Here is a 113854-nt window from a genome sequence, read left to right on the forward strand (position 1 = left end):
CTCGTCGCCGACCTGCAGCCGCTCGTAGAGCTCCACCGCGCAGCCGTCCGGGGTGATCGGCCCCGGCCCGGTTCCCGCATAGCCCGTCCGTATCCGCTGAGTCGTCATACCGGCCATCCCAACACGGTGTCAGTGGGTCTGGCCAGTGGGCCGGACCACGACGGTGTTCAGCTCGACCCCGGTCGGCTGCCCGAGCACCCAGAGCACCGTGCCAGCGATCTGATCCGGCGTCAGCACCGGCCCTTCGGGGACCTCATGGCTCGGGTGGCTGCTCCAGAACGGGGTGTCCACCCGGCCCGGCGCGACCAGGGTGACCGCCACGCCGGCGCCGGTCACCAGCACCCGCGCGTTCTCGGCCAGCGAGGTCAGCGCGGACTTGGAGACCGAGTACATGTTGCCCGGGGTGTTCTTGATCCCGGCGGTGCTGCCGATCAGGACCACCCGTCCGCCGCTGCGGGTGAGCTCCGGAAGCGCTGCCTTGATCAGCACCGCCGGGCCGAGGACGTTGACCAGCAGCATCTCCCGCCACTGCTCCGGGTCGCCGTCCGCCAGGTTGTCATGGGTCGAGAAGCCCGCGTTGGCGATCACCGCGTCGAGCCGGCCGAACTCCTTGACGACGGCGTCCACCGCACCGCTTACCGAGGCGTAGTCGGTGGTGTCGGCGGCGACCGGCAGCAGCACGTCCCGACCGGCCCCGATCCCGGCGGCGAAGCGCTCCAGCCGCTCCTGGTCGCGTCCGGTGACCCCGACCCGGTGCCCGGCGGCGAGCAGCCGCCCGACGGTGGCGGCGCCGATGCCGGTGGCACCGCCGGTGATCAGCGTGACGGGTGCGGTGCTGGCGTCCTGGCTCATGCTGCGACTCCCCCTGGTACTGATCTTTGAAGCAATCAATGCGCAGTGCATCGGAAATGACGAGGTAACAGTTTCAACAGAAAGTTGACGCACCACACGCCCCTGGTGGGCTGATCAACACCTTACGGAGCTCCCATGGCCGACGCACCGCCAACAGCAGACCTCGCCCCCACGACCGCCGCCGAAGCCCCACCGGCCGAAGCGGCCGAGCCGCACCCCGTCGACCGACTGCTGCCCCCGGCCCGCCTCGGCCTGCTGGGCCTGCAGCACGTGCTGGTGATGTACACCGGATGCGTCACCGTGCCGCTGGTCTTCGGCTCCGCGGCCAAGCTCGGCGTCTCCACCATCGGCCTGCTGATCAACGCCGACCTGGTGGTCGCCGGAGTCATCACGCTGATCCAGGCGCTGGGCGTCGGCAAGTTGCTCGGGGTACGGCTGCCGATCGTGGCCGGCGCCACCTTCACCGCCGTCACCCCGATGATCCTGATCGCCGGCCAGTACGGGATGCCGGCGGTGTACGGGTCGATGATGCTGGCCGGGGTCTTCGGCCTGCTGGTGGCGCTGCCCTTCGCCCGCGCGGTGCGCTTCTTCCCGCCGCTGGTCAGCGGCAGCGTGATCACCGTGATCGGACTGTCGCTGATCGGCGTGGCCGTCGGGCTGATCGCCGGCAACGACAGCACCGCCAAGGACTACGCCGCACCCTCCCATCTGGCGCTGGCCGCCGGGATCATCGTCTTCATCATCGGCGTCAACCGCTTCGGCCGGGGCATCCTCACCCAGCTCGCCGTGCTGCTGGGCCTGGTCCTCGGCACCCTGGTGGCCATCCCGATGGGCCTGACCGACTTCTCCTCGGTCGGCCACGCCGGCTGGTTCGGCCTGCCCGGCCTGTTCCACTTCGGCGCACCGCAGTTCCCCGCCGCGGCGGTCATCTCGATGTGCGTGGTGATGCTGGTCATCTTCACCGAGTCCACCGCCGACATGCTCGCCGTCGGCGAGATGACCGGCCGCCCGCTCAGCACCGGCGACCTGGCCCGCGGCCTGGCCGCCGACGGCCTGTCCGGCATCCTCGGCGGCGCCATGAACGCCTTCATGGACACGGCGTTCGCCCAGAACGTCGGCCTGGTCGGGATGACCCGGGTGCGCAGCCGCTATGTCGCGGCCGTCGCCGGGGCGATCCTGGTGCTGCTCGGCGCGATCCCCAAGCTCGGCGCCGTCGTGGCCTCGCTCCCCGGACCGGTCATCGGCGCCGCCGGCCTGGTGATGTTCGCGACCGTCACCGCCGTCGGCATCAACACCCTGCGCACGGTCCGCTTCGAGGGCACCGACAACCTGCTGATCGTCGCCGTCTCGCTGGGCGTCGGCATGCTCCCGGTGGTCGCCCCGTCCATCTACCACGGCCTGCCGCAGTGGTTCCAGACCATCGCCGGCAGCGCCATCACCAGCGCCACCCTCACCGCCTTCGCCCTCAACCTCTTCTTCAACCACCTGAGGCTGGGCCGGCCTGGTGACGCCCCGTCAGCGGAAAGCGCGGAGCCGGCACCGGCTGCGGCGCCCTGACCCGGCGACGCCCCGGAAAACCATTCGCTTCCGACTGCGCCGACCCTGCATGATGCTCGACATGTCCAGCTTCGTCATCGCCCTCAAGCCCGCAGTCGCGGGCGCGATGACCGCTGCCCTGGAACTGGACCTGGCACTGGCACTCGCGCCGGCAACCGCCGCCGCGGCAGCAGCCTTCGACGGCGCGCGACGCTGACCTTCCCCGGGATGTCCCGGGACCTCGGACGGGGAAGGTCGGCCCGTCCTTGAGGTCCCCACCCCGCCAGGCCCTTCGGGCCGGTCACCACCAGGAAGCATCATGTCCAAGCAGGCCTACCTGCGCACCAAGCCGCACCTCAACATCGGCACCATGGGTCACGTCGACCACGGCAAGACCACCCTCACCGCCGCCATCACCAAGGTCCTCGCCGACCGCGGCAGCGGCAGCTACGTGCCGTTCGACCGGATCGACCGGGCCCCGGAGGAGGCCGCCCGGGGGATCACCATCAACATCTCCCACGTCGAGTACGAGACCGCCACCAGGCACTACGCCCACATCGACATGCCGGGGCACGCCGACTTCGTGAAGAACATGATCACCGGCGCCTCCCAGCTGGACGGGGCGATCCTGGTGGTCTCCGCGCAGGACGGGGTGATGCCGCAGACGGCCGAGCACGTGCTGCTGGCCCGGCAGGTCGGGGTCGAGCACATCGTCGTCGCGCTGAACAAGGCCGACGCCGGCGACCCCGAGCTGCTGGACCTGGTCGAGCTGGAGGTGCGCGAGCTGCTCACCGCCCAGGGCTACGACGGCGCCGGGCTCCCGGTGGTCCGGGTGTCCGGGCTGCGGGCCCTGGACGGGGACCCGCAGTGGACGGCCGCGATCGGCGAGCTGCTGGACGCGGTGGACACCGCCGTGCCGACGCCGGTCCGCTACACCGACGCGCCCTTCCTGCTGCCGGTGGAGAACGTGCTGACCATCACCGGTCGGGGCACGGTCGTCACCGGGGCGGTCGAGCGCGGCCGGGTGCGGATGGGCGACCGGGTGGAGCTGCTCGGCCTCGGCGGCGAGCCGCTGACCTCGGTGGTCACCGGCGTGGAGACGTTCGGCCGGACCATGGAGTCGGCCGAGGCCGGCGACAACGTCGCGCTGCTGCTGCGCGGGGTGCAGCGCGGGCAGGTCCGGCGCGGGCAGGTGGTCGCCGCGCCGGGCAGCATCAGCACCCACACCCGCTTCACCGCGCGGGTGTACCTGCTCGGCACCGCCGAGGGCGGCCGTCGCACCCCGGTGGCCAACGGCTACCGTCCGCAGTTCTACCTGCGGACCGGGGACGTGGTCGGCGACGTCACCCTGGGCGGCGTGCACCAGGAGTCGGGCGTGGCCCGGCCCGGGGAGACGGTCGAGCTGACCGTCGAGCTGGGGCGGCCGGTCCCGCTGGAGCCCGGCCTGGGCTTCGCGGTCCGCGAGGGCGGCCGCACCGTCGGCGCGGGGAACGTGACCGCACTGCTGGACTGAAGCGCCGAACCAGACCAGAGCAGGGCAAGAGGGACAACGGGCGGTACAGGAATAGATCACCTGTACCGCCCGTTGTTGCGCCTGTATAGTTGAACCATCAACTACTGGAGGAGCCAGCCATGACCGCCATGCAGTTCGGGATCTTCTCGGTCGGGGACGTGACCGTCGACCCCACCAACGGGGTGAAGCCGACCGAGCACGAGCGGATCAAGGCCATGGTGGCCATCGCGCTCAAGGCCGAGGAGGTGGGCCTGGACGTCTTCGCCACCGGCGAGCACCACAACCCGCCCTTCGTGCCCTCCTCCCCCACCACCATGCTCGGCCACATCGCCGGCCGCACCGAGAACCTGATCCTCTCCACCGCGACCACGCTGATCACCACCAATGACCCGGTGAAGATCGCCGAGGACTACGCGATGCTGCAGCACCTCGCCGACGGCCGGGTCGACCTGGTGATGGGCCGCGGCAACACCGGCCCGGTGTACCCGTGGTTCGGCAAGGACATCCGCGAGGGCATCAACCTGGCCGTCGAGAACTACGCGCTGCTGCGGCAGCTGTGGGACAACGACGTGGTCGACTGGCAGGGCAAGTTCCGCACCCCGCTGCAGGGCTTCACCGCCACCCCGCGCCCGCTGGACGACGTGGCGCCGTTCGTCTGGCACGGCTCCATTCGCAGCCCCGAGATCGCCGAGCAGGCCGCCTACTACGGCGACGGCTTCTTCGCCAACAACATCTTCTGGCCCAAGGAGCACTACCAGAAGCTGATCGCCTTCTACCGCAAGCGCTTCGCCCACTACGGCCACGGCACGCCCGAGCAGGCCATCGTGGGGCTCGGCGGCCAGGCGTTCATGGCCAAGAACTCGCAGGACGCGATCCGGGCGTTCCGGCCGTACTTCGACAACGCCCCGGTCTACGGCCACGGCCCCTCGATGGAGGAGTTCATGGCGGAGACCCCGCTGGTCGTCGGCAGCCCGCAGCAGGTCATCGAGCGCACCCTGGCGTTCCGCGAGCACTTCGGCGACTACCAGCGCCAGCTGTTCCTGATGGACCACGCCGGACTGCCGCTGAAGACCGTGCTGGAGCAGCTGGACCTGCTCGGCGAGGAGGTCGTCCCGGTGCTCCGCAAGGAGTTCGCGATCGGCCGCCCGGCCGGGGTCCCGGACGCGCCCACGCACACCGCCCGGGTCGCGGCGAAGGCGGCCGAGGCGGACGCCAAGCCCGACACCGCCGCCGCCACCACGTTCTGACACCAATTCACCAGCCGTACCAGTCAACACCGTTGGAGGACACCGTGACCGCCCCCGTCCGGATAGCCGTCGTCTCGGCCGGCCTCAGCCAGCCCTCGTCCACCCGACTGCTCGCCGACCGCCTGGCCGAGGCGGTCCGGGTGGGCCTGGACGGGCGGGGACGCGAGGTGGAGATCCGGGTGGTGGAGCTGCGGGAGCTGGCGCATGCGATCGCCGACAACCTGGCCACCGGCTTCCCAGGCGGCGCCCTGCGCGAGGCCGTGGACGCGGTGACCGGCGCGGACGCGGTCATCACGGTCACGCCGGTGTTCAGCGCCTCCTACAGCGGCCTGTTCAAGTCCTTCTTCGACGTGATCGACAACACCGCGCTGACCGGAAAGCCGGTGCTGATCGCCGCCACCGGCGGCAGCGCCCGGCACTCGCTGGTGCTGGACCACGCGCTGCGCCCGCTGTTCTCCTACCTGCGCGCCGTGGTGCTGCCCACCGGTGTCTACGCGGCCTCGGAGGACTGGGGCTCCGGCGACTCCGCGCTCACCGACAGCCTGCCCGGACGGATCACCCGCGCCGCGGGCGAACTCACCGCGCTGCTGGACCACGCCCGGCCGGAGGCCGCCGCCCCGCTCGACCGGGCCGACGACGAGGAGGAGCTCGACTTCCTCCCCTTCGACCAGCAGCTCGCCGCCCTGCGCCCGCAGGGCTGAGCCCTCGTCACTTTCCCTCAGCTGATCGGGAGTCCGAGTCCGTCGACCACCCGGGCTCCCGGAAGCCCTGCCAGCAGGGCTCCCGGGAGCCACAGCTTGGAACCCCGGATCCCGGACCCGACCACCACCCGCGGATGCGCCGCGACCACGGCGTCCACCAGGATCGGCCAGTCGGCCGGGAGCCCGATCGGGGTGATGCCGCCGTACTCCATCCCGGTCGCCGCCAGCACGGCGTCCAGCGGTGCGAAGGACGCCTTGCGGGCCTCCAGCAGCTGCCGCACCAGGCCGTTGACGTCCGCCCTGCTGGTGGCGGTCACCATGCAGGCCGCATAGGTGGTCACCCCGCCCCGCTTGGCGGCCACCACGACGCAGTTGGCGGATTCGGCGAGGGTCACCCCGTAGCGCTCGCAGAAGGCGGCGGTGTCGGCCAGTTCGGGATCGATCCCGGCGACCTCCACCCGGGCGGCGAGCTCAGCCGGCCAGCCGCGCAGTGCGGCCGCCACCGGCGGGGCCAGCAGATCGGTCCGGTCCAGCGCCGGGGTCAGGGCGAGTGCGGTGTCCATCGCCCCATACCACCAGCTCCGCCGCCCGGAAGCCAACTGCGGGCGGCGGGCCGGACGCTGCGTCAACCGGCCGGACGGATGTGGACTACGTCCTGCCCCACCTCGGGCGGGTTGGTCAGCAGTCCGTACAGCAGGCCCGCCACCGTGGCCGAGCTGAGCGGCTTGGCCGCGCCGACCCTGGTCAGGTAGCCGTCGGCCTCCCACACCGGGTGCGCGCGCCGACGGTCCTCGTCGCTGAAGTTCTCGACGAAGGCACTGTCGGCGATCGACCCCAGGATCACCAGACCGACCCTGATCCCGTCCGCGCGCAGCTCCCTCCGCATCGCGGCGGTGAAGCCGTTGAGGCCGTGCTTGCTCGCCGCGTACATCGACATCAGCGGCATGTGGTCCAGGGTGATCTCGGACGAGATGTTGAGGATGTCGCCGCCGCCCGCCGCGCGGAGCAGCGGCACCGCGGAGCGGACGGTGTGGATCGGGCCCAGCAGATTGGTGCCGACGCAGGCGTGGATGTCCTCGTCCCCGGTCTCCTCGATGGCGCGGATGCGTGCGACACCGGCGCAGTTGAGCAGGATGTCCACCCGCCCGAACCGCTTCTCGACCTCGGCGAAGGCCGCCCGGACACTGTCGCCGCTGCTCACGTCCGTCGGGATGGTCAGCACCGTCCCGGCCATCCCGAGCGCGGCCGCCTCCAGCCGGTCCGCGCGCCGGGCCAGCAGCACCACCTGGGCCCCGTTCTGCGCCAGCAGCTCCGCCGCGGCCCTGCCGACGCCCGTCGAGCCGCCGCTGACGACAGCGACCTTCCCCTGCACAGTGCCGGCCAAGGAGGCCTCCCCATCGAGAAGTTCCGGCCCAGCCGAGGGCTGGACCGGCAAGTCGATGAGAGGATACCTCTCTCATTTGGAGAGCGCGATATTCGCTGCAGAGCAATCAGGCTGCGGTTCGGAGGAAGAGGCCGCGGTGGACGGTCACCGTGCCCTCGCTGACGGCGACCGCGTAGTTGAGCATCCGCATCGGACCGTCCGCCAACAGCGCCGGGAGCGTGGCCCGGGTCTCGCCGCTCGCGAGGCGTTTCCCGAGGTCCTCGAACCACTGCCGGACCCACTCGGTCTCATCGACCCACTCCACGGGTTCGAAGCCGGCGGCCCGGACCGTGTCGCGCAACTCGTCCGCCGCGACCAGGAAGCTGTCGCTGCCGTCGAGCGACCAGGGCAGCGGCGGGGCCGGCCGGCCCCCGGCGCCGAGGCAGACCTCGAAGGTCGCGAAGGGCGCTCCCGGCCGGAGCCGGTGTGCGATCTCGGCGAAGAAGGCCTTCTTGTCCTCGACGTTCATCTGGACGTGCATGGTGTAGCCGGCGTCGAAGCCGTCCTGGTCGTAGCCGGCGATGTCACTGCAGAAGAACCTGACCCGTTCGGCCAGCCCCGCCGCGTCGGTCAGCTCCTGCGCCGCCTCGACGTAGGCGGACGTGATGTCGACGCCGACGACCGTCGCCCCGGTGGAGCGGGCGATCTGGCGGGCCGGACCGCCCAGTCCGGAGCCGATGTCGAGCACGGTCGACCCGGCCGCCAGGCGCAGGCCGGGTAGCAGCCGGTCGACGGCCTCCGGGCCGCCCGCGTGGAACTGGTCGAGCCAGTCCCGCTGCTGCTGGGTCAGCGCGGCCAGATCCGCTCCGGCGAGGCGTTCCATCGTGGCGACGAGGTCTGTTTCGGTGTAGGTCATGACGTGTCTCCTGACCGGGCGGGTGGACCTGCGGTGACGTGCAGAAGTTCGGTGAGCACGGACGGCGTGCCGGTGATCGCCAGGCCGAACGCCGTCGCCTGATCGGGACTCAGCAGACCGGAGAGGACGGCGCCGACGAGCTGGGGCTCCCCCGACAGCGTCACGTCGGCGCACCGGGCCGCCCCGCGCCGGATCTCGAACGCGCCGTGCCACAGCACCGCGTGGACCGCTTCGTCCCCGGCCTCGACCCCCACCACCACCTCGGCCCCCGGGGCGACCTGCGGCGCGAGCTCCAGCCCGGCGAACAGTGCGGTCCACTGCGGCTGGACCGCGTCCCCGACCTCCGGGCCGTCCAGCATCCGGCCCAGCCCCCAGCGCGCCAGCGCATGCACGACGTCCTGCAACTCGGCACCGCGCTCGGTGAGTTGGTAGAGGGTGGCGCCCACCGGCGCGGGTGCCTCGTAGCGCTCCAGCAGCCCCTCGGCCTCCATCGTCCTCAGCCGCTCGGCCAGCAGGTTCGTGGCGATGCCCGGCAGCCCCCGCTTGAGGTCGCTGTACCGGCTGGGCCCCAGCGCCAGCAGCTCCCGAACGATGAGCAGCACCCACCGGTCCCCGACCACGTCCAGCGCGCGGGCCACGGAGCAGTACTGCTGATAGCTCTTCATGGGCCCACTCTAGAGCGGTGTTGTTTATTTTTTCAAGCTTCTACTTGAATCTATCAAGTGCGGGACTGAGGGCGATGCCCAGGGCAGCACACCCACACGTCATCCACCAGGTCGAGTGCCAGCCGCCGGTGCGGGTGGCCAGAGCCGCGGCGAGGGTGGGGCCGATGAAGCTGCCGGCATTGAACAGTTGCTGGATCAGACCCATGGCGGCAGGCGCCGAGCCGCCCTTCGGGGTCAGCTCCGCGACCATGCGCAGCAGGGTCGCGGGTATCGCGCCGCCGATCAGCGAGAAGGCCGCGATGCACAGGAACTGCCCGGTGGTTCCGGTGGGCAGCGTGCGCCAGTCCGGGGCGAAGGCCAGCACGGAGGTGGCGGCCATCAGCGCGAAGGCGGGGACGAGCACGGCCCGGGCCGGCAGACCGCGCTTCAGGAGCGCCGCGGTGGCGATCGAACCGACGGCGTTCGCCGCTCCGACCACTGCGGTGAGCACACCCGGCCAGACACCCGCCATGCCACCGTCCCGGTAGATGGTGGGCAGGAACCCGACCACCGCCATCCACTGGAGCGTGTAGCAGGCGAAGACCAGACCGGCCGTCCAGGGGCCGGAGGAACGGACGGTGCGTCCGATCCGGGCGACCGCCGCCACCGCGCCGCGTGCGCCCGCGGCCCGGTCCCGGGGAACCCGGGCCAGCACCCAGGGCAGCGGCGCGGGCGCGAGCACGGCCATGGCCCACCACCACACCCGCCACGACACCACCTGCAGCACCAGCGCACCGGCGATCAGCCCGACGAAGGTGGAGATGCCCTGGTAGGCGCCCCAGAAGCCGATGGCCGTGGCCAGTCGCCCCGGCGGCGCGCTACGACGGACCAGCCCCGGACCGGTCACCGCCACCAGGATGAAACCGGCCCCCTCGACCGCCCGGGAGGCCAGCAGCGGCGCCGCCGACCAGGCGAAGCCGCCGGCCACCGACCCCAGGCACAGCAGCACCAGCCCCCCGCTCAGGCAGCGCCGCTCGCCGATCAGTTCGGCCAACAGCGACACGGCGAGTCCGCCGAGCATCCCGGCCAACTGCACCACCCCCAGCAGCGTCCCGGCCTGAACCAGCGACAGCGACAGGTCGTGCCGCAGGGCCGGGAGGGCAGGCGGCAGCTTCCACACCTGCAGCCCGGCGACCACCCCTGCGGCGACGACGACGATCCAGGCGTTGCCGCTCCCGGCGGGGTGCGTCTTCAAGGCCATGGCGGCGGTCCTTCTTCGGGGCAGGAGGGCGACAGGTCCCACCACCTTGGACACACGCCGGTGCATCAGCGCAACACAGTCCATCATCACTATGACAGATGCTCAACGAATCATGCTTTGGATGTCAGAATGCCCAACATGACACTGATGGACCCCTTGGACGCCCGCATCGTCCTGGCCCTGGACGACGATCCTGACGCCACGATCCTCGCCCTGGCGCAGACCCTCGGCGTGGCCCGGAACACCGTCCATGCCCGACTGCGCCGGATGGCCGCCGACGACATGCTCAAGCCCTTCAGCCGGCGGGTCGATCCCGCCGCCCTCGGCTACGGCCTGGTGGCGTTCATGTCCCTGGCGGTGAGTCAGGCCGAGCCCGAGGGCGTCCACCAGGGGCTCCTCGCCGTCCCCGAAGTCATCGAGGTCCACTACACCACCGGGGACGCGGACCTCCTCGCCCACGTCGTGGCCAGGGACACCGCCGACCTGCACCGGATCACCAAGGCGATCCTCGCCATCGACGGCGTCGACCGGACCAGCACCGCCGTCTCCCTGGCCGAGGTCATCCCCTACCGGCCCCGCTCCCTGCTGCACCGCCTGGCCAACGGCTGACCCCCGGCCGCCCCGATCGCCGCTGAGACGTTCGCCCGTCATGTGTTCCATCAATTCCGGTGACATGAACAAGCCCCACGTAGGAAGCCGGTGGGGATCTCCGTCGTGATCCAGATGAACCATGCCTTGTGTCGTGCGGCACCGGGCAGGATGCTGGGCGACGTCGGTCGTCGGCCGGATCGTCCGGCCGGACGACTCTGCGGCCGGCTGCACGTCAGGGGGAATGCATGAGTGATCAGACTGACCTCGGCAAGGGAGGATATGAAATCCGCCCGTTCTCCGAGGACTGGCCCGACGAGATCAAACGACTCCGGGACGAAGTGGTCGCCGTTCTCCATAAGATCAGCCCGTTCTACATGGCTCCGCCCGACCCCGACGATGTCGCACTGGAGGGCAAGGTAACCGCCCTGGTAGCTCCCTACGGGCTGAAAGAGAACGAACGGCACAGCACAATCACGGACGCCGTTGCGACCGTGGGCGAGCAGATCCAGAACTTCGCAGCCTCGCGAAACGACATGGGCCACAAGTACATTTGGTCGGCCCCCGCGATCACCATGAAGCTGGACGGCGTCTTGCTGACCGGGACCCTGGAAGCCATGGGCGATTTCCGCAACTACCTGCGGGCCACCGCGAACAGGTTTGCCGATATGACCGGCGGTGAGACCCGCAAACAACTGCAGGACCTTGTGCAGTCCCAGCCGATCGACTCGACGACGCGAGTGCTCGTCGAGCAGTATGCGCTCGTCTGCGGTCTCGCCGGCAGGATGATCGACGCAGGAAACGCATTCCTGAACCTCGACGCCCAACTGCGCGTGGCTCTCGAGTTCTACGCCGAAGGGAGGGCACCGCAGGGATGGTGGGACAAGCTTCCTGCGCCCCTGCGGAGTGTTTTCGACGAGGGAACCTGGGTAATCATCGACGAGTCCCTACGGATCGCTGCCGAGCACGGTCTCGGCGGCGCACTCGGCCCCTTCACCTCAATACCGGTGGCGGTAACACGCACCGTCCTCACGATCAGAAAAGAACGTGAGCACGAGAAGCGTAAGTTCCGGAGGGATGACGTCGATGAACTGCTGGACCTGGCCGACCAACTGACCAAGGCCAATGATGTGGCGAACGAGCTCGGGCGTTCGATCGACGCCATCGTGCTGGCCTCCCGATTCGCCTGACGAGCACGGGACGGCGATCCGATTCGGGGCGATGGCCGACTCTCGCCCTGCGACTCGGTCAGACCTCTGACCTGCAGGTTTGCAATCAATTGTGGGCGCAGACGGTTTCGAACCGCCGACATCCGCCTTGTAAGGGCGGCGCTCTACCGCTGAGCTATGCGCCCGTGCGCGAGGTAAGGATACCTGCTCCGGAGGGTGCCCGTTGTCGGGCCGGGGCCGGGCCGGGGCCGGGCCGGTGATCGGAACCGGTGTCCGCTGCATGTCAGGTTGAGTGCGGCGGCGCGGGCGGGGGTGCGAGGATGGGGACGGCGGGCCGACGCGGCCTGGTGGCAGGGCATGTGGAGCGGGAGAAGACGTGGCGTCGGGATCAGCGCGATGGGGGCGTGGCGATGCTGGGCGCGCGGCCGCGCAGGCCGCCAAGGATGCGGCCGCACAGGCGTTCCTGGACCTGGACACGGTGCAGCGGGACGTGCGGATCTCGGTGGAGGCGGTGGCCGCCTCCGACAACTCCCCCAACGCCCGCCGCGCGATCGCGGACTTCGCCGCACTCGGCACCAGGATCGACCAGGCCAGCCAGGAGTACATCACCGCCCTCGACGCCCATGACCTGGACGCCGAGGACCTCGACCACGGCTCGGCCAACCAGGCCCGGCAGCAGCTGGAACGGGCCAAGCAGCAGCTGGTCGCGGTGAAGACGGAGCTGGAGCGCTTCGCCGGCTTCCTGCAGCCGCTGGTCGCCGCGGCCGAGACCCAGCTGGCGCAGGTCGGCCCGGCCGTGGAGCGGGCCAAGCGGGCCTGGCTGGCGGCCAGCAACGCGCTGGACGCGGTCAAGGCGGCCAGGATCGGCTCCGAGGACCTGTCCCGGCAGCTGGCCGCGCTCGGGCCGCAGCTGCAGCTGATCGGCGAGGGGGCGGGCAAGCACGGCGTGCAGACCGTGCTGCGCACCGCGGCGGACGTGCAGCGCAGCGCCGAGAAGATCCGCGCCGAGGCCGATCGGCTGCCGGAGCAGGCCCGCGAGATCGACCAGCGGCTGGCGTCGCTGCGGACCCGCACCCAGGCGCTGGAGACCAGGGCCGGCAACATCGGCCCCACCCTGAGCGAGCTGCGCCGCCGGTTCAGCTCGGCCTGCTGGGTGGACCTGCAGAACGTCCCCGAGCAGACCGAGGCCGCGGTCCGCAACGCGCAGCAACGGCTGGCCGAGGCGGCCAAGGCCAGGGACGAGCAGCACTGGCCGGACGCGATCAGCATCCTGGCGACCACCCGCACCCTGCTGAACACCGCGGACGGGGCCGTCGCCACCGTCAACGAGCGGCTGCACTCGCTGAACGAGGCCCAGCGCGCGCCGCAGGCCGAGATCGAGCGCACCCGCTTCGCGCTGCGCGACGCGCAGCGGCTGGCGATGGCCGGGCGCAGCTCGCCCGACCCGCGGCACGCCGGCCCGCTGGACGCCGCGGTGGAGCGTCTGGACCGGGCCGAACAGGGGTTGACGGGGCGTCACCCCGACTACTGGCACTTCCTGACCGAGCTGGCGGCGGTCCGGGAGACCGCGGCGCAGGTGGTCCAGGCGATCCGCGAGGAGCGGGGCGCGGGACACCGGTAACCGGGGGGCGATCAGGCCGTACAGTTGGCGGCATGCCTCGCTATGACTACCGCTGCCGCACCTGCGGTGCCACGTTCGAACTCCGCCGCCCGATGTCCCAGTCGGACGCCCCGGCGATGTGCCCGGCCGGCCACGGCGACGCCGTCAAGCTGATGTCGATGGTCGCCGTGACCGGCACCGCCTCCGGCGGCGCTGCCGCCCCCGCCGAGGGCGGCGGAGGCGGTTGCTGCGGCGGCGGGTGCTGCGGCTGACCACCCCGCACGCGGCGCCGCCGGCGCGGCCCCGTCAGCGCAGTCCCGTCAGCGCACGGGTGTGCGCACCCGGACCCGGGCGAGGAGTCGCCGGACGATCTCCTCGCCCGCCGCCACGCCCACCTGCTCCAGCGCGGTCACGCCCGGCGCGGTCCAGCCGGTGTCGGCCAGCTCGCCGTGCCCGGGCCGGTAGCCGGCGTCCGCGGCCAGCAGCAGCTCGGCGTCCAGCAGCGAGTCCCCGGCGGTGAGCACCGTGGAGGCCCCGGTGCGCCGCTCCACCTCGGCCAGCGCCGCCGACTTGGTCAGCGGCTGCGGCACCAGGTAGATCTTCCGGCCCTGCAGCGAGACGGTGTAGCCGCGCTCGTCGGCCCAGCCGGTCAGCTCGGCGACCCAGCCCTCGGGCAGCAGCTCCCGCTCGACCACCAGGTAGGCGAAGAGCTCCTCGGCGACCCGCCGCTTCAGGGTCCACTCCGGGTCGGCCTCCAGCGCCAGGTGGCGCACGATCTCGTCCAGCGGCGCGCAGCTCGTCGCCAGGGTGGACGAGATGTGCGCGGTCCAGTCCTCGTCAGTGACCCCGTCCACCAGCAGCCGTCCGCCGTTGGCGCAGATCGCGTAGCGGGGGGCCCAGCCCGGGACGGGTCCCGGCAGGTGCACCCGCTGGTACTGGGCCCGGGTGCGGGTGGTCACCGGGACGAACTCGGCCGCCGTGATCAGCTCGACCAGCAGTTCGGCGCAGTGCTCGGTCATGAAGGACAGCGGCTTGCCGTTGTGCACCTCGACCGCCAGCAGCCGGGGCGCGGTCTCGTCGGACATGTCCAGGGCCAGCGCCCGCGGCGAGTAGATCAGGGTGCGGTCCAGGTCGCTGCCGACCAGGAAGCGCCGCTCGGTGTGCTCGGAGTCGCTCATACCGCGGTGCCCCCGTCCCCGGTCGCACCGCGGGTGTACTGCGGGTGGATCAGTCCGACGCAGCTGTAGGGCAGGTCGTCGACCACCTCCACCGGTACGCCGCGCTGCTCGGCCAGCAGCCGGACGTGGCGCAGCTCGGCCTCCGCGCCGCGCCGTACCAGCACCTTCCAGGGGACGCGCCGCAGCAGGACCCGGGTGGTCTCGCCCACTCCCGGCTTGACCAGATTCACGCTGTTGATGCCGTACTCCTCGCTGATGCGCTCCACGGCGGCCCAGCCGGACCAGTCGGGTTCGCGTTCGGGGCTGTCGGCGGCGGCACTGGCGCTGACATCGGGGCTGACGCGTGGGAAGTGCGCGGTGATCGCGTCCAGGAACTGCTCGGAGACGTCGCCGTCGGCGAGCTCGCGGTAGAACTTGGCGCCGTGGAAGTCGTCCGGCCCGATCAGGTCCGAGCGCAGCACGGTGCGGGAGACCAGCCCGGACACGGTGGAGTTGAGGCAGGCCGAGGGGATCAGGAAGTCCTCCCTGGTCCCGAAGGTCCGCACGCAGTGGCCCGGGTCGGCCAGCACGGCCATCTCCGGGTTGAAGCCGGTGCCCGCCAGCGCCTCGGCCAGCTCGCGGGTGATCGCGCCCTTGCCGGTCCAGCCGTCGACGAAGACCACGTCGGCGGCGTTGTGACGGTCCGCCAGATAGCGCAGGGCGACGGTGTCGATGCCCCGGCCGCGGACGATGGACACCGCGTAGTGCGGCAGGTCGATCCCGTGCGCGTACTGCGCCCAGCGGCGCATCAGCACGCCGACCGGGGTCCCGGCGCGGGCCAGCGAGGCCAGCACCACGCCGCGGCCGCGCTCGGCCAGTACGGTCTCGGTGACCACGGCCACGGCCTCGGCCATCCGTCCCGCCGACTCCCGCAGGGCCTGCTGGAACAGCTCCTGGTAGGCGGCGGTGGGCTGGTATTCCACCGGCAGCGACTCGGCGTAGTGGGCGCCGCCCTGCTGGATGGCCTCCTCACGCTCCTCGGTCGGTGCCTCCAGGGTGACCTCGGAGAGGTCCTTGAGCAGCCAGGAGACCTCCTCTGCGCGGTAGGAGGAGAAGGCGGGGCCGTACAGCGGCTCGGGGAGCGGGCCGGAAGCAGCGGCCGCACCGGCCGCCGGCCGCTCCCGGCCCGGACGGTGCGCGGGCACCACGGCCAGCAGCACCCGGTCGGTGACGCCGCGCAGCCGGTCCAGCAGCCCGCGGCCCGGGGTGTGCAGCGGCGCCCGGTCGCCGTGGTCGTCGACGACCAGCACGATGGCGTCGAAGCGGCGGGAGGGGTCGCTGCCGGGGGCGACGTTGTAGGCGTAGCGGCGGCCCTCGCCGTCGGCGGGGGCGTCGTGCGAGGGGAAGGCGAGGCGGGTCCGCAGGGCGTAGCCGGGGTGGTCGACGGTCAGCGCCGGGGAGCGGGTGGTGGTGGAGAAGCGCACCTCGCTGCCCTCGCCCAGGCGCTCCGCGAGCGCGCCCGCGAGCCGCAGCGGCGCGTACATCAGCTCCTCATGGCCCAGCACCAGGACCCGGCGCGGCGCGGTCCCGCCGTCCGGCTGGCCACCGTCCGACTGCCCGCCGGGCAGCTGCTCCGCGAGCCGCTCCGCCATCGCCGGCAGCGCCTGCTCCAGCCGTGCCCGGTCGGCGGCGCTGAAACCGTGCCGGCCGCCGTCCGGCAGCCCGGCCGGCCAGCCGAGCTCCACCCGGGTCAGCGGGGCCAGCGGCCCGGCCGAGGGCACCTTGCAGCCCTGCCGGGTCTCCTCGGCGGCCACCAGTGCGGCGCCGCGCTCCAGCACGCCCTCCGGCAGCCGCACCGCGCCGGTGGCGGTGGCCACCACGTCGATGCGGACTCCCAGCTCGGCGGCGGTCTTGGCGAAGACCTCGCGGTCCTCGGGGCTGCGGGTGTCGACCAGCGCGGCGACCACGTAGTGCCCGCGCGGGTACCGCCCGTGCAGGGCGGCCACGGTGTTCAGCACGGTACGGCCGGTGGACAGCTCGTCGTCGACCAGGACCAGCGGTCCGTCGCCGCCGAGGAAGTCCGGGTCGGCCGGGAGCAGCAGGTGGGAGGTGGCGTGCGAGTGCTCCTCCTCGAACTCCACCGCCGCGATGCCGGCGACCGGGCGACGGGTCGAGTGCAGATAGCGGGCGGCCGTTCCGGGGCCGCCGCCGAGGCCGTCCGCCACGCAGTGGCCCAGGCCGGTCGCCGTCTCCGCGTAGCCGAGCACCACCGGAGCGGCCTGCGGGCCGAGCAGTTCCCGCACCGCCTCGCCGAGCCGGTGGCCGGCGCCGTAGACCATCTCGGGCAGCTGCGGCACGTGCTTGCCCAGCACCTGCGACACCAGCAGATGCGCCCGGCGCGGATTCTGCCGCAGCGCCAGGCCCAGCAGCTCCCGCACGGACGGCTCCGGCAACCGGACGCCGAGCCGCTGCTCGACCCACTCCCCCGGCCACACGGTCCCGCTGTCCCGCCCCTGGATCTGCTGCTCAGCCGTCATCGTCCTGCTTTCGTCGTTCGTTCGTGCGTGTACATGCGCATGTCCGTCCACTCCCCTCAGTCCATCACAGGGGAGTGACCGTCAGATGTCCCGCAGCCCTCGTCAGGGGCACAGGCAGGCAGCCAGGAGTTCGGCGAAGGTGACGCCCTCGCGCGCCACACCGAAGACCGAGGCCCGCAGCATCACCCGCTGCGCCCAGGCGCGGTGCGGCTTCACCTCGTTCATCTTGTTGGTGTAGGCCGACCGCATCACCCCGCCGCCGGACCGGTCCTCGTGCAGGATGTCCATCGCGTCCGACCACTCCTCGTGGCTGGCGACGGACAGCGCGTGCACCGCGGGGACATGGCTGGGGTGGATGCAGGTCTTGCCGAGCAGGCCGTTGGCCCGGTCCAGTTCGATCTCCCGGATCAGCCCGTCCAGGTCGTGCGCGATCAGCTTGCGGCGCACCTCCTCGGTCGGCGGCTCCGTCCCGGCGAACGGGGTGCTGCGCAGCTGCGGCTTGAACTTCCGCTCCTGGACCGGGAAGTACTCCCACACCGGGCCGGTGACGGTGTATCCGGTGCCGTCGGCCCGGCCCAGCACATTGACCACGTCGCCGATGACCGAGGCGACCAGCTGGACGTCGTAGGCGGTGAGGTCCGGGGGCCGGCGCAGCCCGTACGCGGAGCTGAGGTCGGTGACGCCGAGCCGGACCGCGAGCACCTGCTCGCGGTGCTTCTCCAGCACCAGCGCGATCCCGGCCAGGGTCTCCCGGCGGGTCTCCAGATGGGCGAGCTCCGGGGACTCCAGCACCGGCATCGCGAACAGCCGCTGACCGGTGCTGCCGCGCACCTGGTCCAGCGCCTCCAGGAACGGCAGTCCGCTCTCCTCGGTGAACTTGGGCATCACGAAGCCCGACAGCACCGCCAGCGCGGGGCCGAGCCGGGCCGCGAGGTCCACGATCTGCTCGGGCCGGCGCACCCGGACGAACAGCAGCGGCAGCTGCTCACCGGCCTCGACGCGCTCCAGCAGCGGCGGCAGCTGCCGGACCAGGTTGGCCTCGGCGGCGTCCACCTCGCTGTCGTCTATCGCGTCCTCCAGGCAGAGCACCATCGACACCACGCCGTGGGCGGCCTGCTTGCGGATGTCGTCGTACAGCCGGGGCCGGGTGGCCGGCGAGTACAGGGTGGCGCCCAGTGCGGTGGACAGCACCGCGGGATCGCTGGACCGATCAAATTCAGCCGGTTCACGGAGGAAGAGGCGCTCACGGGTCTCGGCGTCGAGCTGACTGAAATGGCGCATGGCCCCTCCTCGGGATTCCTGGGCGTGACAGCATGGTTGTTCTCTGCTGCGGAGAGTGGGACGTCCGGGACCACGGGGGCCGTTAACGATAATCGTACGGATCCAGCGGTAAGAATCCAGTCAAGAAACCTGCTGTTCTCGGAACAGTGGCATCCGCTTAACATGCCCACCGGGCTCATCCACTGATCGACTCCGGCACCGGTGGTACACGTCGGTTCTCAGCCATGCTGCTCGCTGTCCAGGTGAGCGGCAACCCGACCGCGACGCGTCGGCGTGCGACGCGCCCGGCCCGGTTCCACCGGCGCCGCCCCGCCGCCTACCCTGGTGCCCGGCACATGTTTCCCGCCGGTGGCGTCCGCAGCAGCGCTGAAACAGAGGGAGAGCGTCAACCCGTTATGACCAAGGTCATGCCCAAGGGCTCCAACACACCGCTCACCAAGGTGGACGCGGTGCGCGCGGTGCTGCGCTGGCGTGTCGTCCCCGGTGCTCCCGACGTGGACGTGTCAGCCCTGCTGCTCGGCCTGGACGGCAGGGTCGGCTCGGACGACGACTTCGTCTTCTACAACCAGCCGCGGCACCCGTCCGGGCTGGTCCGGCACCGGTCCAAGGCCAGGATCGGCGACGACGTCACCGAGACCATCGACATCGACCTGGCGCTGCTGCCCACCGAGATCGACCGGGTGGTGGTGGGCGGCTCGGTCGAGCACGGCGACTTCGACGAGATCCCCGAGCTGCGGATCCTGCTGTTCGACATCGCCGGAGGTCCCGGCGCGGAGGCCATCGCCCGCTTCGACATCGCCGACACCACCGGGGTCACCGCGCTGCTCTGCGGCGAGCTGTACCGGCGCGGCGGGGGTTGGAAGTTCCGGGCCATCGGCCAGGGGTACTCCTCCGGGCTGGTGGGTCTGGCCACCGACTTCGGCATCACCGTCGACGAGGAGGAGCCGGCCGCGACCGCGGCTGTCGCAGAAGCGGCACCGGTCACGGAGCCCGCGCCCGAGCCGGAGCTGGTCATCCCCCCGCCGCCGAGCCACCCGCCGACGCCCCCGGCCCCGCAGCCGGCCGTCGAACCCGCAGCAGCGGCAGCGGCCCAGCCGGCGGCCTCGCACGGCTACGGGTACCCGCCGCCGTACCAGCAGCCCGTCCTGCTGCCCGAACCCGAGGGCTTCGTACTGCCGCTCCAGGGGCCCCAGTTCCAGGGCGGCCAGCGGTAGGTCCGTTTTCGGGGTGCTGCAACTGACCCACCGTGGGCAAGTTGCACTACCCAGGGGCGCGGGGAACTGCGCGACAAACCATGCACAAGCCGCACCCGAAAAGAGACCAACCAACCCGCCGTAGGCGTCATGCGCTGGGCGACTTGACCCCCCGCTGCCACTGCAGCCCCCACCCGTACAGCCGGTCGAGCTCCGCCTGGAAGCCGTAGACGTACTTGGCCTCCCGTCGGACCGTCAGGTTCCCGCCCTTGTTCTCGATCAGGGCCACCGCACACGACCTGGCCTGCGTCGCCCGCTGTTCCAGCCGGACCTCGATCGGCCTGCCGCCGGGCGGGGCCAGGGTGACCACCGCGTGGGTGCGGTCGAAGGCCGGGGTCTCGTCGTAGATGTAGACGAAGATCAGGATGCGCTTGAAGTTGTCCTTCTTCTCCAGGTCGATGTAGAGCATCTCCCCGGACGGCGCCCCGGACCGGTCGTCCCGGCTGAGCCGGATGAACGGCGAGTGCTGCAGGTCGCCGTAGAAGTTGCCCAGCGGCTGCACCACCCCCTTGGTGCCGTCGGCCAGTTCGTACAGTGCGCCGAGGTCGAGGTCCACCGCCAGGATCTGGTTGACCGACTGCGGCATCGTCATCGGCCGGAACAGGGTCGGGTGCAGCAGCCCCCGCAGCCGCTCCCCCGCGGGCCGCGCGGCCGGCTCCGCCTCCCGCGCGGTCCAGTGCAGGTTGACCTGCATGGTCCCGTGCACCGTGCCCAGATCGCTCAGTGACACCAGGGGCGAGCCCTTGGTCAGTGTCAGCCGGTCCACCCCTGGACCGAAGGTCTGGTCCGTCCTGCGCATGAAGTCCCGAATACCCGCCATGTCCCCACCCCTCCGTACTTCTCCCTGGCACCCACCAGCGGAGTACCCATCCGCCGGGCTTCCCGCACCCCTGACTGGAGGTCACAACTGGCTCAGGCGTACGATGCGTTCTCTGCTGACGCGATATCGTCATGCACGCACGCGTGTCGAGGCGTCAACTCCGCCGCCTCCGGGGGACACCGTCGTCGCACCATCGCCCGACCCTGTCCCCCCAGTCCATGGCCCCCCGTGCCGACCGACCCGAAGCCGAGGCTATCCGCTTTATGAACCTTTCCTCCATACAGCTGGTGTGGCTGGCCGTTGGATGTGCGATCGCCCTGGTCATCGCGGTCGTCATGGGCCTGCTGCGCACCAAGAAGCCCAAGCACGCCGCCGAGCCCAGCGACTCCTGGGAACGCAGCGAAGCACGCCGCCGCCGCAAGGAGACCATCTACGGCAGCGCGTCCTACGTCCTGCTGTTCGCCTGTGCCTCGGTCGCCGCGGCGCTCTCCTTCCACGGACTGGTCGGCTTCGGCCAGCAGAACCTGAACCTCTCCGGCGGCTGGGAGTACCTGGTCCCCTTCGGCCTCGACGGCGCCGCGATGTTCTGCTCGGTGCTCGCGGTCCGCGAGGCCAGCCACGGTGACGCCGCCCTCGGCTCCCGCATGCTGGTCTGGCTCTTCGCCGGCGCCTCCGCCTGGTTCAACTGGGTGCACGCGCCGCGCGGCGGCGACCACAACGGCGCCCCGCAGTTCTTCGCCGGCATGTCGCTGTCGGCCGCGGTGCTGTTCGACCGGGCGCTGAAGCAGACCCGCCGTGCCGCGCTGCGCGAGCAGGGCCTGGTGCCCCGCCCGCTGCCGCAGATCCGGATGGTCCGCTGGCTGCGCGCGCCCGTCGAGACCTACCAGGCCTGGTCGTTGATGCTGCTGGAGAACGTCCGCACGCTGGACGACGCGGTCGAGGAGGTCCGCGAGGACAAGCGCGAGCGCGAGGCCGCCGCCGCCCGGCAGCGCAGCGAGAACCGGCGCGAGCGCGCCGAGTTGAAGGCCATCTCGCGTTCCGCACCGCTGCGCGAGCTGACCACGCTGGAGGCGTCCGGCAGTGCCGAGACCGCCGCCGCGCTGGAGCCGGCCTCGCCCCGCGGCGTGCTGCCGCGGCGCCGTCGCCACGACGCGCTGGAGAGCACCGCCCCGGCGTCGGCGACCGTCTCCGACGACGGTGACTCCCCGCTGCCGCGGCTGGACTCGCTGGAGAAGAAGCTCAAGGACCTGGAGCAGCAGTTCGGCTGAGCCGCCGACCGGGAGGGACGCGGGCCCAGGGCACTAAAGTGTGGGCATGATTGCCAGGCCCGCGACCTCCTCCACGCTCAAGGAGATCAACCTCCGGACCGTCCTGGACGTGATCCGCGCCGAGGCCCCGGTCTCCCGCGCGGAGATCGCCAGGCGGACCGGCATCTCCAAGCCGACCGTCTCCGCACTGCTCCAGGACCTCCTGGAGATGGGCCTGGTGTCGGAGACGGTCAGGGCCGAACTCGGGCCCACCTACGGCGCGCTGTTCTTCGCCCCGCGCCCGGAGGCCGCCTACGTGCTGGCGCTGGACGTCGGCGCCCGGCGGCTCCGCGGCGCGGTCGCGGACCTGGACGGCACCATCAGGATCCGCCGCGACGTCCTGGTCGAGGGCCTGGACGCACCCCGGATCGTGCAGACCGGCGCCGAGCTCGCCGAGGAGCTCTGCGCCGAGGCCGGCATCCACCGCGGCGCGCTGCAGCACGCGGCCGTGGGCGTGCCCGGCGTGGTGGACCGCAGGGACGGGCGGATCTGGCAGGGCGCCAACATCCCCTCCCTGGACGGGTTCGCGGTGCAGGAGGCGTTCGAGCAGGCGCTTGGCATGCCGGCCACCGTGGAGAACGACATCCACCTGGCCGCGCTGGGCGAGCAGCGCCGCGGCAACGGCACCGCCGCCGAGAGCTTCACCTTCCTCTCGGTGGGCACCGGTGTCGGCGCCGGCCTGGTCCTGCACGGAGAACTGCACCGCGGCTTCGCCGGCGCGGCCGGCGAACTGGACTGCGCGGTCGAGCCCGCCGAGTTCGACGCCCAGGACCCCTGCGCCGCCTCGCTGTTGCGCTACGCCGTGAGCCGGCTCCCGGAGGAGGCCGCCCTGGGCGCGCTGACCACCGAGCGGGTCTTCGCGCTGGCCCGCGATGGCCACCCGGGCGCCTGCTCAGTGGTGGACGAGGAGGCCAGGCGGATCACCGGCTACCTGGCCCCGGTCGCCGCCGTGGTGGACGTGGAACTGGTGGTCCTGGGCGGCGGCATCGGACTCAACGGCGACCTGCTGCTGGACCGGATCCGCGAGCGGCTGGCCGCCCGGGTCCCCTACCCGCCCCGGATCGAGGTCTCCGCCCTGGGCGACGCCGCCGTGCTGACCGGCGCCGTCTCGGTAGCCACCCGCGCCGCTCTGGAACAGATCCTCACCCTCCGCTTCGCCGCCCCAGGCCACCGCAGACCGTAGGGCTCGAACGGCCCCACGGTCTGCGGTATCGGTATCGGTGTCCTGCTGGTACTGCGGTCGCTACAGCTCCGGGACGTCCCCTGCCGCTGCCAGTCGCTTGTTGCGCAGCACCGAGGAGAGCAGGGCGAGGCCGATGAAGGCCACGCCGATCAGGCCGGTGACGATCTCCGGGATCGTGTACTTGATGGAGACCATCAGGATGATGGCCAGCGCGCCGATGGCGTAGTGCGCGCCGTGCTCCAGGTAGACGTAGTCGTCCAGGGTGCCCTGGCGGACCAGATAGACCGTCAGCGAGCGGATGTACATGGCCCCGATGCCCAGGCCCAGGGTGATCTGGAAGATGTCCTGGCTGATGGCGAACGCGCCGACGACGCCGTCGAAGGAGAACGAGGCGTCCAGCACCTCCAGGTAGAGGAAGAGGAAGAACGCGGCCTTGCCGGCGACCAGGATGGCGGGCTTGCCGTTCTTCGCGGCCGGGGCGGCCGGGCCAGCCGCTGCCTCCTCGGCGCCCTCCTCGTCCTCGTCCTCGTCCTCCTCGCCGGCCTCCTCGAACAGGTTGGACAGACCGCCCACGGCCAGGTAGGTGGTGAGCCCGGCGACGCCGGCCAGCAGAACCGTCTCTGCGCCGCCTTCGGCGAAGAAGCGGGCCGAGAGCATCAGCACGATCAGCGAGACGACCACCGACAGCTGGTCCAGCTTGCCGATCTTCTCCAGCGGCTTCTCCAGCCACTCGAGCCACTGGATCTCCTTCTCACCGAGGATGAAGTCCAGGAAGATCATCAGCAGGAACATCCCGCCGAACGCGGCGATGGCGGGGTGGGCGGCGTCCAGGTGCTGGGCGTAGGTCAGCCCGGCCTCGGTCTTGGTGGAGTCCAGCGCCAGCTGCACCACGGTGACCGGGCTGATGTGCGCGGTGAGCGCCACCACCAGCAGCGGGAAGACCAGGCGCATGCCGAACACGGCGATCAGCACGCCGACGGTGAGGAAGATCTTCTGCCAGAACGGCGTCATCCGCTTCAGGATGGTGGCGTTGATGACGGCATTGTCAAAGGACAGTGAGATCTCGAGTACAGAGAGGATCAGGACGACGCCGAAGCCGTCCGCCCCCCAGAAATACGCGGCAGCCGCGAGGCCGATCAGGGTGATCCCGAAGGACCACCCGAAGGTACGGAGGAGCACGGAGGGGCCTGAACCTTTCTGTAGCGCGCGCAGCCACAGTCGCGGGGACCGCCCTGCACGCCGTGTCCGTCACGCCGTGGGAGCGATCCCCGACAATCCCCGCCCTGCCCGCAAGATTCTCTTACTGAACGTTAACTCCGAAGTCTAGGGCGATCCCCCTGAGCCCCGACGCGTACCCCTGCCCCACCGCGCGGAACTTCCACTCGTTGTTGTAGCGGTACAGCTCGCCGAAGATCATGGCGGTCTCGTTGGAGGCGTCCTCGGAGAGGTCGTAGCGCGCCAACTCGGCGCCGTCGGCCTGGTTCAGCACCCGGATGTAGGCGTTGCGGACCTGGCCGAAGTTCTGCAGCCGGGCCTCCGCGTCGTAGATGGAGACCGGAAAGACGATCTTGTCGACCTGCGGCGGGACCTGGGTCAGATTGACCTTGACGACCTCGTCGTCCTCCGCGCCGGTGCCGCCGACGAGCTCGTCGCCCATGTGCTCGACCGAGCCCTCGGGGCTCTTGAGGTTGTTGTAGAAGATGAAGTACTCATCCCCCAGCACCCGGCCGTTGGAGCAGAGCAGGGCGCTGGCGTCCAGGTCGAAGTCGGCACCGGTGGTCGCCCTCGCCTCCCAGCCCAACCCGATCTGCACGGCGGTGAGGTTGGGGGCGGCCTTGGACAACGAGACGTTGCCGCCCTTGGCGAGCGTGACACCCATCTGTTCTTCCCTCCCTGGGAATCCTGCTGCTGCGGTACTGCTTGCCCCGCGGCTGCCCGCGGCCGTGCACGACGGCCGCGGGCAGCCTACGAGAAAGGCGTCCTGGACGTCAGACGTTGACGCCGAAGTCCTGGGCGATGCCGCGCAGGCCGGAGGCGTAGCCCTGGCCGATGGCCCGGAACTTCCACTCGGTGCCGTTGCGGTACAGCTCGCCGAAGACCATGGCGGTCTCGGTGGACGCGTCCTCGGTGAGGTCGTAGCGCGCGATCTCCTGGCCGCCGGCCTGGTTGACGACCCGGATGTAGGCGCTGCGGACCTGGCCGAAGCTCTGCTGCCGGTTCTCGGCGTCGTAGATGGAGACCGGGAAGACGATCTTGGCGACATTGGCGGGGACGGCCGCCAGGTTCACCTTGATGACCTCGTCGTCGCCCTCGCCCTCACCGGTGGTGTTGTCACCGGTGTGCTCGACCGAGCCGTCCGAGGACTTGAGGTTGTTGTAGAAGACGAAGTCCTTGTCCGAGACGACCTTGCCGGTTTCGGACGTGAGGATGGCGCTGGCGTCCAGGTCGAAGTCTGCGCCGGTGGTGGTACGAGCGTCCCAGCCCAGGCCGACGAGGACCGCGGTCAGGCCGGGCGCCTCCTTGCTGAGCGAGACGTTGCCACCCTTGCTGAGGCTGACACCCACGAGTCCTCCAGATGCAGGGGGAGCACTTCGCCGTGCCCCCGTTGGTGCGGTTGCGGTTTCTGTCCAGCCAACGGATCGATCGTAGTGGCCAGTTCCCTAAAATGTCGGGATCACGCATACCGCAAGCCGCACCACCGAGGGGTCTTACCGGAGATTTCCAGGCGACGCCGCTCAGATGGCGGCGAGCGCCTTCAGGTACTCCTGCTGGTCGCGGGCGTCCGGCAGGCCGTTGACGACGGTCCAGCGGACCACGCCGGCCTTGTCGATGACGAAGGTGCCGCGCACCGCGCAGCCCTTCTCCTCGTCGAACACGCCGTAGGCGCGGGAAGCGGCGCCGTGCGGCCAGAAGTCCGACAGCAGCGGGTACTCCAGGCCCTCCTTCTCGGCGAACACGCGCAGCGTGAACGGCGAGTCGTTGGAGACGGCCAGGATCTGCACGTCGTCGTTCTGGAACTGCGGCAGCTCCTTCTCCAGGCTGCAGAGCTCACCGGTGCAGACGCCGGTGAACGCGAAGGGGTAGAAGACCAGAACGACGTTCTTCTCACCGCGGAAGTCGGAGAGCTTGACCAGCTCACCGTGCTGGTTCTTGAGCTCGAAGTCCGGAGCCTCGGTGCCGACCTCGATAGCCATGCTTACCTCTCAGGGATGCTTGCGGGCCCTCGGCTCAGCGCCGGCGGAACCCTTGCGGACGTCGTGCCCGCGCTCATCCTGCCACCCGGGTCCGGCCCGTCCCGCATCCAGGTCACCCGCTGCGCTGCGGCGCCGGCGCGGGGGTCCGGGTCAGCGCAGACCGGGCAGTCGCCCGAGCAGTCCCACCACACCCACCGCGCGCCGCAGCAGCGCGCCGCCGGGCAGCCCCGGCACCTGCTCCACCAGCGGGGCCAGCGCCATCAGCCCGCCGATCCGGTGCAGCCGGATCTCCCCCTTGGCCAGCAGCGAGGGCAGCGCCGCGCGCCCGATCGGGACGCCGAGCACGGTCGCCGCGGCCCCCTCGATGCCCGGGGTGTCGGCTCCGGGACCGCCACCGGTGCCGGACTCGGTCCGCCATCCCTGCGCGTCGGCACGGAACACCCAGCCACTGGTCCCCTCGCCCCACACCCCGGCCTCGGCGCGCAGCCCCTGCCGGTGGGCCAGTGCCCCGACCACGTCCACCATCGCGGCGACGGCGGCATCGGTGACCGCCGGGGAGAGTCCGGCGCGCGCGGCGGCGCGGTCCGGGAAGCAGTCCAGGGCCGCCAGGGCGACCTCGTGGGCGGAGGCGTGGATCTGAGTGAGCAGCGGCAGCGGGCCCAGCGCGGAGTTCAGCTCCAGCAGGGCCAGCCCGGGCTCCCGCTCGACCTCGGCCAGCGCCTCGGCGATCCTGCGCCGCGCCTCGTCCAGGGCTGCCAGGATCCGGGCCGGGGGCTCGTCGGAGTGGTCCTGCCGCGGTGCCTCGGGCGGCGGCGTCTCGGACAGCGGCGCCTGGGACGGCGGTGCCTCGGACGGCGTCGGGGCGGGACCGCGGGCGGAGTAGCCGACGGAGTCGCGGGCCTGGGCCATCAGCCGGGCCAGCACCGGGCGCTCGGGCCAGGAGCCCAGTTCCGCCAGCCGGCCCAGGCCCGCGGGCGGCAGCGTCCGGGCCAGCTCCAGCAGCCCGTCCCAGGCCCCCAGGGTCCGCTCGGCGAGTTCTCCGGGCGGCCCGGTGGCGACGCCGCGATGATGGTCCATCCCAGCATTCTGCCTGTTGCAGAACGCAACGGCCCGCCGTATCGGCCGAACCCGTGGTGCCGGGCGGCCGGTACGGCGAGCCGTCGCAGTGTTGAGCTGTCGGTCCCTCTGTTACGCCGTCAGCCGATCAGCGCTGGCCTGCCTTGGCGGCCTTGGGGGTGGCCAGCCGAACCGCCTGCCAGTCCTTGCTGACGGCGACGGTGCTGGTCTGGGAGAGGCCGGCGGTCTGCGCCGCTTCGGCGATGTCGCTGGCCTCGACGTGCCCGGTACGCCCGGTCTTGGGGGTGAGCAGCCAGACCAGGCCGCCCTCCACCAGGTACTCCTGGGCGTCGACGAGGGCGTCGGTGAGATCGCCGTCCTCGCTGTCCTCGCGGAACCACATCAGCACGGCGTCCGCGACGTCGTCGTAGTCCTCGTCGACGAGTTCGCTGCCGGTGAGGTCCTCGACGGCCTCACGCAGATCCTGGTCGACGTCGTCGTCGTAGCCGAGCTCCTGGACCACCTGTCCGGGCTGGAATCCCAACCGGTTTGCCGGGTTGGTCCTGTCCTCCGCGGGGTCCGCGGTCGCGCTCACGGGAATTGCCTCCTATATCCGACCCTGCCTCCTGAAGGCAGGGCTGTGGCCGTAGTCCACACGGGCGGGGCGTTCAGCGCAAGTACCCGCTCCCCGATCCCGTACCGACGACGATGCGCCGCAACGCGACACGCCGCCGAGCGTGACACACATCACGCCCATTTGCCCCAGTATCAAGCGGTGCGGCGGATCCGCGCAGCGGATTGCCGACTCACTTACCCCTCGCGCCGCCCCCTCACTCCCCGTACAGCAGTTCCGGAGCACTGCTCCGCCGGGCGTAGAGTTCCTGATTGGCCCTCCCCAGCCTCCCACCACCACAACGTCGTGGTTTCGGTCGGGCCGCTACGTCGCAGCCAGGACCCCCACCCAGGGTTCCGTCTGCACAGCTGGGCCGGTTTCACCCTAATGGGGAGCTTTTGGATGCAGACATCCCAGGGCACGAACCGGTTACCCACTGGTAGAGATGACGTTTCTCGACCTGCGGTCCACGATGGAGGCGGCGCGACACCACCTCAGTTCGACCGACAGTGAAGGAACAGCGTGGCTTCCGGATCCGATCGCAACCCGATCATCATTGGCGGCCTGCCCAGCCAGGTCCCGGACTTCGATCCCGAGGAGACCAGCGAGTGGCTGGAATCGCTCGATGCCGCCATCGACGAGCGGGGCCGTGAACGCGCCCGCTACCTGATGCTGCGGCTCATCGAGCGCGCCCGCGAGAAGCGTGTCGCCGTGCCCGAGATGCGCAGCACGGACTACATCAACACCATCGCGACCAAGAACGAGCCGTTCTTCCCCGGCAACGAGGAGATCGAGCGCAAGGTCCTCAACGCGACCCGCTGGAACGCGGCCGTGATGGTCTCCCGCGCGCAGCGCCCCGGTATCGGCGTGGGCGGCCACATCGCCACCTTCGCCTCCTCCGCGTCGCTGTACGACGTGGGCTTCAACTACTTCTTCCGGGGCAAGGACGCCGACGGCGAGTCCGGCGACCAGATCTTCTTCCAGGGCCACGCCTCCCCCGGCATCTACGCCCGCGCCTTCCTGCTGGACCGACTGAGCGAGCAGCAGCTCGACGCCTTCCGCCAGGAGAAGTCGAAGGCCCCCTACGGCCTGTCGAGCTACCCGCACCCGCGGCTGATGCCGGACTTCTGGGAGTTCCCCACCGTCTCCATGGGCCTCGGCCCGCTGGGCGCGATCTACCAGGCCCGGATGAACCGCTACCTCAGCGACCGCGGCATCAAGGACACCTCCAACTCGCACGTCTACGCCTTCCTCGGCGACGGCGAGATGGACGAGCCGGAGTCGCTGGGCCAGCTGTCGCTCGCGGCCCGCGAGAACCTGGACAACCTGACCTTCGTGGTCAACTGCAACCTGCAGCGCCTGGACGGCCCGGTCCGCGGCAACGGCAAGATCATCCAGGAGCTGGAGTCGCAGTTCCGCGGGGCCGGCTGGAACGTCATCAAGCTCATCTGGGACCGCAGCTGGGACCCGCTGCTGGCGCAGGACCGCGACGGCGTCCTGGTCAACAAGCTGAACACCACCCCGGACGGCCAGTTCCAGACCTACGCCACCGAGTCCGGCGCGTACATCCGGGAGAACTTCTTCGGCGGCGACCTGCGGCTGCGGAAGATGGTCGAGGACCTGACCGACCAGCAGATCCAGCACCTGGGCCGCGGCGGCCACGACCACGCCAAGGTCTACGCCGCGTTCAAGGCCGCCCGCGAGCACGTCGGCCAGCCGACCGTGATCCTGGCGCAGACCGTCAAGGGCTGGACCCTCGGTCCCAACTTCGAGGGCCGCAACGCGACCCACCAGATGAAGAAGCTGACCACCGAGGACCTCAAGCGCTTCCGCGACCGGCTGCACCTGCCGATCACCGACAAGCAGCTGGACGAGGGCTACCCGCCCTACTACCACCCGGGCCGCGACTCGGAGGAGATCCAGTACATGCACGACCGGCGCAGCGAGCTGGGCGGCTACATGCCGACCCGCAAGGTGCGCCCGGTCAAGCTGGAGCTCCCCGGCGACGACACCTACAAGCTGCTCAAGAAGGGCTCGGGCAAGCAGGAGATGGCCAGCACCATGGCCTTCGTCCGGCTGCTCAAGGACCTGATGCGGGACAAGGAGATCGGCAAGCGCTTCGTGCCGATCGCCCCGGACGAGTACCGCACCTTCGGCATGGACTCGCTGTTCCCCTCGGCGAAGATCTACAACCCGCAGGGCCAGCTGTACGAGTCGGTGGACCGCGAACTGCTGCTCGCCTACAAGGAGTCGCCGAACGGGCAGATGCTGCACGACGGCATCTCCGAGGCCGGCTGCACCGCCTCGCTGATCGCCGCCGGCTCCTCCTACGCGACCCACGGCGAGCCGCTGATCCCGGTCTACGTCTTCTACTCGATGTTCGGGTTCCAGCGCACCGGCGACCAGTTCTGGCAGATGGCCGACCAGCTGGCGCGCGGCTTCGTGCTGGGCGCCACCGCCGGCCGCACCACCCTGACCGGCGAGGGCCTGCAGCACGCCGACGGCCACAGCCAGCTGCTGGCCTCGACCAACCCGGCCGTGGTCGCCTACGACCCGGCCTTCGGGTTCGAGATCGCCCACATCGTCCAGGACGGCCTGCGCCGGATGTACGGCAGCAGCGCCGAGTTCCCGCACGGCGAGGACGTCTTCTACTACATGACGGTCTACAACGAGCCGATGCGGATGCCCGCGGAGCCCGAGAACGTCGACGTGGACGGCATCCTCAAGGGCCTGCACCGGTACGCCCCGGCGACCGGCGGCCAGATCCCGGCGCAGATCCTCGCCTCCGGCGTGGGCGTGCCGTGGGCTCTGGAGGCCCAGCGGATCCTGGCCGAGGAGTGGAACGTCAAGGCCGACGTCTGGTCCGCGACCTCCTGGAACGAGCTGCGCCGTGACGCCGTCGCGGTGGAGGAGTTCAACCTGCTCCACCCGGAGGAGGAGCAGCGCGTCCCGTACGTCACCAAGAAGCTGAGCGGCTCCGAGGGCCCCTTCGTGGCCGTCTCGGACTGGATGCGCGCGGTGCCGGACCAGATCGCGCGCTGGGTCCCGGGTCAGTGGCAGTCGCTGGGCGCGGACGGCTTCGGCTTCGCCGACACCCGTGGCGCGGCCCGTCGCTTCTTCCACATCGACGCCCAGTCGGTGGTCCTGGCGGTGCTCACCGAGCTCGCCAAGCAGGGCAAGGTCGACCGCTCGGCGCTGAAGGTGGCCATCGACCGCTACCAGCTGCTGGACGTGGCGGCGGCCCACCCGGGCGCGGCCGGCGGAGACGCCTGACCTGCAGTCAGTTCCCTCAGCACCTGCGGTATCCGGCCTCGGCCCGGCGACGTCACCGTCGCCGGGCCGAGGTTTTTCGGTGTGGATTTCTGTTAAACCACTGTGCGGGGTGGCAGCAGCCGCTACCTTGACGGTACTCCGACAACATCGGGATCCCCACCGCGAGAAGGAGCACCATGTCGACGACCCGTCGCATCACTGCCCTGTCCGCCGGCCTGCTGGCCGTCCTCGGCTCCGCCGCCCCCGGGCTGGCCGTGGCGGCCCCCGCGTTCAGCAACGCGCCGCTGCAGCTGTCCTCCCCGGCCGGCCACCACATGGTCGCGCAGGTAGGCGGAATACGGAACAGCACGTCCTCGAACTGGTCCGGCTACGCCGCGACCGGCGCCAAGTTCACCAGCGTCAGCGCCAGCTGGGTCCAGCCCACCGGCAAGTGCACCAGCGCCACCACCTACTCCAGCTTCTGGATCGGACTGGACGGCGACGGCAGCAACTCGGTCGAGCAGACCGGCAGCGAGGTGGACTGCTCCGGCGGCTCCCCGCAGTACTACGCGTGGTACGAGATGTACCCGGCCTACCCGGTGAACTTCTCCAACACGGTCCGGCCCGGCGACCACTTCACCTCCTCGGTCACCGAGAGCGGCAGCGGCTCCTTCAAGCTGGTGCTCTCGGACACCACCCAGGGCTGGAGCAGGACCGTCACCAAGACCCTGGCCAGCGCCGCGCTGGCGTCCGCCGAGGTCATCGCGGAGGCCCCGTCCAGCAGCTCCGGCGTGCTGCCGCTGACCAACTTCGGCACCGCGTCCTTCACCAGCGCCACCGCCAACGGCCAGCCGATCGGGAACTTCTCCCCCGACCAGATCAACATGGCCTCCGGCTCCACCACCAAGGCCACCACCTCCGCCCTCTCCGGCGGCAACGCCTTCACGGTGACCTGGAAGCACAGCTGACCCCAGCCCCGCAGTCCTCGGGCCCGCACCCCGCTACCGGGGTGCGGGCCCGAGGTGCGCCTTGCGCCAGGGGTGCGGCGGGTGAGATAGGTCGCTGGTAAGAAAAGCCTTGAGGCCGCCGACACGAGCGAAGCCGTTCATCACACCGGTTCCCTCGTTCCGGGGACGGTCCGCGTGGCCGCCGGCCCGGGTCCACCTGGGTCCCCGCAGGCTTCGCGAGGGCTTTCCGTGTGTGAAGCAGCCGTGAATCTGTGGGCCGATTGGCGCTCCTTGTGACGGTTGTCGCAGTTTGGTTGTACCGGGTACAGCGTACGCAGACCGGTATTGCGCTTACGCTGACGCAGAGCATCTCAGCAAGACCTCCGGGCACGGCCCGTATGACGGTCGCCCCACGCCCAAGGAGAGTCACGCGTATGCGGTTCAGGCGCACGCTGATAGCTGCGATGGTGTCCTTCACTGTTCTCGCCGGCACCGGTGCCGCGGCCGCGGGCGCCGCGGTCTCCGACGAGCAGATCGCGATCACCACTCCGCCGGCCGGCAGCAAGGCCTGGACCCAGGACCACTCGCTGGGCCGCGACCTCCCGAACCCGGCCAAGGCCACCGCGGCCGAGGTCGCCGCGTTCTTCGCCTCCCTCACCACTGCCCAGCAGCAGCGGCTGGTACACGCCTACCCGCTGGTGGTCGGGAACTTCGACGGCGCCCCGCTGGCCCTGCGCTACCAGGCCAACGCGATCGCCATGGAGCAGGAGCTCGCCACCCAGAAGGCCCGCGCCGCCGACACCTCGCTGACCGCCTCCGACCGCGCTTCCGCCGCCGGACGGGTCGGGATGCTGAACACGCTGCTCACCCCCGGCCGCCAGATCCTGGCCTTCGACCCGCGCGGACGCGGCCTGGTGGCCGAGGTGTACGGCAACCTGTCCACCGCCCAGCGGGTGTCGGTGCTGGTCCCCGGCTCCGACATGGACCTGGCCCACTTCGAGCGCACCGACCAGCCGCTCAAGGGCGCCGCCGGGATGGCGCAGGCGCTGCGCGCCGAGGAGGAGGCGGTCTCGCCGGGCACCAGCACCGCGGTCATAGCCTGGTCCGGCTACGTCACCCCGGTCGGACTGGGCGCGGACGCGGCCACGGCCCGCCTCGCGGAGGCCGCCGCGCCGCGGCTGGAGAGCCTGCTCGACGGGCTCAAGATCACCTCGCACCCGGAGACGGCGCCCTCGCTGTACTGCCACTCCTACGGCTCGGTGGTGTGCGGGATCGCCGCCCCGAAGATCGACGCCCCGCAGGGCGTCACCGACATGGTGGTCTTCGGCAGCCCCGGGATGGACGTCTCCGACGCCGCGGACCTCGGCACCGGGGTGCGACTGTGGGCCACCGCGCGCAACCCCGGCGACTGGATCGGCAACGTGCCCTACCTGGAGGTCGCCGGGCTCGGCCACGGGGCCGACCCGACCAGCACCGACTTCGGCTCCCGCGTGATCGCTTCCACCGGGGCCAACGGGCACAACGGGTACCTGTCCCCCGGAACCGCGAGCCTGCGGAACTTCGCGGACATCGCGCTGGACCGGTACCAGGACGTGGTGTGCAGCAACAACAACGGCGGGTGCATCTCAGGGCTCTAGGGGTTGCCCCGCGCCCCATAGGGGCGCGGGGAACTGCGCGACAAGCCAAAGGCCTACTCGCGGGCGGCCGACGTCCCCGTCATGTCCGCGTACCGGTCGCCCACCACCGCGGCGGCCATCGGCTCCAGCGCGGCCAACTCCTCGGAGCTCAGGTGCAGCGCCGTCGCTCCCGCATTCTCCTCAAGACGAGACCTGCGCCGCGTCCCGGGGATCGGCACCACCGCGAGCCCGTGCACCTCGGCCTGCTGCTGGACCCAGGCCAGGGCGACCTGCCCGGCCGTGGCCCCGTGCGCTGCCGCGATCTTGTGCACCGGGGCGAGCAGCGCAGCGTTGTGCGCGGCGTTGTCGCCGGTGAAGCGGGGCTGGTGGTTGCGGAAGTCGGCCGTCCCCAGCTCGCCCGCATGGGCGAAGGCACCGGTCAGGAAGCCCCGGCCGAGCGGCGAGTAGGGCACGAAGGCCACCCCAAGCTCGGCCGCCGTCGGCACCGCGGTCCGCTCCACGTCCCGGGAGAACAGCGACCACTCCGACTGCAGCGCCGTGATCGGGTGCACCGCGTGCGCCTCCCGCAGTTCGGCGCCGGTGACCTCGGACAGGCCCAGGTACTTGACCTTCCCCGCCGTCACCAGCTCCCCCATCGCGCCGACCGACTCGGCCAGCGGCACCTCGGGGTTGCGGCGGTGCATGTAGTACAGGTCGATGACGTCCACGCCGAGACGGCTCAGGCTGGCGTCGACGGCCTGCCGGATGTACGCCGGGTCGTTGCGCACGGCCCGGTAGGTGGGGTCGTCGATCCGGCGTTCGATGGAGTACTTGGTGGCGACCACCACCCGGTCCCGGTTGGCCCGTACGAACGGGCCGATGAGCTTCTCGTTCTCACCGAAGCCGTACATGTCGGCGGTGTCGAAGAAGGTGACCCCGAGTTCCAGGGCCCGGTCCAGTGTGGCCAGGGCCTCGGCGGTGTCGGTCTCCCCGTAGAAGTCGCTCATGCCCATGCAGCCGAGGCCCTGGACGCCGACCACCGGGCCGCCGGTGCCGAGCGTGGTGGTCGCGATGGCGTTGTTGCTGCTCATGTCTGCGTCTGCCTCTCCGCGTACAAGTCGATCTTGTGGTCGATGATCATCAGCGTGGCCTGGAGGTCCGCGATCCGCCGGCGCACCTCGTCGCGGTGCTGGATCAGCAGTTCCTGGCGGGCGGCGGCGGTGTGCTCGCCCTCGCGCCGCAGTTCGGCGTAGCGGACCATGTCCGCCACCGACATCTGGGTCAGCCGGAGCTTGTTGAGGAACTCCAGCCAGACCAGGTCGCGGTCGCTGAACCGCCGCTGGCCCGAGTGCGAGCGGGCCGGGGGCTCCAGCAGGCCGATCCGCTCGTACCAGCGCAGGGTGTGCGCGGTGAGTCCGATCCTGGCGACCACCTCGCCGATGGTGTGGCGCGGCGTGTCGTCGGCCTCCGCCGGTGCTGCCGCCGAGTCCGATGTCTGCAGTGCCGCGATCGCCGGTGCCATGTTTCGAACCTACCGACTTTGAGTGCGCTCTAAGCAAGCGCACCGGGCGGTCACAACCGACGCCCCGGTCCGCGACCCGGCGGCCCGCCCCCAATAGGATCAGCCGATTTACAGTCGACCGGAACACAAGGGGCGGGACATGGGCAGACGAGCACGCGGCGTCGATCGCAGTCGGAAGCGACTCAGGACGCGGGCGCTGGTGACCGCCGGTGTCCTGCTGGTCGGCAGTGCCGGTGTGGTCGCGGTCCTGGACTCCGGATCGGGCAGCGCCTCGGGTACCTCGGCCGGCGCCACCGCCCAGCCCATCGTCCCCTCGGTGAGCGCGCTCGCCCTGACCGCGGACTCGGACCGGAGCGCCACCCTGGCGGCCCGCTCCACCAAGGCGTTCAGCTCCGTCGGCGTCACCTGGACCGGCGCCGCCGCCAAGCTCTCCGGCACGGTCGAGGTGCGGACCCGGTCCAGCGCCGACGGCCGCTGGAGCGGGTGGACCGCACTGGGCGCCGAGGACTCCCTCCCGGACCCGGACGAGCTGGGCCGCAGCGGGGTCCGCGGCGGCACCGAGCCGCACTGGGTCGGCCCCTCCGACGGGGTGCAGGTCCGGGTCGCCGCCGCCAAGGGCGTGACCGCCCTCCCGGCCGGGCTCACCGTCGACCTGGTCGACCCCGGCGTCGCCAGCGGCACTGGCGGATCCACGACGGACATGGCCGCAGCGGGCTACGCGATGGACGACACCTCCGCCTCGCCGAGCGACACTGCGAGCGACTCCCCCGCGGCAACGGACAGCACCGGCGCGACCGACAGCGCCAGCGCGACCGCGACGGACTCCGCAACCGACACGGCGACCGACACCGGCAGTGCGGCCGCCACGGACAGCGCCTCCGCCTCGGCGAGCGCCGAGGACACCACCACCGCCACTGCGTCAGCCTCCGCCTCGGCGTCCGCCAGCGCGTCCGGCTCCGCCGGCACGTCGGCCTCGGCGAGCGCCTCGGCGTCCGTAAGCGCCAGTGCCACGCCGGTCGCCTCCCAGCTGCCGACCCTGGCCCAGGCCTACCCCAGCTGCACGGGCGCCGCGACCACCACCAAGACCTCGCCCTCCCCGCTGCCGGCCGTGACCAGCAGCAGCATCGCCGCCCCGACCGTCGTCAGCCGGGCCTCCTGGGGCGCCGACGAGTGCCTGCGCGAGACCGGCTACCCGGCCTACGGCACCGCGGTGAAGGTGGTGTTCGTGCACCACACCGACGACAGCAACAGCTACAGCTGCTCCAGCTCGGCGGCGATGGTCCGCAGCATCTACGCCTACCACGTCAAGGTCCAGGGCTGGCGCGACATCGGCTACAACTACCTGGTCGACAAGTGCGGCACCATCTTCGAGGGCCGCTTCGGCGGCCAGGCGCTGCCGGTGGTGGGCGCGCAGACCTACGGTCTGAACACCAACAGCATGGGCATCGCCGCGATCGGCACCTACACCGACCTCACGGGCGGCGACTCGGCCGACGGCAAGGGCGCGACGCCCACCAAGGCCATGCTGGGCTCGATCGCCCGGATCACCGCCTGGAAGCTGGGGATGTCGAAGACCAGCCCGCTGACCGGCAAGGGCACCCTGGTCGAGGCCGGCACCTACGCCGGCAGCGGCAACAAGTTCACGACCGGCCAGCAGGTCACCCTGAACGCGGTGTCCGGGCACCGGGACGGCTTCGCCACCGACTGCCCCGGCAACCAGCTGTACAACGACCTCGGCCTGATCCGCTCCTACGCGGCCGGGCCGGTGACCGGCCTGTCGGTGACCGGGGTCGCCGGCGCCGCCAAGTCCGGGAGCAGCTGGTACACCAAGGGCAGTGTCACGGTCAGCTGGTCCACCGCCACCCCCGGCGCGGTGATCTCGGGTTTCGCCGTCCTGGTGGACGGCAATGTGGTCGCCCGCACCGGTGGCAGCGCCACCTCGGCCGCGGTCACCGTGGGCGCCGGCAGCCACAGCGTCAAGGTGGTGGCCACCCACGTCAGCGGCGCCGCCACCACGTCGGCCGCGTTCACCCTGGTCCGCGACAACACCGCACCGACCTTCAGCACCGCCCCCTCGGTGGGGCTGCGCACCGGCACCGTCTACGCGAGCAGCGTCCCGGTGCTGCTGAGCTGGCGGGCCGCCGACAACCTGGCGCTGGCCTCGGTCAACGCCACCTCGCCCAGTTCCGCGACGCTGGGTGCCTCGGCCACCGGCTGGTGGACCTGGCAGGCCGTGGGCAAGAGCAGCCTGTTCACGCTGCGGGCGGCCGACGCTGCCGGCAACACCGCCACCGCCTCGGTCAGCGCCACCCCGAAGCTGGTGCCGGAGACCTCGTCCAGCCGCACCGGCAGCTGGATCACCAGCTCCAGCAGCAACTTCCTCGGCGGACGCGCCTACACCTCCAAGGCGAAGAACGCGACCATCAGCTGGACCTTCAGCGGCCGCTCGGTCGCCTGGGTCGCCAACCGCTCCACCACCTCCGGACAGGCGTACGTCTACGTCGACGGCGTCAAGGTCGGCACGGTGGACCTCAAGGCCACCAGCACCGCCTACCACCAGGCGGTGTGGACCAAGACTTGGTCCGGTAGCGGCAAGCACACCGTGAAGATCGTGGTCGTCGGCACCTCGGGCCGGCCCACCGTCACCACGGACGGCATCGCGGTCATCGGCTGACGCCCGGCAGGTGACGGTCGGCGGCTGACAGCTGTCGTCATCTGTCAGCCGTCATCGGTCCGCCGCGGCACGGCCGCCCCGGTCCGGCCACCCGGCATCGATAGTCTGTCCGTCATGGACAGCCTGCTGATGATCGACAAGTGGCCGGTACCGACGGCGGCCGCCGCCGTGGTGCTCCGGGACGGCACCCTGGCCGGGGCGCGCGGACCGCAGCAGCACGCCTTCCCGCTGGCCTCCGTCACCAAGCCGCTGAGCGCGTTCGCGGTGCTGGTCGCGGTGGAGGAGGGGGCGGTCGAGCTGGACCAGCCGGCCGGCCCCGAGGGCTCGACAGTGCGTCACCTGTTGGCCCACACCTCGGGGCTGGCCTTCGACGAGCACCGGCAGATGGCCGCCCCCGGCACCCGCAGGCTCTACTCCAACGCCGGCTTCGACGTGCTGGCCGACACCGTGGAGAAGGCCACCGGCATCCCCTTCCCGCAGTACGCCGCCGAGGCCGTGTTCCAGCCGCTGGGCATGGCCGACACCCGGATCGACCCGGCGTCCAAGAGCCCGGCCGGTGCGGGCGGTGTGTCCACCGCCGCCGACCTGGCCCGCTTCGCCGCCGAACTGCAGGCCCCCCGGGTGCTGCACGCCTCCACCCTGGCCGAGGCCACCACCGTGGCCTTCCCCGGCCTGGACGGCGTACTGCCGGGCTTCGGGCACCAGCGGCCCAACGACTGGGGCCTCGGCTTCGACCTGCGCGACCACAAGGCCCCGCACTGGATGGGCCGGAACAGCGCCCCCACCGCCTTCGGCCACTTCGGCCAGGCCGGGACCTTTCTGTGGGTGGACCCGGTCGCCGGGGCCGCCTGCGTGGCCCTGACCGACCGCGACTTCGGCACCTGGGCCGCGGAGCTGTGGCCCCCGTTCACCGACGCGGTGCTGAGGGAACTGGCCGGCTGAACGAGGGGGTTCTGACGGATCCCGGCTGCGGCGTGTGCATGGCTGTTCGCGCAGTTCCCCGCGCCCCTGGGGGGCTGCAACTGACCCACTGTGAGTAAGTTGCACCTACCTAGGGGCGCGGGGAACTGCGCGCCCGACCACCTACGGTCCGCACCAGAAATCCCCCGGCTCAGCCGTAGCGCACCGCCGAGTGCATCTCCCACAGCAGCGCCTCCACACCCTCCGGCCCCGCCACCGGATCGACCGGCACGGCCGCTGCCCCGCTCATCCTCAGGCTGTCGCCGGGGCCCAGCTCCCGGCCCACGCCGCGCGGGCCGCCCGCGGTGCGGAAGCCCAGGCCGCCGCGGACCACATGCAGATAGCGGTAGTCGGCCGCAGGCAGCGCGGGCAGCGCCGCGCCGGGGCCGACCCGCAGCAGGTGCAGGGCCGCGTCCGCGCGCCGCAGCTCGCCGAGGCCGGCCAGGGTGAGCAGCCCGGAACCGTTCGGCGCGGGCCGCAGCGCATAGCGGGGCTCCGCCCCGAACTCGTCCGGCTGCAGCCAGAACTGCACGAAGCGCACCGGACCCGCCGCGGCGCCGACGTTGCCCTCGCTGTGCACGGCCCCGCTGCCCGCGCCCAGGTACTGCACCTGTCCGGGCCGGACCACCGCCGCGTGGCCGTGGTCGTCCCGGTGCGCCAGCGCGCCGTCCAGCACCCAGGTCAGGATCTCGGTGTCGCGGTGCTTGTGCGGGGCGAAGCCCGCACCGGCCGCCAGGGTCTCTTCGTTGCACGCCAGCAGCGCCCCGAAATGCGTGTTCGCCGGGTCGTAGTGGCCCGCGAAGGAGAAGGCGTGCCGGGTCAGCACCCCCGGCTCGGGCGCTGAGGCGTAGCGCTCGAACGCGAGGTGGACCGTGAGGGCGGGGGCGGGCTGTTCGGACACGCGCCCGACGCTACCGTGCCCGGGTTGTGACCGTTGCCACGCATCGGGAAGCTCCTGCTCGGCGCGCATCCCTCCGTACGTAGGGCAGTCTTGTGCCTGTGCCAGCCGTCCCAGTCGATAAGCCAGCGAAGAAGACCGCCAAGAAGGCCGCAGCCAGGGCGACGCCGCCCGCCGCGCCGCCGGACGGGCCCGGGCCGGAGCCCGAGCGCCGGGGATCGCCCCGGGGGACGGCGATAGAGCGCCGGACCGCCGCCGAGCGGGCCGAGCGGCATGCCGCCACGCTCAAACGGCTGGAGAAGGCGGCCGGGAAGCTGTCCACCGCGGCCATCGCCCGGATGGACGAGCAGCTGTCCTGGTACCGCAACATGCCGCCGGAGCACCGCTCCTGGATCGGTCTGGTCGCCCAGGCCGGTATCGCCGCCTTCACCGAGTGGTTCCGCCACCCGGAGGCGCCCCAGGCGATCAGCACCGACGTGTTCGGCACCGCCCCGCGCGAGCTGACCCGGGCGGTGACGCTGCGCCAGACCGTGGAGATGATCCGCACCACCATCGAGGTGGTCGAGGAGGCCATCGACGAGGTCGCGGCACCGGGCGGCGAGGACGGGCTGCGCGAGGCGGTGCTGGTCTACGCCCGGGAGATCGCCTTCGCGACGGCGCAGGTGTACGCGCAGGCCGCCGAGGCGCGCGGGGCCTGGGACGCCCGGCTGGAGGCGCTGGTGGTCAACTCGCTGCTGTCCGGCGACGCCGACGAGGGCGTGCTGTCCCGGGCCGCGGCGCTGGGCTGGGGATCGCCCGACCGGGTGATGGTGGTGATGGGCAGCGCGCCCGCCGGGGACAGCGAGCTGGTGGTCGAGGCCATCCGCCGGGCCGCCCGGCACGCCAAGCTGCATGTGCTGACCGGGGTGCTGGGCGCCCGGCTGGTGGTCGTGGTCGGTGACGGCGGCCGGAACCCGGACCGGGTCTGGGACCCGGTCCCGGCCGCCCGGGCGCTGATCGGGCAGTTCGCGGCGGGTCCGGTGGTGATCGGCCCGACCGTGGGCGACCTGCTGTCGGCGACCCGCTCGGCCCAGGCCGCCGCGGCCGGACTGCGGGCCTGCGCTGCCTGGCCGGACGCGCCGCGGCCGGTGCTGGCCGACGACCTGCTGCCGGAACGGGCGCTGGCCGGGGACCAGGCGGCCCGCACCCAGCTGGTCGAGGAGATCTACACCCCGCTGGACGAGGCCGGGTCCGCGCTGCTGGACACCCTGTCGGTCTACCTGGAGCAGGCGTCCTCGTTGGAGGGTGCGGCGCGGATGCTGTTCGTTCACCCCAACACCGTTCGCTACCGACTGCGGCGTGTGACCGATGTCACCGGGTATGCGCCCAGCGACGTCCGCTCCGCCTTCACTCTGCGCATCGCCCTGGCGCTGGGGCGGCTGCAACCGTCATGACCTGCGGCTGCGACCTCCCGGGGGGCCGTTCGCCACGCCCCCGGGCGCACCCCCGGCCGACCGGCCCGGGGGCAGGGACACCCCGAGTGACCTGCTGAAGTAGCGAACTGTAGAGAATCCACAACGGTGGCTGCGGTTATTGGTCGCCGTCCCCACCCGCGTCCGGTACGTCCGGCGAGAGAAGGTTGGTTCTGTGCTCGTAATCGTTTCTCCCGGACAGGGCGCCCAGACGCCAGGATTCCTCGCCCCTTGGCTCGAGGTCGACGGTGTGGCCGACAGGCTGCACTGGTGGTCCGCCGTGGCCGGGCTCGACCTGGTGCAGTACGGCACCGAGGCCGACGCGGAGACGATCAAGGACACCGCCGTCGCCCAGCCGCTGCTGGTCGCCGCCGGGATGGCCGCGGGTTCCGTGCTGTTCCCCGGCTCCGACGCACCGTCGGCCCGGCTGGGCGCGGTCGCCGGGCACAGCGTCGGTGAGATCACCGCCGCCGCGTTCGCCGGGGTGCTGTCGCCCGAGCAGGCCGTCGCCTTCGTCCGGCAGCGCGGACTGGCCATGGCCGGGGCCGCCGCGCAGACCGCGACCGGGATGTGCGCGGTGCTGGGCGGTGAGCCCGACGAGGTGGCCGCCAAGATCGCCGAGCACGGCCTGACCGCCGCGAACAACAACGGCGGCGGCCAGATCGTCGCCGCCGGCACGGTGGAGCAGCTGGAGGCCTTCAAGGCCGACCCGCCGGCCAAGGCCCGGATCATCGCCCTCTCGGTCGCCGGCGCCTTCCACACCGAGCACATGGCCGCCGGGGTGGAGCGGCTGGCGCGGCTCGCACCGGGCCTGACCGTGCAGGACCCGCAGACCGCCTATGTCTCCAACGCCGACGGCAAGACCGTGGACGGCGGCGCCGAGGTGCTGAGCAGGCTGGTCTCGCAGGTCGCCAACCCGGTCCGCTGGGACCTGTGCATGGAGGCCCTGGAGCGGTTGGGCGCGACCTGTGTGATCGAGGTCCCACCTGCTGGGACGCTGACCAACCTGGTTAAGCGCAACCTGAAGGGGGTGGCTACCCTCGCTCTGAAGACTCCGGACGACCTCGACAAGGCCCGCGAGTTGATCGCTGAGCACGCCGCACCCGAGGGGACCGCTTCATGACTGCCACTCCTGCCATCACCCCCAGCACCGGGGCCGCGTTCGCACGCATCCTGGGCGTCGGCGGCTACCGCCCGGTCCGGGTGATCCCCAACTCCGAGGTGCTGAACTGGATCGACTCCTCGGACGAGTGGATCCGCACCCGCAGCGGGATCACCGAGCGCCGCTGGGCCGGCCCGGACGAGACCGTCGCCGAGATGTCGGTGCAGGCCGCGGCCAAGGCCATCGCCCAGTCCGGGATCGCCCCCGAGCAGATCGGCGGCGTGATCGTCGCCACCGTCTCGCACCTCAAGCAGACCCCCGCCATCGCCACCGAGATCGCCCAGCGGCTCGGCTGCGGCACCGCCCCGGCCTTCGACATCTCCGCCGCCTGCGCCGGCTTCGGCTACGGCCTCAGCCTGGCCGACGGCATGGTCCGCAGCGGCAGCGCCGAGTACGTCGTGGTCATCGGCGTGGAGCGGCTGTCCGACCTCACCGATGTGACGGACCGTTCGACGGCCTTCATCTTCGGCGACGGCGCCGGCGCGGTCGTGGTCGGCCCGTCCGAGACCCCCGGCATCGGCAAGGTGATCTGGGGCTCCGACGGGGCGCAGAAGGAGGTCATCAGCCAGACGCAGGCCTGGGACACCGCCTTCGCCAAGCCGGACGCCGTCAACGGCACCGGCGACGAGGTGAAGTGGCCGGCCCTGCGGATGGAGGGCCAGGCGGTCTTCCGCTGGGCCGTCTACGAGATGGCCAAGGCCGCCCAGCGCGCCCTGGACGCCGCCGGGATCACCGCCGACCAGCTCGGCGCGTTCATCCCGCACCAGGCCAACATGCGCATCATCGATGCCATGATCAAGACGCTGAAGCTGCCCGAGAGCGTTCCGGTCGCCCGCGACATCGCGGAGACCGGCAACACCTCGGCCGCCTCCATCCCGCTGGCGATGGAGCGCATGCTGCAGAGCGGCGAGGCCAAGAGCGGCGACCTCGCCCTGATCATCGGGTTCGGGGCGGGTCTGGTCTACGCGGCCGCTGTGGTTACCCTGCCGTAAGTCACGAATCCACAATGACGACCGTGCTCCGCATTCCGGCGGGCACGGACAGTGCACAACACGAAGGAGTGCCGACATGGCCACCAAGGACGAGGTCCTTTCCGGTCTCGCGGAGATCGTCAACGAGATCGCCGGGATCCCGGCCGAGGACGTCGAGCTGGACAAGTCGTTCACCGACGACCTGGACGTCGACTCGCTGTCCATGGTCGAGGTCGTCGTCGCCGCCGAGGAGCGCTTCGGCGTGAAGATCCCGGACGACGAGGTCAAGAACCTGAAGACCGTCGGCGACGCCGTGGACTTCATCCTCGCCAACAGCTGACTCGCAGCAGCTGAGCCTCAGCGGCTCGACCCGGGTCGTCCCCCGGCCCGCTACCGGGCCGGGGGCGCCCCGCCCCCTCCTCAGCCCAATCCAGCAGACGTACACGTGGGAGATTTGCAGTGACCAACGACAGCCGCACCGTGGTCGTCACAGGGATCGGCGCTTTCACGCCGCTCGGCGGCGACGCCGCCTCCACCTGGGAGGGCCTGGTCAACGGGCGTTCCGGGGTACGGCTCCTGGAAGAGGAGTGGGCCACCGACATCCCGGTGCGCATCGCCGCCCGCACGGCGGTGGAGCCCGGTGACGTCATTCCCAAGCACCAGACCCGCCGGCTGGACCGCTCGGCGCAGTTCGCGCTGATCGCGGCCCGCGAGGCCTGGGCCGACGCCGGCTTCGAGACCGCGGCCACCGCCCCCGGCTCCACCGTGGACCCGGACCGCCTCGGCGCGGTCGTCGCCTCCGGCATCGGCGGCGTGACCACCCTGCTCGACCAGTACGACGTGCTGAAGGAGAAGGGCGTCCGCAGCGTCTCCCCGCACACCGTGCCGATGCTGATGCCCAACAGCCCGGCGGCCAACGTCGGTCTGGAGATCGGCGCGCGGGCTGGCGTGCACACCCCGGTCAGCGCCTGCGCCTCCGGCGCCGAGGCCATCGGCTACGCCATCGAGATGATCCGCACCGGCCGCGCCGACGTGGTGGTCGCCGGCGGCACCGAGGCGGCCATCCACCCGCTGCCCATCGTCGCCTTCTCCAACATGATGGCGATGTCCAAGAACAACGAGCACCCGCAGGCCGCCTCGCGCCCCTACGACAAGGCCCGTGACGGCTTCGTCCTGGGCGAGGGCGCCGGCGTGATCGTGCTGGAGTCCGCCGCGCACGCCGCCGCCCGCGGCGCCAAGGTGTACTGCGAGGCCGTGGGCCAGGGCCTGTCCTCGGACGCCCACCACATCGCCCAGCCCGAGCCCACCGGCGCCGGCATCGCCCGCGCGCTGGCCCACCTGTTCGAGTCGACCGACCTGGACAAGGCCGAGGTGGTGCACCTCAACGCGCACGCCACCTCGACCCCGCAGGGCGACGTCGCCGAGATCAAGGCGCTGCGCAAGGAGCTCGGCGACCACGTCGACCACATCGCCATCTCCGCGACCAAGTCGATGACCGGCCACCTGCTCGGCGGCGCCGGCGGCATCGAGACCGTCGCCACCGTGCTGGCCCTGCACCACCGCCAGGCCCCGCCCACGCTCAACGTGGACGACCTGGACCCGGAGGTCGACGCCGACATCGTCACCGGCGAGGCCCGCAAGCTCCCCGAGGGCCGGATCGCCGCCCTCAACAACTCCTTCGGCTTCGGCGGCCACAACGTGGTCCTGGCCTTCCGCACCACCGACTGACCCGCCGGCAGCAACGGGCCGGTGCCCGGCCCAGTCGTCGCGGGGGCCGGTGCCGGGCCCCGCGGTGCGCTGACGGCGGGTCCGCGGGTCTGGCCGATCAGGTCCACGACGGTGCGGGCGAGCACTGCGGTGATGCGGAGGACTGTGCCGGGCTTTGCCTTCGACACCCGCCCCCAGGCCGCCTGGACATCACGCTCGCCGAGGAATGCGTAGGTGGTGGTGTCGAAGATCCACTCCATGCGCACCCCGCTGAAGGAGTTCACCCGGGCCACTGCGATGCCGTGTTTCCCGACGGCGTCCACGGTGTTGGGCACCAGCACCACTCCTGGGATCAGCGCGGCTGCACGGTAGAGGGCCGCGCTGAGCTTCGGCGGCAGCAGTGCCTCCCCCAGCAGCTGTCCGATGCGGGAGTACGCCCGGTCGTCGCGGCTGTAGAGGTCGGCGTTCTGCTGCGCCCCGGTCTCGGCAGTCTCTGCGTAGATCCGCTTCAGCAGGGATTCGGGGTCGGTAGGCAGTGTGCTCAGGTAGTGGTAGCTCGACCTGTCAGGCTGCTCCCCGCTGGGGAGGAAGTAGCTGAAGCCGTTGTCGATCGCTTTCCCCGTTCGGATGTTCCCGTCAGCAGGGAACCAGGTCTGGAGGTGGCGGACCTTGCCCGGCGTCCGCCCCACATCCGCGTCGGGGTTCACGTAGGCGACGTCGACGTAGATGAACTGGTCGCTCCGCGGGGTGACGGCGGGCTGGACGTCGGCGACCGTCGCGGCGCGGTCGAGCAGGGCCACCGCGGTGTTCGGCGCAGAGGGAGCGGACGACCCCGAGACGGTGCCGGGCGCAGCCGCCCCGGGCCCGGTCGGCTGGCTGCCCACGGCCAAGGTGACCACCAGGGCAGCGGCCGCCGACAGCGACCCCGCAGTAATGAGCAGTCGGCGAACTGACCTCGGGCGAACCGCGGCAGCTGCGGGCGGGTTCTGGTCGGTGATCTCGCGCATCAGGTGCTCCCTCAGCAGGACATGGCGGTCGCGAGGGAGCTCCGGGTCACCGGGGGCCGGCAGCAGCCGGTCCAGGTCTTCATGGGCACTCATCGGTACTTCTCCTCCGTCGACCGGGACGGCTCGACGCGTCCCACCGAGTGCTGTCCGCTCCGGCCGAGCGGTTCCTGCTTCTGTTCGAGTTCCTTCTGCGCCAGGGCCCGCAACCGCTTCCGTGCCCGCGAGAGCCGGGACCGCACGGTACCGACCGGCACTCCGAGGGACTCCGCCGCCGCGGCGTAGTCCAGGCCCGACCAGACGCAGAGCATGAACACCTCCCGGTCGCCGCGCCGCAGCGCGGCCAACGCCCGCTGCGCGGCGGCCAGTTGCTCGGCGTCCCGGATCCGTCCGACCAGTTCGTCGGCGAAGTCGGGAACGGCCTCCCGCAGCGGCAGCCGGGCCAGCGCGGCCCGGTGCCGCCGGGCCGAACGCGCGGTGTTGCGCAGCACATTGGTGGCGATGCCGAGCAGCCAGGGCAGCAGACTGTCGCCCTCCGGACGCAGCGTCCCGCGCAGCCGCCAGGCCTCCAGGAAGGTCAGCGAGACGACGTCCTCGGCCGCCGACCAGTCGGCGGTACCGCGCACCGCGTACCGGTAGACGGCTCGGGCGTGGGCATCGAAGAGTTCGGCGAAGGCACCGGCATCCCCGGCCCTGATCCTTGCTCGTTGGGATTGGTCCACAGGATGTCCTGTCCGCCGCGACGGCCGGGTTCCAGTGATACGGATCACAGCGGTGCCGATCGAACTGACATCTTGTCACCCCGCCGCACCGGTCCCTACTCTTTGAGCAGTCGCTCAATTTGAGCGACTGCTCAAAAGAACAGCGCCACCGGAGGCCGGAGTTGGGGAAGTCCGAGGAGACCAGGGCGGCGCTGGTGGCAGCCGCCACGGCCGCCCTGCGCGAGAACGGCTTCGCCGGGGCCAGTGCCCGCGAGATCGCCCAACGGGCGGGCTGCAACCAGGCGCTGATCTTCTATCACTTCGGCTCCGTGGCCAGGCTGCAGCTGGCCGCCCTGGACGCCGTCAGCGAGGCGCGGGACGCCCGCTACCGGGCCATGGTGGCGCAGGCCGAGGGCCTGGCCGGGCTGGTGCGGGCGGCCAGGTCGGTCTTCGACGAGGACCTGGACCAGGGGCACGTCACCGTCCTGGTGGAGATGATCGCCGCGGCGCAGTTCAACCCCGAGCTGCGACCCGAGGTGGCCGCCCGGATCCGGCCCTGGCGCGAGTTCGCGGCCACTACGGTGCGGGACGCCCTGGCCGGCTCCCCCGCCGCCCGGCTGCTGCCGCCCGACGAACTGGCCCACGGCATCGTGGCGATGTACCTGGGGCTGGAGCTGCTGGCCAACCTGGAGGGCGAACGCGAACCCGCGCTGGCCCTGTTCGACCGAGCCGGGAAGGTCGCTTCCCTGCTGGACATCTTCAAGCGGAAGCGCAGGTGAGCAAGGTGAGGGCGCAGCTGAGCAGAGTGATGCCCGACCGTTCCTGGCTCTGGTTCGGTGCCTGGGCGCTGATCGGCGGCGGCTACGCGCTGGCGCTGGCGACGCTGCTGAGCATCGGGGTGTTCGTCCTGGCTCTGACCGCAGGGGCGACCGCGTGGCTGGCGTCCCGCCGGGGCTCGCCGGTGGGGCTGCCCGGGGCGCTCTCCGGGCCGGCGCTGCCGCTGCTGTGGATCGCCTACCTCAACCGGGGCGGCCCCGGGACGGTCTGCACCGGCACTGCGGAGGGCAGCAACTGCACAGACGAGTGGAGCCCCTGGCCGTTCCTGGGCGCGGGAGTGCTGCTGCTGGCCGCCGGCCTGGTGCTGTTCCTGGTGGTCCGCCGCAGGCTCGCCCGTCGCAGGCTCCAGACTGGCATCGGCGCGAACGGCGGAACCGGGACCGGGCGAAACGTTCCGCCCGGCCCCGGTTCCTGGGGTACCGCTGAGATGTGAGGTTCTACCAGCCGTAGCGGAACGAGTTCAGGTAGGCCTCGGTGGGCGAGCCGACGCCGGTGGCGTCGTCGTAGCCCTTGGTGGCGGCCAGACCGTAGTCACGGCCGAAGGCGACCAGACGGACCCGCAGCGATCCGCTGATGATGCCGGCGTCGTAGATCGCGTTCAGCGGCTCCTGGCCCGGCTTCGTCGTCTTGTTGATGACGTCGGTGAAGGCACTGCTGCCGGCCTTCAGGTAGATCTCCGGGTTGGCGAAGCCGATCGGACGGCCGTGCTGGGCCTGGATGGCGTCGGCCTGGACCGCGGAGAACTCCGGCGCCGAGACGCTGGTGCCGCCGTAGCCGCCCTCGCTGTACGGGGCGCCGTCGGACATGCCGACCAGCACCGAGGTGTACAGGTCACCGTTCATGGCGACGTCCGGGGTGACCCGCTGCGCGGTCTTGCTCTTGGCACCCGTCATCAGGGTGTGCGACAGCGAGTTCGGGACGGTCCAGCTCTGGTACCACGGCTGGGCGAAGTCCTCGCTGGTACCGCCGCCGCCACCGAAGTAGAAGGCGCCGGGGAAGGGCGTCCAGGACGTCCCGTCCGTCGAGAGCACCGAGCGCAGGGTGCCCATGTCGGTCTCGAAGCCGTAGGTGCCCTTCTTGCTGGACACCGCCAGCGCCGTGCCGCCGACATCGGTGGCCCACGGGTCCGAGGCGGGGTACGCGGCCTGGGCGCGGGTGGTGGTCGAGTCGCAGTTGACACCGGTCGCCGCCGCGGCGGGCGAGTTGTCGCCGCAGTCACCCGAGCTGAAGTCGAAGCCCATGCCCTCGGTCGCGCCCTGCTCGAAGATCTGCTCGTAGGCGGCGATCTGCGCGGCGGACTCGTCGCCCGACGTGCTGTGCATCAGGCCGTCCCAGGAGTTGGAGACGACGTCCGCCAGGTGGTTGTCGACGATGTTGGCCAGTGCGGCCGACAGGTCGCTGTCCTGGCAGGAGTTGGCACCCACGTAGACGACGTTGGCGTCGGGCGCCAGCCCGTGCACCATCTCGACGTCCAGGGCCTCCTCGCCCGCCCAGCCGTCGGCACCGCCGCAGAGGTCCTCGCTGTTCCACTGGTCGGGGGTGACCACCTCGGAGTACTGGCCGGACTTGAAGGCCTTGTCACCGTGGTTGGTGGAGAACTGGTTGGCGTCCGCCAGCATGGTGGAGGAGCCGTAGGCGTCCACGATGGCCACGGTGGCACCCTTGCCGGTCAGGCCGGAGGCGGTGATGCCGTAGGCCTGGCGCAGCTGCGAGGGCTGGAAGGAGCACTCGTCGTAGGTGGTCTTCTTGGTGTAGCCGAGCGGTCCGCCGGTGGCGGCCTTCTGGCCCCAGTAGTCGGAGCAGGTCGCCGTCGTCGCCAGGCCGTCGCTCGACTTGGCGCCGGACGCGATGGTGTTCTTCACCGAGACCGACTGCGGCTGGACCGTGGGCGCGGTGCCGGTCAGCCCGACGACCCCGCTGATCAGGGCGGAGACCGAGGCCGGCACGACCGCGTCCTTGGTCGGCGCGTTGACCTTCTTGCCGTCCACCTTGTACTGGTGCAGCTGGGTGCCGAAGGCCTTCTGGATCGCCGAGGTCTTACCGCTCACGCTGACCGCGTGGTCGGTGGCGCTGGTGACCGTGAGGCCCGCGCTGGTCAGCCAGCTCTTGACGGCCTGGATCTGGGCCGGGGTGGCCAGGTACTTGGCCTTGGCCTGGGCCGCGGTCAGGAACTTCCCATAGGCGGCGTTGCCGGGTGTCGAGACCGCCTTCGCGTAAGCGGCGAGCCCGGCCGGGTCCTGCCCGGCGAGGTACACGGTCGCGGCGGTGACGGTTTCCGCGGACACGGCTCCCTGGTCCGCCTTGGCCGTGGCCCAGGAGGGGTGGCTGCCGGTGAGGACCTTGGCAGAGGGGGTGACCGATGCTGCCTGGGAGGGCGCGGCGAGCGCGAGCGTGCCTCCGGCCAGAGCCATGGAGGCGAACGCTGCGGTGGCTATGCGAGTACGCCGTCCGCGTGAGGACTGGTTATCGGTAATGACGACTCCAGGAGTGAGGGTCCGTCAGGACTGGGGGTACCGAGCGACCCGCGTGAACGCCCGTTCGGAATGCCCCTGTGATGTGTACACGGGTCAAGAATTGCGGCGCAAGGGGTTAGCGGGAACAGATTCCAGGCCTGCCACCACGCCGAGTGGATGCAACAAGGGATTTACGCAGGTGACATCTGACGGTCCGCCATGAGTACGGAGCGCGTCTATAATCGGACAACTGCGGGTCAGGGGCGGTGCGCCTGACTCCCGAGGGGGTCGCTTCGAGGTTCCGTGACAGGGATATACCCGGACATGACGCCCATCCGACCGGTCGGCGACCATGAGTTGGATCACGGTGTCAGCGCCCGGCGCAGAAGAATACGGATGCGCCCCCTCCGTAAAATTTCCCGGCACCACCGAACGCGCTGGCGGGGGCACTCCGGAAGGGGGTCCAGGAGGGGCTCCGGAAGGGGGTCTCGCGCAGCCCGCAAGGGCCCTTCGGCGGCAGCGGGAAGGGGGTCAGACCACTTGGTGCAGCCAGCGCACCGGAGCGCCCTCGCCGGCGTGCCGGAACGGCTCCAACTCGTCGTCCCAGGGCTTGCCGAGCAAACGGGAGATCTCGGACTCCAGGTCCCCCTCGCCCATCCTGGCCCGCAGCAGGGCGGAGCGCAGCCGGTCCTCGGGGATCAGGATGTCCCCGTGCACGCCGGTGACCGCGTGGAAGATGCCCAGATCGGGTGTGCTGCAGTAGCGTTCGCCCTCCAGGCCGGCCGAGGGCTCCGCGGTCACCTCGAACCGCAGCAGCTGCCAGCCGCGCAGCGCGGAGGCAAGCCGGGAGGCGGTGTCGGGCTCGCCCTGCCAGGAGAACTCGGCACGCCAGGTACCGGGAGCGACCGGCTGGCGGATCCAGTCGAGACTGACGCGCACGCCGAGCACGCCGGCTGCGGCCCACTCGACATGCGGGCAGAGCGCACGCGGCGCGGAGTGCAGATAGAGAACTCCACGAGTCGTCACCGGGACCTCCAGTGTGGTGCGAGGGGCGCCTTCCCCAGCGGCCTCGTTGCCACGTCCGAGAACTCCAGATGTCGACACGATGTCAACACGTCACGTTGGAGATGGCTACCCGAAGTGACGTTCCGTAAACACTACTCAGTCAATTATCTCAACAAATCGGACAGGGGCTCACTCGTCGTGGCCAGAATCGGCCCGATTCGGTCGTTCCATCGAGAAGTTGAGCGCTCATCGGAATGCTGAGGAAACGGTACCGCGCCACGGCCCGCCATGGGTGACGGTCCCTCGGAACCACCCGAAAGCACGCGCATCCCACCCCCGGAAGGGTGGAATGCGCGTGCTTGTCAGACGATCGCATTCATCGTCTTGGATGATTGACCTAATTCACCGTCAGAATGGTCAGCGAGTAGGCGGCGAAGGTCTTGGTGAAGGTCGCCCCGAGCCCGTGGACCGGGCTGGTGACCGGGACGACGTGGGCCGGGTCGCTGATGGTGTTGGTGTCCGTCGGGTGGGCCGAACTGAGCACCGTCTGGCTGCCGGTCTCCGCGACCGTACCGGCGTCGGCCAGGTCGACGGTGACCGGCTGGGCGGTCCCGCCCGGGTTGACCACCGCGATGTAGATCCGGCCGGTTGTGGAGTCCTTGGTGACCACGGTGTTCAGGCCGCCGATCCCGGCGTAGGTTGCGCTGAGCACCTGGTCGCCGTGGTGCTGGGCCAGCATCGACTGGGCGTAGTAGCTGGGTGAGCCGTAGCTGGTCAGCGCGTCGAAGCCGATCAGGTTGGTGTTCCACTGCACGCTGTTGACATTGGCGAGCAGCGGCGCGTAGGCCTCCTGGGTGACGATGTCGGAGTTGCGCTCCAGGCCGGTGAGCCAGGAGGCGTCACCGAGCGCGGCGTTGAGGTCCGGGGTCGGCTTGCCCTCCTGCGAGGCCCACTCCCCCACCATGATCTTCGGGCCGCTGCGGGAGGTGGAGTCGTACAGGTTGGCGTGGCTGTTCATCCAGGCCGGGGTCTCGTAGTAGTGCTCGTCCACCACGTCCGGGGTGCGGGACTTGACCGGGGTGGTGGCGATGATCTTGATGGACGGGTAGGCCTTCCTGATGGCGTCGTAGAACTGCGCGAAGCGGCCGTTGTCGCCGTCGTAGCTGCCGGAGCCGTCGAACCAGTCCTCGTTGCCGACCTCGACGTAGCCGATGTCGAAGGGCTTGGGGTGGCCGTCGGCGGCGCGCTTGGCGCCCCAGACCGTCTTGGTGGAGCCGGTGGCGTACTGGATCTCGTCCAGGGCGTCCTGGACGTACGGGCCGAGCTGGCTCACGTCCACGTGGCTGCCGTTGAGGTTGTAGCCGGCGTAGACGGCGAGCAGCGGCTGGGCGCCGAGGCTCTCGGCCCACTCCAGGTACTCCAGCAGGCCCATGCCGTCGGTGGACCAGTAGCCCCAGGCGTCGTCCTGGTGCCCGGGCCGGGTCCAGACCGGGCCGATGGTGTTCTTCCAGTCGAAGCGGGTGGCGAGGGTGTTGCCCTCCAGGTAGTTGCCGCCCGGCTCGCGGATGAACGAGGGCTCCAGCCCGGCGATCTTGGTCATCAGATCGGTGCGCAGCCCGTTCTTGACGTTGCCGTAGGTCGGCGGGAAGAGCGAGACGTTGTCCAGCCACAGGGTCGCGCCGCTGCCGGTCTGCGCGGAGAGCACGAAGCGGGCGGCCGCGGTGGACGGTGCGTCGTCGCCGGTCCTGATGGTGGTGGTGAACTGCTTCCAGCCGGTGCCGACCCCGTTCACCCTGCCCTTGGCGTAGACGGTGCCGTCGGCGCCCTCGACGTCGACCGTGAGCGGGCCCTTGAACCCGGCGCTGGCCTTGGCGAAGAAGGAGACCGTGTAGCTGCGGCCGGGAGCCACCGGGATGCCCCAGAAGCCCGAGTTGGCGACCCCGGCCCGGCTGTCCCTGGTGGCGGTGGTCAGCGAGACCTTGAGCGACTGGGTCAGCGCGCTGTTGAGCGGGTTGCCGGTGTCCAGCGCGATGGTCGAGTCGCCGACCGCGGACCAGTCGACCGGGCTGGTGCTGCTGGCCATCATCGAGCGGTTCTGGATCAGCTCGGCGTAGAGGCCGCCCTCGCCGGAGTGGTTGATGTCCTCGGTCATCACCCCGAAGAAGGTGGAGGGCAGTGCGTGGGCCGGGTTGGCCGCGTCCACACTGAGGGTGCCGCCGGCGGTGCCGACCACGGTCTGCACCTCGTCGGCGGTCAGCGCGTGGTCGAAGACCTGGACGTCGTCCACGCCGCCGCCGAAGAAGTCGGCCGGTGCGCCGTTGTAGCGGCCGCGGCCGATCACGGTGTCACCGGTGGCCTGCCAGTTCCCGGTGTAGGCGGTGCTGCCCTGGAGCACGCCGTTGACGTAGAACGAGAGCTTGCCCGCCGCCACGTCGTCCACCCCGACCAGGTGGTACCACTGGCCCGCGGTGGGCGCGGCGGTGGCCGGGACGGTGGCGACGGCTGCCGAGTCCGCATCGGAGGCCAGCCTGGTGAAGGCGAACTTCCCGGTGTCCCCGCGCAGTTGCAGATAGAAGCCGCTGACGTTGGCGCCGTCGATGCTGACCGCGGTCTGGAAGCCGCTGACGGCGGTGGGCTTGACCCAGGCGGAGACCGAGAAGGACTGCCGGGTGTCCACCACCGCGCCGCTCGCGGTGGCGTTGCCGTTGGCGGTGCCGTCCAGGGTCAGCGCGTGCGCGCCGGCCCGGCCCGGGGTGGCCCAGCTGGCGCCGCTGCCGAGGGTGGCGGTGTGGCCGTTGCCGGAGGAGTCCGCGGCGCTGCTGCCGCTGCCCTCGTCCAGGTTCCAGTGCGCGGAGGTGTTGATCGCGGCGACCTGATCCGCCGTCAGTGCGCCCTGGTAGAACTGGACGTCGTCGACCGAGCCGTTGACGAAGTCCACCGGACTGCCGCCGAACAGGCCGCGCCCGATCAGGGTGTGCCCCGCCGCCTTCCAGCCGCCACCGGTGTAGGCGGCGTCGGTCTGCGCCGCGCCGTCGACGTAGAGGTGCAGCTTGCCGGCGCTCTCGTCGTCGACGCCGACCAGGTGGTACCAGGTACCGGTGGAGGGGGCGGTACCGTCGGTGGCGATCGCCGAGGTGGTGGCGCTGGTGCTGTCGGAGGAGAGCCGGGTGAAGGCGAAGTCGCCAGTGTCGCCCCGCAGTTGCAGGTAGAAGCCGCTGACGTTGGTGCCGTCGATGCTGACCGCGGTCTGGTAGCCGGAGGTGTTGTTCAGCTTGACCCAGGCGGAGACGGTGAAGCTCTGGGAGGTGTCGACGACCGGGGTGGGGATGTCGATGTTCCCGTTGGTGGTGCCGTTGAGGCTGACCGCGTGCGCACCGACCTGGCCGGCGCTCCAAGTGACGCCGCTGCCCAAGGTGCCGGTGTGGCCGTTGCCGGAGGAGTCGGCGGCAGTGGTGCCGCTGCCCTCGTCCAGCGCCAGATGGGCGGCGAGACTGGGCGCGGTGGTGGCCGCTCCCGCCGTACCGCTGCCCATCGCGGTGGTGAGGCCGCCGAGCAGCAGGGCCGTGGTGGCGGCGAGAGCGACGGCGCGACCGCGCCCCCGTCTCATTCGTGATATGAACATGACACCTCTCAGCTGACGATGGATCCCGATCCGTACGGTGCTGTGATGATGTGTGTGACGAGTCGAGCCGGGGGCGGCCCGGGCATGCCGAGCCGAGGGCTCGCGCGGGTCGGCGACCGGCCTCCCGGTCACCGACCCGCGTCAGCTCTCTGCTGTCGGTCGGTCAGTTGTTGTCCACTGCTTGTCGGTTGTGCCGGTTGTGCCGCGGGCTCAGCGCCGCTTGGCCAACCGCCGGGCCCGCAGCCGGTCCGCGGTGATGGCGATGCCCAGCACCGCGCCCAGCACGATCTGGGTGTAGTTGGAGTTGATCTGCAGCGTGGTCAGCCCGTTGTTGATCAGCTCCAGCAGCACCGCGCCGGCGACGATGCCCATGATCCGGCCCTGACCGCCCATCAGGCTCACCCCGCCGATGACCGCGGCGGCGATGGCTGAGAGCTCCCAGCCCACGCCGACCCCGCTGGCGGAGCCCACGCCCATCCGGCCCAGCACCAGCATGCCGCCAAGCCCGGAGAGCAGCGAGCTGGTGACGTACATGGACACCACCCGCCGGTCGCCGCGGATGCCGGCCAGCCGGGCCGCCTCGGCGTTGCCGCCGACCGCGTACACCTGGCGGCCCTGGTAGGTGCGCTCCAGGAAGAACCAGGCCGCCACCGCGACGATGACGAACAGCACCAGCGGCACCGGGATCTGCGCCAGGTAGCTCTGGCCCAGGTCGCTGAAGAAGCCGGAGATGCCGGGGATCGAGGTGCCCGAGGTGATGGCCAGGGTCACGCCCTGGGCGACGGTGTAGGTCACCAGGGTGGTCACGAACGGCGGCATCTTCAGCCGGGTCACCGCCAGCCCGTGGATCAGGCCCACCGTGCCGCAGATCGCCAGCGTGAACAGGATCGCCACCCCGGCCGGCAGCCCGGCCCTGACGTTGAACCAGGAGGCCAGGATCACGCTGGTGCCCAGGAGCGCTCCCACCGAGAGGTCGATGCCGCCGGTCAGGATCACCAGCGACTCGCCGATCGCGATCAGTCCGTACTGGGCCAGGTCGAAGCCCATGCCCTGCAGGTTGACCGCGCTGGCGAAGGTCGACTTGTCGATCGCCAGCGCGGTGAACACCACCACGCAGGCCACGACCACGCCCACCTCGGGCGTCTCCACCAGCCGCCGGAGCAGGCCGGCGCCGGGCTTCGGCGGGGCGGCCGCCGTCGGGGCGGGCGCGGTGTCCGTACTGCTGCTCATGCCATCGCCTCTTTCGCCGCGGCCTGCGGGTCCGGGGACGGCGCGCTCTGCGTCCCCGCTGCGGCCGTCATGATCAGTTCCTTGCTGAACCGCTCCCTGGGGATGTCGGCGACCACCCGGCCGTGCGCCATCACCACGATCCGGTGGCAGATCCACAGCAGCTCCTCCAGCTCGGAGGAGGCTGCGACCACCGCCAGACCCTCCTTGGCGGCCTCGTCGATCAGGCCGTAGATCTCCGCCTTGGCACCCACGTCCACGCCGCGGGTCGGCTCGTCCAGCAGCAGCAGCCGCGGTTCGGCGGCCAGCCAGCGGCCGAAGACCACCTTCTGCTGGTTGCCGCCGGACAGGTCGCCCACCGGCTGCTCGGCCGAGTGCAGCCGCACGCCCAGCTCCTGCACCAGCCGGCCCGCGTGCTCGCGGTCGGCGCGCGGGGTGAGCACCCCGCGGCGGCTGATCCGGCGCAGCGTGGCCAGGGTGATGTTCCAGCGCACCGAGGCGCCCAGCACCAGGGACTGCTCCTTGCGGTCCTCCGGCACCAAGCCGATCCCGGCCGCCACCGAGTCGGCCGGATGGCGCGGGTGGAACGCCCGGCCCTGGAACTCGACGGTGCCACCGGTCCTGGGCTGGGCGCCCATCACGGTGTGCAGCAGCCGGCTGCGGCCCGACCCCATCAGCCCGGCCACGCCGAGGATCTCCCCGGCCCGCACCTCCAGGTCGACCGGGCCCAGCCCGTCGGCGGTCAGCCCCTCGGTGCGCAGCACCACCTCGCGCTCGACCGAGGGCGGCGGGCTGACGTCGGCCTTGGCCAGCTCGCTGCCGACCATCTCCCGGATCAGCCGCTCCTCGGAGGCCTGCTCCGGCGTCAGGTCGGCGACCAGCCGGCCGCCGCGCAGCACGATCACCCGGTCGGCCAGCGCCCGCACCTCGTCCAGCCGGTGCCCGATGAACAGCACCGCTCCGCCCGCCTCGGCGTGCCGCCGGGCCAGCGCGAGCACCTTGTCCGCCTCCACCGGCCCCAGCGAGGAGGTCGGCTCGTCCAGGATCAGCACCAGCGGGTGGTGGCCCCAGGCCTTGGCGATCTCGATCATCTGCCGGACCGGGACGGGCAGCCGCTCGACCGGGCGGTCGACGTCCACCCCCTCGACCCCGACGTCCGCCAGCAGCGCCCGGGCCTCGGCCCTGGTGCCGGCCCGGTCGTAGCGCCAGCTGCCGAAGCGGCGGCCCTCGCTGCTCGCCGGGCGCCGGCCCAGCAGCAGGTTCTCGGCCACGCTCAACTTCCCCACCAGGGGGAACTCCTGGGCCACCAGGCTGACGCCGAGGCTCTGCGCGTGGTCCGGGCGACCGCTGTGCAGCTCCTGCCCGTCGATCACGATACTGCCGGTGCTCGCGGCCACGGTGCCGGACAGCACCCCCATCAGCGTGGACTTGCCGGCGCCGTTCTCGCCTACCACGCCCACGATCTGACCGCTGGTCAGTTCCAGCTCCGGGATGTCCAGCACCTTGACCGGCCCGTAGCTCTTGCTCACTCCCCGAAGGGACACGGCGACCCGAGCCGCCGTGTCCCCCTCGGTCCGTGCTTGCACGGCTGCCATCTCGTCGACCTCAGCCTATGCCGAGCTTGGTCAGCATGGCCTGGTAGTCGGCGATGTTGGACTGGGTCACCACGCCCGCGCCGGTGCTCAGGGTGGTCCCGTCGCTCTCCAGGTAGGGCTTGACCAGCGCCAGGGTGGCGTCCTTGCCGAGCACCTTGAACGCCGCCAGCAGGAAGGCGCCGGTGTAGCCCTGCTGGTAGGGCTGCTGCAGCACGGTGGCCTGGATGACGCCGCTCTGGATGAACTTGAGCGTCTGCGCGTCGCTGTCGGAGGAGATGACTTTGATCGCACCGGTCTTGCCGGCCGACTGCACGGCCTGCCCGGCAGCGGGTCCGTCGTAGGAGTAGACCCCGTACAGGCCCTTGACGTTGGGGTCGGTCTGGAACGAGGTGGAGGCGTTGGACAGGGCCTTGGAGGCGTCCGTGCCGTCGTTCAGGGTCTGCGTGATCTTGATGTTGGAGCCTTCCAGGGCCTTCTTGAACCCGGCGATGCGCTCCAGCGAGTTGGAGGCCGTCAGCGATCCGGTGAGGATCACCACCTCGCCCTGGTTGTTGAGCACCTGCTTCATGGCCTCGCCGGCCTTCTCGCCCAACTCCTCGTTGAGGCTGCCCAGGTAGAGCGCGGAGCCGTCCTCGGCGGGCAGCGGGGAGTCGATGGCCACCACGGGGATGCCGGCCGAGTTGGCGGAGGCGATCGGGGCCTTGATGGCGGTCGGGTCGATCGCGGAGACGGTGAAGCCGGTGATGCCCTGGCCGCGCAGGGTCTGGATGATGGACAGCTGCTGGTCCAGCCGGCCGTTGGCCGGGGCCTGGAAGGTGCCCTTGATGCCGAGGTCGGACAGGCCCTTGTTGAAGCCGACCTTGCCCGCGTTCCAGTAGTCCACCGCGACGTTGACCACCATGGCCTCGTCCAGCTTGGACAGGTCCTTGCCCGCGAGTGCGGTCTTGATCGCGGCGTCGAGCTTGGTGAGGTTGGCGTCGTTGAACGAGATGTCACCCGACAGGGTGACGGCCGGGGCGGAGCTGCTGCCGCCGGCGGATGCGGCGGCCGAGGTGCTGCCACTGCCCGCGGCACCGGTCTTGCTGCAGGCGGAGGCGCCGAGGGCGAGCAGCAGCGCGGTGGCCACGACGGCGAGCTTCTTGGATCTCGTGCTACTGGAGTTGAGTGCGGACGGCATGGTGGTGGTCCTCTCGATCGGTTTCCAGGCACGGCGGAGCGAACACCCCGCCAGAATTGTTTGCGCTAACAATTGAGCAGACGACAGCTATCAATTGAGCAGGTGCGACGAACATTCGAGCGTGTGCGGATGTGCTTCCGTGGTTCTGTGCAGCTGTACTTCCGTGCGGTCCTCGGGCCCTCAGGTGCTCGGGCCCTCAGTTTGTCGAGCAGCCCTCAGCCACCGGCGGGGGCGGGTGGTGCCGCCGCCGTACTCCCCCGGATCACCAGCTCAGGGGCGACCAGCACCCTCTCCTTGGTGCCGGCCTCACCCTCGACCTGCGCCACCAGCAGTTCCAGGCCGCGGCGGCCCAGCTCGCCGAAGTCCTGGCGCACGGTGGTGAGCGGCGGAGTGAAGTAGGAGGCCTCGGGGATGTCGTCGAAGCCCACCACGCTGATGTCGCCGGGGATGCCGCGCCCGGCCTCGTTCAGCGCCCGCAGCACCCCGAGCGCCATGTGGTCGTTGGCGCAGAAGACGGCCGTGACCTCCGGGTTCTCCAGAAGGTGCAGCCCGGCCTCGTAGCCGGACCTGGCACTCCAGTCCCCGCTGACGACCTCGGGCACCGGAGCACCCGCGTCCGCCAGCACCGAACGCCAGCCGGCGCGCCGGGCCTGGGCGTCCAGCCAGTTCGAGGGCCCCGCCACATGGTGCACGGTGCGGTGCCCCAGATGGAGCAGGTACTGCGTGGCCGCCCTGGCCCCGGCCTCGTTGTCGACCGCCGCCCCGGGCACCCTGGCCTGGGAGCCCGAACCGACGGCGACCACCGGGACCGCACTGCGGACCTGCGCCAGCGCCCCGACGGCCGAGGTCTGCGGCGCGATCACCAGCACACCCTCCACCGCCTGGTCCCTGAGCCGGTCCACGGCCTCCTGCACCGAGCGCCCGTCCAACGAGCGCAGGCTCGCGATGCTGACGAAGTAGCCCGCGCTGCGGGCGGCCTGCTCGATCCCGTAGAGCATCGAGGCCGGACCGTAGAGGGTGGTGTCGAAACTGACCACCCCCAGGGTCTGCGACCTGCGCGTGACCAGGGTGCGTGCGGCCGAGTTCGGACGGTAGTCCAGCTCCCGGATCGCGAGCAGTACCCGCTCCCTGGTCTCCTCCTTGACGTGCGGATTGTCGTTGAGCACCCGGGAGACCGTCTGGTGCGAGACACCCGCCAGCCGCGCGACGTCGGCCATGACCGGCTGACGCCCGTTGACGGTGTTCGCTGCTCCCATGGATTCCTCACTCCGACCTGCGCCGATATGGCGTTCCTGAGCATTCGGGACTGTTCGACAAGGTACGGCATCTGTTTCCCCGCCGTTTCCGACACTGCATTGTTAACGCTCACATGACAACGCGTCAACGGGTTGTGCAGGTCACGTTTCGGCTACCTGACAGCCGGCCGACAACAAGCCGGGAGCGCGCCGGCCGGCCGGGGCGCGGCGGAACGGCGATCCGGCGAAAACCGGTGGCACCACCGGCCGCTGGCCTGCTTGAGTGCTCGGCACGGCCACGCGACACCACTGTCCCGCCCTGCCTCACCCTGTCCCGTCCCGTCCCGCCCCCGAAAGGCACGCATGCCGGTCCAGAAGATGCACGCCGACGAGGCGGACATCGACGCCGCACTGGTCGGACGGTTGATCAGGGCCCAGTTCCCGCAGTGGTCCGACCTGCCCCTCTCCCGGGTCCCGTCCGCCGGAACGGACAACGCCCTGTTCCGACTGGGCCCGGACCTGGCCGTACGGCTCCCCCGCCTCCCGCACTCGGCCGGCCAGGCAGAGAAGGAGGCGCACTGGCTGCCCCGGCTCGCCCCGCACCTGCCCCTGGCCGTCCCCACGCCGGTGGCGGTGGGCGAACCCGGCGCCGGCTATCCCTGGCCCTGGTCGATCTGCCGCTGGCTCGACGGAGAGACCCTCACCGACTCGGCCTTCGCGGACCCCACCGCGGCGGCCGTCGCCCTGGCCGAATTCATCACCGCGCTACGCCGCATCGACCCCACCGACGGCCCCGCCGCCGGCCGAGGGACTCCCCTCGCCCCACGCGACACCCCCACCCGCGAGGCCCTCACCGCCCTGCGGGGCCGACTGCCCGAGGACGACCTGAAGACCCTCGGGCAGGTATGGGAAGAGTCGCTGCGGGCCCCCTCCCGGCAGAAACCACCCGTCTGGCTCCACGGGGACCTGCTGCCCGGAAACCTCCTGGTCCAGCAGGGCCGCCTCAGCGCCGTGATCGACTTCGGCACCCTGGGCACCGGCGACCCGGCCGTGGACCTGCTCCCGGCCTGGTCCCTCTTCTCCGGCGAGTCCCGAACCGCCTTCCGCAACGCCGTCGACACGGACGAGGCCGCCTGGAGCCGTGGACGAGGCTGGGCCCTCTCCATCGCGCTGATCATCATGCCGTACTACTGGAACACCAACCCGGTCCTGATGGCGGTGGCCAGACGCATCGTCGGCGAAGTACTCGCGGAGTAACGTCCGGTTGTGTGCTTGTCCGGTTGTCCGGTCCCGGTGAGCACGGCGATGGTGACCACGGACGGACACGGGGGAGGGCATCGTGAGGTACTGGCTTGAAATAGCACCCGGAGTCCGGAGCTGGCTGCGCGAGCTCGGCACCACCGACCCGCCGGCCGCCCGCCTCGTCGGAGAGGCGGTGACGGCCCTTCTCACCGCCGGATCGCTACCCGGCGAGCCGCTGGTCGTCAGGCTGACCTCGGTGCTCCTGGAGCCGGACCCCGCCCTGGTACTCGACCACGCCTACCAGACCCAGCTCGACCTGATGCAGCAGGTCCGTCGGGGCATCGCCAACCTCTCCACGGGCCGCGCCGCTCCACCGCAGGAGATGGAGCGCCTCACGGAACTGAGCCATCGGCTCCAGCGGGAGGTGGACCGGTTCCGGACGTACAAGGAGGTGGTCAAGGCGGTGTACAACACCGAGGTGGTCACGGCAGAACTCAACGCCGTCCTTGCGGGCCACGACGAGACCGACCCGGAAACCCGGACCGGCCCGGACGCCGGCGCCAGACTCGCGGCGGCGCAGGTGAGAATTGACGGACTGTTGGCAACGACCCAGGCCCTGGAGCAAGAGGTCCGCAACGATCCGTTCCTGGCCCCACGGCTGTCCCCTCCACCGCCCCCACCGGCTCCGGCTCCGCCAAGGGACAAGAACCTCTACGAGCTGCATCCGGGAGGAACGGCCAACGGCGAGATCCGGATCGTCTTCGCCACCACACCCACCCCCGACCACACCGTGGTCCTGCTCGCGGCCCGACAGACACCGGACGACCCGTGGCCATGGCACCAGCAGGCCATCCCCGCCGCCGAACACGCCATGGCAGAACGCCCCGAAGCCAGGCACTCGCGCACGGGACGAAGAATCCGCCCCGGCTACAGCCGCCGATGGTTCCTCAGGGAGTTCTTCCCCGGCCACACCCGCGAGATCAGAGCCGGCGCGGCTCGTTGGCCCACCCAGACGTGATGAATCGTCGCTCGTTGCAGTACAGCGCAGGGAGGCGCGCTCCACGTCTGCAACGGCAACGTGTGGTGGGGCGAGTCGACCGCCGCCTCCCGGGCTCACGCCCGGAAAGAAGGCGCTTCGCGCCGGCAACAAGGGCGGGGGGTGCCCGGGCCCGGCGCGGAGCGTGCGGCGACGGCGCGGGGCTGGGGCGCGTGCGCCGCTCTGACCCCGGGCGATCGGGCAAACCGGGGTCACTTTCGGGACAAGGTGTCACTTGATCTTGCCGATATGCCCGATTCATCCGCAGATGCCCGTACCAAGAATGACCCGGTGTACCAAAAGTGACCCCAGTTGAGCGGAAGACGCCACGCAGGAACGTTTCTGCAGCCCCCGCCCGGAAGGGCACCGACCCGCCGCCCGACAACGCACGCCCCACCACCCTCCCCCCTCCGCGCAGTTGGCCGCGAGCGACAGCGAGCCACCCCAGCCCGGGACCGACCGCCGTGCCCCACGGAGGCGACGAACAGTCAGCGGGAGCGAACACGCACGTCGGACCCGGCCTCAGGACGGGGGCTCGGCCGCACTACGGACCCCGCCACACCACCCACGCCGCACTGCACGACGGCTGCGGCTGCGGCTGCGGCTGCGGTTGCGGTTGCGTGCCGGCGGCGTGAAGAGCTGTCCGTCCGCACTGCCTCACGCCAGCCGGATCATGTTCCACGACAGCGGCGGGAGCACCGCGTTCAGCGTCGTGCCCGGTCCACCGTCCGCCGCCGAGCCGCCCAGGGCGGTCCCCTCCACCGCCCTCGGCACGACCCGTTCCGGCTGCTCCAACGTGTTGCGGGCGTCCGGGTCCGCGTCCGTGAGGACGGAGTGCTCGACGACCCGGGTCAGGTTCAGCCCGCGCAGGTCGACGGTCAACGGAAGCGCCCCGGTCTGGCTGCGGTTGACGGCGAAGACGGTGACCGCGCCGGTCTCGTCGTCGATGGTGGCGGTGGCGTGCAGCAGCGGTACCTCGCCGTACTTGGCGGTGGGGTAGGTCGGGCTGTCGACGTTGACGGTCAGCACCCGGCCGCGACCGTGGGCCGAGGCCTGGGCGAAGGGGTAGAAGGTGGTCTGCCGCCAGGCCGGGCCGCCGGGCTCGGTCATGATCGGGGCGATCACGTTCACCAGTTGCGCCAGGCAGGCGACGGTGACCCGGTCGGCGTGGCGGAGCAGGGCGATCAGCAGCGAGCCGAAGACGACGGCGTCGGTGACCGAGTAGACGTCCTCCAGCAGCCGCGGCGCCTCCTCCCAGTTGAGCGGCTCGGCGGCCTGAGTCTTCGTCAGGTACCAGACGTTCCACTCGTCGAAGGAGATGTTGATCTTCTTGGACGACTTGAGCTTCGCGCCCACGTGGTCGCAGGTGGCCACCACGTTCTCGATGAAGGACTCCATGTCGACCGCCGAGGCCAGGAAGGAGTCGCGGTCGCCCTCCAGCTCCTCGTAGTAGGCGTGCATGGAGATGTAGTCCACGACGTCGTAGGTGTGCTGGAGGACGGTGGCCTCCCAGGCGGCGAAGGTGGGCATGGACTGCGACGAGCTGCCGCAGGCGACCAGCTCCAGATCGGGGTCGATCATGCGCATCGCGCGGGCGGTCTGGGCGGCCAGCCGGCCGTACTCGTCGGCGTCCTTGGCACCGATCTGCCAGGGGCCGTCCATCTCGTTGCCCAGGCACCACAACCGGACGTCGAAGGGGTCCTTGTCGCCGTGGCCGATCCGGCGGTCGGCAAGGTCGGTTCCGGACGGGTGGTTGGCGTACTCCTGGAGTTCCAGGGCCTCCTGGACGCCGCGGGTGCCGAGGTTGACCGCGAGCATCGGCGAGGTGCCCTCGACCTTGCGGAGGAAGTCCATGAACTCGGAGAGCCCGAACCGGTTGGTCTCGGTGGAGCGCCAGGCCAGGTCCAGCCGGCGGGGCCGGTCCTCCACCGGGCCGACGCCGTCCTCCCACTTGAACCCGGAGACGAAGTTGCCGCCGGGGTAGCGGATCGCGGTCACGCCCAACTCGCGTACCAGCTCCAGCACATCGGTGCGCAGTCCCGCACCGTCCGCCGTCGGATGGCCCGGCTCGTAGATGCCGGTGTAGACGCAGCGGCCCAGGTGCTCGACGAAGGAGCCGAAGAGGCGCGGGTCCACCGTGCCGACGGAGAACGCGGGGTCGAGGACGATGCGCGCCTTGCTGGACATGGCTGCCTTTCGGGGATCGCGGGAGGTACAGCGGGTGCGGGGCCCAGCGGATCGGTCAAAACCCCGCACCCGGTCTTGCTGCCCGGCGATGCCGCAGTGGTTCCGCTCCACGCACGTGCATCGCCGGACAAGTAGGTGAGGCCTGCATGACAGCGCCTCTATGTGACAGCGCCTCTGCGTGACAGCGCCTCTGTATGGCAGTCCCTCAGAACCCTTGCGCCAGGCGGTAGTAGGCCTGGTTCCAGCGCAGTTCCCGGGTCAGCCGGCGGGTGGTGGTGTCCGCGTCGACCAGGGCGAGTTCGGTTCCGGTCATCTCGGCCAGGTCGGCGAGCTCCTCCGCGCCCACGGCGCTGGAGTAGACCGTGTGGTGCGGGCCGCCCGCCGTGAGCCAGGACTCGGTGGAGGTCCGCAGGTCGGGACGGGGGCGCCAGACCGCGCGGGCGACCGGGAGCTCGGGCAGCGGCTCCGGCGGGGCGACGGTGTCGATCTCGTTGGCCACCAGCCGGAAGCGGTCGCCCAGGTCGGCGAGGCCGACCACGATCGCCGGGCCCGGTGCGGCGTCGAACACCATCCGGACCGGGTCCTCCCGGCCGCCGATGCCCAGCGGGTGGATCTCCACGCTGGGGGTGTCCACCGCGATGGTGGGGCACACCTCCAGCATGTGGGCGCCCAGGATCAGCTCCTGACCAGGGGTCAGGTCGTAGGTGTAGTCCTCCATGAACGAGGTACCGCCGGGCAGGCCCACCGCCATGGACTTGAGGGTGCGCAGCAGCGCGGAGGTCTTCCAGTCGCCCTCGCCGCCGAAGCCGTAGCCGTCGGCCATCAGCCGCTGCACGGCCAGGCCGGGGAGCTGCCGCAGGCCGCCCAGGTCCTCGAAGTTGGTGGTGAAGGCGCCGAAGCCGCCCTCGCCGAGGAAGCTCCGCAGCCCGAGCTCGATCCGGGCGGCGTAGCGCAGCGACTCGTGCCGCTCGCCGCCCTGACGCAGCTCGGCGGCGACCCGGTAGCGGTCCTCGTACTCCTTGACCAGCTCGGAGACGGCGGAGTCGGAGGCCGCGTCCACCACCTCGACCAGGTCGTTGACGCCGTAGGTGTTGACCGAGACGCCGAAGCGCAGCTGCGCCTCGACCTTGTCGCCCTCGGTGACCGCGACGTCGCGCATGTTGTCGCCGAAGCGGGCCAGCTTGAGGGTCCGCAGCTCGGCCCGGCCGACGGCGGAGCGGACCCAACCCGCCACCCGCGCGATCGTCACCGGGTCGCTGACATGGCCGGCCACCGTCTTGCGGGCGACCCCGAGCCGGGACTGGATGTAGCCGAACTCGCGGTCGCCGTGGGCGGCCTGGTTCAGGTTCATGAAGTCCATGTCGATGGTGGCCCACGGCAGCCGGACGTTGGACTGGGTGTGCAGGTGCAGCAGCGGCTTGCGCAGCGCGTCCAGTCCGGCGATCCACATCTTGGCCGGGGAGAAGGTGTGCATCCAGGCGATCACGCCGATGCAGGAGTCGTCGGCGTTGGCCTCCAGCATCACCCGGTGGATCGCCGAGGCGTCGGTGAGCACCGGCTTGACCACCAGCTCGACCGGCAGCCCGGCGGCCAGGGTCGCGGCTATCTGCCCGGACTGGTCCGCGACCTGACGCAGCGTCTCCGCTCCGTACAGGCCCTGGCTGCCGGTGAGGTACCAGACCTGGCGGGTGGGGAACGGGGAGGAGGAGGCGGTCATGCGGGTTCTCCTTCGGAGCCGACGGTCACGGGGGCCTGGGCCGGGGCGGGGGCGGCCGGGGCCTGGGCGGCGGAGGTCTGGGCAGCTGCCGGGGCCTGGGCAGCTGCGGCCTTGTCGGCCGGGGCCTGGCCGTAGACGTTCTGGTAGCGGTCGTAGAGCCGGTCGATGTCCTGCTGCGGCAGCCGGCTCACCGGACCCAGCTGCCGGGCCAGGTGGACGGTGCGGGCCACGTCCTCGCACATCACCGCGGCCTTCACGGCGGCCTTGGCGTTCTTGCCGATGGTGAACACCCCGTGCTGGCGCATCAGCACGGCGGGCGAGCGGTGCCCGTCCAGGGTCGCGACGATGCCCTGGCCGATGGAGTCGTCACCGATCAGGGCGAACGGGCCGACCGGGATGTCGTCGCCGAACTCGTCTCCCATGGCGGTGATGGCGCACGGGATCGGCTCGCCCACCGCCGACCAGGCGGTGGCGTACGGGGAGTGGGTGTGCACCACGCCGCCGACGTCGGGCCGGTTGCGGTAGACGTAGGCGTGGGCGGCGGTGTCGCTGGAGGGGGACAGCTCGCCCTCGACCACCTTGCCGTCCAGATCGCAGACGATCATCTGCTCGGGCGTGAGCTCGTCGTAGGACAGCCCGCTCGGCTTGATCACCATCAACTCGCTGCCGGGAAGCCGGCCGCTGACGTTGCCGCTGGTCCAGGCGACCAGACCCCACCGCAGCAGTTCCGCGTGCAGGGCGCAGACCTCCGCCTTCAGCCGGTCGAGAGGGGTGGTCATCGGGCTTCCTCCAGCTCCAGGGTGGGGTCCGCCGGGACGGTGCCCGCGGTGCGTGCCGCGTCGCGCAGGGCGCGCAGCCGGTGCAGCGCGTCGCTGCCGCCCCGGCCGAAGTGGTCGTGCAGTTCGCGGTACTCGGCGAAGAGCAGGTCGTAGGCGTCGGCGCGGGCCTCGTCCGGGGTGTGCACGGCGAGGTTGATCCGGCCCATGGCCGCTGAGGCGGTGCGGATGTCCGGGTACGCCCCGGCCGCGACCGCGGCGTGGATCGCCGAGCCCAGGGCCCCGCCCTGCTCGGAGCCGATGACGTTGACCGGGCGGCGCAGCACGTCGCTGTAGATCTGCATCAGGAAGTGGTTCTTGGGCAGCCCGCCGGCGACGGTGAACTCGGTCACCGGTACCCCGGCCTCCTCGAAGGCCTCGACGATGACCCTGGTGCCGAAGGCGGTGGCCTCCAGCAGCGCCCGGTAGATCTCCTCGGGGCGGGTGTCCAGGGTGAGCCCGAGGACCAGCCCGGAGAGGTGGTGGTCCACCAGCACCGAGCGGTTGCCGCTGTGCCAGTCCAGCGCCACCAGGCCGTGCGCGCCGACCGGTTGGGCTGCGGCCTTCTCGGTGAGCAGCTCGTGCAGGCTCAGCCCGCGCTCGCGGGCCTCGACGGCGTAGGACTCGGGCGCCGCTGTGCGGACGGCCCAGGCGAAGATGTCGCCGACGCCGCTCTGCCCGGCCTCGTAGCCCCACAGCCCGGGGACCACGCCGTCGCGCACCACCCCGCACATGCCGGGGACCTCGGCGAGGACGTCGGAGTTGAGGATGTGGCAGGTGCTGGTGCCCATGATGGCGAGCATGTGCCCCGGGTCGAGAGCCCGGGCGGCGGCGTTGGTGACATGGGCGTCGACATTGCCCACGCTGACCGGGGTCCCCTCATTGAGCCCGGTCAGAGCCGCCGCCCGGGCGGTCAGTGTTCCCGCAGCGTCGCCGAGGGCGGCGAGCGGGTGGTCCAGTTTGGCGGTGAAGCCGGTGAAGCCCGGGTTCAGCCGGCCCAGGTAGTCCGCGCCGGGTCGGGCGCCGTCCGCGGCGGGCAGCAGGTCGGGCTGGTGGATGCCCTTGTAGCCGGCGGTGCAGAGGTTGCGGTTCTCGGCGCCGGTGAGCTCCCAGACGATCCAGTCCGCGGCCTCGATCCAGCGGTCGGCGGCGGCGTAGAGCTCGGGGTCCTCCTCCAGCAGCTGCAGCGCCTTGGCGTACTCCCACTCGCTGGAGATCTTCCCGCCGTAGCGGGCCAGCCAGGGCTCCCCCAGCTCTGCGGCGAGCGCGTTGATCCGGTCGGCCTGCGGCTGGGCGGCGTGGTGGCGCCAGAGCTTGGGGTAGGCGTGCGGACGCCCGGCCAGGCCGGGGAGCTCGCACAGCGGAGTGCCGTCGGTGGTGGTCGGCAGCACGGTGCAGGCGGTGAAGTCGGTCCCGATGCCGACGACCTGGTCAGCGGTGACCCCGGCGAGCTCCAGCGCCCTGGGGACGGCGTTGCTCAGCACGTCCCGCCAGTCCTGCGGCAGCTGCAGCGCCCAGTCCGGCGGCAGGGTGGTCGTGCCGTCCGGCAGGACGGTGTCGATCACCCCGTACCGGTACTCGTGGACGGCGTCGGCGAGCTGGGTGCCGTCCGCGACGGAGACGACGACGGCTCGGCCGGAGAGGGTCCCGAAGTCGATCCCCACGGTGACGGGGGTGGGAATGTTAACGCTCACAATTGGCTCTCCGAGGAAGCGGCGATCCCAGCGGGACAGCTGACAGGCGGCAAACGAGGGCCGTCGCAGCGGTGATCGCGGCGGATCCGAGGGTCCGTCGACCCCTCCGTGCTGGCGGCGTGGTCAATTGTTAACGCTCACATGTGGGGATCGTCAATAGATTGCGCAGAAGTAAACGGACCGCCGAAACCCTTTCGCCCCTCCCCGCGCCGTTCCCGCACGGCTCCCGCGCCCGCTCCCGCATCCTGCCCGCGCACATCCGGGCGCACCCCGGCCGTAGCCCTCCACTGCGAAGGGCGACGGCCGGGGCAGGAGCCGGGGCGGGGCCTGGGCAAACGACGGCCGGGCGGCCGCCGCAGCCGAGGGGGCGTCAGCCCTCCACGCGCACCAGCATCTTGCCGGTGTTGGCCCCGCGCAGCATCCCGATGAAGGCGTCCACGCTGTGCTCGAAGCCGTCCACCACGGTCTCCTCCACGTGCAGCCTGCCCTCCCGCAGCCAGCCGCCGACCTCGGCGGCGAAGGCCGGCTGCAGCGCGTAGTGGTCGCCGACCAGCATCCCCTCCAGGCGCAGCCGCTTGCCGATCGCCAGCGCCAGGTTGCGCGGTCCGACCGGGGCGCCGGCCTCGTTGTACTGGGCGATCGCCCCGCACAGCACCGCGCGGCCGCGCAGCGTCAGGGCGCCGATGGCGGCCTCCAGGTGCTCACCGCCGACGTTGTCGAAGTAGACGTCGATGCCCTCGGGAGCGGCCTTGGCGAGCTGCTCGGCGACCGGTCCGGCCTTGTAGTCGAAGGCGGCGTCGAAGCCGAACTCGTCGACCAGCTTGCGGACCTTCTCCGGCGAGCCGGCGCTGCCGACGACCAGCGAGGCGCCGCGGAGCTTGGCGATCTGGCCGACCATGCTGCCCACGGCACCGGCGGCGCCGGAGACGAAGACCGCCTCGCCCTCCTTGAACGAGCCGACCTCCAGCAGCCCCGCGTAGGCGGTGAGCCCGGTCATGCCGAGCACGCCCAGGTAAGCCTGCAGCGGCAGCGAGTCGTCCACCTTGACCGCCTTGGCGGCGTCCAGGGTGGCGTACTCGCGCCAGCCCAGACCGTGCAGCACGGCGTCGCCCACCGCGAAGCCCTCGGCTTCGGAGGCGACCACCCGGCCGACCGCGCCGCCGTCCATCACCGCGCCGAGCCGGAACGGCGGGACGTAGGACTTCACGTCGTTCATCCGGCCCCGCATATAGGGGTCGACCGACAGGAACTCGTTGCGGACCACGATCTGCCCGGCCCCGGGCGCCGACACCGGCGCCTCGACCAGCGCGAAGTCCTCGGGGGTCGGCCAGCCGCTGGGCCGGGCCGCCAGATGCCACTCACGGCCGGTCGCGGGAAGGGTCTGCTGCGCCATGACGGGTTCCTTTACTTTCTCGTTCATTGACTACGTCTTTAGTTGACTACCGAAAGCAACCTTGCTGCAGAAAGGTTCACCATGTCAAATATTCAGCTACCCTGAGCGTATGTCGCAGCAGCTGGATCCGCTCTCCCTCGAAGTCGTCGACCTGATGGCCAACCTGGTCGCGCTCTTCCACAAGGAGTACGAGGAGGCCGCCTCGGCCCGCTCGCTCACCGGCGCCCAGGCCAAGGTGCTGGCCCTGCTGCGGCGCGGACCGATGCCGATGCGGCAGATCGCCCAGACGCTGAGCTGCGAGCCCTCCAACATCACCGGCATCGTCGACCGGCTGGAGCTGCGCGGCCTGGTGGCGCGTCAGGCCGACCCCGACGACCGGCGGATCAAGCGCGTCGCCGCGACCGAGGCCGGCCGCACCGCCTCCGAGGAGCTCCGCGAGTCGCTGAACTTCGCCCGCGCGCCGCTGGCGGCCCTGGAGCCGACCGAGCGCGAGCAGCTGCGCGACCTGCTGCAGCGCATCGTCGAGGGCGCGCAGCAGCACTGAGCCCGCCTGCGTCGGTGTACGAAAAGGCGCAGATCAGAGCCATTTGTGATCCCAAAGGATGACTCCTTCCCCTCCTGCCGGGGGGACGTTCCGGTCCGGGCCAGCCGCTAGACTCCCGCGGATGACGAGTCGACAGGGGACTCGTCGGACGCGGGATTCCAACGGGGGACATGGCGGGGGATGTGGCAGTCAACGCAGTGGACGGCAGTCAGCACGGCACGGTCACACGGAGCGTCGAAGGCCTGGACGGCGGTCCTCGGCTCGGCCGTACGGGGGAATCCCCGGACCGTATTCGGCCCGACCCGCGCCGCTCGACGCGGTGGGTCGTCGGCGGCACCCTGATCTCCCTGCTCGGCTACGCGGTGGTGCGCCACTTCACCCGGGTAGACATGGTGGACATGGTGGTCTACCGCGCCGAGGGCGACACCGTGCGCCACGGCCAGGACCTCTACGCCATGGTCGTGCCGCAGTTCAACCTCTCCGCGACCTATCCGCCGTTCGCGGCGCTGCTGTTCGTCCCCACCTCCTTCGTCCCGGTCGGCGTGCTGCGGGTGCTGGTCACGGTCGGCAACTTCGCCCTGCTGGGCACGCTGGCCCAGCTCGCCTTCCGGCTCGTCGGCTGGCCCCGGCGCCCGCTGCGGCCCCAGGCGGTGGTCCTCGCCGTGGGGCTGGGCGTCTGGCTGGAACCGGTCTGGACGACGCTCAAGTACGGGCAGATCAACCTGCTGCTCGCCTGCCTGGTCCTGGCCGACCTCAACCGGCCCGACGGCTCGCGCCGCAAGGGGCTGCTGATCGGCGTCGCCGCCGGGATCAAGCTCACCCCCGGCCTCTTCGGCGTCTACCTGCTGCTCACCGGCCGGCCCCGGGCGGCGCTCACCTCCTTCGCCGCCTTCCTCGGCACCGTGCTGCTCGGCGGGATCGCGCTGCCGAACGACTCCTGGCACTTCTGGACCCACTACCTCTACGACTCGCACCGGGTCGGGCGGACCCAGATCTCCGACAACCAGTCGGTGCGCGGCACCCTGGCCCGGCTGCTGCACGAACCCGACCCCACCCTGTCCTGGGCGGTCCTCGCCGCACTGACCGCACTGGCCGGCCTCGGCACTGCCGCCGCCATCGTGCGCAACCGGCAGCACCTCCCCCGCGCCGAGGCCTGGGGCGTGGTCTGCGCGGCCGTCACCGCGCTGCTGATCTCGCCGATCAGCTGGACCCACCACTGGGTCTGGTGCGTCCCCATCCTGGTCCTGCTGGCCGCCGAGGCCGCGGCGGAGCAGGCCCGGCCGCAGGACCTGCGCCACCTGCGCTGGCGACCGGTCCTCGGCGGAGCCCTGGTCTGCTTCCTGGGCTTCAGCATGTGGCTGGCGCCGCACAGCCCGGACGCCAGCCTCCGGCTGCACTCCTGGGAGCAGCCGCTCTCCTCGGTCTACTCGGTCTTCGGCCTCCTCCTGCTCGGGGTCGCCGTCACCCGGTTGCTGCGCTGCCGTCACGCGGCCGAGCTACGGCTCACGGCAGCCCTGCCGGCGCAGCGCGAATGCCCTGTGGGCCCCCTGGAAAGATCCACCCAATAGGAACCCCCCGCGCGAACAGCGCGTCCCACCAGCTATGCTGCGGCGAGCGGTGCTCACCAGAGCCGCTCGTCCTGATGTACGACGATCAGTCAGTATGTTCGCTACTGGTCCGCGTGCATGGGATCCCCGGACGGTCCGCCGACCGGGTTGCCAGGGGGCGGTAGCTCAGCCGGTTAGAGCAGGGGACTCATAATCCCTTGGTCGTGGGTTCGAGTCCCACCCGCCCCACCGCAGGCAGTAGGGCTTGATCAGATCAGCCACTACGTTAGATGAAGGGCCCCGCGATGCATGCATCGCGGGGCCCTTTTCCACTCGAACGGGTCTGGCCCGCGCCGCACCTCGTCGACGGTCCGCGGGCCGGCCGGGCGTCTCCCGGGGTCAGCGGGCGGCGTCCAGGCGGGTGCGCTGGTCCTCCGTCAGTTCCAGGTCGACGGCGGCCAGGCTCTCCTCCAGCTGGGCCACCGAGGAGGCGCCGACCAACGGGAGGATCGGGACCTCACCGCCGATCAGCCAGGACAGCACCACCTGGTTGAGGGTGGCCCCGGTCTCGCCGGCGACCTGGCGCAGCGCCGCCAGCCTGACCTCGGTGCCGGGGTGGTCGAAGGCGGCGTTCAGCGGCTTGTCGCTGCGGGTGTAGCCGCCGTCGGCCAGCGGGGAGTAGGCGACCATGGTCAGCCGGGGGTCCTCCCGCAGGTAGCTGAGCAGGTCGGCGCCGACCAGTCCGTGGTCGCCGTCCCGGGAGAGCTGGCCCGGCAGGTCGGCGCGCGGGCGCAGGTAGGTGTGGCGGTACTGCAGCACCTCGTAGCCCGGCAGTCCGGCCGCCGCCGCGATGTTCCTGGCCCGCTCCACCCGCCAGGCCCAGTGGTTGCTGACGCCCAGCAGCCCGACGGTGCCCTCGGCGACCAGCTCGGCGAAGCCCTCCACGGTCTCCCGCAGCTCCACCCGCGGGTCCTCGATGTGGGCGTAGAGCAGCGGCAGCCGGTCCAGGCCCAGCCGCTCCCGGCTGCGCTCGGCGGACTCGCGGATCACCTTGGCCGACAGCCCCTCGGGGTTGTCGATGTAGCCGGTGCCAGGAGCCAGCGGACGGGCGCCGAGCTTGGTCGCGATGGTGACCTCGTCCCCGATCCCACGGCTGCGGCGCCAGCGTCCGAGCAGTTCCTCGCTCTGGCCGCCCTGGCTTCCGTCGTCCCAGAAGGCGTAGTTGTCGGAGGTGTCGATGAAGTTGCCACCGGCCTCGACGTAGCGGTCCAGGATGGCGAAGGAGGTCGCCTCGTCGGTGCTGCTGCCCATCCGCATGGCGCCGAGGCTGAGCACGCTCACGTCACGGCGGGTGGCGGGGTCGGTGCCGATCGTACGGTTGCGCACGGGTACTCCTCCGGTCACGGCCCGTCACTTGCGGGCCCTGACAGGGAGTCTGGCTGCTGGAGCGCGCTCCAGGTCAAGCACGTTCGGGCGACGGCTTCCGGACGCGACGACGGAGGCCCCGACCGTGGTCGGGGCCTCCGGGTGGAGCTCCTCCAATTGGACTCGAACCAATAACCTGCCGATTAACAGTCGGCTGCTCTGCCAATTGAGCTATGGAGGATCGTTCATCTCGCCGGTCTGGCTTCCGGCAGCTCCCCCAATTGGACTCGAACCAATAACCTGCCGATTAACAGTCGGCTGCTCTGCCAATTGAGCTATGGGGGAAAGTACGGCTGCGACGACCCGACCCGACTCCGTCGGACTGCTGGGCGGCGCTTGCTGCGGGTCATACATTAGCGCACGTAGGGGGGTGCTCCGCCAATCGTTACCCCCGCCCCACCCGTACCTGCCTGGTTCGGCCCTCGTCGTGGCGGGTAGGCGAGCCCGGACGAGCCCCGTAGGCTCCGAAGCAGGATGCGGCGCGGACCCGGACGGAGCCGGCGGGCCCCCGCACGGAGAGAGGTGGAGGCGACATGCGCAAGCTCACTTTCATCATGGGGCTGGCCCTCGGCTACGTACTCGGCACCCGAGCCGGACGCGAACGCTACGAGCAGCTCCGCAAGACCGCCCGTGATCTCTCGCAGACGCCGGCCGTGCAGAGCGCCACCCGCAGCGCCAAGGACGCGGCGGGCGGCGCGGCGGGCCGGGCCGCCGACGCGGTGGCCGGCCGGGTCGGCGACAAGTTGCCCACCTCGGTCACCGATCGGGTCCCCTACCTGCGGGAACGCACCGCTGCCGCGAAGAACGACGCCTGGGGGAGCACCGGGCAGTAGCCGTCGAGACAGCCGCCCGCGACGGGCCCGGGCGCGTACCCACGCGCCGGGGTGGTGCTGTCGGCCTCCTGGGTGCGGCATGATCTCGTGCTATGGCGATTTCGGCTGGCATCGACTGCTCCACCCAGAACACCAGGATCGTGGTCTGCGACACCGACACGGGCGCCGTCCTGCGCGAGAGCCGTGCCCCGCACCCCGGTGCGGCCGCGGCGGGGAGCTCGGTGGCCGAGATCGACCCGCAGTCCTGGCTCCGCTCGCTGGGCACCGCCGCCGACGGCGGGATGCTCGAAGGGGTACGGGCCATCGGCGTCAGCGCCCAGCAGCAGGGCGTGCTGGTCCAGGACGCCGGCGGGGTGCTGGTGCGCCCGGCGCTGCTGCGCGCCGACCCGCGCGCCGCCAGCGCGGCGGCCCAGCTGGTGTCCGCCCTCGGCGGTCCCAGCGCCTGGACCGAGGCGGTCGGCGGGGTGCCCACCACCGGCTCGACCATCGCGAAGCTCCGCTGGCTGGCCGAGCACGAACCGCAGTCGGCCCACCGCGTCGCCGAGGTCCTGCTCCCGCACGACTGGCTGGTGTGGCAGCTGCTGGGCCACCCGGCCCGGCGCACCACCGACCGCGGCGACGCCTCCGGCACCGGCTACTGGTCCTCCGCGACCGGCCGCTACCGGGGCGAACTGCTGGCGCTGGCCCTCGGCCACGAGGCCGCCGTGCCCGATGTGCTCGGTCCCGCCGAGGCCGCCGGGCACAGCCCGGAGGGCCTGCTGATCTCGGCCGGCACCGGCAGCACCATGGCGACCCTGCTCGGCCTCGGCCTGGAGCCCGGCGACGCGATGGTCTCCCTCGGCAGCAACGGCACCATCCACGCCGTCCACGACAAGCCCGTCATCGACCCGGCCGGCATCGTCACCAGCTTCGCCGACGCCACCGGACGCCATCTGCCGCAGGTCACCACGCTGAACGCGGCCCGGGTGCTGCAGGCCACCGCCGAACTGCTGCGCACCGACGCGTCCGGGCTCAGCGACCTGGCGCTGCGCTCCACCCCCGGCTCGTACGGGCTGGTGCTGCTCCCCTACCTGGACGGCGAGCGCACCCCGAGGCTGCCGCACGCGGCCGGCACCCTGGCCGGGCTGCGGATCGAGTCGATGCGTCCGGAGCACCTGGCCAGGGCGGCGGTCGAGGGCATGCTGTGCGGGCTCGCGGACGCGCTGGACGTGCTCAGGAGCCACGGGGTGACGATCCGTCGGGTGTTCCTGACCGGCTCCGCCGGGCGGCTGGCCGCCGTGCAGAGCATCGCGCCGCTGGTCCTGGGCGTGCCGGTGGTGGTCCCCGCGCCCGGCGACTACGCCGCGATCGGGGCCGCCCGCCAGGCCGCCTGGGCGCTGGCGGGCACGGCCCTGCCGCCCGCGTGGCCGCTGCGCGACGCGGTGACCATCGACCCGGGCGAGGACGTCAGCGTCGGCCGCGCGGTGCGCCAGCAGTTCGCCGCGGTACGGTCGCAGGCCCACCCCGAGCTGGGCTAGCGCCGGGCACCCCTAGTCGAGGTAGCCGCGGAGCTGGTCGGCGAAGGCGTGGTCGCGCAGCTTGTTGAGCGTCTTGGACTCGATCTGGCGGATCCGTTCGCGGGTCACCCCGAACATCCGCCCGATCTCCTCCAGGGTGCGCGGGCGCCCGTCGATCAGCCCGTAGCGGAGCTGGACCACCCGGCGCTCGCGTTCGCCGAGGGTGGAGAGCACCGCCTCCAGGTGCTGGCGCAGCAGGATGAACGCGGCCGACTCCACCGGGGAGGTCGCGTCGCCGTCCTCGATCAGGTCACCGAGCGCGACGTCGTCCTCCTCGCCGACCGGCGCGTGCAGCGAGACCGGCTCCTGGGCCAGCCGCAGCACCTCGACCACCCGCTCGGCCGGCAGTTCCAGCACCGCGGCCACCTCGGCCGGGGTGGGCTCGCTGCCGCGCTCCTGGAGCAGCCGCCGCTGCACCCGCACCACCCGGTTGATCAGCTCCACCACGTGCACCGGCACCCGGATGGTCCGGGCCTGGTCGGCCAGCGCCCGGCTCATCGCCTGCCGGATCCACCAGGTGGCGTAGGTGGAGAACTTGTAGCCGCGGGCGTAGTCGAACTTCTCGACCGCGCGGATCAGGCCGAGGTTGCCCTCCTGCACCAGGTCGAGCATGGTCAGGCCGCGTCCGACGTAGCGTTTCGCCACCGAGACGACCAGGCGCAGATTGGCCTCGATGAGCCGGCGCTTGGCGATCCGGCCCAGCACGATCAGCCGGTCCAGATCGCCGACCAGGCGGTCGTCGTCCAGGCCGGGGCGGGCGTTGAGGTACTCCTCGGCGAAGAGCCCGGCCTCGACCTGGCGGGCCAGCTCCACCTCGTCGACCGCGGTGAGCAGCGGAATGCGGCCGATCTCGCGGAGGTACTGGCGGAACAGGTCGGCGGAGGGCCCGGCGGTGTCGTCGAGGGACGGGACCGGGGCGTCCGAGCGGTCGTCGGCGCGGTCGCCGGTCCGGTCCGCGGGCCCGACCGCCCCGTCGACGGCGGGCCCGTCGATGAGGTCGACCTCCTCGTCGACGAGGAGGAGTTCGGGCGGCGGCTCGTCGGGCGCGGCGGGCTGCGCCTGCGCGGACTGCTCGGGACTGTCCTGCGGGGCTGGGCGGATGGCCGTGGCGAGGTCCACGTCCTTCCCTTCCGGCGCCGGATGTCGCACTGCGGACGAGGGGGCCGACGCCTGCTGGCCGGGGCTGGGACCGTTCGAGGAACTGCGGAGCCTGGAGGAGGGCGGCAGAGCACGCTGCATCGGGACGGCGGGGGCCTCGCCGCCCTCCGTCCGTGACACGGTAGGCGAGGTTCCGCCGGGCTCGACGGTCTCGCGCTCTGATGAGTCGGGCACCGCAACCCAGTGTGCTCCTGTGCTGACGCTCAGGCAGAGACGTGTGCGCGGACTTTCTCGGTACGCACCGTGACTGGCATGTGCCGCTGAACGCCTGCGGCGACGCGGGTACGCACCGCGCGCAGGCCCGCTAGAGCGCGGCGGCGCCGCGTTCGCGCAGCGACTGGCCGTACTGCTGGAGCGCCCAGAGCTCGCCCTGGACGGCCGAGAGCTGCTCCGGCGTGGCCCGGGGGCCGAGCCGCTGGAGGTGGGCGCGGCAGTCGGCGACCCGTCGGTCCACCGCCTGCAGCCGCAGCTTGACCAGGAACTCCCCGGCGTAGACCGCGTCGGCGGCGCGGCGGGTGCGGACCGGCTCCACGGTCAGCTCGGTGATCAGCCCGCGCACGCCGTCGTCCGGCGCAGCCGCGCGGACCAGGCCGGACCAGGCGTCGGGCGCGGCCGCCCCGGCCTCGACACCGCCGGCCGCGGCGATGGCGGCCCGCACCGCGGCGTAGGGCGGGGTGGGGAACTCGTCCTGGGCGTAGAAGTCGAAGGTGGGGGCGACCAGCACCGGGTGCTGGAGCGCGAGCTTCAGCAGCTCCCGCTCCACGAACTGGGCCGGGTCGCGCGGGTTGAGCCGGTACGCCGGGCGCATCGGCGCCGCCGCGGCGGGGGCCTGGCCCTGCTGCTGGCCCTGGCGGCGGACGCCCGAGCGCGCCGCCTGCTGGTCCCGCTCGCGCTGCCAGCGGGCCAGCTGGTTGACCCGGCGGACCACGAACTGCTCGTCCAGGATGCCGACCATGCCGGCGAGTTGGACCGCGTAGTCGTGCTGGATCGAACCGTCCTTGATCCGGGCGACGATCGGCGCGGCCTGCTCCAGCGCGGCCGAACGGCCTTCCGCGGTCTCCAGGTTGTGGCTGGCGACGGCGGCGCGGATGGCGAACAGGAACAGCGGGACCGGGTGCTCGATCAGCGTGCGCACCGCCTCGTCGCCCTGGGCCAGCCGCAGTTCGCAGGGGTCCATCCCGCCGGGGCTGATGGCGATGGAGGTCCTGGCGGCGAACTTCTGGTCGTCCTCGAAGGCCCGCAGCGCGGCCTTCTGCCCGGCCGCGTCGCCGTCGAAGGTGAACACCACCTCGCCGCGGTAGGCCGAGGTGTCCATCAGCAGCCGGCGCAGGATCTTGATGTGGTCCTCGGCGAAGGCGGTGCCGCAGGTGGCCACCGCCGTGGTGACGCCCGCGAGGTGACAGGCCATCACATCGGTGTAGCCCTCGACCACCACCGCCCGGCCGGTCTTGGCGATGTCCTTCTTGGCCAGGTCGATCCCGTACAGGACGTTGGACTTCTTGTAGAGCGGGGTCTCCGGGGTGTTCAGGTACTTGGGGCCGTTGTCGTCCTCGCGCAGCTTGCGTGCGCCGAAGCCGACGACCTCGCCGGTGATGTCACGGATCGGCCAGACCAGCCGGCCGCGGAAGCGGTCCATCGGGCCGCGCTGCCCCTCCGAGCAGATGCCGGAGAGCAGCAGTTCGCGGTCGGAGAAGCCGCGGCCGCGCAGGAAGCGGGTGAGGTGCTCGAAGCCGCCGGGGGCGTAGCCCAGGCTGAAGTGCGCGGCGGCCTCGGCCTCGAAGCCCCGCTCCTTCAGGAAGCGCCGACCGATTTCGGCCTCGGGGCTGCTCAGCTGCTCGGTGAACCAGGCGGCGGCGATCTTGTTGATCTCCAGCAGCCTGGTCCGCTCGCCCTTCTGCTGGCCCGGCTGGTAGCCGCCGCCCTCGTAGCGCAGGGTGATGCCGACGGTGGGCGCCAGCCGTTCGACCGTCTCCACGAACGACAGGTGCTCGATCTTCATCACGAAGCCGAGGGTGTCCCCGCTCTCCTGGCAGCCGAAGCAGCTGTAGACGCCCTTGCTCGGGTTCACGTAGAACGACGCCGACTTCTCGTCGTGGAACGGGCAGAGTCCCTTGAGCTGGCCGCCGCCGCCATTGGTGAGCTGGACGTACTCCCCCACGACAGCATCGATCCGGACGGCGGCCCGAACCGCGTCCACGTCCTCGTCCCTGATCCGACCTGCCACGTCGTGCAGTGTATGCCCGGGGGCCGACAGTGCCGGACGGTGCGCGGGAGCTCAGCTGTCCGCCCGGCGGTCGGCTCAGAGCTCGCCGAGCGGGATCGCCGGGTCGGCCAGCCGGTCCGGGTCGATCGGGCGCCCGGAGCGGACCAGCTGCTGGATGCCGCCGGCCACGTCCCAGACGTTGACGTTCATCCCGGCCAGCACCCGGCCGTCCGGGTCCTGCCAGAAGGCGATGAACTCCCGCTTGCCGGCGTCCCCCCGCACCACCACGTGGTCGTAGGAGCCGGAGGCGGCGTAGCCGGAGTACTCCAGGCCGAGGTCGTACTGGTCCGAGAAGAAGTAGGGGACCCGGTCGTAGACCACCGGCTGCCCCAGCATCGACCGGGCCGCCGCCGGGCCGCCGTTGAGCGCGTTGGCCCAGTGCTCGACCCGCAGCCGCCGTCCGAACAGCGGGTGCTCGGCCGCCGCGACGTCGCCGGCCGCGAAGACGTCCGGGTCGGAGCTGCGCAGCGCGGAGTCCACGGCGATGCCGCCGCCCTCCTCGCGCGGGGCGAGGGCCAGCCCGGCGGCCTCGGCGAGGGCGGTCTGCGGGGCGGCGCCGATGCCGATCAGCACCGCGTGCGCCGGGTGCTCGTCGCCGTCGTCGGTGTGCGCGGCCAGCACCATGCCGTCCTCGCCCTCGATCTCGGTGACCCCGGCGCCGAAGTGGAAGTGCACGCCGCGGTCCTCGTGCAGCCGGGCGAAGAACTCGCCGAGCTCGGGGCCGAGCACCCCGTGCAGCGGGGTCGGCTGCGGCTCGACGACGGTGACCTCGGCCCCGTAGCCGCGCGCCGCCGCGGCGACCTCCAGGCCGATCCAGCCCGCGCCGACCAGCAGCAGCCGGCCGTTCTCCCGGCCCAGGGTCTGCAGCGAGGCCCGCAGCCGCTCGGCGTCGGGCAGCTTGCGCAGGTAGTGGACCCCGCCGAGGTCGATCCCGGGGACGTCCAGGGTGCGCGGCGCCGAGCCGGTCGCGATCAGCAGCTTGTCGTAGGTGAGCACGGTGCCGTCGGCGAGCTGGAGGGTCCGGGACTGCCGGTCCAGCCGGGTCGCCGGGTCGCCGATCCGCAGCTCGATGTCGTGCTCGGTGTACCAGTGCGAGTCGTGGACGAAGAGGTCGTCCCGGGAGGCGGCGCCGGTGAGGAAGCCCTTGGACAGACCGGGGCGCTCGTACGGTGCCTCACGCTCCTCGCCGACCAGGATGACCCGTCCGGTGAAGCCCTCGGCGCGCAGGGTCTCGGCGGCCTTGGCCCCCGCCAGCCCGGCCCCGACGATGACATGGGTCTCGTGTGCTTCCACCATCGTGGTCTCCTTCGTCCGTTCGGCCCGCAACCTTCATAGCGCCTGGTGTGCCCCGCGGAAAAGGCCGCGGCAAAGCCCAGGCAAACAACCGCACGCGTGCTCGGCTACCCGGCGGCGAACTCCCGGTGCCGGGCGGCCGCCGAGGCGTCGGTCAGGGTGGCGATCTGATCCACCACCGCGCGCAGCCGGCCCGCGTCGTCCGCGACCTCCTCGTAGAGCGCCCGGAACACCGGGTCCAGGCCGACCGGCGCGGCGGCGACCAGCGCCTCGGCCAGCTCCCCGATCACCGCGCGCTGCCAGGTGCGCAGCTGTCCCTGGTCGTCACGCTGCATCACATAGCGGACCGCGACGGCCTTGAGCACCGCGCACTCCAGCCGGACCCCGCGCGGGACGATCAGGTCGGCCCGGTAGCGGCTGAGCGGGCCGGGGCCGTAGCGGGCCCGGGTGGCCTGCTCGGCGGCGGTGCAGAAACGTCCGATCAGCTGGCTGGTGGCGTCCTTGAGGGCGGCCCGGCCCCGGGCCGAGCCGTCGTAGCTGTCCGGCCACCAGTCCTCGGCCTGCAGCCGGTCCAGCGCCTCGGCCAGTTCGTCCTCCGTCGCGCCGGGGGCGTACTGGGCGGCGACCTCGAACAGTTCGGCCCGCTCGGTGGCCGAGCGCAGCGCGGCCGGCTCGACATGGCCGGCCTGCAGACCGTCCTCGACGTCGTGGACGGAGTAGGCGACGTCGTCGGACCAGTCCATCACCTGGGCCTCGAAGCAGCGGTGGAGCTCCGGCGCGCCCTGGCGCAGCCAGTCGAAGACGGCCAGGTCGTCGGTGTAGACGCCGTACTTCTGCGGGAGTTCGGGGTGGCTGCCCCTGGTCCAGGGGTACTTGGTGGCGGCGTCCAGCGCGGCCCGGGTGAGGTTCAGCCCGACGCTGCGGCCGTCGCCGCCGGGGAGGTCGTCGAACCGCTTGGGTTCCAGCCGGGTCAGGATGCGCAGGCTCTGGGCGTTGCCCTCGAAGCCTCCGCAGCCGGCGGCGGCCCGGTCCAGGGCCTGCTCGCCGGTGTGGCCGAACGGCGGGTGGCCGATGTCGTGGGACAGACAGGCCGTCTCCATCAGGTCCGGGTCGCAGCCCAGCGCGGCGCCCAGCTCCCGGCCGATCTGGGCGCACTCCAGCGAGTGGGTCAGCCGGGTCCGCGGGAAGTCGCTGGCCAGCGGGGCGACGACCTGGGTCGTTCCGGCCAGCCGGCGCAGCGCGGCGGAGTGCAGCACCCGGGCCCGGTCCCGCTGGAAGGCGGTCCGGCCCGGTCGCTTGTCCGGCTCCTCCACCCAGCGGGCCTGCGCCGCCGTGGTGTAGCCGGCGCTGGCCTGTTCCATGTCGTCCATATCCGGAAACCGTATCCGGCCGGTACGACAGAAACCGCGGGACACGCCTCCGGAGTGATCGTCAGACCGCTTGCGCGGCAGCCAGGACGCGGTGTCCGGCCGCGGCCCGGTCGTAGCGCTCCAGCACCAGCGCGGCCATCGCCTCCTGGGCCCCGAGCGGTGCCGCGACCAGCCAGGGCGCAGCGGCGGCGGCCAGCCGGGCGAAGTCCCCCGGGGCGGCGAAGTAGGAGGCCACGGCGATCCGCCGGTAGCCGCGGGCGCAGAGTGCGGCCACCGCCTGGGGCACCGTCGGCGCGGCCGCCGAGACGAACGCGGGCACCACCGGGACGTGCAGCCTGGCGGCCAGCAGCAGCGCCTGGGTCTGCGCGTCCTTGGCCGAGGCCGGGTCCTTGGACCCGGAGGCGGCGAGCACGACGGCGTCCCTGGCCTCGCGCCGGCGCAGCCTGACGTTCTCCGGGTCGTCCCAGCCCGCCTCGGCCAGCCGCAGCTGCAGCGCCTCGGCGAGCAGCGGGTGCGGGCCGAGCGGCGCGGCGACGGCGGCGTCCAGGTGCGGGTGGCGCGCCAGCTGCTCGGGGATGTCGATGCGCATGTGGTAGCCGCGCCCCAGCAGCAGCGGGACCAGCACCACCTCGCTGCGGCCGGACCGGGGCAGGCCGCCGAGGACGTCGTCGAGCCGGGGCTCGTTCAGGTCCAGATGGGCCAGCCGGACGTCGAGCCCCGGGCGCGTGGCGCGGACCCGGTCCAGCAGCCGCAGCGCGGTCGCCAGCGCGGCGGGGTCGCGGGAGCCGTGCGCCACGGCCACCAGCACCGGCCGCGGGGCGGTCCGCGGGGACCGCGGTCCGACGGCGTGCAGGCGCCGGGGCGGGTCCGCGGGGCGGGGCGTGAAGCGGTGGGCGATCTCCGCGATCAGCTCGGCATGGCTGCTGCCGAGCGGGCCCTCGTCGGGTGTGGAGTCGGTCGGCGTCATGGCGCCCAGCCTGCCGGACGGGTGTTTCCAGCCAGTTGCACCCCCGTCACACCGCGTTTCCCGGCTCTCACGGGGATGCGGGGTCGGCGGTGAGTAACCATCGCGGGGTGCGCGGGGCATCGGCGGGCATCAGCCCAGGACGGTGGCTTGTTCGTAGAGGGCCTTGACGGCGTCGCCGAAGGAGCTGGCGTAGGAGACGGAGTCGGTGTAGCCGCCCTGCTCGTAGCCCCCTATGACGCCGACCAGGGTGCCCCGCCCGGTCCGTGCGTCGATCCCGGTCAGCATCGGGCCGCCGCTGCTGCCGTCGGCGTAGCCGGGGCAGTCGAACTCGGACTGGGTGGGCGAGTACGGCTTCAGCGTGTTGTGGCAGGCCACCGGCTGCTCCGCGGCCGAGGGGTAGCCGATCACCCCGACCGGCTGCGGCAGCTGGGTCCCGAACGCTATCCCCTGGGCGCCGACGAGGTCCGACAGCCGGGCCGAGGGATCACCGGCACGCTCGACGACCAGGAAGGCCACGTCGTAGTCGGGGTCCCCGTCCGCGGCCCAGCGCGGGTCGACCAGGATCCGGGCGGAGGTCCACTCCCCGTAGGGCTCCTGCTTGTCGTGGTAGCCCGGGACGAAGACCACCTGAGCGGGCGCGTCGGTCTTGCCGCCCGGCGTCACCACGCAGTGCGCCGCCGTCGCCACCACATTGCCGCCCGGGCTGTCGACGACACTGGCCGAGCAGAAGTGGTGGCTGTCCGCCGCCTTCGCCCCGTCGGCGCCGAAGAGGGCACCGACACTCGGCAGCCCGGTGAAGCTCGCGCTGGTCCCCGCCGTGGCGGCCACCCGTGGCCCGGCCAGCACGGCGGGCACCGCTACCAGGGCGTCGGCGGCCGGCGCCGACCGCGGCGACGGCCTGGCGGGGGCGGCCGAGCCCGTCCTGCCCTGGCTGTACTCCAGCGCCAGGGCGAAGCAGACCGTGAACGCGACCACACCGGCGACGCGCGTGAGCACACGCCACTGCGAACGGGTCACGTCGACGCGCTCCTTTCCGGACAAACTAACGGGTCGGATGATATGCACCGATCAGGCGACCCGTACACCTCCGCAGGTCGACACGGCCGTTTCCTTGACCCTGGTAAGGCGACAGGCCGTCACCAAGCGTCTCCGTGCCCCTGTTTTCGGCAGTATGCCGCACTCGTCCGCCGCCTCCGCGGAGCCACGGCTGCGTGCTCTTACCTTCCTGGACAATTGACCCACTTCTGTCGGTTAAGGTGCCAATACGACGGGACGGCTCAGCCCCCGCACAGATTGCAGTGTCGAGAACGCAGGGGGCCTGACCCATGAGTCTGACCGGGACGGCTTTCTTCTACGTCCTCATCGCGGCCACGGCACTGGCAATGGTGGCCACGCTGTTCGCCTGGGGCGCGGTCCGCGGGCCCCGTCCGGTGCGCTGGCTGACCAGGATCGTCATGATCGCCATCTGCCAGGTCACCGCCATCGCCGTGGTGGCGGTGTGGATCAACAACAGCTACGGCCTCTACACCGACTGGAACGACCTGCTGGGACGCGACAACGGCACCCAGACCGCCGCCATGCCGGGTCCGCCGCCGGACCGGGCGATGTTCACCCGCTCCGCCAACGGCCTGCTGGAGACCTACGTCCACGGCACCCACTCCAAGCTCTCCGGCCAGGTCCTGGTCTGGACCCCGCCGCAGTACGACGAGCGGCAGTACCGCAACAAGAGCTTTCCGGTGATCATGATGCTGCACGGCGTCCCCGGCTCGCCGCTGTCCTGGGTCGAGGGCATGGGCATGCCCGGCACCATCGCCAAGATGATGGCGGACGGCGAGGTCAAACCGGCCATCGTGGTGATGCCGGTGATCGACCCGGGCGGCATCGACACCGACTGCAGCGACACCCCCACCAGGAAGAACGCCACCTGGCTGGCCAAGGACGTGCCCGAGCTGATCCACAGCCAGTTCCGGGTCCTGCCGGAGGCCAAGGCCTGGGGGCTGATCGGCTTCTCCACCGGCGGCCTGTGCTCGGTCAAGCTCGCCATGCAGTACCCGAACCTGTTCGCCACCGCGGCGGCGATGAGCCCCGACCCCTTCGCCGGCGACCCCTCCGTACTGACCGACCCCACCCTGCGCAAGCAGAACAGTCCGCTGGAACTGGCGGCCAAGTGGCCGCGCGTCTCGCTGTTCCTGGCCACATCGGCGAAGGACCGTTCCAGCCCACCGTCCAATCTGACCGCGCTGCAGCGGGTGGCCATCCCGCCGACCCTGGTCGCCGAGCCCCTGGTGCTGGCCACCGGCGGCCACAGCCCCAACACCTGGCTGCGGATGCTCCCGACCGCGTTGCACTGGATGAGCAACGAGCTCGACCCGGCCCACGTGGTCGTCCCGCCCAAGAAGAAGGCGCCGGCTCCGAAGAAGGAGCCGACGCCCAAGCACGCCTCGCCGAGCGCCGCCCACCACTGAGCAGCCGGGCCGGCGGACTTGGCCGACGCGGGTCGGAGGAGCTACTGGACGTCCCCCGAGGCCCCCGGGGTGTCGCCCTGCTCCGCCAGGAACGCCTCGAAGGCGCGGCCGAGCTCGTCGGCCGAGGGCAGGTCGGCCGGCTCCGCCAGCAAGTTCTCCCGGTCGGCCGCGCCGGCGACGGCGTCGTACTGCTGCTCCAGGCCGATGACGGCGCCGCGCAGCTCGTCGTCGCCCTCGGCGATCTGCTGGTCGATGTCGGCGCGGACCTCGTCCAGCTTGGCCCGCAGCGACAGCCCCGGCAGCACCAGCCCGGTGGCCGCCTGGACGGCCTCCAGCACCGCCACGGCGGCCTGCGGGTAGGGGGTGCGCGCCAGGTAGTGCGGGACGTGCGCGGCGAAGCCCAGCACGTCGTGGCCGTGCTCGGCCAGGCGGTACTCCAGCATCGCCGCGACGCTGGCCGGCACCTGCACCTTCTCGAACCAGCGCGGGTAGAGCCCGAGCAGGTCCTCCCGGTTGCCGTGCGGGGTCAGCCCGACCGGGCGGGTGTGCGGGACGCCCATGGGGATGCCGTGGAAGTTCACCGCGAGCCGCACGCCCAGCTGCTCCACCACTTGGCGCACGGCCGTGGCGAAGCGCTCCCACTCCACGTCCGGCTCCGGGCCGCTCAGCAGCAGGAACGGCGCGCCGACCGAGTCGTGCAGCAGGTAGAGGTCGAGGGCGGGGGCGTCGTAGCTGGTCCAGCGGTCCCGGTCGAAGACCATCGCGGGCCGCCTGGCCCGGTAGTCGACCAGCCGGTCGGCGTCGAAGCGGACCAGTCGCTTGCGCTCGGGGTCCTCCAGGAGGTGGTCGACGACCTGCTCGCCGACCTCGCCGGCGTCCATGAAGCCCTCGAAGAAGTGCAGCAGGACCGGACCGGTGCCAGAGCTCTCCCCCGCGCCCGCGTGCGCGCCTGCGCCGAAAGCCGTCTCGACGGCCTCCAGAGCCTGCGGCTCGAATGCGTACAGCGCCTTCGGATCAAGCACGGTGAACCCAATCTCCCGAGGTCCGCACCTCGCTGCGGGCGAACTCCACTACACAGCCACCAGCATCCCCGACCAGCGCAGTATTCCCGAATCCACCCCCACCCGGAGCCGTTCCCGTTCACCGCCGCGAGCCGGAGTGACTTGGGCGTCGACTGCGGGTATGGTCCTCTCGCTGCACTGCATCGCTGCCGTCCGCAGACCTTGCCACAGCTGTACCCCCGCACGACCCCGCAGCACCCTCGTATCGCACCTTGCCTTCACCTGGCCGCCCGCTGTCCTTCGCGCTCTCGTTCCTTCCTCGGCCATCTCCCGGACAGAAACTGTCCCCTCGCTCCCCGCGCCGCCACGGCTGACGCGCTCCGTCGCCGTACCCGGAACCGCTGGGCGCACCCCCATGTCCCGCCGCCTGAAGGACACAAGGCCCGTGCCCGTACCTGTCTCCCTCGTCGGCCGCTCGGTGCGGCTGGAGCCACTCGACGTACGTCACATCGAACCCCTCGCCGCCGCGGCGGCGGAGGACCGCAGCAGTTACGCCTTCACCCCCGTCCCGCACGGCATCGAGGCGACCGCCCGCTACGTGGCGGAAGCGCTGGCCGCCCAGGAGGCCGGCCGCGCCGTGCCCTTCGCCACCGTCCGGGTCAGTGACGGCACGGTGGTCGGCTCGACCCGGTTCTGCGAGCTGGACTACTGGCAGGGCCCGGTGATCTGGCCGCCGGCCCCCCGCGGCCCGGTCGGCGATCCGCTGGCGGCGATCCCGGACGCCGCCGAGATCGGCGCCACCTGGCTGTCCGCGAGGGCGCAGGGCACCGGCATCAACACCGAGGCCAAGCTGCTGATGCTGCGTCATGCCTTCGACGTCTGGGGCGTGCGCCGGATCTCCATGCGCGCCGACGCCCGCAACGCGCGGTCCCGCGCGGCGATCGAGCGGCTGGGCGCGGTGCTGGAAGGGGTCCACCGGGCCCACACCCGCGGGCTCGACGGCCTGGTCCGGGGCACGGCCTTCTACTCGATCCTGGACGAGGAGTGGCCGGTGGCCCGGGTCCAGCTGGAGCTGCGCGTCGCCACTCCGCGGATCGCGGTGGAGCCGTCCAGACCGCTCATCTCGGCGTAGCCCGGCGCGCAAAAGAGACCGGCACGCAAAAGAGGCCGGGGCGGTGGGACGGACGCCATTGTCCGTCCCACAGCCCCGGCCGTACGGCGGGTACTCTGCGCCGAGCGCCGCCGTGCTTGGGCGGGCAGCCCCCTCCCGGCCCTCATCCTTGGTCGGGGACGGGGGTGTTGGGAGGGGTTGCCTCGCGCTGACAACCGGAGTGAGGGGCTCCGGTGAGGGTTTGTCAGCGCGAGTCGCTGCCCGCGGTCTCGATGGCGGCGCGGCCTGCCTCCAGGCGCGCCACCGGGATCCGGAAGGGCGAGCAGGACACGTAGTCCAGCCCGGCCTGGTGGAAGAAGTGGACCGAGTCCGGGTCGCCGCCGTGCTCGCCGCAGACGCCGAGCTTGAGGTCGGGGCGGGTCGCCCGGCCCTCCTTCACGGCGTGCTTGACCAGGGCGCCGACTCCGTCGCGGTCGATGGTCTCGAACGGGGAGACCCCGAAGATGCCCTTCTCCAGGTAGGCCGTGAAGAAGGAGGCCTCCACGTCGTCCCGGGAGAAGCCCCACACCGTCTGGGTCAGGTCGTTGGTGCCGAAGGAGAAGAACTCCGCCGCCTCGGCGATCTGACCGGCGGTCAGCGCGGCGCGCGGCAGCTCGATCATCGTGCCGAGCTTGATGTCGAGCTTGACCCCGGTCGCGGCCTGGACCTCGCGCAGCACCTGCTCGCACTCGTCCCGCACTATCTCCAGCTCCTGCACCGTCCCGACCAGCGGGATCATCACCTCGGGGCGGGGGTCCCCGCCGCCGCGGCGGCGCTCTGCGGCGGCCTCGGCGATGGCCCGCACCTGCATCCCGAACAGGCCGGGGATGACCAGGCCGAGGCGTACCCCGCGCAGGCCGAGCATCGGGTTGGCCTCGTGCAGCTTGTGCACGGCCTGGAGCAGCCGCAGGTCGTTCTCGTTGGGGTCCTTGCGGGCCTCGGCGAGGGCGACCCGCACCGAGAGCTCGGTGATGTCGGGCAGGAACTCGTGCAGGGGCGGGTCGAGCAGCCGCACCGTCACCGGCAGTCCGTCCATGGCCTGGAACAGCTCGACGAAGTCGCCCTTCTGCAGCGGCATCAGCGTCGCCAGGGCCGACTCGCGGTCCTTGTCGTTGTCGGCCAGGATCAGGTGCTCGACCTCCTTGCGCCGCTCCTCGCCGAGGAACATGTGCTCGGTGCGGCACAGCCCGATGCCCTGGGCGCCGAAGCGGCGGGCGCGGTTGGCGTCGTCCGCGTTGTCGGCGTTGGCCCGGACCCGGAGCTTGCGGCGGACGTCGGCGTGGGCCATCAGCCGGTGCACCGCCTGGACCAGGCCGCCCTCCTCGTCGGCGCCGGCGTGCAGGGTGCCCTCGAAGTACTCCACCACCGGGGAGGGGACCACCGGGACCTCGCCCAGGTAGACCTTGCCGGTGGAGCCGTCGATGGAGATCAGGTCGCCCTCCTCCACCACCTTGCCGTCGGCGGTCATGAAGCGGCGCTTCTTGGTGTCGACCTCCAGTTCCTCGGCGCCGCAGACACAGGTCTTGCCCATGCCGCGGGCGACCACGGCCGCGTGCGAGGTCTTGCCGCCGCGGGAGGTGAGGATGCCCTCGGCGGCGATCATGCCGTCCAGGTCGTCCGGGTTGGTCTCCCGGCGGACCAGGATCACCTGCTCGCCGGAGCGGGACCACTTGACCGCGGTGTAGGAGTCGAAGACGGCCTTGCCGACGGCCGCGCCGGGCGAGGCGGCGATGCCCCAGGCGACGCGCTCGGCCTTGGTCTTCTCGTCGAAACGGGGGAACATCAGCTGGGCCAGCTGGCCGCCGGTGACCCGGTGCAGGGCCTCGTCCAGGTCGATCAGGCCCTGGTCGACCAGCTGGACGGCGATCCGGAAGGCGGCCGCGGCGGTGCGCTTGCCGACCCGGGTCTGCAGCATCCACAGCTTGCCGCGCTCGATGGTGAACTCGATGTCGCAGAGGTCCCGGTAGTGGTTCTCCAGGGTCTCCATGATGGCCATCAGCTGGTCGTAGGAGGCCTTGTCCAGCCCCTCCAGCTCAGCCAGCTGCATGGTGTTGCGGATGCCGGCGACCACGTCCTCGCCCTGCGCGTTCTGCAGGTAGTCGCCGTAGACGCCCTGGTGGCCGCTGGCCGGGTCGCGGGTGAAGGCGACGCCGGTGCCGGAGTCGGAGCCCAGGTTGCCGAAGACCATGGAGCAGATGTTGACGGCGGTGGCCAGGTCGCCGGGGATGCGCTCCTGGCGGCGGTAGAGCTTGGCCCGGTCGCTGTTCCAGCTGTCGAAGACGGCGTGGACGGCGAGGTCCATCTGCTCGCGCGGGTCCTGCGGGAAGTCGCGGCCGGTGTGGTCGCGGACGATGGCCTTGAAGTCCTCGACGATCGCCTTGAGGTCGGCGGCGTCCAGGTCCAGGTCGTCGCTGGTGCCCTTGGCCTGCTTGGCCCGCTCCAGCGCCTCCTCGAACAGGTCGCCCTCCACGCCCAGCACGGTCTTGCCGAACATCTGGATCAGGCGGCGGTAGGAGTCCCAGGCGAAGCGGTCATTGCCGGACTGGGCGGCCAGGCCGCTCACCGAGGCGTCGGACAGTCCGATGTTGAGGACGGTGTCCATCATCCCGGGCATGGAGAACTTGGCACCCGAGCGGACCGAGACCAGCAGCGGGTCGGCCGAGTCGCCGAGCTGCTTGCCCATCTGCTGCTGCAGCGCGTCGAGGTGCGCACTCACCTCGTCGCGGAGCGAGGCCGGCTCGTCGCCGGTCTCCAGGTAGACCTTGCAGGCCTCGGTGGTGATGGTGAACCCGGGAGGGACCGGGAGACCGAGGTTGGTCATCTCGGCGAGGTTCGCACCCTTCCCGCCGAGCAGGTCCTTGAGATCCTTGTTGCCCTCGGTGAAGTCGTAAACGAATTTCTGCTCTGCCGACACGGGTCTGTTCTCCTGCCGCACGGTTGCCCTGACGACCGGAAACATACCCAGATCAAAGGCGTTTCAGCGCCCCCGTTGGGCCGTCAGTGGTTTGTACCCGCTGGTAACCCAGTAGATCGAATGCACCGGATCGGTCTTCGCCTAGGAAACTGAAATCGTCGCCCTGACGTTAGCCCGCCTTCAAAGGTTGAACGGACCGAAACCGCAAGATCACACCAGCGCTACTCAGCGTTCATGATCGGTGTCGCTTCCGTTGCCTTGGCTTGATTGCCTGGACGTTTGCGCCATCCGGTGACGCGAGCACGTTCGGAAGCCGTTCCGCCCCCCGGCCCACCTGCGCTTTTGCGTCCTTCTGACGCAAAGTGAGCACCAATGTGGCCAGAGTCACGTGCCCCCGCACGCCTCCGGCCACCTGTCGGACGTAGATTCCGTAAGCCTCAGCCGCCGCTGGTGTCCAGTTCGGCGTCCGCGCTGGGTACGGCGCAGTCGTAGGGGTCGTCCAGCCAGCCCTCCGGGAGCACCACCCGGTTGGCCCCGGAGGTCCGGCCGCGCGGGCCGTCGGCACTCTCGGGCCAGTGCTGGTCCTGGTCGACGGCGGCGAGGTGCTCGGCCAGCTCGTCCAGCGAGGAGGCCAGGGCCAGCGCGCGGCGCAGCTCGGAGCCGACCGAGAAGCCCTTGGTGTACCAGGCCACGTGCTTGCGGAAGTCCACGACGCCGTGCTTCTCGTCGCCGATCCACTCGCCCAGCAGCTGGGCGTGCCGGTACATCACACCGGCCACGTAGGAGAAGTCCGGCCGCGCGTACTCGGTCTCGCCCTCGAAGACCGAGACCAGCTCCTTGAACAGCCAGGGGCGGCCCAGGCAGCCGCGGCCGACCACCACACCGTCGCAGCCGGTCTCCCGCACCATCCGCACCGCGTCGTCGGCCGACCAGATGTCGCCGTTGCCCAGCACCGGGACGTGGTCCGGGACGGACTCGCGCAGCCGGGCGATGGCGGACCAGTCGGCCACCCCGCTGTAGTGCTGGATCGCGGTGCGCCCGTGCAGGGCGATGGCGGACACGCCCTCCTCGGCGCCGATCCGCCCGGCGTCCAGGTAGGTCATGTGCTCGTCGTCGATGCCCTTGCGCATCTTCATGGTGACCGGCAGCCCGCCGGCGTTGCCGACCGCCTGGCGCAGGATGTCCCGCAGCAGGTTCCGCTTGTACGGCAGCGCGGAGCCGCCGCCCTTGCGGGTCACCTTGGGCACCGGGCAGCCGAAGTTGAGGTCGATGTGGTCGGCCAGGTCCTCGTCCGCGATCATGCGGACGGCGCGGCCGACGGTGACCGGGTCCACCCCGTACAGCTGGATGGAGCGGGGCGTCTCGGAGGCGTCGAAGCCGATCAGCCGCATGGTCTTGCGGTCCCGCTCGACCAGCGCCCTGGTGGTGATCATCTCGGAGACGAACAACCCCTTGCCGCCGGACTGCTCCCGGCACAGGGTGCGGAACGGGGCGTTGGTGATGCCCGCCATCGGCGCCAGCACGACCGGCGGCCACACCTGGATGCCGCCCAGCTTCAGCGGGGCGGTGGTGGGGGCTGCGACGGTCGTGGTCATCTCTCGCTCTTCCTGATCACTGGGCGGACCCCCCATTGTCCCACCCCGATCCGGCGGCCCGGGCCGCCAGGCCCAGCGGTCGGCTCTCCGTGGTCAGCTTGAGGTGGCCAGCTTGTGCAGCCGCTCGATCCGCTCCCGGGTCTCCTCGTCGGCGGGGGTGTAGCTGACGATCCGGGTGCTGGGCCGCGGGCCCAGCCACAGCGTGGTGAACTCGAAGTGCAGCAGCCCGACGTGCGGGTTGAGGAAGCGCTTCTCACCGTTGCCGGTCATGCCGACCTCGTGCTGCTGCCACAGCGCGTCGAACTTGGGCGAGGCCAGTCGCAGCCGCTTGAGCAGCGCCTTCCAGGCCGGCTCGGCGACGTGGTCGGCCATGGCGCTGCGGAACTTGGCCACCATCAGCGCCGTCGCCTGCTCGTAGTCCACCAGGTTGCGCTTCCAGTCCGGGTGGGTGAAGGCCAGCAGCATCAGGTTGCGGTCCTCGGGCGCGACCTCGTCCAGGTCGGTGACCAGCAGCCGGTAGGTGCTGTTGTAGGCCAGGACGTCGTAGCGGCTGTTCATCGCCGCGCAGGGGTAGGGCTCCAGCTGCTTCATCAGCGCCTGGACCGACGGGGTGACCGTCGGGCAGGTCGCCGGGGGCGCCGGGTCCACGGTGCCGGCCAGGATGAACAGGTGCTGGCGCTCGTTGGCGTCCAGCAGCAGGGCCCGCGAGATGGCGTCCAGGACCTGCGGGGAGACCTGGATGTCCCGGGCCTGCTCCAGCCAGGTGTACCAGGTGACCCCGACGGCGGCGAGCAGCGCCACCTCCTCGCGGCGCAGCCCCGGCGTCCGGCGCCGGCCGACCGCGGGCAGGCCGACCTGCTCGGGCGAGATCCGCTCGCGCCGGCTGCGGAGGAAGCCGGCCAGCTCACGGCGGCGGACGTCCTCGGGGGCGGCGGAGGGGACCAGTTCGAGCGGGGCGGCGGCGGGAGCTGATGCGGTGGCCATGTCTACCAGGATGCACCCCTCGGCATCCCTGTGCCAGGTAGTACCGCTACCAGGATAACCAGACACTGGTACCAGGCTAAGCAGAGGCGGAAAGTAGTGGCCATGGCTACTCCACTGACCGCACCCGCAACCCGGGCGAACGTCCTGCCAACCGTCACCAAGCTCGGCGGCACCGGCCCCAAGCCGGCGCCGGCCGCCCCCCGGCTCAGCACCCTGGGCCTGTTCACCGTCCTGCTCGGCGCCTTCCTGCCGATGCTGGACTTCTTCATCGTCAATGTCGCCCTGCCCACCATCGACAAGGACCTGGTCGCCGGCCCGGCGACGCTGGAACTCTTCGTGGCCGGCTACGGCATCGCCTACGCCGTGCTGCTGGTCCTCGGCGGACGGCTCGGTGACCTCTTCGGCCGCCGCCGGCTGTTCATCGCCGGCTCCCTGGCCTTCGGCCTGACCTCGCTGGCCTGCGGCCTGGCCCCGACGGCGCTGGCGCTGGTCGGCGCCCGGGTGCTGCAGGGCGCGGCGGCGGCGCTGATGCTGCCGCAGGCGCTGGCCACCATCCAGTCCGCCACCCAGGGCGAGCGCAAGGCCCGCGCCATGGGCATCTACGGCGCGGTCGGCGGGATCTCGGTCGTCATCGGCCAGGTCCTCGGCGGGGTGCTGCTCTCGGCGAACCTGTTCGGCACCGGCTGGCGCTTCATCTTCCTGGTGAACGTCCCGGTCGCGCTAGTCGCCGCGGTGCTGGCACTGCGCTCCGTCCCGGAGACCCGCTCGGCCAACCCGGCCAAGGTCGACCTGCCCGGCACCGGCCTGCTGGCCGCGACGCTGCTGGCACTGCTGATCCCGCTGATGGAGGGCCGCGCCGTCGGCTGGGCCTGGTGGACCTGGACCCTGCTGGCCGCCGTCCCCTTCCTCGGCTACGCCTTCGTCCGCACCGAGCGCCGCTCGGAGCAGGCCGGCAACATCCCGCTGATCCCGCTGTCGCTGCTGCGCATCCACGGTCTGCGCACCGGTCTCACCATGGCCGTCCCCTTCTTCACCGGCTTCGGCGGCTTCATGGTGGTGATGGCGGTGGCCCTGCAGGTCGGCCTGAACGAGGGCCCGATCGCCTCCGGCGTGGCCATGGTCCCGATGGCCGTCGGCTTCTTCGTCGCCTCGCTGGCCGGACCGCGGCTGCTGACCCGCTACGGCAGCAAGGTGATCCGCACCGGCGCGGTGATCCAAGCCCTGGGCCTGGTGGTGCTCACGGTCACCGTGGCCACCGACTGGTCCGGCCTCAGCCCGCTGGTGCTGCTGCCCGGCATGGTCGTCGCCGGTACCGGACAGGGCCTGGTGATGCCTCCGCTGATCCGGCTGATCCTCTCCGAGATCCCGGCCGAGCGGGCCGGCGTCGGCGGCGGCATCCTCGCCACCACCCAGCAGTCCAGTCTCGCCCTCGGCGTGGCCACCCTGGGCACGCTCTTCCTCACCCTCTCCCCCACCCACGGCATGCACGACGCCCTGACCCTGGTGCTGGCCCTGCAGTTCGTGCTCACCCTGGCCGTCATCGCCCTCTCCACCCGCCTCCCCCGCCGCATCGGCTGACCCGCCGCGCGGTCCGTAGCCTCCAGGCCCTCTGCCGACACCCTCGGCCGGGGGCCTGCTGCATGCCGGAAACTGCTTGGCCGGGTGTCGGTGACGGATGGAAGGATCACCGGTATGACGACGAGTGAGAAGCAGCACCCGGCGCGGGCGCGCAGCCGGGAGGGGCTGGCCGCGCTGGTGGCGGGCGGGGCGCGGCCCAAGTGGCTGATGTTCTGGGGGCATCGGGCGCAGAGGGACGGTTCGGTGGGGGCCGGGGCGCTGAGTCAGTGGTGGCCTTCGGTGTTCGCGGTCGACGGGGTGGAGTACACCTCGGCGGAGCACTGGATGATGGCGGGCAAGGCGCGGCTGTTCGGTGACGAGGAGTCGGTGCCGGGGATCCTCGCCGCACGGACCCCCGCCGAGGCCAAGCAGCGGGGCCGGCTGGTGCGCGGCTTCGACGACGCGGCGTGGACGGCGGCCCGGTTCGAGCTGGTGGTGCAGGGCAATGTCGCCAAGTTCGGGCAGGATCCGGCGCTGCGCGACTATCTGCTGGAGACCCGGGACCGGGTGCTGGTGGAGGCCAGCCCGGTGGACCGGGTGTGGGGGATCGGGCTGGCGGCCGACGACGAGCGGGCCGCCGACCCGGCCCGCTGGCCCGGGCTGAACCTGCTGGGATTCGCACTGATGGAGGCACGGGAGAGGCTGGCGCAGTGATCCGCTGGGTGTACGCGTTCATCGACCGGCCGCTCGACCGCTTCGAGCAGAGCAGCGCCTTCTGGACGGCTGTCACCGGCACCGGCCGGTCCGCCCCGCGCGGCGAGCAGGGCGAGTTCCTGACACTGCTGCCGCAGCGGGCGGGCGCGGACGCCCACCTCAAGCTGCAGGGCGTCGACGGGGACGGCGGCGCGCATCTGGACCTGGCCGTCGACGACTACGAGGTGTTCCGGTCCGAGGCGGTCGCCTCTGGCGCCGTCGTCGTGGCCGACCACGGGAGCTGGGTGGTGCTGCGCTCCCCCGGCGGCCAGCTGTTCTGCGTGATGCCCTGGGACGGCGCGGCCGAACGCCCCGAGCCCGAGGGCGGCGTCCGCCTCGACCAGGTGGCCATCGACCTCGCGCCGAGCGTCTTCGACGCGGAGACGGATTTCTGGGCCGGGCTCACCGGCTGGGGCTCCGAGCGTGGCTCCCGGCCGGAGTTCCGCATGGTGCGGCCCCCGGCCGGTGCCGGGATCCCGGTGCAGATCCTGCTGCACCGGCTGGAGGAGGAGCGGCCGACCTCGGCCCACCTGGATCTGGCCTGCGCCGATGTCGCGGCGACCACGGCGCTGCACCTGCGGCTCGGGGCCGAGGTGGTGCGTCGTGAGCAGCGGTGGACGGTGATGCGGGACCCGGCCGGCGGGACCTACTGCCTGACCTCGCGCGATCCCGACACCGGCCGGCTGCCCACGACGTCATGAGCCGTACTCATGAGCCGTTCTCATGAGCCGTAGGAGATGTCCACCGGGCCCGAACGGCTGGTCACCTTGACGGTGCCGGTGCTGCTCGGGTCGTCCAGCCCTTCGTCCACCGAGGCCGGTCCGCTCCTGGAACTGGCCATCGCCTGGTAGTGGGTGTTCCTGGGAAGGGCGACGTCGATCGGGCCCGAGTCCGAGTCGGCGGTGACCGACTGCGGTGCGCTCGCGAAGTTCAGCGACTGCGGCCCCGAGGAGCTGTGGACGGCCACCGTGGCGGACCGCAGACCGTCGCCCTCGACGGGACCGGAGTCCGACGACAGCGTCAACGGTCCGCTGACATCGCTGACGGTCAGCGGACCCGAGCGCGAGCGGAGGTTCACCGCCCCCGACACCCGGTTGACCACCACCGGGCCCGAGTCGGTCACCGAGTCGACAGCCGTGCCGGCCGGAACCTGCAGCCGCACGTCGGCCTGGCAGTTGAGCGAACCGAGCAGCGCGCCGCCGGAGCAGGACACCGACACCACCAGGGTGTCCTTGTCCCAGGTGTAGCTGACGACCGGCCTGGAGGTGAGCCAGCCGATGTCCTGCCGCGCCGTCACCGTGCCGCCGGTCGGGCCGCCGTCGACCTCGACCATGCCCCCGGCCGCGTCGATCCGCACCTTGGAGATCGCATGGCTGCTGGTCCAGGTCGAGGTGGCATCCCGCCGGGCCAGCTTCCCGACCAGCACCAGCCCCGTGGTCGAGGCCACCGCCAGCGCGGTGACCAGCGCCACGACCCACCACAGGGTCCGTTTCACGGAGTCGGGCCCGTTGAACGTGATCACGCCTCGGTTCATGTCTCCCCCATCGGGTCGGTCAGGTCCGGTCAGGTCCGCTGGTCCAGGCTGCGCTGATCCAAAAACTGCAGGACCGCCATCACCCTGCGGTGCTCCCCCTCGGTCGGGGAGAGCGCCAGCTTCATGAAGATGTTGTTGATGTGCTTGGCCACCGCGCTCTCGCTGACCACCAAGGCCTGCGCGATGGCCGCGTTCGACCTGCCCTCCGCCATCAGCGACAGCACCTCGCGCTCGCGCGGGGTCAGCGAGTCCAGCGGACCGCTCTGCCGGCGCAGCAGCAGCTGCGAGACGACCTCGGGGTCCAGCGCGGTGCCGCCGGCGGCGACCCGCTCCAGCGCGTCCAGGAAGTCGTCCACATTGGCCACCCGCTCCTTCAGCAGATAGCCGACGCCGCGGACGTTGCCGACCAACAGGTCGGCGGCGTAGCGCTCCTCCACGTACTGGGACAGCAGCAGAACGGCCACTGTGGGCCACTGCTGACGGATCATCAGGGCAGCGCGCACGCCCTCGTCGGTGAATCCCGGCGGCATCCGGACGTCGGTCACCACCACGTCGGGGCTGTGCTCCGCCACCGCCGCCAGCAGCGCCTCGGCCTCGCCGACCGCGGCCACGACCTCGTAGCCGACCGCCTCCAGCACCTTGACCAGTCCGACTCGCAGCAGGACCGAGTCCTCGGCGATCACAGCACGCACGGCAACTCCACGGTGAGAGTGGTGGGGCCCCCTGGGGGGCTGCTGACGGCGAGGGTCCCGTCCACCGAGGCGGCGCGCTGCCGCAGCCCGGAGAGCCCGGTGCCCTTCGCCGGGTCCGCACCGCCGATCCCGTCGTCCAGCACGGTGATCACGATGCGCGAGCCACTCTGCCGTACCGACACCTCGGCCCGCGAGGCGCGCGCGTGCTTGGCGGTGTTCGCCAGCGCCTCGGAGACCACGAAGTAGGCCACCGCCTCCACCGCGGGGGAGGCCCGCTGCTGCAGTCCGACCGTCAGCCGGACCGGGAGCGGGGCGCGGGCGGCGATGCCGGACAGCGCCGCGTCCAGGCCCCGGTCCTCCAGCACCACCGGGTGCAGGCCGCGGACCAGGTCCCGGAGTTCCACGATGGCCGCCTGGGCCTCGCGGTGCGCCTCCTCGATCACCTCCATGGCGCGCGGCGCCTGTACGTCCGCCGGGAGTCCCTTGAGCATCCGCCGGGCCAGTCCCAGGTTCATCGCCATGGAGACCAGCCGCTGCTGGGCGCCGTCGTGCAGGTCGCGCTCGATCCTGCGGCGTTCGGCGTCCGCCGCGTCGACGACCTCGCTGCGGCTCTCCGCCAGCGACTCGACCCGGCGCTGCAGCTCCCTGGCCCGGTTCGGGCCGAGCAGCGCGGCTGCCGCCCTGGTGTCCAGCTGGCGTACCAGCAGCGCCGCCCAGGGCATCGCCCAGAGGAACAGCGCCCCCGTCACCGTCATCCAGAGGTTGCCCTTGTCCGACTGGGTGGCGATCAGGCTGTCCGACGGCACCAGCATCCACCAGGCGTAGACGGTGGACAGCACCAACCCCACCGTCCAGCCGGCCAGCACCAGCACCGCCAGCGCGGCCACCAGCGGCCCGGCCAGCAGGTGGTAAGCCAACTGCCGCCAGGTGCTCTCGGCCCGGAGCACCCGCAGCCGGCGCCAACCGTGCAGCGGCCGGTCCGGGCCGGGGATCTCCGGGATGTCCAGGCCCAGCAGCGACCGGAACCGGCTCCGCTGCAGCCGGGTGAGCAGCGGCCGCAGGCCCAGCAGGAACAGCACCAGCAGCACCGCGACCGCCGGCAGCTTCGGCAGCAGCGCGACCACGCCCCCGGTCAGCAGGGCCAGCGGCACCCCGGCGGCGACGAACCCGGTCTCCCGCCAGCCCCAGAGCAGCACCGGTCCGCCCAGCACCCGCAGCAGCGTTCGCCGGGTCGGGAGCGGAATCATCCGGGACGCTCCGGGGGTTGTCGTTGCCATGAGCCAGAGCCTAGGAGAGACGATCGGCCCCCGGCCATGAACCCTGAGTCCCTGTCAGGGTGTACCTGGCACCACCCCCGGGTCGGATCCATGCGCTACCGACGCCGGCCCCCGTTTCCGGGAGGCTGATCACCGTGACCGGGAGCCATCGGCCGCACGGCGTCCTTTCAGGTGGCTCACAGCTTGGGGAGGGACCCTGATGACCATGCCGCAGCCCTATCCGACGCTCGACCTCGACCTCGACGACCTGCCGCTGCTCGACTCGCCGTGGTCGGTGCGGTTCGCGCTGGGGACGCGGGGGCGGACCGCCCTGGAGGTCTACAACGCGGGTCTGCTGCTGGACATCCTGGTGGCCCGGCCGCTGGCCGCGGACCTGCTCCGCGGCGCCCGCCGGGCCTCCTCCAACGGGCGTCCCTCGGTGCTCGCCTGGGGCCATCTGCCACCCGACGGAATACCACCGGCGGTGCTGTGCACCCAGCGGAACCACACCCGGCAGCCGGCCGAGGCGATCACCGCGGCCGGATCGTTCTGGCTGGCGACCCTGGAGGGCTGCTTCGACCGGGTGACCGTGACCCGCCGCGACGGTACGAGCGAGCGGCTGCGGGTGCGCGCGGGGTGGTCGCGGTGAGCATGCTCCTCGTCGCCGCGCCCTTCCCGCCCGCGTACACCGCCACCCCGCTCCCCCGGCCGGCGCTCCCGCGCCCGGTACTCCCCCGGCCCGCGCTCCGCCGTCCAGAGCTGGTCGCCCGCGCCCTGGTCGGGCTCGGCCTGGTGCTGGTCCCCTGGCTCGGCGTCCTCGCCGCCTCCGGCGCGTGGAACTGGGTCGGGCTGGACTCCCTGGAGGCGGCGGGCCTGGTGCTGACCGGACTGCTGCTGCGCCGGGCCGATCCGCGGCTCTGCCTCACCGCCGCGGGCACCGCGGTCCTGCTGCTGACCGACGCCTGGTTCGACGTGACCACCGCCGCCCCGGGCCAGGCCCTGGCCACCGCACTGGCCATGGCGGTCCTCGCCGAACTGCCGCTGGCCTGCCTCTGCGCCCGACTGGCCCTGCGCTCCCTGCCGCAGCCGGCCTGACCGCCCCGACCAGCGACACGGCGCCGCCCCCGAACCGGATCGTCTCCGGTTCGGGGGCGGCGCCGGGTGCGGCGGTCGGACCGTCAGCCGCCCAGCAGTCAGCAGCCCAACCGTCAGCAGCCCAGCAGCTTGCCGGCGAGGAAGCCCTCGACCTGGTCCAGCGAGATCCGCTGCTGCTCCATGGTGTCGCGCTCGCGCACGGTCACCGCATTGTCGTCCAGGGTGTCGAAGTCGACGGTGATGCAGAACGGCGTGCCGATCTCGTCCTGGCGGCGGTAGCGGCGGCCGATGGCGCCGGCGTCGTCGAACTCGACGTTCCAGTGCTTGCGCAGGTCCGCGGCCAGGCCGCGGGCCTTCGGGGAGAGGGCGGCGTTGCGCGACAGCGGCAGCACGGCGACCTTGACCGGCGCGAGCCGCGGGTCGAGGCGCATCACCACGCGCTTCTCCATCACGCCCTTCGCGTTGGGCGCCTCGTCCTCGCGGTAGGCGTCCAGCATGAACGCCAGCATCGCGCGGTTGACACCGGCCGCGGGCTCGATCACGTACGGGAACCAGCGCTCGCCGGACTCCTGGTCGAAGTACTTGAGGTCCTGGCCGGAGTGCTCGCTGTGCTGGGTCAGGTCGTAGTCGGTGCGGTTGGCGATGCCCTCGAGCTCGCCGAACTCGTTGCCGCCGAAGTTGAAGCGGTACTCGATGTCGACGGTGCGCTTGGCGTAGTGGGAGAGCTTCTCCTTGGCGTGCTCGTAGAAGCGCAGGTTCTCCTCACGGATGCCGAGGTCGATGTACCAGTTCCAGCGCTCCTGCAGCCAGTACTCGTGCCACTTCTCGTCCTCGCCGGGCTTGACGAAGAACTCCATCTCCATCTGCTCGAACTCGCGGGTGCGGAAGATGAAGTTGCCGGGGGTGATCTCGTTGCGGAAGCTCTTGCCGGTCTGGCCGATGCCGAACGGGGGCTTCTTGCGCGAGGTCTGCTGCACGGCGGCGAAGTTGATGAAGATGCCCTGCGCGGTCTCCGGGCGCAGGTAGGCCAGACCGGCCGGGTCGTCCGCGTTGAACGCGCCCAGGTGGGTCTGCAGCATCCCGGACATCGGCTTGGGCGTGGTGAAGCCGCCCTTGTTGCCGCAGTTGGGGCAGTTGATGTCGGCGAGGCCGTTGGCCGGGACGTGGCCGTGCTTGGCCTCGTAGGCCTCCTCCAGGTGGTCGGCGCGGTAGCGCTTGTGACAGGAGGTGCACTCGGTCAGCGGGTCGCTGAAGGTCGCGACGTGGCCGCTGGCCTCCCAGACCTCGCGGGCGAGGATGACGGACGAGTCGAGGCCGACAACGTCCTCACGGCTGGTGACCATGTTGCGCCACCACTGCCGCTTGATGTTCTCCTTCAGCTCGACACCCAGCGGCCCGTAGTCCCAGGCGGCCTTCTGGCCACCGTAGATCTCGCTGCAGGGATAGACGAAGCCACGGCGCTTGCTCAGGCTGACGATGGTGTCGATCTTGTCGGCGGCCACAGTGCTCTCTTCAGTACGACGAATGCGGTCAGTGATGGATTTCATTGCACGCGGGACGCGTCACGGCCAGGGGAACGAGCCGGGGAACGCGACCGAATACCTCAGGTTACCGGTGCCGGCGGCAGGGGTTTCACATCCGTTGCGGCGAGCGGGCCCCGGCGGCTCGGTTTGACAATGGTTACCATTGTAGATGAACATGGTTTTCAAGAGGTGGGCGTCCGGGCCCGTGGCGCGTGCGGGCGCCGGAAAGCCGGTCCCGGCTGGCACAATGGCGACGGCACCGATTGTTCGAAAGCCCACCGTTCCAAACCCCACCGTTCGAAGCCCTGCTGTTCGAAACCCTGCTGTTCGAGAGCCCGCCCCAGAGGAGTCCCGGTGACGCCGTCGCCCGCGCAGCGAGCATCAACGCAGCCGTCGTCCCCCGCCCGGTCGACCCGGCAGCGCACCGCGGTCTCCTCGCTGCTCGCCGAGGTCGACGACTTCCGCAGTGCGCAGGAGTTGCACGACCTGTTGAAGCACCGGGGCGACTCGGTCGGGCTCACCACCGTCTACCGCACCCTGCAGTCGCTGGCGGACGCCGGCGAGATCGACGTCCTGCGGACCGACGACGGCGAAGCCGTCTACCGACGGTGCAGCAGTGGGCACCACCACCACCTGGTCTGCAGGTCCTGTGGACGGACGGTCGAGGTGGAGGGGCCGGCGGTGGAGCGCTGGGCCGAGGGGGTCGCCCGCGACAACGGGTTCGTGGACGTGGCCCACACGCTGGAGATCTTCGGGACGTGCGCGGAGTGTGCAGCGTCTGAGCGTTAGCTCTACATCGGCGGGTGGCTGGTGTTCGCGCAGTTCCCCGCGCCCCTGAGGTGCTGCAACTGAGCCAGTTGCACTTGCCAGGGGCGCGGGGAACTGCGCGAACGGCAACCACCCGCGACGGTCACCCTCTGCGCAACGTTCACCCCTGCTTGGGGAGGCTCACTTCGTTGGGGAGGGCACCGCCGTAGCGGCGGTCGCGCGAAGCGAACTCCTCGCAGGCGCGCCACAGGTCGCGGCGGTCGAAGTCGGGCCACAGCACGTCCTGGAAGACCATCTCCGCGTACGCCGACTGCCACAGCAGGAAGTTGGAGGTCCGCTGCTCCCCGCTGGGGCGGATGAAGAGGTCCACGTCCGGCATGTCCGGGTGGTACATGTACTTGGCGAGGGTCTTCTCGTTGACCTTCTTCGGGTCCAGCCTGCCGGCGGCCACGTCCGCCGCCAGCGCCGCCGCCGCGTCGGCGATCTCCGCGCGTCCGCCGTAGTTGACGCACATGTAGAGCGTCATCGCGTCGTTGTCGCGGGTCATCTCCTCGGCGACCTGGAGCTCCTGCACCACGCTCTTCCAGAGCTTCGGCATCCGCCCGGCCCAGCGGATCCGGATCCCCATCTCGTTCATCTCGTCGCGGCGGCGGTGGATCACGTCGCGGTTGAAGTTCATCAGGAAGCGGACCTCCTCGGGCGACCGCTTCCAGTTCTCGGTGGAGAAGGCGTAGAGCGAGAGGTTCTTCACGCCCAGCTCGATGCAGCCCTTGAGCACGTCCAGCACGACGCTCTCGCCGACCTTGTGGCCCTCGGTCCGCGGCAGCCCGCGCTCCTTGGCCCAGCGGCCGTTCCCGTCCATGACCACGGCCACGTGCTCGGGGACCAGCTCGCCCGGGATCTTGGGCGGCCGGGCGCCGCTGGGGTGCGGGGACGGGGGCAGGTACTCCCGCTGCCGACCGCCGCCGAAGAGTCCGCGCCGTGCTGTTGCCATGAGCTCTCTGTTCTCCAACTCAACGATCGACGTACCGGAGCGAGCGAAGCCCCCGCTCCAGGTGCCACTGGACGTACGCCGCCACCAGGCCGCTGCCCTCGCGGGCGTGCCGGGCCTCGGTGGCGTCCGCAGTCTCCCAGTCGCCGGACAGCAGCGCCCCCAGCAGAACCAGTGTCTCAGGGGAGGGTACGACACTGCCGGGCACTCGGCAGTCGGGACAGAGCGCTCCACCGGTCTGCACCGAGAAGAAGCGGTTGGGGCCCGGTATCCCGCACTTGGCGCAGTCGCCGAACGACGGGGCGTAACCGTTCACGGAGAGCGAGCGCAGCAGGAAGGCGTCCAGCACCAGCGGGGCGTCGTGCTCGCCGGTGGCCAGCGTGCGCAGGGCCCCGATCAGCAGCAGGTACTGCTGGACCGCGGGTTCGCCCTCGTTCTCGGTGAAGCGCTCGGCGGTCTCCAGCATCGCGGTGGCGGCGGTGTAGCGGCCGTAGTCGTCGACGATCCGGCTGCCGTACGGGGTGATCGTCTCCACCTGGGTGCACAGCGCCAGATGGCGTCCGACCAGTTCCTCGCCGCGGGAGAAGAACTGCACGTCGACATGGGAGAAGGGTTCCAGCCGGGCGCCGAACTTGGACTTGGTCCGGCGCACTCCGCGGGCGACCGCGCGCACCCGGCCGTGCTGGCGGGTGAGCAGGGTGATGATGCGGTCCGCCTCGCCCAGCTTCTGGGTCCGGAGCACCACCCCGTCGTCGCGGAACAGACTCATGCCCGCCATTGTCGCGCACCCGACCGACAGTCTCTGCCGTGTACCCGACAGACGGAGCAGGACCGGACCGCTCAGGAGTGCGGCTGCCGGGTCGCGGCCGCCAGGGTCGCGTCGATCTGCGCCGGGGTGAGCTTGAGGCAGCGCCCGGCCGCGCGCAGCACCTCGCGCTCGGTGGGGCGGTACGGGCCGTCGGCGAGCGCGACCAGGGCGCCCTGGGTGAGCAGGCGCTCCCGTCCCGGGCCGATCAGGTGCGGGGCCAGCGGCTCCAGCGCGGTGTGGAGCTCCACTGCCAGGCCGCTGCCGCAGCCGTACAGCTCGACCAGGTCCTCGTCGCCGCCGGTGAGGGCGGCCAGGGCGGCCAGCACCTGGGGCTCGTCCAGCTCCGGGTAGCCGGCGTCGTGGATCACGCCGAGGGCGGTGTCGCGGGTGCTGCGGGCGGTGCCGCCGGCGGCGAGGACGGCCAGCACCACGGTGTACTGCGCGGTGCGCAGCATCGCCAGCAGATTGCCGGAGGTGGGACGTTCCAGGGCGTCCAGGCCGTAGCGGGCCCGGCAGGCGGTGCACTGCAGGGTGATCCCCGCGTCGCCCACCGGCAGCAGCGGCAGCCCGAGCAGCCGCAGCCACCTGCGACCGCCCTGGCGGCGGTAGTTGCGGTCACCGCCGCAGCCCGGGCAGAAGAACTCCCCGAGCGACTCGGTGCGCCAACGCGCCCGGAGCTCGACCAGTTTGGGGGTCACCAGCATCGTCACGGCACACTCCCCTGCCTGCAGCACCGACTCCTCTGTCGGTTGCACCGATGCTGCCATGCGCGATGACACCCTGTCAGTACCCCGTGCGGCTGCCGGATCAGAAATTTGTGGTGGAGATCACCGGCCCCCGCCAGGTTTGGCGCGGGAGCCGGTGCCCACCAGGCCGGATGCGCCAGGGGTGCGGTCCGGGCGCGGTCCGGTGCGATCCGGGTGTCAGCCGCGGTGCGCCCGGTTGACGGCGCTGACGACGGCCTTGATGGAGGCCCGGACGATGCTGGTGTCGATGCCGACGCCCCACAGCACCTGTCCGTCCACGGCGCACTCCCAGTAGGAGGCGGCCTGGGCGCCGGAACCCTGGCTCAGCGTGTGCTCGACGTAGTCCAGCAGCCGCGCGTCGACGCCGATCGAGGCCAGCGCGCCGAAGAAGGCGTCCAGCGGGCCGTCGCCGGTGCCGGACAGCTCGACCGGCGAACCGTCCACCACGGCCTGGACGGTGATGGTGTCCTTGCCCTCGGCGGTGCTGCCGGTGGCGTAGGCGCCCAGCTGGATCCGGCCCCAGGGGGCGTCCGGGGTGGGCAGGTACTCGTCCTCGAAGGTGGACCAGATCTCGGCCGGGGTGACCTCGCCGCCCTCGGTGTCGGTCTTGGCCTGGATGATCTTCGAGAACTCGATCTGCATCCGGCGCGGCAGGTCCAGCTTGTGGTCGTTCTTCAGGACGTAGGCGATGCCGCCCTTGCCGGACTGGCTGTTGACCCGGATCACGGCCTCGTAGGAGCGGCCGACGTCCTTGGGGTCGATCGGCAGGTACGGCACGCCCCAGGTGTGCTCGCCGACCGGGTGGCCGGCCGCGGCCGCGTCGGCCTCCAGGGCGTCGAAGCCCTTCTTGATGGCGTCCTGGTGGGAGCCGGAGAAGGACGTGTAGACCAGGTCGCCGGCGTAGGGGTGGCGCTCGGGGACGACCATCTGGTTGCAGTACTCGTAGGTGCGACGGATCTCGTCGATGTCCGAGAAGTCGATCATCGGGTCCACGCCCTGGGAGAACAGGTTCATCCCGACGTTGACCAGGTCCAGGTTGCCGGTGCGCTCGCCCTGCCCGAACAGACAGCCCTCGACCCGGTCAGCCCCGGCCATCACGGCCAGCTCGGCGGAGGCCACGCCGGTGCCGCGGTCGTTGTGGGGGTGGGTGGACAGCGCGATGAACTCGCGGCGGGACAGGTTCCGCGACATCCACTCGATCTTGTCGGCGTAGACGTTGGGCGTGGAACGCTCCACCGTGGTGGGCAGGTTGAGGATGATCTCGCGGCCCTCGGCGGGCTGCCAGACGTCCATCACCGCCTCGCAGACCTCCAGCGCGAAGTCCAGCTCGGTGTCGATGAAGATCTCCGGCGAGTACTGGTAGCCGAAGACGGTGTCCTCGGTCAGCAGCTTCTCGGCGTACTCCATCACCAGCCGGGTGCCGTCCACGGCGATGTTCCTGATGTCGTCCCTGGAGCCCTTGAAGACGACCCGGCGGAACAGCGGCGAGGTCGCGTTGTAGAGGTGGACGGTCGCCCGGGGGGCGCCGACCAGCGACTCCACGGTGCGGGCGATCAGGTCCTCACGGGCCTGGGTCAGCACGCTGATGGTGACGTCCTCGGGGATCGCGCCCTCCTCGACGATGGAGCGTACGAAGTCGAAGTCGGTGGCGCCGGAGGACGGGAAGCCGACCTCGATCTCCTTGTAGCCCATCCGCACCAGCAGGTCGAACATCGCCCGCTTGCGCGCCGGGGACATCGGGTCGATCAGCGCCTGGTTGCCGTCGCGCAGATCGGTGGACAGCCAGCGGGGGGCCTTGGTGATGACCTTGGACGGCCAGGTGCGGTCCGGCAGGTCGACGGTGCCGAAGGGTACGTAGCGCTGGAACGGCATCCCGGACGGCTGCTGGCGCACGGTCGCGGCGGTGACAGGGGTGGGCCGCTCGTTGAAAGGCGTGTCGGACATGGGGTTCATGCTCCCTGAGAGGTTCGGGCGGAGGAAACCGACGACCGACGCTCTATACAAGCGCACAGCACAGCTCCCCGCGGCGAGGGAGTCGGCCTTGTGTGAACTACAGGCCCTCGCCGCGGCAGCTAAGAAGAAGCAGCCGGGCACGCATGATGCGTCCACCCTAGCCCAGCCTTACGGACGGCCACAGCAGAACCCAGGGATGTTCCGCCTTTTGAGACGGGACAAAGGTCCCGAAGTCCGTGCACGAGTGGTGACACAGCGTCGTTGCTGTGGCACTTTGAGTGACATGACAGTACCGGTCTTCTGCGGCATCGTCCCTCCACACATCCTCGAACACCTGGTCGCGCACGCCGAGGACGACGCCGTCCGGGAGGCCGCGGAGCGCTCGCTGGCCCTGGACGCGCTCAACCGCGTGCACCGGGCCGAGGCACCGTCGACACCCGAAGGGATCGTGCGGGAGCGTGTCCTGGACACCGCGGAGCGCACCGTCTGTGACGACCACCACACCCAGCGGCTGCCGGGCCGGGTGGTCCGCACCGAGGGCGCGGCGCCGGTCCCCGACCAGACCGTGGACCGCGCCTACGACGGCCTCGGGGCGACCTTCGACTTCTACCTGGCCGCCTACGCCAGGCACTCCATCGACGGGCGGGGACTGCCGCTGGACGCGACCGTGCACTACGGCCAGCGGTACGACAACGCCTTCTGGAACGGCGAGCGCATGATCTTCGGCGACGGGGACGGGACGCTGTTCAACGACTTCACCGTCTCGGTGGACGTGATCGGGCACGAACTCACCCACGGGGTCACCCAGTACAGCGCCAACCTGGACTACCAGGACCAGTCCGGCGCGCTCAACGAGTCGGTCTCGGACGTCTTCGGCTCGCTGGTGAAGCAGTACAGCCTCAAGCAGACGGCGGACCAGGCCGACTGGCTCATCGGCGCGGGGTTGCTCGCGCCGGGCGTGCACGGGGTCGCCCTGCGCTCCATGAAGGCCCCGGGCACCGCCTACGACGACCCGAACCTGGGGCAGGACCCGCAGCCGGCCACCATGGCCGGATACGTCGACACCAGCGACGACAACGGCGGCGTCCACCTCAACTCGGGCATCCCCAACCACGCCTTCTACCTGGCGGCCACCGCGATCGGCGGCTTCGCCTGGGAGAAGACCGGGCAGATCTGGTACGACGTGCTGACCGGCGGGACGCTGCCCGCGTCGGCGGACTTCGCGACCTTCGCCGCAGCGACGGTGGCGGCGGCGGGGGCGCGCTACGGCGCGGCGGAGGTGGCGGCGGTGCGGGATGCGTGGGTGCAGGTGGGGGTCGTTGCACCGGCCTGACCGCCGTAGATGGTTGTTCGCGCAGTTCCCCGCGCCCCCATGGGGCGCTGCACCTCTGGTCGAACGGTCACCCTGTGCCGCACACTGGCAACCATGCGTATCCAGGTGACCCGTTCCGGCGGCTTCCTCGGCGCCCCCCGGGCCTCCGTGCTGGAGACCGAGGGGCGCCCGGACGCCCCGCACATCCATGCGCTGGCGCGCGAGGCCCTCGGGGCCTGCACCCGGACGCCGACCTTCGGGGTGCCGGACGGGTTCCACTACACCATCAGCGTCGACGGCCGCAGTCCGATGCACTGCGCCGAACCGCAGTTGACGGACAGTCAGTCCGACCTGATCGCCCTGGTGCTGGCCCAGGGCGACTAGCGCCCGCCTGCGGCAGGCAGGTCCAGGGCGACCGTCAACCGCCGGTCGGCCACGCTGCGGCCGGCCTCCACCGCATAGGTCCCGGGCCGGACCGACCAGCCCGCGTCGCCCCAGGTCTGGAAGGACCGCAGCGGCAGCGGGATACGGGCCTCGACCGTCTCGCCCGGCTCGGCCGTCACCACGGCGAAGCCCGCCAGCCGGCGGTCCGGGCGGGTGCGGTCGGAGCCGTCGGGGGCCAGGTAGACCTGGACGGTCTCGCGCCCGGCGCGCGCCCCGGTGTTGCGCACCCGCACCACCGCCTCGGCGCGCGCGGCGTAGGGGTCGCCGTCACCGTCCGCAGCGTCGGCGCCCGCGCCGGCGCCGAGCCGCACCTCCAACCCCTGGTACTCCCAGTCGGTGTAGCCGAGCCCGTGCCCGAACCAGTACGCGGGCTGCGCGGTCCCGCGCCGCTGCCAGGCCGGGTAGCCGATGAACAGGCCCTCGCCGTAGTCGAGCACGCCCTCGGTGGGCACGACCTCCCAGACCGGGCAGTCGGCCTCCTCGGCGGGCCAGGTGGTGGGCAGCCGGCCGCCAGGCTCGACCGCGCCGAGCAGCACGTCGGCCAGCGCCGCGCCGGCCTGCTGGCCCGGGAACCAGGTCAGCAGCACGGCGGCGACGTCCTCGCGCCACGGCATCAGCACCGGGGCGCCCGCGTTGACCACGACCACCGTGCGCGGATTGGCCGCGGCGACCCGCGCCACCAGCTCGTCCTGGCGGCCGGGCAGCGCCAGGCCGGTCCGGTCCACGCCCTCGCTCTCGACCTCCTCGGTGGTGGCCACCACGACCACCGCGACGTCCGCCGCCGCAGCCAGCGCCACCGCCTCGTCGATCAGCTCGTCGGCGGTGGCCACCGGCTCGGAATGGCCGAGCGCGAAGGACACCAGGCCGAAGCCGGCGAAGCCGGAGGCCTGCGGCAGGGTGTGCGTCAGCGTCACCGCGACCGGCGCGCCGCCCGGCAGCTCCAGCTCGAACACGGCCTCCGGCGGGTTGAGGAAGGCGGCGGCGGGGTCGTCGCCGTCCAGATGCACCACGCCGTCGAACAGCACCCGGCCCGCGGCCTCCAGAACGAACCGCCCCGCGCCCCGGATCGCCAGCCGGTGCACGCCCGTCGCCTGCGGGACCAGCGTCGCCGTGGCGCGGACGGCCCGCAGGGCGTCGAAGCCGACGCCGTCCGGGAGTTCGCCGATCCAGCGGACCGAGCCGTCGGGCAGCTGAGCCGTCGTCAGCACCTCGCCTGCGGCGCCGAGCAGTTCGGCGGTCACCCCGGCCCTGAGCGGGGCCACGTGGGTGCGCGGGTCCGCGCCCAGGGCGTAGCCGAGGGCCGTGCCTGCGGGCAGTGCGGCGCGCAGCCCGTCCAGCGGGCTGGTGACCCGGGTCGGGAAGACCTGGGCGCTGCCGCCTCCGCCGATCCGCGCCTCCGCGGCTGCCGCACCGATCAGCGCGACCGAACCCAGGCCCGGCTCCAACGGCAGGATGCCGTCATTGCCGACCAGGGTGAACGAGCGCGCGGCCAGTTCGCGGGCCAGCGCCTCGCCGTCGATCGGGGCGGGCGGCTCGGCGACGACGGCGGGGGCGTCCGCCAGCAGGCCGACCCTGGCGGCCAGCCGCAGCACCCGGCGGGCCAGCTCGTCCACGGACTCCTCCGGGACGCGGCCGTCGCGGACCGCGGCGACCAGGTGCTCGCCGTAGACGGTGACCGGTCCCGGCATGGCGATGTCCAGGCCGCCGAGGGCGGCGCGGATGGTGTCGCGGGCGCCGGTCCAGTCCGAGACCAGGATCCCGTCGAAGCCCCACTCCGCGCGCAGCACACCGTTGTTGAGCTCGCCGTTCTCGCTCATGCTGCGGCCGTTGACCCGGTTGTACGCGGCCATCAGGCCCCAGGGGCGGGCCTTGCGGACGATGGCCTCGAACGGGGCCAGGTAGAGCTCGCGCAGGGTGCGCTCGTCGACGCGGACGTCGACGCTGTAGCGCTCGGTCTCGGAGTCGTTGGCGACCCAGTGCTTGGGCGTGGTGGCGACACCGCCGTCCTGGACGCCGCCGACCAGGGCCGCGCCGATCTCGCCGGTCAGCAGCGGGTCCTCGGAGTAGCCCTCGAAGTGGCGTCCGCCACGTGGGCTGCGATGCAGGTTGACGGTGGGTGCCAGGACCACGTGCACGCCCTTGCGGCGGGCCTCCTGCGCCAGCAGGCCGCCGACCCGGTGCACCAGTTCCGGGTCCCAGGTGGCGGCCAGGGCCGTCGGTGAGGGGATGGCGACGGACGGGTCGTCAGGGGTCCAGCGCTCGCCGCGGACGCCGGCCGGGCCGTCGGACATCACCAGCCGTCCCAGCCCGATCTCCTCGTTGGCGGGCAGGGACCACATGTCGGCGCCGGCGAGCAGGGCGACCTTGGCAGTCAGATCGAGTTTCCCCAGGGCGGCTTCGACGGCGGTCTCACGCATGGCGTCCTGCTCGGGGCAGTGGTTGCCCATGGTCGGCTCCCCAGGTCCACGGTTACACGTCTTCGATTTGGTTACACGTGTCATGATGACTCGTGTAATCCCATATTTAACACCCAATCCGCCCCCGCACCAGCCCTTCGTTCTGCAAAGATGCCGATTGACATGACACAGCGATCAGCAGCCGGCACCGGCTCTCCGACCAGCGCCGACGTCGCCCGGCGGGCAGGCGTCTCCCGGGCCACCGTGTCGTACGTGCTCAACGACACCGCCGGCGGGCGGGTCAGCGAGCAGACCCGGCAGCGGGTCCGCGCCGCGGCCGACGAACTCGGCTACATCCCGCACGCCGCGGCCCGCGCGCTGCGCGCCGGACACAGCGGCATCGTGCTACTGACCGCCGCTGACATCCCCTTCGGGCCGCTGTTCAACAAGTTCTACGCGGAACTGCGCGCCGGGCTGCACGCCCACGGCTACACCGTGGTGCTCTACGGCGACGCGGGCGACGGCAACGACCAGGGCGAGTCCGCGGCGCGGGCCTGGGCCGAGCTGCGCCCGACCGCCGTCCTGGCCGGCCCGGGCGGTTCGCTCACCCCGCGCTCGGCCGAGCTGCTGAAGCGCTCCGGAACCCGCGCGGTGATCACCCTCGGCGGCCCGCCGGTCCCGGGCGCGCACGCCCTGCTCATGGACCAGCGGGAGGTCGGCGCGGTCGCCGCCGAGCACCTGCTCGGCCGGGGCCACCGCTCCATCGGCGTGATCGTGCCCACCGACCACGCCCTCGACCTCTTCAGCCTCCCCCGGCTCGCCGGGGTACGCGCCGCAGCCGATTCGGCGGGCACCGGGGTCACCGTCGCCCGCCTGGACCTCGACTACACCGAGACGGCCGCCGCGGAGCTGGCGGCCCGCTGGCCGGGACTGGGCCTGACGGCGCTGTTCAGCTACAACGACGAGTTCGCGATGCTGATGATGAGCGCCTTCCAGGACGCCGGCCTCCGCGTCCCCGCCGACGTGGCCGTGGTCGGCGCCGACGACGTGATGCTGTCCCGGCTGCTACGCCCCCGGCTCACCACGGTCCGGCAGACCCCGCCGGGCGGGGGCAACCTCGCCGACCTGATCGAACGGCTGATCCAGCACCCGGACGCCCCGCTGGAAGTCCACGACCTGGCCACCTCCAGGATCGTGGTCCGCGACTCGGGCTGACCGGGCGCCTGAAATCGACGGGGCGTCAGAACCCCAGCTTGCGCAGCTGCTTGGGGTCGCGCTGCCAGTCCTTGGCGACCTTGACGTGCAGGTCCAGGAAGACCGGGGTGCCCAGCAGCGCCTCGATCTGCTGGCGCGCCACCGTGCCGACGTGCTTCAGCCTGGCGCCCTTGGAACCGATGACGATGGCCTTCTGGCTCTGCCGCTCGATGTAGACATTGGCGTGGATGTCCAGCAGCGGCCTGCCCTCCGGACGCCCCTCGCGCGGCAGCATCTCCTCGACCACGACGGCGAGCGAGTGCGGCAGCTCGTCCCGCACGCCCTCCAGCGCGGCCTCACGGATCAGCTCGGCGACCATGATCTGCTCGGGCTCGTCGGTGAGGTCGCCCTCCGGGTAGAGCAGCGGCCCCTCGGGCAGCAGCGGCACCAGCAGGTCCGCGAGCAGCTCCACCTGGGTGTTGCCCACGGCCGAGACCGGGACGATCTCGGCCCACTCGAAGCCCAGCTCGGCGCCCAGCTGGGAGATGGCGATCAGCTGCTCGGCGAGCTGCTTGGAGTCCACCAAGTCGGTCTTGGTGACGACGGCGACCTTGGGGGTCCGCTTGATCCCGGCGAGCTCCTTGGCGATGAACTTGTCACCCGGGCCGAGCTTCTGGTCGGCGGGGAGGCAGAAGCCGATCACGTCGACCTCGGCCCAGGTCGAGCGCACCACGTCGTTGAGCCGCTCGCCCAGCAGGGTGCGCGGCTTGTGCAGGCCCGGGGTGTCCACCAGGATCAGCTGGGCGTCGGGGCGGTGCACGATGCCCCGGACGGTGTGGCGGGTGGTCTGCGGCCGGTCGGAGGTGATCGCGACCTTGGTGCCGACCAGGGCGTTGGTGAGAGTGGACTTCCCCGCGTTGGGGCGCCCGACGAAGCAGGCGAAGCCCGACCGGTGCGGGCGGGCCCCCAGAAGGGCGTCGTCGTCGGCAGCGGAGGCGGGCCTGGCGGACTGCTGGGTGGGGCGAGAGCTCATGGGAACCATTCTCCCCTATCGGGGAAGCCCATGAGGTCAGCGCAGGGACCTCACGGCCGCCGGTTCATCGCAGTCAGGTCGATGTCGATCGGAAACGGGACCTGCAGCCCGAGGTGATCACGGAAGATGCCCATCGGCACATAGGAGGCAGTCGCCCGCTCCAGCTCGAAGACGTGGACGACCGGAAGACCGTCCTCGTTCTCCACTCGCCAGAAATGACTGATCCCTGCACCCGCGTACTTGCGCGGCTTCACACCCAGATCGCGCTCCTCGGAGTCCGGGGAGACCACTTCTACGACAAGGATCACATCAGCGGGCGTGAAGCTGGTCTGCTTGGACGACGTCAACGCATCGGCCTTGATGACCAGCAGATCCGGCTCCGGGCGGTTGCGCGGGCCGATCGTGACCGTCATCTCGCGCCGCACGTCCAGGTCCTCCGGAGCGGTCCGGAACAGGCCGAGTTGGAGCAGCAGCATGGCCCGCTCATGAAAGGCGGTCTGCGGACTCATGAAGACGAGGCTTCCGTCGAGCAGCTCCGTGTGCGGAGGCAGGTTGGGAAGCCGGTCGAGGTCGTCGGCGGTCCAACCGCCCTCGGGCGGACGCGGCCACCCGTGCCGAGGTGCGACGGTCATCAGTGCTCCCATGAGAGGAATCCTCGCCGATGCCCTCAGCGTACCCAGTCGCCTCGGGCGATCATTCGCCCGAACGAGGGAGCGTGCACGCACTACTTGCGTTTGAACAGCGCTCCTATGCCCCCCACCACGGTGAACAGCGCCACGATGATCGAGACGGCGAGCCAGAGCGGGTTCCTGTGCTCCTGCCAGTGCCCCATCCCCATCAGCA

General features: G+C 71.4%; 97 protein-coding genes, 4 tRNA genes and 1 pseudogene (2 of these 102 running past the window's edge). 42 read left to right on the top strand and 60 right to left on the bottom strand.

Annotation, left to right across the window (positions count from 1 at the left end; all coding sequences use genetic code 11):
* Together ABUW04_RS24615 and ABUW04_RS24620 are read right to left on the bottom strand one after the other, a co-directional pair.
* Positions 1-108, bottom strand: partial view of a class I SAM-dependent methyltransferase gene (locus ABUW04_RS24615; protein WP_380566634.1) — the beginning only. Its footprint begins 597 nt before the window's first position; the window shows 108 of its 705 coding nt (coding positions 1-108); the start codon lies at positions 106-108; its stop codon lies beyond the left edge, outside the window.
* A gap of 21 nt (positions 109-129) precedes the next feature.
* Positions 130-852, bottom strand: coding sequence for an SDR family oxidoreductase (locus ABUW04_RS24620; RefSeq protein WP_380566635.1), 723 nt, complete (start codon positions 850-852; stop codon positions 130-132).
* Positions 853-987: 135 nt separating this feature from the next.
* Between ABUW04_RS24620 and ABUW04_RS24625 the strand changes: the two genes are divergently transcribed.
* The 5 genes from ABUW04_RS24625 (at position 988) to ABUW04_RS24645 (ending at position 5849) form a co-directional block, all read left to right on the top strand.
* Entirely contained in the window at positions 988-2409 is a 1422-nt protein-coding gene (locus ABUW04_RS24625) for a nucleobase:cation symporter-2 family protein (RefSeq protein ID WP_380566636.1), read from the top strand.
* Positions 2410-2470: 61 nt separating this feature from the next.
* Positions 2471-2605: a hypothetical protein gene (locus tag ABUW04_RS24630; protein ID WP_380566638.1), complete on the top strand. Its 135-nt coding sequence runs from the start codon at positions 2471-2473 to the stop codon at positions 2603-2605.
* Positions 2606-2707: 102 nt separating this feature from the next.
* On the top strand, positions 2708-3901 hold the full coding sequence (tuf, locus tag ABUW04_RS24635) for an elongation factor Tu (protein ID WP_380566640.1): 1194 nt from the start codon (positions 2708-2710) through the stop codon (positions 3899-3901).
* Positions 3902-4029: 128 nt separating this feature from the next.
* Complete coding sequence (locus tag ABUW04_RS24640) at positions 4030-5148, top strand: LLM class flavin-dependent oxidoreductase (RefSeq protein WP_380566761.1); 1119 nt, start codon at positions 4030-4032, stop codon at positions 5146-5148.
* 44 nt (positions 5149-5192) lie between these two features.
* The gene (locus ABUW04_RS24645) at positions 5193-5849 is read left to right on the top strand and encodes an FMN reductase (RefSeq protein ID WP_380566641.1); all 657 of its coding nucleotides are present in this window, start codon (positions 5193-5195) and stop codon (positions 5847-5849) included.
* A gap of 17 nt (positions 5850-5866) precedes the next feature.
* On the opposite strand, the gene ABUW04_RS24650 is transcribed toward ABUW04_RS24645, so the two are convergent.
* The 5 genes from ABUW04_RS24650 to ABUW04_RS24670 all read right to left on the bottom strand — a co-directional run bounded on the left by ABUW04_RS24650 (position 5867) and on the right by ABUW04_RS24670 (position 10033).
* On the bottom strand, positions 5867-6412 hold the full coding sequence (locus tag ABUW04_RS24650) for a YbaK/EbsC family protein (protein ID WP_380566642.1): 546 nt from the start codon (positions 6410-6412) through the stop codon (positions 5867-5869).
* A 62-nt stretch (positions 6413-6474) separates the two neighbouring features.
* A complete protein-coding gene (locus ABUW04_RS24655; RefSeq protein ID WP_380566644.1) occupies positions 6475-7233 on the bottom strand; it encodes an SDR family oxidoreductase in 759 nt (252 codons plus the stop codon).
* 106 nt (positions 7234-7339) lie between these two features.
* The gene (locus ABUW04_RS24660; RefSeq protein ID WP_380566645.1) at positions 7340-8128 is read right to left on the bottom strand and encodes an SAM-dependent methyltransferase; all 789 of its coding nucleotides are present in this window, start codon (positions 8126-8128) and stop codon (positions 7340-7342) included.
* Positions 8125-8793 carry a winged helix-turn-helix transcriptional regulator gene (locus ABUW04_RS24665; RefSeq protein ID WP_380566646.1) on the bottom strand — a complete coding sequence of 223 codons (669 nt, stop codon included), beginning with the start codon at positions 8791-8793 and terminating at the stop codon, positions 8125-8127. The genes ABUW04_RS24660 and ABUW04_RS24665 overlap by 4 nt, the downstream gene beginning before the upstream one ends.
* 40 nt (positions 8794-8833) lie before the next feature.
* The gene (locus ABUW04_RS24670) at positions 8834-10033 is read right to left on the bottom strand and encodes an MFS transporter (protein ID WP_380566647.1); all 1200 of its coding nucleotides are present in this window, start codon (positions 10031-10033) and stop codon (positions 8834-8836) included.
* A gap of 138 nt (positions 10034-10171) precedes the next feature.
* On the opposite strand from ABUW04_RS24670, the gene ABUW04_RS24675 reads away from it, so the two are divergent.
* Together ABUW04_RS24675 and ABUW04_RS24680 are read left to right on the top strand one after the other, a co-directional pair.
* Positions 10172-10642: an Lrp/AsnC family transcriptional regulator gene (locus ABUW04_RS24675; RefSeq protein ID WP_380566648.1), complete on the top strand. Its 471-nt coding sequence runs from the start codon at positions 10172-10174 to the stop codon at positions 10640-10642.
* 227 nt (positions 10643-10869) lie between these two features.
* Positions 10870-11811 (top strand): hypothetical protein, encoded by a 942-nt coding sequence (locus ABUW04_RS24680; protein ID WP_380566649.1) that lies wholly within the window; start codon positions 10870-10872, stop codon positions 11809-11811.
* A gap of 92 nt (positions 11812-11903) precedes the next feature.
* On the opposite strand, the gene ABUW04_RS24685 is transcribed toward ABUW04_RS24680, so the two are convergent.
* Positions 11904-11975, bottom strand: a tRNA-Val gene (locus ABUW04_RS24685).
* A gap of 191 nt (positions 11976-12166) precedes the next feature.
* Here ABUW04_RS24685 and ABUW04_RS24690 point away from each other — a divergent pair.
* Positions 12167-13411 (top strand): coiled-coil domain-containing protein, encoded by a 1245-nt coding sequence (locus tag ABUW04_RS24690; RefSeq protein ID WP_051724972.1) that lies wholly within the window; start codon positions 12167-12169, stop codon positions 13409-13411.
* Positions 13412-13443: 32 nt separating this feature from the next.
* Positions 13444-13662, top strand: coding sequence for an FmdB family zinc ribbon protein (locus ABUW04_RS24695; RefSeq protein WP_030251126.1), 219 nt, complete (start codon positions 13444-13446; stop codon positions 13660-13662).
* Between the two features lie 48 nt (positions 13663-13710).
* Here the strand turns inward: ABUW04_RS24695 and ABUW04_RS24700 are convergent, their stop codons facing one another.
* From ABUW04_RS24700 to ABUW04_RS24710, 3 genes are all read right to left on the bottom strand, one after another.
* Positions 13711-14568, bottom strand: a complete 858-nt coding sequence (locus ABUW04_RS24700; RefSeq protein ID WP_380566650.1) for an HAD family hydrolase — start codon at positions 14566-14568, stop codon at positions 13711-13713.
* Positions 14565-17084, bottom strand: coding sequence for a phosphoribosyltransferase (locus ABUW04_RS24705; RefSeq protein ID WP_380566651.1), 2520 nt, complete (start codon positions 17082-17084; stop codon positions 14565-14567). The genes ABUW04_RS24700 and ABUW04_RS24705 overlap by 4 nt, the downstream gene beginning before the upstream one ends.
* A 102-nt stretch (positions 17085-17186) precedes the next feature.
* A complete protein-coding gene (locus ABUW04_RS24710; protein ID WP_030251119.1) occupies positions 17187-18365 on the bottom strand; it encodes an HpcH/HpaI aldolase/citrate lyase family protein in 1179 nt (392 codons plus the stop codon).
* A gap of 395 nt (positions 18366-18760) precedes the next feature.
* On the opposite strand from ABUW04_RS24710, the gene ABUW04_RS24715 reads away from it, so the two are divergent.
* Positions 18761-19579 (top strand): TerD family protein, encoded by an 819-nt coding sequence (locus ABUW04_RS24715; protein ID WP_380566652.1) that lies wholly within the window; start codon positions 18761-18763, stop codon positions 19577-19579.
* 127 nt (positions 19580-19706) lie between these two features.
* Here ABUW04_RS24715 and ABUW04_RS24720 read toward each other — a convergent pair whose 3' ends face one another.
* Positions 19707-20438, bottom strand: coding sequence for a Tellurium resistance (locus ABUW04_RS24720; RefSeq protein ID WP_030251114.1), 732 nt, complete (start codon positions 20436-20438; stop codon positions 19707-19709).
* A 263-nt stretch (positions 20439-20701) separates the two neighbouring features.
* Between ABUW04_RS24720 and ABUW04_RS24725 the strand changes: the two genes are divergently transcribed.
* Entirely contained in the window at positions 20702-21706 is a 1005-nt protein-coding gene (locus tag ABUW04_RS24725; protein WP_380566653.1) for a DUF2637 domain-containing protein, read from the top strand.
* Positions 21707-21752: 46 nt separating this feature from the next.
* A complete protein-coding gene (locus ABUW04_RS24730; protein WP_380566654.1) occupies positions 21753-22928 on the top strand; it encodes an ROK family transcriptional regulator in 1176 nt (391 codons plus the stop codon).
* A gap of 60 nt (positions 22929-22988) precedes the next feature.
* On the opposite strand, the gene ABUW04_RS24735 is transcribed toward ABUW04_RS24730, so the two are convergent.
* The 6 genes from ABUW04_RS24735 to ABUW04_RS24760 form a co-directional block, all read right to left on the bottom strand.
* Entirely contained in the window at positions 22989-24107 is a 1119-nt protein-coding gene (locus ABUW04_RS24735) for a DUF475 domain-containing protein (RefSeq protein WP_380566655.1), read from the bottom strand.
* A gap of 121 nt (positions 24108-24228) precedes the next feature.
* On the bottom strand, positions 24229-24807 hold the full coding sequence (locus ABUW04_RS24740; protein ID WP_030251104.1) for a TerD family protein: 579 nt from the start codon (positions 24805-24807) through the stop codon (positions 24229-24231).
* A gap of 109 nt (positions 24808-24916) precedes the next feature.
* On the bottom strand, positions 24917-25492 hold the full coding sequence (locus tag ABUW04_RS24745; protein WP_030251101.1) for a TerD family protein: 576 nt from the start codon (positions 25490-25492) through the stop codon (positions 24917-24919).
* Between the two features lie 171 nt (positions 25493-25663).
* Positions 25664-26122, bottom strand: coding sequence for a peroxiredoxin (locus ABUW04_RS24750; protein ID WP_030251098.1), 459 nt, complete (start codon positions 26120-26122; stop codon positions 25664-25666).
* 150 nt (positions 26123-26272) lie between these two features.
* On the bottom strand, positions 26273-27199 hold the full coding sequence (locus tag ABUW04_RS24755) for a hypothetical protein (RefSeq protein ID WP_380566656.1): 927 nt from the start codon (positions 27197-27199) through the stop codon (positions 26273-26275).
* 127 nt (positions 27200-27326) lie between these two features.
* Positions 27327-27773 carry a DUF3052 domain-containing protein gene (locus tag ABUW04_RS24760; protein ID WP_030251092.1) on the bottom strand — a complete coding sequence of 149 codons (447 nt, stop codon included), beginning with the start codon at positions 27771-27773 and terminating at the stop codon, positions 27327-27329.
* Positions 27774-28313: 540 nt separating this feature from the next.
* On the opposite strand from ABUW04_RS24760, the gene aceE reads away from it, so the two are divergent.
* The 3 genes from aceE to ABUW04_RS24775 all read left to right on the top strand — a co-directional run bounded on the left by aceE (position 28314) and on the right by ABUW04_RS24775 (position 33627).
* Complete coding sequence (aceE, locus tag ABUW04_RS24765; RefSeq protein WP_030251090.1) at positions 28314-31064, top strand: pyruvate dehydrogenase (acetyl-transferring), homodimeric type; 2751 nt, start codon at positions 28314-28316, stop codon at positions 31062-31064.
* A gap of 176 nt (positions 31065-31240) precedes the next feature.
* Positions 31241-32011 carry a G1 family glutamic endopeptidase gene (locus ABUW04_RS24770; RefSeq protein WP_030251087.1) on the top strand — a complete coding sequence of 257 codons (771 nt, stop codon included), beginning with the start codon at positions 31241-31243 and terminating at the stop codon, positions 32009-32011.
* Positions 32012-32424: 413 nt separating this feature from the next.
* Positions 32425-33627, top strand: coding sequence for an alpha/beta hydrolase (locus tag ABUW04_RS24775; RefSeq protein WP_157623632.1), 1203 nt, complete (start codon positions 32425-32427; stop codon positions 33625-33627).
* 53 nt (positions 33628-33680) lie between these two features.
* Here ABUW04_RS24775 and ABUW04_RS24780 read toward each other — a convergent pair whose 3' ends face one another.
* Both ABUW04_RS24780 and ABUW04_RS24785 read right to left on the bottom strand, forming a co-directional pair.
* Positions 33681-34697: an aldo/keto reductase gene (locus tag ABUW04_RS24780; protein ID WP_380566657.1), complete on the bottom strand. Its 1017-nt coding sequence runs from the start codon at positions 34695-34697 to the stop codon at positions 33681-33683.
* Positions 34694-35128, bottom strand: coding sequence for a MerR family transcriptional regulator (locus tag ABUW04_RS24785; RefSeq protein WP_030251079.1), 435 nt, complete (start codon positions 35126-35128; stop codon positions 34694-34696). The genes ABUW04_RS24780 and ABUW04_RS24785 overlap by 4 nt, the downstream gene beginning before the upstream one ends.
* 199 nt (positions 35129-35327) lie before the next feature.
* Between ABUW04_RS24785 and ABUW04_RS24790 the strand changes: the two genes are divergently transcribed.
* Positions 35328-37802 carry an N-acetylmuramoyl-L-alanine amidase gene (locus tag ABUW04_RS24790; protein ID WP_380566658.1) on the top strand — a complete coding sequence of 825 codons (2475 nt, stop codon included), beginning with the start codon at positions 35328-35330 and terminating at the stop codon, positions 37800-37802.
* Between the two features lie 114 nt (positions 37803-37916).
* The gene (locus tag ABUW04_RS24795; RefSeq protein ID WP_380566659.1) at positions 37917-38744 is read left to right on the top strand and encodes a serine hydrolase domain-containing protein; all 828 of its coding nucleotides are present in this window, start codon (positions 37917-37919) and stop codon (positions 38742-38744) included.
* 169 nt (positions 38745-38913) lie between these two features.
* Here the strand turns inward: ABUW04_RS24795 and ABUW04_RS24800 are convergent, their stop codons facing one another.
* Positions 38914-39663, bottom strand: coding sequence for a pirin family protein (locus ABUW04_RS24800; protein ID WP_380566660.1), 750 nt, complete (start codon positions 39661-39663; stop codon positions 38914-38916).
* A gap of 233 nt (positions 39664-39896) precedes the next feature.
* Here ABUW04_RS24800 and ABUW04_RS24805 point away from each other — a divergent pair, with 233 nt between their 5' ends.
* The 5 genes from ABUW04_RS24805 to ABUW04_RS24825 all read left to right on the top strand — a co-directional run bounded on the left by ABUW04_RS24805 (position 39897) and on the right by ABUW04_RS24825 (position 44972).
* Positions 39897-41093, top strand: coding sequence for a PucR family transcriptional regulator (locus ABUW04_RS24805; RefSeq protein ID WP_051725015.1), 1197 nt, complete (start codon positions 39897-39899; stop codon positions 41091-41093).
* Between the two features lie 193 nt (positions 41094-41286).
* Positions 41287-42234 (top strand): ACP S-malonyltransferase, encoded by a 948-nt coding sequence (locus tag ABUW04_RS24810; RefSeq protein WP_380566661.1) that lies wholly within the window; start codon positions 41287-41289, stop codon positions 42232-42234.
* Entirely contained in the window at positions 42231-43265 is a 1035-nt protein-coding gene (locus tag ABUW04_RS24815) for a beta-ketoacyl-ACP synthase III (RefSeq protein ID WP_030251063.1), read from the top strand. Before ABUW04_RS24810 ends, ABUW04_RS24815 begins: the two co-directional genes overlap by 4 nt.
* A gap of 76 nt (positions 43266-43341) precedes the next feature.
* On the top strand, positions 43342-43584 hold the full coding sequence (locus ABUW04_RS24820) for an acyl carrier protein (protein ID WP_030251060.1): 243 nt from the start codon (positions 43342-43344) through the stop codon (positions 43582-43584).
* A 119-nt stretch (positions 43585-43703) separates the two neighbouring features.
* Positions 43704-44972, top strand: coding sequence for a beta-ketoacyl-[acyl-carrier-protein] synthase family protein (locus ABUW04_RS24825; RefSeq protein WP_380566662.1), 1269 nt, complete (start codon positions 43704-43706; stop codon positions 44970-44972).
* Positions 44973-45178: 206 nt separating this feature from the next.
* Here ABUW04_RS24825 and ABUW04_RS24830 read toward each other — a convergent pair.
* Positions 45179-46051: pseudogene (locus ABUW04_RS24830) on the bottom strand (CU044_5270 family protein); the annotation flags it as partial.
* On the bottom strand, positions 46048-46677 hold the full coding sequence (locus tag ABUW04_RS24835; RefSeq protein ID WP_380566663.1) for an RNA polymerase sigma factor: 630 nt from the start codon (positions 46675-46677) through the stop codon (positions 46048-46050). The pseudogene ABUW04_RS24830 and the gene ABUW04_RS24835, both read right to left, overlap by 4 nt.
* 161 nt (positions 46678-46838) lie before the next feature.
* Between ABUW04_RS24835 and ABUW04_RS24840 the strand changes: the two genes are divergently transcribed.
* Positions 46839-47435 carry a TetR/AcrR family transcriptional regulator gene (locus ABUW04_RS24840; protein WP_380566664.1) on the top strand — a complete coding sequence of 199 codons (597 nt, stop codon included), beginning with the start codon at positions 46839-46841 and terminating at the stop codon, positions 47433-47435.
* A gap of 29 nt (positions 47436-47464) precedes the next feature.
* The gene (locus ABUW04_RS24845) at positions 47465-47926 is read left to right on the top strand and encodes a hypothetical protein (protein WP_380566665.1); all 462 of its coding nucleotides are present in this window, start codon (positions 47465-47467) and stop codon (positions 47924-47926) included.
* A 4-nt stretch (positions 47927-47930) separates the two neighbouring features.
* Here the strand turns inward: ABUW04_RS24845 and ABUW04_RS24850 are convergent, their stop codons facing one another.
* From ABUW04_RS24850 to ABUW04_RS24880, 7 genes are all read right to left on the bottom strand, one after another.
* Positions 47931-49904, bottom strand: a complete 1974-nt coding sequence (locus ABUW04_RS24850; protein ID WP_380566666.1) for a S53 family peptidase — start codon at positions 49902-49904, stop codon at positions 47931-47933.
* A gap of 573 nt (positions 49905-50477) precedes the next feature.
* Positions 50478-50972, bottom strand: coding sequence for a DUF3145 domain-containing protein (locus tag ABUW04_RS24855; protein WP_030251045.1), 495 nt, complete (start codon positions 50970-50972; stop codon positions 50478-50480).
* A gap of 376 nt (positions 50973-51348) precedes the next feature.
* Positions 51349-54558 (bottom strand): LamG-like jellyroll fold domain-containing protein, encoded by a 3210-nt coding sequence (locus tag ABUW04_RS24860; protein ID WP_380566667.1) that lies wholly within the window; start codon positions 54556-54558, stop codon positions 51349-51351.
* A 225-nt stretch (positions 54559-54783) separates the two neighbouring features.
* Positions 54784-55803, bottom strand: coding sequence for an ABC transporter permease (locus ABUW04_RS24865; protein ID WP_380566668.1), 1020 nt, complete (start codon positions 55801-55803; stop codon positions 54784-54786).
* On the bottom strand, positions 55800-57395 hold the full coding sequence (locus tag ABUW04_RS24870; RefSeq protein ID WP_051724969.1) for a sugar ABC transporter ATP-binding protein: 1596 nt from the start codon (positions 57393-57395) through the stop codon (positions 55800-55802). The genes ABUW04_RS24865 and ABUW04_RS24870 overlap by 4 nt, the downstream gene beginning before the upstream one ends.
* A 10-nt stretch (positions 57396-57405) precedes the next feature.
* Positions 57406-58572, bottom strand: coding sequence for a substrate-binding domain-containing protein (locus ABUW04_RS24875; protein WP_030251034.1), 1167 nt, complete (start codon positions 58570-58572; stop codon positions 57406-57408).
* Positions 58573-58787: 215 nt separating this feature from the next.
* Positions 58788-59828 (bottom strand): LacI family DNA-binding transcriptional regulator, encoded by a 1041-nt coding sequence (locus ABUW04_RS24880; RefSeq protein ID WP_051724968.1) that lies wholly within the window; start codon positions 59826-59828, stop codon positions 58788-58790.
* 342 nt (positions 59829-60170) lie between these two features.
* On the opposite strand from ABUW04_RS24880, the gene ABUW04_RS24885 reads away from it, so the two are divergent.
* Entirely contained in the window at positions 60171-61064 is an 894-nt protein-coding gene (locus tag ABUW04_RS24885; RefSeq protein WP_380566669.1) for an aminoglycoside phosphotransferase family protein, read from the top strand.
* A gap of 82 nt (positions 61065-61146) precedes the next feature.
* Entirely contained in the window at positions 61147-62067 is a 921-nt protein-coding gene (locus tag ABUW04_RS24890) for a PspA/IM30 family protein (protein ID WP_380566670.1), read from the top strand.
* A gap of 675 nt (positions 62068-62742) precedes the next feature.
* Here ABUW04_RS24890 and arfA read toward each other — a convergent pair.
* The 5 genes from arfA to ABUW04_RS24915 all read right to left on the bottom strand — a co-directional run bounded on the left by arfA (position 62743) and on the right by ABUW04_RS24915 (position 69891).
* Positions 62743-64272, bottom strand: a complete 1530-nt coding sequence (arfA, locus tag ABUW04_RS24895) for an arabinosylfuranosidase ArfA (protein WP_380566671.1) — start codon at positions 64270-64272, stop codon at positions 62743-62745.
* Positions 64273-64477: 205 nt separating this feature from the next.
* The gene (gene araA, locus ABUW04_RS24900) at positions 64478-65989 is read right to left on the bottom strand and encodes an L-arabinose isomerase (RefSeq protein WP_380566673.1); all 1512 of its coding nucleotides are present in this window, start codon (positions 65987-65989) and stop codon (positions 64478-64480) included.
* The gene (locus tag ABUW04_RS24905; protein WP_380566674.1) at positions 65986-66768 is read right to left on the bottom strand and encodes an L-ribulose-5-phosphate 4-epimerase; all 783 of its coding nucleotides are present in this window, start codon (positions 66766-66768) and stop codon (positions 65986-65988) included. Before ABUW04_RS24905 ends, araA begins: the two co-directional genes overlap by 4 nt.
* Positions 66765-68498, bottom strand: a complete 1734-nt coding sequence (araB, locus tag ABUW04_RS24910) for a ribulokinase (RefSeq protein ID WP_380566675.1) — start codon at positions 68496-68498, stop codon at positions 66765-66767. Before araB ends, ABUW04_RS24905 begins: the two co-directional genes overlap by 4 nt.
* A 370-nt stretch (positions 68499-68868) precedes the next feature.
* Entirely contained in the window at positions 68869-69891 is a 1023-nt protein-coding gene (locus ABUW04_RS24915; RefSeq protein ID WP_030251012.1) for an NADP-dependent oxidoreductase, read from the bottom strand.
* A 109-nt stretch (positions 69892-70000) separates the two neighbouring features.
* Between ABUW04_RS24915 and ABUW04_RS24920 the strand changes: the two genes are divergently transcribed.
* The 3 genes from ABUW04_RS24920 to ABUW04_RS24930 all read left to right on the top strand — a co-directional run bounded on the left by ABUW04_RS24920 (position 70001) and on the right by ABUW04_RS24930 (position 72231).
* A complete protein-coding gene (locus tag ABUW04_RS24920; RefSeq protein ID WP_030251010.1) occupies positions 70001-70435 on the top strand; it encodes a MarR family winged helix-turn-helix transcriptional regulator in 435 nt (144 codons plus the stop codon).
* Positions 70436-70617: 182 nt separating this feature from the next.
* Positions 70618-72003 (top strand): glycosyltransferase 87 family protein, encoded by a 1386-nt coding sequence (locus tag ABUW04_RS24925; RefSeq protein ID WP_380566676.1) that lies wholly within the window; start codon positions 70618-70620, stop codon positions 72001-72003.
* Positions 72004-72157: 154 nt separating this feature from the next.
* Positions 72158-72231 (top strand) — tRNA-Ile (locus tag ABUW04_RS24930).
* 150 nt (positions 72232-72381) lie between these two features.
* Here ABUW04_RS24930 and ABUW04_RS24935 read toward each other — a convergent pair.
* From ABUW04_RS24935 to ABUW04_RS24945, 3 genes are all read right to left on the bottom strand, one after another.
* Positions 72382-73368: an aldo/keto reductase gene (locus tag ABUW04_RS24935; protein WP_380566677.1), complete on the bottom strand. Its 987-nt coding sequence runs from the start codon at positions 73366-73368 to the stop codon at positions 72382-72384.
* A gap of 147 nt (positions 73369-73515) precedes the next feature.
* A tRNA-Asn gene (locus ABUW04_RS24940) sits at positions 73516-73588 on the bottom strand.
* Positions 73589-73619: 31 nt separating this feature from the next.
* Positions 73620-73692: transfer RNA gene (locus ABUW04_RS24945), tRNA-Asn, on the bottom strand.
* 248 nt (positions 73693-73940) lie between these two features.
* On the opposite strand from ABUW04_RS24945, the gene ABUW04_RS24950 reads away from it, so the two are divergent.
* Together ABUW04_RS24950 and ABUW04_RS24955 are read left to right on the top strand one after the other, a co-directional pair.
* The gene (locus ABUW04_RS24950) at positions 73941-74240 is read left to right on the top strand and encodes a hypothetical protein (RefSeq protein ID WP_030251003.1); all 300 of its coding nucleotides are present in this window, start codon (positions 73941-73943) and stop codon (positions 74238-74240) included.
* Between the two features lie 92 nt (positions 74241-74332).
* Positions 74333-75757 (top strand): FGGY family carbohydrate kinase, encoded by a 1425-nt coding sequence (locus ABUW04_RS24955; RefSeq protein ID WP_030251000.1) that lies wholly within the window; start codon positions 74333-74335, stop codon positions 75755-75757.
* A gap of 12 nt (positions 75758-75769) precedes the next feature.
* Here the strand turns inward: ABUW04_RS24955 and ABUW04_RS24960 are convergent, their stop codons facing one another.
* From ABUW04_RS24960 to ABUW04_RS24985, 6 genes are all read right to left on the bottom strand, one after another.
* Positions 75770-77128: an RNA polymerase sigma factor gene (locus ABUW04_RS24960; RefSeq protein WP_030250997.1), complete on the bottom strand. Its 1359-nt coding sequence runs from the start codon at positions 77126-77128 to the stop codon at positions 75770-75772.
* A gap of 130 nt (positions 77129-77258) precedes the next feature.
* Positions 77259-79178: a DNA primase gene (dnaG, locus tag ABUW04_RS24965; RefSeq protein ID WP_030250994.1), complete on the bottom strand. Its 1920-nt coding sequence runs from the start codon at positions 79176-79178 to the stop codon at positions 77259-77261.
* A gap of 75 nt (positions 79179-79253) precedes the next feature.
* Positions 79254-80513: an NAD(P)/FAD-dependent oxidoreductase gene (locus ABUW04_RS24970; protein WP_380566678.1), complete on the bottom strand. Its 1260-nt coding sequence runs from the start codon at positions 80511-80513 to the stop codon at positions 79254-79256.
* A 104-nt stretch (positions 80514-80617) separates the two neighbouring features.
* Entirely contained in the window at positions 80618-81880 is a 1263-nt protein-coding gene (locus tag ABUW04_RS24975; RefSeq protein ID WP_380566679.1) for a deoxyguanosinetriphosphate triphosphohydrolase, read from the bottom strand.
* A 61-nt stretch (positions 81881-81941) separates the two neighbouring features.
* On the bottom strand, positions 81942-82847 hold the full coding sequence (locus ABUW04_RS24980) for a sirohydrochlorin chelatase (RefSeq protein ID WP_380566680.1): 906 nt from the start codon (positions 82845-82847) through the stop codon (positions 81942-81944).
* Between the two features lie 129 nt (positions 82848-82976).
* Positions 82977-83864 (bottom strand): trypsin-like serine peptidase, encoded by an 888-nt coding sequence (locus ABUW04_RS24985; RefSeq protein WP_051724965.1) that lies wholly within the window; start codon positions 83862-83864, stop codon positions 82977-82979.
* A gap of 308 nt (positions 83865-84172) precedes the next feature.
* Here ABUW04_RS24985 and ABUW04_RS24990 point away from each other — a divergent pair, with 308 nt between their 5' ends.
* On the top strand, positions 84173-85312 hold the full coding sequence (locus ABUW04_RS24990) for an alpha/beta hydrolase (protein WP_063757442.1): 1140 nt from the start codon (positions 84173-84175) through the stop codon (positions 85310-85312).
* Positions 85313-85353: 41 nt separating this feature from the next.
* On the opposite strand, the gene ABUW04_RS24995 is transcribed toward ABUW04_RS24990, so the two are convergent.
* Positions 85354-86334 (bottom strand): proteasome assembly chaperone family protein, encoded by a 981-nt coding sequence (locus ABUW04_RS24995; RefSeq protein ID WP_030250977.1) that lies wholly within the window; start codon positions 86332-86334, stop codon positions 85354-85356.
* A 424-nt stretch (positions 86335-86758) separates the two neighbouring features.
* Here ABUW04_RS24995 and ABUW04_RS25000 point away from each other — a divergent pair, with 424 nt between their 5' ends.
* On the top strand, positions 86759-87445 hold the full coding sequence (locus ABUW04_RS25000) for a GNAT family N-acetyltransferase (protein ID WP_030250974.1): 687 nt from the start codon (positions 86759-86761) through the stop codon (positions 87443-87445).
* Between the two features lie 223 nt (positions 87446-87668).
* Here ABUW04_RS25000 and ppdK read toward each other — a convergent pair whose 3' ends face one another.
* The 3 genes from ppdK to ABUW04_RS25015 form a co-directional block, all read right to left on the bottom strand.
* Complete coding sequence (gene ppdK, locus ABUW04_RS25005) at positions 87669-90422, bottom strand: pyruvate, phosphate dikinase (protein WP_380566681.1); 2754 nt, start codon at positions 90420-90422, stop codon at positions 87669-87671.
* A 392-nt stretch (positions 90423-90814) separates the two neighbouring features.
* A complete protein-coding gene (gene dusB, locus ABUW04_RS25010; RefSeq protein ID WP_380566682.1) occupies positions 90815-91972 on the bottom strand; it encodes a tRNA dihydrouridine synthase DusB in 1158 nt (385 codons plus the stop codon).
* A gap of 93 nt (positions 91973-92065) precedes the next feature.
* The gene (locus ABUW04_RS25015; protein WP_030250966.1) at positions 92066-92956 is read right to left on the bottom strand and encodes a helix-turn-helix transcriptional regulator; all 891 of its coding nucleotides are present in this window, start codon (positions 92954-92956) and stop codon (positions 92066-92068) included.
* Between the two features lie 102 nt (positions 92957-93058).
* Here ABUW04_RS25015 and ABUW04_RS25020 point away from each other — a divergent pair, with 102 nt between their 5' ends.
* The 3 genes from ABUW04_RS25020 to ABUW04_RS25030 all read left to right on the top strand — a co-directional run bounded on the left by ABUW04_RS25020 (position 93059) and on the right by ABUW04_RS25030 (position 95967).
* Positions 93059-94534 (top strand): MFS transporter, encoded by a 1476-nt coding sequence (locus tag ABUW04_RS25020; RefSeq protein WP_037594434.1) that lies wholly within the window; start codon positions 93059-93061, stop codon positions 94532-94534.
* 114 nt (positions 94535-94648) lie between these two features.
* Positions 94649-95227 carry an NADAR family protein gene (locus ABUW04_RS25025; RefSeq protein WP_380566683.1) on the top strand — a complete coding sequence of 193 codons (579 nt, stop codon included), beginning with the start codon at positions 94649-94651 and terminating at the stop codon, positions 95225-95227.
* Positions 95224-95967 carry a VOC family protein gene (locus ABUW04_RS25030; RefSeq protein WP_380566685.1) on the top strand — a complete coding sequence of 248 codons (744 nt, stop codon included), beginning with the start codon at positions 95224-95226 and terminating at the stop codon, positions 95965-95967. The genes ABUW04_RS25025 and ABUW04_RS25030 overlap by 4 nt, the downstream gene beginning before the upstream one ends.
* A gap of 20 nt (positions 95968-95987) precedes the next feature.
* Here ABUW04_RS25030 and ABUW04_RS25035 read toward each other — a convergent pair whose 3' ends face one another.
* Genes ABUW04_RS25035 through ABUW04_RS25045 form a run of 3 tightly spaced genes read right to left on the bottom strand, consistent with a single transcriptional unit; the run spans position 95988 to position 98769 of the window.
* Positions 95988-96800, bottom strand: a complete 813-nt coding sequence (locus ABUW04_RS25035) for a DUF4097 family beta strand repeat-containing protein (protein ID WP_380566686.1) — start codon at positions 96798-96800, stop codon at positions 95988-95990.
* 29 nt (positions 96801-96829) lie between these two features.
* Positions 96830-97492 (bottom strand): response regulator, encoded by a 663-nt coding sequence (locus ABUW04_RS25040; RefSeq protein WP_380566687.1) that lies wholly within the window; start codon positions 97490-97492, stop codon positions 96830-96832.
* A complete protein-coding gene (locus ABUW04_RS25045; protein ID WP_232242045.1) occupies positions 97480-98769 on the bottom strand; it encodes a sensor histidine kinase in 1290 nt (429 codons plus the stop codon). The genes ABUW04_RS25040 and ABUW04_RS25045 overlap by 13 nt, the downstream gene beginning before the upstream one ends.
* A gap of 199 nt (positions 98770-98968) precedes the next feature.
* Between ABUW04_RS25045 and ABUW04_RS25050 the strand changes: the two genes are divergently transcribed.
* Together ABUW04_RS25050 and ABUW04_RS25055 are read left to right on the top strand one after the other, a co-directional pair.
* The gene (locus ABUW04_RS25050; RefSeq protein ID WP_030250948.1) at positions 98969-99397 is read left to right on the top strand and encodes a hypothetical protein; all 429 of its coding nucleotides are present in this window, start codon (positions 98969-98971) and stop codon (positions 99395-99397) included.
* Between the two features lie 2 nt (positions 99398-99399).
* A complete protein-coding gene (locus ABUW04_RS25055) occupies positions 99400-99843 on the top strand; it encodes a hypothetical protein (protein ID WP_380566762.1) in 444 nt (147 codons plus the stop codon).
* A gap of 113 nt (positions 99844-99956) precedes the next feature.
* Here ABUW04_RS25055 and ABUW04_RS25060 read toward each other — a convergent pair whose 3' ends face one another.
* The gene (locus ABUW04_RS25060) at positions 99957-101345 is read right to left on the bottom strand and encodes a glycine--tRNA ligase (RefSeq protein ID WP_030250943.1); all 1389 of its coding nucleotides are present in this window, start codon (positions 101343-101345) and stop codon (positions 99957-99959) included.
* 375 nt (positions 101346-101720) lie between these two features.
* On the opposite strand from ABUW04_RS25060, the gene ABUW04_RS25065 reads away from it, so the two are divergent.
* Positions 101721-102155, top strand: a complete 435-nt coding sequence (locus tag ABUW04_RS25065) for a Fur family transcriptional regulator (RefSeq protein WP_380566688.1) — start codon at positions 101721-101723, stop codon at positions 102153-102155.
* Between the two features lie 139 nt (positions 102156-102294).
* Here the strand turns inward: ABUW04_RS25065 and ABUW04_RS25070 are convergent, their stop codons facing one another.
* The 4 genes from ABUW04_RS25070 to leuA all read right to left on the bottom strand — a co-directional run bounded on the left by ABUW04_RS25070 (position 102295) and on the right by leuA (position 106623).
* Complete coding sequence (locus ABUW04_RS25070; protein ID WP_380566689.1) at positions 102295-103128, bottom strand: isoprenyl transferase; 834 nt, start codon at positions 103126-103128, stop codon at positions 102295-102297.
* Between the two features lie 19 nt (positions 103129-103147).
* A complete protein-coding gene (recO, locus tag ABUW04_RS25075) occupies positions 103148-103894 on the bottom strand; it encodes a DNA repair protein RecO (RefSeq protein WP_380566690.1) in 747 nt (248 codons plus the stop codon).
* A 71-nt stretch (positions 103895-103965) separates the two neighbouring features.
* Entirely contained in the window at positions 103966-104637 is a 672-nt protein-coding gene (locus tag ABUW04_RS25080) for a TerB family tellurite resistance protein (RefSeq protein WP_030250931.1), read from the bottom strand.
* A 219-nt stretch (positions 104638-104856) separates the two neighbouring features.
* A complete protein-coding gene (gene leuA, locus ABUW04_RS25085; RefSeq protein WP_380566691.1) occupies positions 104857-106623 on the bottom strand; it encodes a 2-isopropylmalate synthase in 1767 nt (588 codons plus the stop codon).
* Between the two features lie 292 nt (positions 106624-106915).
* Between leuA and ABUW04_RS25090 the strand changes: the two genes are divergently transcribed.
* Both ABUW04_RS25090 and ABUW04_RS25095 read left to right on the top strand, forming a co-directional pair.
* On the top strand, positions 106916-107965 hold the full coding sequence (locus ABUW04_RS25090) for a M4 family metallopeptidase (RefSeq protein WP_380566692.1): 1050 nt from the start codon (positions 106916-106918) through the stop codon (positions 107963-107965).
* A 93-nt stretch (positions 107966-108058) separates the two neighbouring features.
* A complete protein-coding gene (locus ABUW04_RS25095; RefSeq protein ID WP_380566693.1) occupies positions 108059-108328 on the top strand; it encodes a protealysin inhibitor emfourin in 270 nt (89 codons plus the stop codon).
* Here the strand turns inward: ABUW04_RS25095 and ABUW04_RS25100 are convergent.
* Positions 108325-110835 carry a beta-glucosidase family protein gene (locus ABUW04_RS25100; RefSeq protein WP_380566694.1) on the bottom strand — a complete coding sequence of 837 codons (2511 nt, stop codon included), beginning with the start codon at positions 110833-110835 and terminating at the stop codon, positions 108325-108327. The genes ABUW04_RS25095 and ABUW04_RS25100 overlap by 4 nt on opposite strands.
* A 132-nt stretch (positions 110836-110967) precedes the next feature.
* Between ABUW04_RS25100 and ABUW04_RS25105 the strand changes: the two genes are divergently transcribed.
* Positions 110968-111999, top strand: a complete 1032-nt coding sequence (locus tag ABUW04_RS25105; protein WP_380566695.1) for a LacI family DNA-binding transcriptional regulator — start codon at positions 110968-110970, stop codon at positions 111997-111999.
* A 25-nt stretch (positions 112000-112024) separates the two neighbouring features.
* Here ABUW04_RS25105 and era read toward each other — a convergent pair whose 3' ends face one another.
* From era to ABUW04_RS25120, 3 genes are all read right to left on the bottom strand, one after another.
* Positions 112025-113020: a GTPase Era gene (gene era / locus ABUW04_RS25110; protein ID WP_198037321.1), complete on the bottom strand. Its 996-nt coding sequence runs from the start codon at positions 113018-113020 to the stop codon at positions 112025-112027.
* Positions 113021-113061: 41 nt separating this feature from the next.
* The gene (locus ABUW04_RS25115; RefSeq protein ID WP_030250916.1) at positions 113062-113643 is read right to left on the bottom strand and encodes a Uma2 family endonuclease; all 582 of its coding nucleotides are present in this window, start codon (positions 113641-113643) and stop codon (positions 113062-113064) included.
* A 92-nt stretch (positions 113644-113735) separates the two neighbouring features.
* On the bottom strand, positions 113736-113854 hold the 3' portion of the coding sequence (locus ABUW04_RS25120; RefSeq protein ID WP_157623626.1) for a hypothetical protein. 37 nt of this gene lie beyond the right edge of the window; 119 of the gene's 156 nt are visible here — the last part of the coding sequence; its start codon lies beyond the right edge, outside the window; the stop codon is at positions 113736-113738.

Origin of the sequence: Streptacidiphilus jeojiensis (genome assembly GCF_042510965.1) — a bacterium.
Taxonomy (GTDB): Bacteria; Actinomycetota; Actinomycetes; order Streptomycetales; family Streptomycetaceae; genus Streptacidiphilus; species Streptacidiphilus jeojiensis.

Bases quoted from the DNA above. Each gene is read 5' to 3' on its own strand.
- ABUW04_RS24620 (WP_380566635.1), bottom strand. From the start codon at position 852: ATGAGCCAGGACGCCAGCACCGCACCCGTCACGCTGATCACCGGCGGT.
- ABUW04_RS24625 (WP_380566636.1), top strand. From the start codon at position 988: ATGGCCGACGCACCGCCAACAGCAGACCTCGCCCCCACGACCGCCGCC.
- ABUW04_RS24630 (WP_380566638.1), top strand. From the start codon at position 2,471: ATGTCCAGCTTCGTCATCGCCCTCAAGCCCGCAGTCGCGGGCGCGATG.
- tuf (WP_380566640.1), top strand. From the start codon at position 2,708: ATGTCCAAGCAGGCCTACCTGCGCACCAAGCCGCACCTCAACATCGGC.
- ABUW04_RS24640 (WP_380566761.1), top strand. From the start codon at position 4,030: ATGCAGTTCGGGATCTTCTCGGTCGGGGACGTGACCGTCGACCCCACC.
- ABUW04_RS24650 (WP_380566642.1), bottom strand. From the start codon at position 6,412: ATGGACACCGCACTCGCCCTGACCCCGGCGCTGGACCGGACCGATCTG.
- ABUW04_RS24660 (WP_380566645.1), bottom strand. From the start codon at position 8,128: ATGACCTACACCGAAACAGACCTCGTCGCCACGATGGAACGCCTCGCC.
- ABUW04_RS24665 (WP_380566646.1), bottom strand. From the start codon at position 8,793: ATGAAGAGCTATCAGCAGTACTGCTCCGTGGCCCGCGCGCTGGACGTG.
- ABUW04_RS24670 (WP_380566647.1), bottom strand. From the start codon at position 10,033: ATGGCCTTGAAGACGCACCCCGCCGGGAGCGGCAACGCCTGGATCGTC.
- ABUW04_RS24675 (WP_380566648.1), top strand. From the start codon at position 10,172: ATGACACTGATGGACCCCTTGGACGCCCGCATCGTCCTGGCCCTGGAC.
- ABUW04_RS24680 (WP_380566649.1), top strand. From the start codon at position 10,870: ATGAGTGATCAGACTGACCTCGGCAAGGGAGGATATGAAATCCGCCCG.
- ABUW04_RS24695 (WP_030251126.1), top strand. From the start codon at position 13,444: ATGCCTCGCTATGACTACCGCTGCCGCACCTGCGGTGCCACGTTCGAA.
- ABUW04_RS24700 (WP_380566650.1), bottom strand. From the start codon at position 14,568: ATGAGCGACTCCGAGCACACCGAGCGGCGCTTCCTGGTCGGCAGCGAC.
- ABUW04_RS24705 (WP_380566651.1), bottom strand. From the start codon at position 17,084: ATGACGGCTGAGCAGCAGATCCAGGGGCGGGACAGCGGGACCGTGTGG.
- ABUW04_RS24710 (WP_030251119.1), bottom strand. From the start codon at position 18,365: ATGCGCCATTTCAGTCAGCTCGACGCCGAGACCCGTGAGCGCCTCTTC.
- ABUW04_RS24715 (WP_380566652.1), top strand. From the start codon at position 18,761: ATGACCAAGGTCATGCCCAAGGGCTCCAACACACCGCTCACCAAGGTG.
- ABUW04_RS24720 (WP_030251114.1), bottom strand. From the start codon at position 20,438: ATGGCGGGTATTCGGGACTTCATGCGCAGGACGGACCAGACCTTCGGT.
- ABUW04_RS24725 (WP_380566653.1), top strand. From the start codon at position 20,702: ATGAACCTTTCCTCCATACAGCTGGTGTGGCTGGCCGTTGGATGTGCG.
- ABUW04_RS24730 (WP_380566654.1), top strand. From the start codon at position 21,753: ATGATTGCCAGGCCCGCGACCTCCTCCACGCTCAAGGAGATCAACCTC.
- ABUW04_RS24740 (WP_030251104.1), bottom strand. From the start codon at position 24,807: ATGGGTGTCACGCTCGCCAAGGGCGGCAACGTCTCGTTGTCCAAGGCC.
- ABUW04_RS24750 (WP_030251098.1), bottom strand. From the start codon at position 26,122: ATGGCTATCGAGGTCGGCACCGAGGCTCCGGACTTCGAGCTCAAGAAC.
- ABUW04_RS24755 (WP_380566656.1), bottom strand. From the start codon at position 27,199: ATGGACCATCATCGCGGCGTCGCCACCGGGCCGCCCGGAGAACTCGCC.
- ABUW04_RS24770 (WP_030251087.1), top strand. From the start codon at position 31,241: ATGTCGACGACCCGTCGCATCACTGCCCTGTCCGCCGGCCTGCTGGCC.
- ABUW04_RS24775 (WP_157623632.1), top strand. From the start codon at position 32,425: ATGCGGTTCAGGCGCACGCTGATAGCTGCGATGGTGTCCTTCACTGTT.
- ABUW04_RS24780 (WP_380566657.1), bottom strand. From the start codon at position 34,697: ATGAGCAGCAACAACGCCATCGCGACCACCACGCTCGGCACCGGCGGC.
- ABUW04_RS24785 (WP_030251079.1), bottom strand. From the start codon at position 35,128: ATGGCACCGGCGATCGCGGCACTGCAGACATCGGACTCGGCGGCAGCA.
- ABUW04_RS24795 (WP_380566659.1), top strand. From the start codon at position 37,917: ATGGACAGCCTGCTGATGATCGACAAGTGGCCGGTACCGACGGCGGCC.
- ABUW04_RS24815 (WP_030251063.1), top strand. From the start codon at position 42,231: ATGACTGCCACTCCTGCCATCACCCCCAGCACCGGGGCCGCGTTCGCA.
- ABUW04_RS24820 (WP_030251060.1), top strand. From the start codon at position 43,342: ATGGCCACCAAGGACGAGGTCCTTTCCGGTCTCGCGGAGATCGTCAAC.
- ABUW04_RS24845 (WP_380566665.1), top strand. From the start codon at position 47,465: ATGCCCGACCGTTCCTGGCTCTGGTTCGGTGCCTGGGCGCTGATCGGC.
- ABUW04_RS24850 (WP_380566666.1), bottom strand. From the start codon at position 49,904: ATGGCTCTGGCCGGAGGCACGCTCGCGCTCGCCGCGCCCTCCCAGGCA.
- ABUW04_RS24860 (WP_380566667.1), bottom strand. From the start codon at position 54,558: ATGAGACGGGGGCGCGGTCGCGCCGTCGCTCTCGCCGCCACCACGGCC.
- ABUW04_RS24865 (WP_380566668.1), bottom strand. From the start codon at position 55,803: ATGAGCAGCAGTACGGACACCGCGCCCGCCCCGACGGCGGCCGCCCCG.
- ABUW04_RS24870 (WP_051724969.1), bottom strand. From the start codon at position 57,395: ATGGCAGCCGTGCAAGCACGGACCGAGGGGGACACGGCGGCTCGGGTC.
- ABUW04_RS24875 (WP_030251034.1), bottom strand. From the start codon at position 58,572: ATGCCGTCCGCACTCAACTCCAGTAGCACGAGATCCAAGAAGCTCGCC.
- ABUW04_RS24880 (WP_051724968.1), bottom strand. From the start codon at position 59,828: ATGGGAGCAGCGAACACCGTCAACGGGCGTCAGCCGGTCATGGCCGAC.
- ABUW04_RS24885 (WP_380566669.1), top strand. From the start codon at position 60,171: ATGCCGGTCCAGAAGATGCACGCCGACGAGGCGGACATCGACGCCGCA.
- arfA (WP_380566671.1), bottom strand. From the start codon at position 64,272: ATGTCCAGCAAGGCGCGCATCGTCCTCGACCCCGCGTTCTCCGTCGGC.
- araA (WP_380566673.1), bottom strand. From the start codon at position 65,989: ATGACCGCCTCCTCCTCCCCGTTCCCCACCCGCCAGGTCTGGTACCTC.
- ABUW04_RS24905 (WP_380566674.1), bottom strand. From the start codon at position 66,768: ATGACCACCCCTCTCGACCGGCTGAAGGCGGAGGTCTGCGCCCTGCAC.
- ABUW04_RS24915 (WP_030251012.1), bottom strand. From the start codon at position 69,891: ATGGCGCAGCAGACCCTTCCCGCGACCGGCCGTGAGTGGCATCTGGCG.
- ABUW04_RS24920 (WP_030251010.1), top strand. From the start codon at position 70,001: ATGTCGCAGCAGCTGGATCCGCTCTCCCTCGAAGTCGTCGACCTGATG.
- ABUW04_RS24950 (WP_030251003.1), top strand. From the start codon at position 73,941: ATGCGCAAGCTCACTTTCATCATGGGGCTGGCCCTCGGCTACGTACTC.
- ABUW04_RS24955 (WP_030251000.1), top strand. From the start codon at position 74,333: ATGGCGATTTCGGCTGGCATCGACTGCTCCACCCAGAACACCAGGATC.
- ABUW04_RS24970 (WP_380566678.1), bottom strand. From the start codon at position 80,513: ATGGTGGAAGCACACGAGACCCATGTCATCGTCGGGGCCGGGCTGGCG.
- ABUW04_RS24975 (WP_380566679.1), bottom strand. From the start codon at position 81,880: ATGGACGACATGGAACAGGCCAGCGCCGGCTACACCACGGCGGCGCAG.
- ABUW04_RS24980 (WP_380566680.1), bottom strand. From the start codon at position 82,847: ATGACGCCGACCGACTCCACACCCGACGAGGGCCCGCTCGGCAGCAGC.
- ABUW04_RS24990 (WP_063757442.1), top strand. From the start codon at position 84,173: ATGAGTCTGACCGGGACGGCTTTCTTCTACGTCCTCATCGCGGCCACG.
- ppdK (WP_380566681.1), bottom strand. From the start codon at position 90,422: ATGTTTCCGGTCGTCAGGGCAACCGTGCGGCAGGAGAACAGACCCGTG.
- dusB (WP_380566682.1), bottom strand. From the start codon at position 91,972: ATGACCACGACCGTCGCAGCCCCCACCACCGCCCCGCTGAAGCTGGGC.
- ABUW04_RS25015 (WP_030250966.1), bottom strand. From the start codon at position 92,956: ATGGCCACCGCATCAGCTCCCGCCGCCGCCCCGCTCGAACTGGTCCCC.
- ABUW04_RS25020 (WP_037594434.1), top strand. From the start codon at position 93,059: ATGGCTACTCCACTGACCGCACCCGCAACCCGGGCGAACGTCCTGCCA.
- ABUW04_RS25025 (WP_380566683.1), top strand. From the start codon at position 94,649: ATGACGACGAGTGAGAAGCAGCACCCGGCGCGGGCGCGCAGCCGGGAG.
- ABUW04_RS25035 (WP_380566686.1), bottom strand. From the start codon at position 96,800: ATGAACCGAGGCGTGATCACGTTCAACGGGCCCGACTCCGTGAAACGG.
- ABUW04_RS25045 (WP_232242045.1), bottom strand. From the start codon at position 98,769: ATGGCAACGACAACCCCCGGAGCGTCCCGGATGATTCCGCTCCCGACC.
- ABUW04_RS25050 (WP_030250948.1), top strand. From the start codon at position 98,969: ATGACCATGCCGCAGCCCTATCCGACGCTCGACCTCGACCTCGACGAC.
- ABUW04_RS25055 (WP_380566762.1), top strand. From the start codon at position 99,400: ATGCTCCTCGTCGCCGCGCCCTTCCCGCCCGCGTACACCGCCACCCCG.
- ABUW04_RS25070 (WP_380566689.1), bottom strand. From the start codon at position 103,128: ATGGCAACAGCACGGCGCGGACTCTTCGGCGGCGGTCGGCAGCGGGAG.
- recO (WP_380566690.1), bottom strand. From the start codon at position 103,894: ATGAGTCTGTTCCGCGACGACGGGGTGGTGCTCCGGACCCAGAAGCTG.
- ABUW04_RS25080 (WP_030250931.1), bottom strand. From the start codon at position 104,637: ATGCTGGTGACCCCCAAACTGGTCGAGCTCCGGGCGCGTTGGCGCACC.
- leuA (WP_380566691.1), bottom strand. From the start codon at position 106,623: ATGTCCGACACGCCTTTCAACGAGCGGCCCACCCCTGTCACCGCCGCG.
- ABUW04_RS25090 (WP_380566692.1), top strand. From the start codon at position 106,916: ATGACAGTACCGGTCTTCTGCGGCATCGTCCCTCCACACATCCTCGAA.
- ABUW04_RS25095 (WP_380566693.1), top strand. From the start codon at position 108,059: ATGCGTATCCAGGTGACCCGTTCCGGCGGCTTCCTCGGCGCCCCCCGG.
- ABUW04_RS25100 (WP_380566694.1), bottom strand. From the start codon at position 110,835: ATGGGCAACCACTGCCCCGAGCAGGACGCCATGCGTGAGACCGCCGTC.
- ABUW04_RS25105 (WP_380566695.1), top strand. From the start codon at position 110,968: ATGACACAGCGATCAGCAGCCGGCACCGGCTCTCCGACCAGCGCCGAC.
- era (WP_198037321.1), bottom strand. From the start codon at position 113,020: ATGGTTCCCATGAGCTCTCGCCCCACCCAGCAGTCCGCCAGGCCCGCC.
- ABUW04_RS25115 (WP_030250916.1), bottom strand. From the start codon at position 113,643: ATGACCGTCGCACCTCGGCACGGGTGGCCGCGTCCGCCCGAGGGCGGT.